Raw genomic sequence first — 112012 nt, 5'->3', positions numbered from 1 at the left:
GCGAGGAAGGCATTGAGCTTCCTGCCGAACTCGACCCGCTCCAGGTACTGCTTCATCCGCCGGGCGCGCTCGGAATCGTCGCGGTCCCCCGGCACGGTGAACGCCTGCAGGTCCTCGAGGCTGGTGCCGTCGTGCCGATGGAAGTCCGGCTCCTCGCCGGGCTTGTACTTGCGCAGGTCGTCCACGAACAGGACCTTGCCGCGCAGCTTGCCGCGGTGCTTGTCGAGGTCGGCCTCCTTCTCCAGCTTGAGCGCGATCGCCTCGCCCTCGACCACACCGTCGGTGCCTGCGGTCCAGCCCTTGGGCAGCGCGTACAGCGGCAGCTGCCGCGGCGCCAGCATCTCGATGCCGGCGCTGCCGAACTCCCAGCCGCGGCCGAAGTCGGCAAAGGCGTCGTCGTGCACGTTCTGCAGCCCCCAGCCCTCCATCTTCCGGCGGGCCCAGGCGTTGGCGCGGTCCATCGCCGGCGAGTTGGTCAGGCGCGGGCCGATGTCCTCGGTGAGCTCGGCCAGGGTCTGCATGACCTGCGAGCGGTGGAAGGCTTCCTGCCGGATGCGGCTGACCATGTCCAGGTCCACCGGTTCGGCCGGCTGCGCGAGCGTGGCGCCCGCGGCCAGCGACATGCATGCCGCCAACAGAATTCGCTTCAAGGTGTCCCCCGACATGGCTGGTGAAAGAGTCCGACCCCCGAGCATAGGGGCGGGGGCGACCCGGCGCCCATGTCCTCGGTCATGGTCCCGTAGACTCGCGTCATGAATTACCGCCATGCCTTCCACGCCGGCAACCACGGCGACGTCCTCAAGCACGTGGTCCTGCTCGGCCTGTGCGAGGCGCTCGGGCACAAGCCGGCGCCGGCGTTCGCGCTGGATACCCACGCCGGCCGCGGTACCTACGCGCTCGACGACGCGCCGGCCGCGCGCACCGGCGAGGCGCAGGCCGGCTACGCGAAGCTGGCCGCGGCGGGCCCGCCGGAGCCGTTGCTCACCCGCTACCTCGACGCGGTGGCGGCCTGCCGGGCCGACCTGGGCGCCGGGGCCTATCCGGGCTCGCCGTGGCTGCTGGCACATGCGCTGCGCCCGCAGGACCGCATCGCCTGCTGCGAACTGCAGCCCGAGGAGGCCGCGGCGCTGAAGGCCCGGTTCCGCGGCGACCCGCGGGTGGCGGTGCACTATCGCGACGGCTACGCGGCCATGCGCGCGCTGCTGCCACCGGTGGTGGACGGCGCCCGCTTCGGGCGCGGGCTGGTGCTGGTGGATCCGCCCTACGAGGCGCAGCTCGCGGAGTTCGAGGTGGCGCTGCGGGCGTTGCGGGAGGGGTTGCAGCGCTGGCCGCAGGGGTGCTTCGCGCTGTGGTATCCGGTCAAGCAGCGGCGGGTGCTGCTTCCGTTCCTGCGCTCGGCCGGGAACCTGCCGGCGAGGTCGGCGCTGGTGGCGGAGTTGCTGGTGCGGGCGGACGATTCGCCGTTGCGGATGAACGGGAGCGGGATGCTGTTGTTGAACGTGCCCTACCGGTTCGACGCGGTGCTGGCGCCGGCGATCGCCGCCTTGGCCATCGCCCTCGGCGAACCCGGGGCGCCGGCTCCGCGTCTGGAGTGGTTGAAGGAACCCGGGTAGGAGTCGCCTAGAGGCCGGGGGCGCCTTTTTCTTCGGCCGTCAGGACCTTGCGGGACTCGGGTTCGAAGAAGCTCCAGCGGACTTCGGGGAACTGCGCCTTCAGGGCGCGCTCGACTTCGGTGATGTCGGCGAGCATGGCACCGGCGTCGCCTTCCTCGCGCATGCGCGCCTGGACGGAGACCAGGGCCTCGGGGCCGAGCTGCAGGGTGATCAGGTTGAGCACGCGGCCGATCTCGGCGCGCCCCTCGAGGAACCTGCGGATCTCGGCCTGGCGGCGCGGGTCGATGCTCTGGCCGATCAGCATCGCCTTGACCTCGATCGCGACCAGCACCGCGACCACCACCAGCAGCACGCCGATGGCGATGGTGCCGACGGCGTCCCACACCGGGTTGCCGGTGACCACCGTGGCCAGCACCGCGATGAGCGCGAAGCACAGGCCGAGGAGCGCGGCGAGGTCCTCGCCGAAGATCACCACCAGTTCGCTCTGGCGGCTCTCGCGGAACCAGCGCCACAGGCTGCGGTCGCCGCGCGACTTGTTCACTTCCTGCAGGCAGGCGCGCATCGAGATGCCCTCGGCGACGATGCCGAAGACGAGCACGCCGACCGCCCACCACCATTGCCGCAGCGGCTCTGGTGCCTGCAGTTTGTGCATGCCTTCGTAGAGGGAAAACATGCCGCCGACGCTGAACAGGATCACCGCGACCAGGAACGACCAGAAGTAGGTCGCCTTGCCGTGGCCCAGCGGGTACTCGGGCGACGGCGGCTTCCGTGCCTGCTTCAGGCCGAGCAGGAGCAGCAGCTGGTTGCCGCAGTCGGCGAGCGAGTGGACGGTCTCGGCCAGCATCGCGCTGGAGCGGGTGAAGTACGCGGCGACGCCCTTGGCCACCGCGATCGCGAAGTTGGCGCCGAGCGCGAACAGGATCGCGCGTGAGGAATTGCCTGCCATCGTCATTCCATCGATTGGGCCGGGTGGTTCAGGTTACCGGTCCGGCGTGATGGCCGTCTGCAGGCGGGGGTGGGAGCCGCCATGGCGGCGAGCTGTTTCCGGATAGCGCGGCAATCGGGGAAGAGCTCGCCGCCATGGCGGCTCCTACCGGTTACAGGAACAGGGCGCCGATCCTGAGGGCGGTCTCGTAGGGTTCGGGATCGTTGCGGTTGCTGAGCAGGACCACCGTCAGGCGCTCTTCCGGCCAGCGCACCATGACGTTGCGGAAGCCGATGGTCTCGCCGGAATGCCAGACGGTGTCGCCGGTGATGCGCAGGCCGAAGCCGTAGGACGCCTCGTAGGGTTCGCCGGTGACGCGGACGTGCGGGGCGAAGGCGAGCGCGCGCGAGGCGTCGGAGAGCAGGCGGTCGTCGTACATGGCCGCGTCCCAGCGCGCGAGGTCGTCGATCGAGGAGTAGATGCCGCCGTCGCCGAGCACCGCGCTGGTGGTGCTCTGGTCGGTGCGCTTCCAGCCCTTGCCGTCGGCGCTGTAGCCCCAGGCCCGGTGCGGCACGTCGGGGCCGCCGGCGACGTAGGCGATGCTGTCGTGCATGCCCAGCGGCTCGAAGATGCGCTGGCGCAGGAACTCCGGGTAGGCCAGCCCCGACGCCTCCTCCACGATCAGGGCAAGCAGCGCGTAGGCACCGTTGCTGTAGCGGTAGTCGCTGCCGGGCGGGAAGTACAGCCGGTCCTCGCGCTCGAGCAGCTCGAGCACCCCGGCATCGCGGATCTGGCCCTGCCAGTCGTCGCCCATCAGGTCCTCGTAGTCCACCAGCCCGGAGGTGTGGGTGAGCAGGTGGCGCAGGGTGATGCCCCTGGTCGCCGGCGGCAGCGAGGGCAGCCAGCGCGACAGCGGGTCGTCCACGGACAGCGCACCGTCCTGCGCCAGCAGCAGGATCGACGCGGCGGTGAACTGCTTGCTCACCGAGGCGAGGCGGTAGTTGGTGGCCGGTCCGGCCTCGGTGCCCTGCTCCAGGTCGGAGAGGCCGAAGCCGCGGCGCACCAGCGGCTCGCCGTCGCGCAGCACCAGCAGCGAGGCGCCGGGCACCGCGCCGTCGTAGCGCTGCATGAGCGCGGCGATGGCGCCGGCGCGGTTGTGGTCGCCGGCATGGATGGGGACGTCGTGGATCACGGCGGGGTTCGGCTCCGGTTGCAGGGTGAAGTGCCACCATTCCATCGGGTAGTTGCGGAATCCTTCCGCCTGCATCGCCGCCAGCAGGCGCCGGCGGTTGGCGCGCTGCGCCGGGGTCGCTTGCGGCGAATCGGTATTCGCGCGCGGGTCGAAGAAGTCGAACGGCGTGCCCATGTCGAGCTCGTGGCAGGCGCCGTCGGCGTCGCATTGCAGCAGGGTCAGGTCGACGGTGGCGCCGCGGCTGTGCCCGGACACTGGCGCGATGTAGCCGTCGAGCAGCGTGGACTTGTCCAGCGCCGGGTAGTGGACCGCCTTGGTGCGCTGGTCGGCGAGGTCCCCGGCCCAGCGCACGAAATGCGCGACCGCGCGCGCCGGGCGGTAGCAATCGAACAGCTTCAGGCGCAGGCCGTCCCCGCGCAGGTTCGCCTCCACCCGGGCCAGGGCCGCGGCCGCGTCCACCTTGAGCAGGCAGCGCGGCGCCTCGTAGCCGTCCACCGGCGCGCCGACGAAGTTGTCGTTGCCGGCATACTTGATGTCCTGGGCGATGTCCGGGACCAGCGCGCGGATGTCCACCAGGCCGGCGTCGGCCATGGTCTGCGGGCAGTCGCCGGTGCGCACGAAGGCCAGGTCCTCGTAGTCGGAGCTGAAGTCGCCGTCCGGGTCGAGCTTGGCCATGTGCAGGCGGCGCGCGTCGCCCTCGCCGGAGAAGTCCAGCCACGCGTCCATGTCCACGCCCGGGTCGTCCCAGTGCAGGAAGTGGCGGCCCTGCAGCAGCGAGACGCGGCCGTGCATCTTGGGCGATTTCGCCGAGCGCCACTCGACCTCGTCGCCGAGCGGACAGATGCGCACCTCGCCGAACCACGGGTCGCGCCAGGTGCCGAGCCACTGGCGCATGTCGGCGGGCGCCACCGGCTTGCGCTCGCCGATGTCCGGCAGCTTCGGTCCCGCCTCCGCCGCCGACGGCGCCGAGCCGTCGCCGTAGATCGCGTTGGCGATGTCCTCGAAGCCCATCTCGTCCATCGGCATCGTGAACAGCCGCATGAGCGAAGTCCCCAGCACGGTGCGCGCGCGGCCGCCATTGCCGCTGATCATGAACACGAAGCCCGACTTGCGGTCCGGCATCAGCATCATCATCGAGTACATGCCGCCGAGCGTGCCGGTGTGCGAGACGGTGTGCTCGCCGTGGATGTCGGCGATGCGGAAGCCGTAGGCGTAGGCGTACTCGGTGGTGTCGTCCCACTTGCGCTTGAAGTCCGAGATCGGCATCGGCGTGCGCGGCTTCCACATCTCGGCGCGCTGCTCCGGGCCGAGCCACTCGAGCTGTTCCGGCGTCGGCGCCAGCCAGTTCTGCGCCCAAGCGAGCATGTCCTCGAGGCTGCAGCGGATGCCGCCGGCCGCGGCCGAGGTGATCGCCGGCACCACCTCCGGATCCTGGCGCATCGGCAGCACGCGCTCGCCGTCGTACCAGTGCGGCTGCGCCACGCTGCCGGCCTCTCTGCGGCTGAACTCGCCGACCCGGCAGCCGTCCAGCCCGAGCGGCTCGAACAGTTCCCGCCGCACCAGCTCCTCGTAGGAGGCGCCGCCGGCGGCGGCCGCGACCTCGCCGGCGACCACGTACAGCAGGTTGTCGTAGGCGTAGCCGGAACGGAACGGATAGGCCGGCTCGATGTGCCGCAGGCCGTGGATGATGTCGGCGCGCGTGAACAGGTTGGGCTCGGGCCACAGCATCAGGTCGCCGCCGCCCTCGGGCAGGCCGCTGTTGTGCACCAGCAGGTCGCCGACCGTCATCGTGCGGGTGACCTCGGGGTCGCGCATGGCGAAGCCAGGCAGGTGCTTCACCACCGGGTCGTCCCAGCGCAGCTTGCCGGCCTGCACCAGGCGTGCCAGCACCGCCGCGGTCATGGCCTTGGAGTTGGAGGCGATCTTGAACAGCGTGTCGGTGGTCACCGGGTCGCCGGAGCCGACCACGGTCTCGCCGAAGCCGCGCGCGTAGGTGACCTTGCCGTCCTCGATCACGCCCAGGGCGATGCCCGCCAGGTGGAAGCGCTCGAGCGCGGCCCGAGCGTCGGCGTCGAGGATGTAGTCCGGTGCGTACTGCGCCGGCTCCGGGAGCGCCGGCTCCAGGAGCGCCGGCTGCGCCGCGGCCGCCCACGGCAGCGCCACGCACAGCAGCAGGGCCAGCCAGCGCGCGCGCATCATCGTGCGGACCCCTTCGCCGGTCCGTTCGTCGGTGCGTTCGCCGCGGCGACGTCGATGACCGCCTGCCACACGCGCAGCAGGTTGCCGCCCCAGAGTTTCGCGATGTCCTGGTCGCCGTAGCCGCGCCGGCGCAGCTCGGCGGCGACGTTCGCCGTTTCCGAAGCGTCCATCCAGCCGGTGATTCCGCCACCGCCGTCGAAGTCAGAGGCGATGCCGACGTGGTCGATGCCGGCGACTTGCACCATGTGGTCGATGTGGTCCACGTACTCCTGCAGCGTGGCCAGCGGGTGCTCGCGCTCGATCCGCGCCATGCCTTCGACGTAGGCCGGCAGCTCCACGTGCACGTCCCAGTCGAAGCGTTCGGCCCCGGCCTGCCGGGCGACCTCGGCCTGCAGTGCATCCTCGGCGGCGACGCGCGCGGGATCGTCCTTGACGAACTGGTAGTAGGCCACTGCCTGCACCACCCCGCCCTTCGCCGCGATCGCGCGCAGCAGGTCGTCCGGCACGTTGCGCGGCACGTCCACCAGCGCGCGCGCCGAGGAATGCGAGCCGATCACCGGCGCCTTCGACAGCACCAGCACGTCGCGCACGCAGTTGTCGGAGGCGTGCGAGATGTCCACCATCATGCCCAGCGCATTGGCGCGCTCCACCACCGCGCGCCCGAAGTCGGTGATGCCGGTGTCGCCCGGACTGTTGTGGGCCGGCTCGCCGGCCTCCTCGTTCGGGTTGGCGCTGGTGCACAGGTCGTTGTTGCCGACGTGTGTCATGCCGACGTAGCGGGCGCCGCGGCCGAAGGCCTCGTCGAGCCGCGACAGCTCATGGCCGAGCGAATACGCGTTCTCGATGCCGATCATCGCCGACAGCAGGCCGTCGGCATGGTTGGTGCGCACCTGGGCCGGCGTCGTCGCCAGGCGGATCCGGTCCGGATAGCGCTCCAGCATCATGTGGATCGCCGAGTACTTGCGGTCGGCCTGGGCCACGACCCTGGCATAGCCCTCGTGGGTCAGCGGCCCCTGCCCCACGTAGACCACGAAGAACGCGGCATCGAGGCCGCCGCGCTCCATCTTGCCGAGGTCCACCTGCAGCGCGGTGTCGCCGCCGACGTCGTAGCGCGGGTCGCGCATGTAGTCGAGCGGGATGTCGACGTGGGTGTCGACGGTCAGCAGCGCGTCCGCGTCCGCGGTCGCAACCGCCGGCGCCGCGGGCCCGTGCGCGCAGGCGGCGAGGGTTGCGGCCAGCGCCGCGGCAAGCAGTCCGGTGCGGGTGTTCATGGTGTCCTCCAGTCCCCGGCCGGCTGCTCGCCGGCGATCATCTCGTCGTAGGTCTGCCGCCGGCGGACGACGGCGTAGCGGCCTCCGTCCACCAGCACCTCGGCGGCCAGCGGCCGCGAGTTGTAGGTGGAGGCCATGGACGCACCATAGGCCCCGGTGGCGCCGATCGCCACCAGGTCGCCGGCCTCGCAGCGCGGCAGCGGACGGCCGACGGCGAAGGTGTCGCCGGTCTCGCACACCGGGCCGACGACGTCGTAGGCGACGGCCTCGCGGCCGCCGTTGTCGCCCAGGCGCAGGATGTCGTGCCAGGCGTCGTAGAGGCTGGGCCGCAGCAGGTCGTTCATGGCCGCGTCCAGCACCAGGAAGTTGCGCTGCTCTCCCTGCTTGACCCGCAGCACGCGGGTCAGCAGCACGCCGGCCTCGGCCACAAGGTAACGGCCCGGCTCGAGCACGATGCGGCCCTGGAAGCCCTGCAGCGCCGCGCGGATCTGGGCGACGTAGTCCACCGGGTCGAGCGGTTGCTCGCCCTCGCGGTAGCGCACGCCGAGGCCGCCGCCGACGTCGATGCTGGCGAGCCGGTGGCCCGCCGCCTCGAGCTCGCGCCAGAACGCGGCCAGCCGCTGCAGCGCCTGCCGGATCGGGGCCATGTCCAGCAGCTGAGAGCCGATGTGCATGTGCAGCCCGTCCAGGCGCACGTCCGGCCAGGCCGCCTGCCCTTCGAACCAGGTCCGCGCCTCGGCGATCGAGACGCCGAACTTGTTCTCGGCCTTGCCGGTGGAAATCTTGGCGTGGGTCAGCGCGTCCACGTCCGGGTTGATGCGCACCGCGGCGCGCGCGGTGGTGCCGCGTTGCGCGGCGATCGCCTGCAGCAGTTCGAGTTCCGCGCGGGATTCGACGTTGAAGCGGGCCACGCCCGCGTCGAGCCCCTGCACGATCTCCTCCGCGCTCTTGCCGACGCCGGAGAACACGATCCGGTCGGCCGGTATGCCGGCGCGCAGGCTGCGCCACAGCTCGCCAGCGGAGACGATGTCGGCACCCGCGCCCTCCGCGGCCATCAGCGCCAGGACCGCCTGGTTGCTGTTGGCCTTGACCGCATAACAGATCAGCGCGTCGAGTCCTTCCAGGGCGCGCTGCAGGCCCCGCAACCGTTCGCGGATCGCGGGGGCGGAATACACGTGCAAGGGAGTGCCTTCGGCTGCGGCCAGGGCCACAAGGTCGATCCCGTCCAACAGGGGTTGTTGCAACAACGCTGGTGCCATGCCGGCTCCAAAAAAGGGGCGGCCCGAGAAGGCCGCCCAAGGGGTAGAACCATGTCGTTACGCGTGCATCGGGTTCGTCAGAAGCTCCAGGTGACGACCAGCTGCATGTAGCGCGGCGACTGCCACACGGTCGGCTCGCCGAAGTACGGCATCTTGTTGCCCGGCGTGCTCTCGTAGCGCGAATGCACGTTGATCGCGGTCTGCCTGTTGAGCAGGTTGTAGACCGAGAAGCGCGCGGTCAGGTCGTAGGTCTCCGAGGGCAGCGTCCAGGTGACGTTGGCGCCGAGGTTGGTGACCCAGGGCATGCGGCCGAAGGCGCCCTTCGGGGTGTAGACCAGCTCGCGCGTGGTCCAGTCGCCGCAACCCGAGACGCAGATCCAGCCCGAGCCGCCGCCGCTGAACTCGCCGGGGCCGCCGGCGCTGCGGTTGTCGTTGGGCCAGCGCACGCCGAACGCGGTGATCGGGCCGCCGGAACGCGCCGTGAACGTGCCGCCGAAGCTCCACATCTCGTTGAGCTTGTAGCTGCCGCGCAGCTTGATCTGGTGGCGCGAGTCGTTGAACGTCGGGCCGAAGCGCTCGTTCACCGCCGGGTGGTCGTAGTACTGGACCAGGTTGGTGTCGTTGTAGCCGGTGTCGGAGTTGACCGGGCCCTCGATGTTGCCGTCGGACTTCGACCACAGGTAGCTGGCGTTGAACGCCCACTTGTCGTCCCACGCGCGGTCGAGCTGGAACTCGACGGCCTTGTAGGTGCGCTTGGGCCGCTTGTAACCCATGATCAGGCCGCTGCCGAGCGCCTGGTAGCCGTCGACCGAGCTGTCGAAGGTGACCCAGTCCTCGGTGGTCGGGCACCACAGCGTGGTGGTCTCGCCCGGGTTCATGATCGGCCAGTCGCCGGAGTACCAGGGGCAGCCCTCGACGTGGTTGATGCGCACGTCCTCGACCGCGCGGTTCAGTTCGCGGTAGGTGCCGTTGACGCCCCACGACCAGGCGCTGTTGATCGCCTGCTGGAAGCCGATGATGTACTCGTCCTGGTAGACCTGCTTGAGGTCGCGGGCGACCGCGGTGCGGACGTCGTCCGGCGCCGGGACGTTGCCGTCGGTATTGACCGAGCCCAGCTGCGCCCCGAGATCCGGGAACAGGTAGGTCCCGCCGTTGACCGGATCGGTCTGCTCGTTCCAGCCCTCGAGCACGTAGTAGGTGTGCTCGTCGGTGGTGCCGCCGCCGAAGTAGTCGGTCAGCTTGTTGGTCAGCGGGATGTAGTAGCGGCCCGCGTTGCCGAACAGCTTGGTCGTGCCGTCGCCCTTCATGTCCCAGCTGAAGCCCAGGCGCGGCGAGATCATGTCGGAGAACTCGGCCTTGGCGAAGGTCGCGCCCGAGGCCAGCTTGTTGTGGAACTTGTCGGCGCGCACGCCGAGGCTCAACAGCAGGTTCGGGGTGACGCTCCAGACGTCCTCGATGTAGAACGCCTGCGCCTCGGTGCTCACCGGCGCACCGGTGATGTAGCGGCGGGCGTCGACGATCGCGGTCACGCCGTCGGGAACCACGGCGCCGTTGGGCAGCACGCCGCCCGGGGTCGCGGCGATCGCCGTGTAGCTGACGCCGTCGCCCGGATACACGCGCGAGCTGTTGGAGTCCATGATCTCCTGGTCCCAGCCGAAGCGCAGCAGGTGGTCGCCGAGCGTCCACTCGAAGTCGAGGCGCGAGGCCTTGCGCTTGTCGAAGCGGCTGCTGACGCTGCTGTTGCTCGGATGGCAGCCGACGTTCTCGAGTTCGCCGAACTCGGCGTCATAGGTGCCCGAGGTGCTGACGATGCTGCAGCCCTCGTCCCACGGGCTGCCGCCGGTGGCGCTGCGCTCGTTGACGCCGTACATGGCCTTGGCCATGAAGTTGCTGGTCAGGTGGCCGGTGTAGGTCAGCGACCAGTTGTCGCCGCCCGAGCCGGAGAAGCTCTCGCCGGTCGCCTCGCCGCGCGTGGCGCTGTCCCAGTCGTAGGCATAGTTGACCGTGGACGAGTCGGCCTTGTCGGAGAACGCCAGCAGCTCGACCAGGTGGTTGTCGTTGATCTGCCAGTCGAGCTTGCCGCCCCAGAAGTCGTTGTTGCTGTCGGTGTACCAGGCCTCGCTGGTGTCGATGTCGCGCGGATCGCTGTCGCGCTTCTCGTACATCGCGAAGAAGAACAGGCGGTCCTTCAGGATCGGGCCAGACGCCCACACGTTGGCCTTGTAGAACGAGGCGTCGTCGCGGCTGCGGCGGTCGCGCTCGTCGATGGTGCCGTCGGAATGGAACTGGTCCTTCTTGGCGGCGGTCCAGGAGTCCGGCTCGATGGTGAGCTGGGCGCCGGCGTGGAATTCGTTGCCGCCCGAGCGGGTCACGGCGTTGATCACGCCGCCGGTGCTGCGGCCGAACTCGGCCGAGTAGCCGCCGGTCTTGACCTGGAACTCCTCGTAGAACGCGAACGGCACCGTCGAATAGCCCTGGCGGCGGTACGGGTCGGTGACGTTGAGGCCGTTGATGTAGACCACGTTCTCGGCCACCGAGGAGCCGCCGAAGCTGAGGCCGCCGAAGGTGGCGCCCGAGTCGACCACGCCCGGCGCCAGCAGCGCGACCGAGCCCAGGCTCTGGTCGACGGGCAGGCGCGCCAGTTCCTGGCGGGTGATGTTGGTGGCGGACTCGGTCGAGTACACGTCCACGCGGTTGACGACGCGGGAGCCGACCACCTGCACCGTGGCCAGGTTGACGGCGCCCTGCGCGTCGAGGTTCACCTGGGTGGTGCCGCCCAGCGAGACGGTGACCGGGACCGGCTCGCCCGAACCGGCGGTCAGGGTGTAGTCGCCGGGCTGCAGCTGGCCGATGCGGTAGTTGCCGTCCTGGTCGACCGTCACCGTGCGCGACACACCGGTCGCATTGTTGGTGATCGTGACCCGGGCGCCGGCTTCGGCCTGGCCCGCCACGGCACCGGTGACGCTCTGGGCCATCACCGGCACTGCCAGGGACGAGAGGCACACGCCCATCGCCATGCAGAGTACGGACTTGCGCAGGTTGCGGGTGCGCGGATATCGGGTGGTGCTTCTCATGGTCTCTCCCCGGTTGGTGCTCATGGTTGTGGCAATGCTTCGAACTCGAAGTCGTAGTCCCACTGGTCGAAATACAGGTTGCCGCCGCTCCACTCGACCTCGCCTCGCTGCAGGTCGACGGTCTCGGATCTGAAGTGCGCCTTGGCCGGCACCAGGGGCCGGCCATAGTCGTCGTTGAACGCGATGCGGTAGCCGTCCAGGCCGCCGAGGTAGAAGCCTGCGACGGTCGGGTCGCCGGCGTCGAGCCTGCCGAAGGTCACGTCCATCGGCATCCAGCCGTACGGGGCGATGTACAGCTGCCCCCAGTCGTGCAGGTTCCAGTACGTGCCGGGCGAGAACATCATCCCCGACTGCCAGCGCGCGGGGATGCCGTTGAGCCGCAGCAGCGCAATGAGCAGCAGCGTCTGCTGGCCGCAGTCCGCGTGGCCGGCGTGCAGCGCGTAGTCGCTGATGTTGCTGATGGTCGAATACTCGCGCGCGCCGGCCCACGGGATCGCGTCCACCGCCGCGTACAGCTTCTGCGCGATGCGCCAGGGGTTGGTCTCGTCGCCGACCACCTTGCGCGAGAATGCGCGCAGGTCGTCGGTGAACACCAGGTGCGGGGCGCGCTCGGCGACGAACGGGGCCAGTTCCGGGGTGATCTCCGCCGGGACGACGCGTTCGGGATCGACTTCGAAGTGGCGGGCGCTGATGTCGAGCTCGTAGCTGACCTGGAAGGTCGCCTTCTCGCCGGCGACCGCCGGCTGCTCGAGGTAGATGGTGCGCTGGAGGGTGGAGGCCGGCGCGAGCTGGTGCGCGGCGGGAGTGCTTGAAACGAGGGTGATGGCTTGCTGCTGTCCGGGGATCTCGCGTGGATACGGGATCCAGGCCCGGATGGTCTCGCCGGCGGGAACCGCGTCGGCGTCGACGGTGAGTGTCTGGGTGATGCGCCATCGCTGCGGCAGGACACTGTTGCTGTCCTGCGAGTGCGCGGCGGCGATCACCGCCGCGTGGTGCGGATGCACCGACTCGAGCGGGCTGTCGCGGAACGGCTTCGGGTCGGCACGGCGCGCGCGCGCCTCGGCGCTGAGCCGGAACAGGTTGGACGGCGCGCGGCTGAAGTACAGGCGTTCGCCGTCGATGTCCATGCGCTCGAGCAGGCCTTCGGCATCCCAGCGCGCGAACTCCGCGTCGGTGAGGTCAGGGACCTGGCGGCGGATGCGCTCCTTCGCGGCCTCCGCGTCGAGGGTGAAATCCATGCGCATGCGGCGCATGCGTTCGCGCTGGTACGCGAGCACCTCGCGATCGCGCGCGCTCGCATCGGCCAGCGCCGCCGCGATCGCGGCCTCGGCGCCGGCGAAGTCGCCGGCATCCACGCGCGCGACGACATCGCGCACCACTGCACTGTCGGAGACCGCGGCGCCCATCGCCACTGCGTCGCTGCCGGACTGGCCGACCGCGAACAGCGTCGTCGGCAACGCCATCGCGATGCACGCGATGGCCAGCAACATCGAGTTGCCGCGGCGACGCTGGTTGTGGCGTGGTCCATCCACCCGACGGACTTCCCCAAGGCCGGTGATAACGGCTGTGTAACATGTGCCACGGGGATGGTCAATAATTTATTCTTAGCGTATAAGTTTTGCGAATCAGCTATTCCGCATCGCACAAATGAAGGTATCCGCCATGCGCGTCCCAGCTTCCACCCTCGCCGCGGCACTCGCGCTGGCGTTGGCGCTTGCGCCGTCCGCATGTGCCGCCGACGGCAGCCCGCCGCAGTCGGCTTCCGCCGCCCTTCCGGTTCCCGCCAGCGGGGTGATCGGGGTGAAGGAGGCCTACCTGGACCCCGAATTCTGGGTGGCCCGGCTGCAGGCCCCGGACGCGGTGCTGATGGACCGCGCGGCGATCGCGGCACAAAACGCCAGGCTGTTGGAAGTGGACGGGTCCATGCACGACCTGCGCGCGCTGCCGGCGAGCCTCGACGGCGCCACCGTGCGCGGCTGGATCGAAGACCTTTCGGGGCGCCCGGAGCGCCCGCGCTATGACCTCGACGGCGTGCGCGTGGCCGAGGCCAGCCTCGACGCGCTGGTCGCCAACCTGGCGCTGGACGCGGTGCCGGCGACGCAGCCCACCCGCTTCGGCATGGTCCTGCACCGCTCGGCGCTGCGCACCTTCCCGACCGACCTGCGCGTATTCAGCAATCCCGGCGACACCGACATCGACCGCTTCCAGGAAAGCGCCCTGTTCCCGGGCACGCCGGTGGTGGTCGCGCACGCCAGCGCCGACGGCAAGTGGCTGTTCGTGGTGAGCCCGCGCTACGCGGCCTGGATCGCGGCCGACGCCGTCGCCGAGGGCAGCCGCGAGCAGGTGCTCGGCTACCTGGACAAGGCGCCGTACCGCATCATCACCGGCGACAAGGTCGAGACCGTGTTCACCCCGGAGCAGCCGCAGCTGTCCGAGCTGCAGCTCGACATGGGCGTGCGCGTGCCGCTGGCCGACGTGCCGGCGAACCGGCCGGTCAACGGCCAGCACCCCTACGCCTCCTGGATCCTCGAGCTGCCGATGCGCGGCGACGACGGCCGCCTGGCATTCGCCCCGGCGCTGCTGCAGAAGAAGGAAGAGAGCGCTGCCGACTACCTGCCGCTGACCCGCGCCAACCTCATCCGCCAGGCCTTCAAGTTCCTGGGCGAGCGCTACGGCTGGGGCCACTCGTACAACGGCCGCGACTGCAGCGGCTTCGTGTCCGAGATCTACCGCAGCATGGGCGTGCAGATCCCGCGCAACACCAGCGCGCAGTCGGTCAGCCCGGCGTTCGAACGCGTGCACTTCGACGAAGGCTCCACCCGCGCCGAGCGCATGGCCGCGGTGGACGCGATGGACGTCGGCGACCTGATCTACATCCCCGGCCACGTGATGATGTACGTTGGCCGCATCGGGGACGTGCCCTACGTGATCCACGACACCAACGGCGGCAGCTACCTGGGCGCCGACGGCCAGCTCGTGTCGATGCAGCTCAACGGGGTGTCGCTGACCCCGCTGACGCCGCTGCGTTTCGGCAAGGACCACGACTACATCGACCGCATCACCAACATCGTCCGGGTGGCGACCCACTGATGGAATGCATGCCATGAAGATCACCCAAATCGAGTTCGGCATGCTGCGGGTGCCGCTGAAGACGCCTTTCAAGACCGCGTTGCGCACCGTCGAGCAGGTCGAGGACGTGGTGGTGATGGTGCGCACCGACAGCGGCCACGTCGGCTACGGCAGCGCCCCGGCGACGGCGGTCATCACCGGCGACACCCACGGCTCGATCGTGGACGCGATCCGCCACTACATCGCCCCGCGGCTGATCGGCCAGGACATCGCCAACCTCAACCGCATCACCCACCTGGTGCAGGCGGCGATGGAGAAGAACTCCAGCGCCAAGGCCGCGGTCGAGATCGCGGTGCACGACCTGTGGGGCCAGCTCTACGGCGCGCCGCTGTACAAGCTGCTGGGCGGCGGCGACCCGGTGATCACCACCGACATCACGATCAGCGTGGACACCATCGACAAGATGGTGGCCGACTCCCTCAAGGCGGTGGAGCGCGGCTTCGACTCGCTCAAGATCAAGGTCGGCAAGGACATCGGCGTGGACATCGAGCGGACCAAGGCGATCCACGCCGCGGTCGAGGGCCGCGCCCTGCTCCGCCTGGACGCCAACCAGGGCTGGACCGCCAAGCAGGCGGTCTACGCGCTGCAGACGCTGGAGGACGCCGGGGTCAAGCTCGAGCTGGTCGAGCAGCCGGTCAAGGCCTACGACCTGGAGGGCCTGCGCTACGTCACCGAGCGCGTGCATACTCCGGTGATGGCGGACGAGAGCGTGTTCGGCCCGATGGAAGTGATCGAGCTGATCCGCATGCGCGCCGCCGACATCGTCAACATCAAGCTGATGAAGACCGGGGGGATTTCCAATGCGGTGCGGATCGCCGACATCGCCGGGCTGCACGGGATCGACTGCATGATCGGCTGCATGCTCGAGTCGAGCATCGGCGTTGCCGCGGCGGTGCACCTGGCGGTGGCCAAGTCGGACGTGATCACCAAGGTGGACCTCGACGGCCCGTCGCTGTGCCAGTTCGACCCGGTGGAGGGCGGCGTGATCTTCAACGAGTCGGAGATCTCGATCACCGACGCGCCGGGCCTGGGCATCCGCGAGATCCGCGGACTGGACCCGCTGGCGAAAGAACGCGCGGCCTGAAGCAACGATGCCGTCGGCGCTGGTCAAGATCCGATCGCAGCGCGACCAGATGTCGGCGATCGAGCGCCGCATCGCCGACTTCGTCCTCGAGAACGCGCAGTTGCTGCGCGACTATTCCTCGCAGCAACTGGCCAACGCGCTCGGGATCAGCCAGTCGAGCGTGGTCAAGTTCTGCCAGAAGCTCGGCTTCAAGGGCTACCCGGACCTCAAGTTCGCGATCAGCGAGGCGGTGCTGCGCGCGGAGAACGGCAACGGCGAGCCCGCCGCCGAGGAAGTGCCGCAGGACCGCAAGAGCACGCTCGCCTCCACCCTGTGGCGGCGCAAGTCCGAGGCCGAGGAAGCGACCCGCCTGATCAACCCGCCCGAGGCCATCGAGCAGGCAGCCGGCGCGATCGCCACCGCCGGCAAGGTGTTCATCATCGGCCTGGGCGAGGACGACATCCACGCCCGCGCCTTCGGCCTGAAGCTGTCGCTGCTCGGGATCCCGACGGTGCACAACTTCGACCCCGCGCACATGACCGCGAGCCTGTCCTCGGCCGGCCCGGGCGACGTCCTGCTGGTGTTCTCCGAGCACGGCAAGCAGCCGGCGTTGTGCCAGGTGTGCCGCTACTTCCGCGACCAGCGCGGCCGCGTCATCACCGTCACCCGGCACACCTCGAACGCGCTGCGCGCGAATGCCGACCTGGCGCTGCTGGTGTCCGCGCACGACGAGCGCGCGCACATCGAGCCGCTGCTGTACCACTCGGCGCTGCAGCACCTGCTCGACGGGCTGTTCGTGGTGCTGTGCGAATCCGATCCCGACCGCCACGCCAACCTGCTGGCGAACCTGGAGCGGATCCAGCCGCTCCTCGAACCGTAGAGGCCGCGATGTTGCGACTGCTGTTGCCGTTCACCCTGCTCGCCCTGGGCGCCTGCGCGCTCGCTCCCGCAAAAACCCCCGCCCCGCTGCCCTGGGACAAGTCCCGGCAGATGGTGGTGGTCACCACGCCCGACTGGGACGCGACCCGCGGGACGCTGCGCCGCTTCGCGCGCGACGCCTCCGGGACCTGGCAGCCGGTCGGGGAAGCGCAGCCGATCGTGGTCGGCCGCAGCGGCAGCGGCTGGGGCTTCGGCCTCAACCCGGCGCCGGACCAGGCGGTCGCGGCCGGCGACCCGATCAAGCGCGAGGGCGACGGCCGCGCACCGGCCGGCGTGTTCGCGATCGGCACCGCGTTCGGCTACGCCGCCGATGCCGACACCCGCCTGCCCTACCAGGCGATGGACGCGAGCGACTGGTGCATCGACGTCAGCGGCTCGCCGCTCTACAACCGCATCGTGGACGCCGACGACGTCGGCCAGGCCGCGGTCGAAGGCTCGACCGAACCGATGCGCCGCGACCTGCACGCCGACGGCGACCAGCGCTATCGCCTCGGCTTCGTGATCGAACACAACCCGCGGGCGGTGCCGATGGCCGGCAGCTGCATCTTCGCGCACCTGTGGAAGACCCCGGACACCGCGACCGCCGGCTGCACGGCGATGGCGCCCGACACCATGGACGCCGTGCTCGGCTGGCTCGACCCCGCCCTGCATCCGGTGTTCGTCCTCCTGCCCGATGCCGAGTACCGCGAACTGCGCTCGGCCTGGCGCCTGCCGGAGCCGACGCGATGAGCGCCACCGCACGCATCCTGACCGGCCTCGCCGCCGGCGCCCTGCTCGGCCTGCTGCTGGCCTGGTTCGACCCGGCGCTCGGGGCCCGGGTCGCCGACGTGGTGCAGCCCTTCGGCAAGCTCTGGCTCAACGCGCTGCAGATGACCGTGGTGCCGCTGGTGCTGGCATTGGTGATCGTGGGCGTCAACACCGCCGCCGACGCCGCCGCCACCGGGCGCGTGGCGCGGCGCGCGATCATCGTGTTCCTGCTGATCCTGGCCGGGGCGGCGGCGATGGCCGCGGTCCTGGCCCCGGCGCTGCTGGCGCTGGTGCCGCGCGACCCCGACCTGGCCGCGGCCCTGCACAGCGCCGCCGGCACCGGTGCGGCCGCCGCCACCCAGCCGGCGAGCTGGGCCGACTCCCTCGTCGCCATGGTGCCCAGCAACGCGATCGCGGCCGCTGCCGAGAGCGCGATGCTGCCGCTGGTGGTGTTCGCGCTGTTCTTCGGCTTCGCGCTGACCCGCATCGGCGGCGACCACCGCGCCAAGCTGGTGGATTTCTTCCAGGCGATCGCCGACGCGATGATCGTGATCGTGCGCTGGGTGCTGTGGGCGGCGCCGTTCGGCGTGTTCGCGCTGATCCTGGCGGTGTGTGCGCGCGCCGGCATCGGCATGATCAGCGCGCTCGGCGTGTACATCGGCCTGGAGGTCCTGCTGTACCTGCTGGCCACGGTGCTGATGCTGCCGGTGGCGCTGGTCTGGGGCGGCGAGCCGCTGCGCCGCTTCGCGCTGGCGCTGCTGCCGCCGCAGGCGGTGGCCGCCAGCACCCAGTCCTCGCTGGCCTCGCTGCCGGCGATGCTGCAGAGCTCCGAGCGCAACCTCGGCTATCCGCGCGAGGTATCGTCGCTGGTGCTGCCGATGGCGGTCTCGCTGTTCCGCATCACCAGTCCGATCCAGTACATGGCCACGGCCTGCTTCATCGCCTGGGCCTTCGGCATCGAACTCACCCCGGCCCAGCTCGCCACCGGCGCCGGGCTGGCGGTGCTGATCAGCATGGGCTCGGTCGGCCTGCCCGGGCAGGTCAGCTTCATGGCCACCAACCTGCCGGTCACCGCGGCGATGGGGCTGCCGGTCGGGCCGCTGGGCCTGCTGCTGGCCGTGGATACCATCCCGGACGTGTTCGCGACCGTCGGCAACGTGAGCGGCGACATGGCCGCCAACAGCGTGGTCGTGCGAAAATCGGCGGTTCCAGGCCCCCGTAGCTCAGCTGGATAGAGCGTCCCCCTCCTAAGGGGAAGGTCGTGCGTTCGAATCGCGCCGGGGGCGCCACGAACAGGAGTTTGTAATGACGCATCCCGTGTTGACCGCGCTTGGACTCACCGAAAACGAGTCGGGCACCTACCTGGGCAATGGCGAGTGGTCGAAGGCGACCGGCGCCGGGGTGCTGGAGCCGGTGAACCCGACCGACGGCAAGGTGCTGGCGAAGGTCCAGGCCACCAGCCGCGAGGACTACGAGACCATCGTCCGGCGCGCGCAGGAGGGCTTCAAGGCCTGGCGCACCACCCCGGCCCCGCGCCGCGGCGAGGCCATCCGGCTGTGCGCCGACGCGCTGCGCAAGCACAAGGACGCGCTCGGCTCGCTGGTCGCGCTGGAGATGGGCAAGTCCAAGCCGGAAGGCGACGGCGAGGTCCAGGAGATGATCGACATCGCCGACTTCTCGGTCGGCCTGTCGCGCCAGCTCTACGGCCTGACCATGCATTCCGAGCGCCCCGGCCACCGCATGTACGAGCAGTGGCATCCGATCGGCCTGGTCGGGATCATCTCGGCGTTCAACTTCCCGGTCGCGGTCTGGTCCTGGAATGCGTTCGTGGCCGCGGTCTGCGGCGACATCTCGATCTGGAAGCCGTCGCCCAAGACCCCGCTGTCGGCGATCGCCTCCATGCGCATCTGCAACGAGGCGCTGCGCGAAGCCGGCTTCCCGGACCTGTTCTACCTGTTCAACGACGCCGGCAACGAGCTGGCGCAGGAGTTCGTGGACGACAGGCGCATCGCGCTGGTGTCGTTCACCGGTTCCACCAAGGTCGGCCGTCATGTCGGCGAGCGCGTGGCGCGGCGCATGGGCCGCTCGCTGCTCGAGCTCGGCGGCAACAACGCGATCATCCTCGACGAGACCGCGGACCTGAAGCTGGCGATCCCGGGCATCGTGTTCGGCGCGGTGGGCACCGCCGGCCAGCGCTGCACCACCACCCGCCGCCTGTTCGTGCACGAGTCCATCTACGACGACGTGCTCGCCAAGCTGGTGTCCGCGTACAAGCAGGTCGAAGGCAAGATCGGCGACCCGACCGACCCGAAGAACCTGATGGGTCCGCTCAACAGCCAGGACGCGGTCAAGGCCTACCTGGCCGCGATCGAGCAGGCCAAGGCGGCCGGCGGCACCATCGCCACCGGCGGCGCCGCGATCGACCGGCCCGGCAACTTCGTGCTGCCAACCATCGTCACCGGCCTGTCCAACGACGCCGAGGTGGTGCAGACCGAGACCTTCGCGCCGATCCTGTACGTGATGAAGTACCGCGACCTCGACGACGCGATCGCGATGCAGAACGACGTGCCGCAGGGCCTGTCCTCCTCCATCTTCACCAACAACCTGAAGGCGGCGGAGAAGTTCCTGTCGGCGGCCGGTTCGGATTGCGGCATCGCCAACGTCAACATCGGCACCTCCGGGGCCGAGATCGGCGGCGCCTTCGGCGGCGAGAAGGAGACCGGCGGTGGCCGGGAATCGGGCTCGGATGCGTGGAAGGCCTACATGCGGCGGCAGACGAACACGATCAATTACTCGGATTCGCTGCCGCTGGCGCAGGGGATCAAGTTCGACTTGTAGGACAAGGGCGAAAGCGGGAACAGGGAACGGGGAACAGGGAACTGTTGGCCGCGGCGGACTGACGGAGCGAGGAGCTGCCGGGTGTACAGGTTGGTGCGGCCACTGCTGTTCTCGATGGAGGCGGAGCGCGCGCACGGGGTGACCTTGCGCGCGCTCGACCGGGTGCACGGGACCGCGCTCGGGCGGTTGCTGGCGCCGCCGGTGGCGCCGCTGGTGACCAAGGTGCTGGGGCTGGCGTTCCCCAATCCGGTGGGCCTGGCCGCGGGGCTGGACAAGAACGGCGAGCACGTGGACGCGCTGCTCGGCCTGGGCTTCGGCTTCGTCGAGGTCGGCACGGTCACGCCGCGGCCGCAGGCCGGCAACCCTGCCCCGCGCCTGTTCCGGCTGCCGCGGCAACAGGCCCTGATCAACCGCATGGGCTTCAACAACGACGGCGTCGAGGCGCTGGTGCGCAATGTCTCGCGCGCGCGCCGCGCCGGCAACGGCCTGCTCGGCATCAACATCGGCAAGAACAAGGACACGCCCAACGACTTCGCCGAGGGCGACTACCTGTTCTGCCTGGAGCGGATCTACCCGCTCGCCGACTACATCACGGTCAACATCTCCTCGCCCAACACCGCCGGCCTGCGCGAGCTGCAGGAGGAGCAGGCACTGCGGCGGCTGGTCGGCACCCTGCGCGAGGCGCAGGAACGGCTGGGCGCGCTGCACGGCAAGCGCGTGCCGATGCTGGTCAAGGTCGCGCCCGACCTCAGCGACGACGACGTCGAGGCCTGCGCGCGGGTGCTGGGCGACCTGCAGGTGGACGGCGTGGTCGCGACGAACACCACCACCTCGCGGATCGCGGTGCAGGACCACCCGCTGGCCAGGGAGACCGGCGGCCTGTCGGGCGCGCCGCTGATGGAGAAGTCCACCGCGGTGCTGCGGATGCTGCGCACGCGCCTGCCGGAGACGATCCCGCTGGTCGGCGTCGGCGGGATCATGGGCGGGCCCGACGCCGCCAAGAAAATGGCGGCCGGCGCCAACCTGGTGCAGCTGTACACGGGGCTGGTGTATCGCGGCCCGGCGCTGGTCGGCGAGTGCGTGGACGCCATGCGCCGACGCAAGGAAGCACCCAGCCGGGGTAACCTGCCCCCGGATGAATGACGCCCCCGCCGCAGGCACCCCGCCCGCCCCCGGTTACCGGATCTTCGAGGACGCGCGCCTGGACGCGCGCAACACCTTCGGCGTGCCTGCGCGCGCGCCGATGCTGGTCGAGGTGCCGGACGCGGCGGCGCTGCCGGAGCTGTTCGGCAACGCCATGCTGCGCGACGGCCCGGTACTGGTGCTGGGCGGCGGCAGCAACCTGCTGTTCGCCGGCGATCCCGAAGGCGTCGTGGTCGCGCTCACCGGACGCGGGCGGCGCATCGTCGGCGACGACGGCACCCACGCGATCGTGCGCGCCGAGGCCGGCGGCGAGTGGCACGACCTGGTGCTGTGGACCCTCGGCCAGGGCCTGTCGGGGCTGGAGAACCTGGCGCTGATCCCGGGCACGGTCGGCGCCGCGCCGATCCAGAACATCGGCGCCTACGGGGTCGAGGTGCGCGAGCGCATCCACGCGGTGGAGGCGTTCGAACGCGCGACCCGGACGCTGCACCGCTTCTCCGCGGACGAGTGCGCGTTCTCCTACCGCGACAGCCGCTTCAAGCACGAGCCGGACCGGTTCGTGGTCACCGCGGTCGAGCTGGCGCTGCCGCGCAGGCCGGAGTTGCGGCTGGAGTACGCGGGCATCGGCGAGGAACTGGCGGCGATGGGCGTGGACGCCGGCGCCGCGCGTCCTTCGCAGGTGGCCGAGGCGGTGTGCCGCATCCGTCGCCGCAAGCTGCCGGACCCGGCCGTGATCGGCAATGCCGGCAGTTTCTTCAAGAACCCGATGGTGCCGGTGGCGCAGGCCGAGGCACTGCAGGCCGAGCACCCCGCCCTGCCCGTGTTCCGCGGCAACGACGCCGGCGTGCGCAAGCTCTCGGCGGCCTGGCTGATCGATGCCTGCGGCTGGAAGGGCCACCGCGAGGGCGATGCCGGCGTGGCCGCGAGCCACGCGCTGGTGCTGGTCAACCACGGCGGCGCCAGCGGCGCGCAGCTGCTGGACCTTGCGCGGCGGATCGCGGCCTCGGTCCGGGAGCGCTTCGGGGTGGCGATCGAGCCGGAGCCGCGGATCGTGGGAGCGCGCTGGTGAGCACGGACGCCGCGGCCGGTCCGCAGAAATCGACGCCGCCGTTCCTGAAGGCCGCCGGGCTGATGCTGCTCAGCACGACGTTCTTCGGGCTGATGGCGGTGGTGATCCGGATTGCCTCCGACGCCGACGTGCCGACGGTCGAGATCGCCTTCTTCCGCAACTTCTTCGGATTGCTGGCGCTGCTGCCGTTCCTGCACCGCAGCGGGCGCGGGGTGTTCCGCACGCAACAGCTGCCGCGCTACTTCGTGCGCTGCGCGATCGGCGTGGCCTCGATGCTGTGCGGTTTCTGGGCGATCGGTAACCTGCCGATGGCGCAGGCGATCTCGCTGTCGTACTCGGCACCGCTGTTCGTGACCATCCTCGCGGTGATCTGGCTCGGCGAGGTCGTGCGCAGGCGCCGCTGGACGGCGGTGGTGCTGGGCTTCATCGGCGTGCTGGTGATCGTGCGCCCGGGCACCGAGGGCTTCAGCGCGGGCTCGCTGGTGGCGGTGGCCGCGGCGCTGCTGAGCAGCGTGGTGGCGATCCAGATCAAGCAGCTGTCGCGGGTGGACGCTCCGGACACGATCGTGTTCTACACCTACGTGTTCTGGGTGCCGCTGTCGCTGGTGCCGGCGCTGTTCGACTGGACTTGGCCGTCGGGCATCACCTGGCTGTGGCTGGTGGCGATCGGCGTGCTCGGTACAGGCGGACAACTGTTCTGGACGCGGGCGTTGAAGCTGGGCGAGGTGTCCGCGCTGACGCCGATCAGCTTCATGCAGCTGCCGCTGGTGACGGGGCTGGCGTGGATCCTGTTCGGGGAAGTGATCAGCGTCTGGACGGTGGTTGGCGCGGTGATCATCTTCGGGGCCAACGGCTACATCGCGCATCGCGAAGCGACGCTCTCGCGCAAGGCCGCGACCACGGCCCCCGTCGAAGCCGCCAAACCCGGCGAATAGCCGCGCAGACTTCGGAGGGACGGCGGCTGCACCCAAGCCGCGGTCGTCCCTTCTCCCCGCCCGCGGGGAGAAGGTGCCGCGAAGCGGCGGATGAGGGGCAAGCTTTCCCCACACGCCCTTCCACAACTCCCCCACAGACGCACCCAGATCTCCGACGCATCCTCCCCCGATGCGCGGCCACCGTCCCCATACCCGCGAGCGCGAACTCCGCCAATCATCCACGGAAGCAGAGCAACGCCTCTGGTACTTGCTCCGGGATCGGCGACTCAAAGGCTTCAAGTTCCGCCGCCAACACAAGATCGGGCCGTACTACGTCGACTTCGATTGCCTCAGGGCACGCTTGGTGGTCGAGGCCGATGGAGGCCAGCACGCCGCGCGCGCGTCGTACGACGCTGCACGGACGCATTACCTGGAATGGAAAGGATTCCGTGTGCTGCGGTTCTGGAACGACGAGGTGCTGGGGGAGACGGAGGGGGTGCTGGATGCGGTGTTGGAAGGGTTGCTGGGGCGGGGGTGAAGAGCTTGCCCCTCATCCGGCCCTTCGGGCCACCTTCTCCCCGCTGGGCGGGGAGAAGGGACGGCCGCGGGGGTAGATCAACCCGTAGGTGGCCAGGGTCCAGGCGGTGGCGGCGGTCCAGCCGGCGAGGATGTCGCTGGGATAGTGGACGCCGAGGTAGATGCGGGAGAGACCGACGGAGAGGACGAAGGTGGTGGCTAGGGCGACGACCAGGGGGCGCAGGATGCGCGCGTGCGGGGTGTCGAGGTGTCGGAGGAGGAGGATGGCGACCCAGGCCAGGGTGATGGAGCCCATGGCGTGGCCGCTGGGGAAGCTGTAGGTGGTCTCGGGGGCGATCGAGTCCCAGAGCGCAGGGCGGATGCGTTCGAAGAAGTGCTTGGTGGCGACGTTGAGCAGCATCGAGCCGAGGAAGGCGGTGGCGGCGAACAGGCTGGCGCGCAGGCGGTGGCGGAACAGCAGCGCGAGCACCAGCAGGGTGTCGGCGACGATCACGCCCTCGTAGCCCAGCCGCGAGGCAAGCAGGAAGAAGCGGTCGAAGCCTGCCCGGGCCATGTCATGCGCGAACAGCAGCAGCGGGTCGTCGAACGGGAACGGTTCGCCCTCGCCCACTTCATCCGCGAGTTCGGCGAAGCCCCAGAGCGACAGACCGATGAGGCCGAACAGCACCAGCAGGCGCAGGCCGTGGCGGCGCAGGAACGCGGCGCCGAAGCGCGCTTCGTCGCGCAGCGCGCGGGCGGCCTCAGACGTTGGCGTGGGCGGTGGCGTCGGCGCCGAAGCGTCGTTCGACATAGGCGTCGATGATCGCGATGAAGTCCTCCGCGATGCTATCGCCGCGCAGGGTGACGGTCTTTTCACCGTCCACGAACACCGGTGCCGACGGTGCCTCGCCGGTGCCCGGCAGCGAGATGCCGATGTTGGCGTGGCGCGACTCGCCCGGGCCGTTGACCACGCAACCCATCACCGCGAGGGTCAGGTTCTCGGCGCCGGGATGGCTGATGCGCCACTCCGGCATCCTGGCGCGCACGTGCTCCTGCACCACCTGGGCCAGGTGCTGGAAGAACTCGGAGGTGGTGCGGCCGCAGCCCGGGCAGGCGGTGACCATCGGCGTGAACGCGCGCAGGCCCATGGTCTGCAGCAGTTCCTGCGCGACCACGACCTCCTGGGTGCGCGGAGCGCCCGGTTCGGGCGTGAGCGAGATGCGGATGGTGTCGCCGATGCCCTCCTGCAGCAGCACCGCGAGCGCGGCGCTGGAGGCGACGATGCCCTTGCTGCCGATGCCGGCCTCGGTCAGGCCCAGGTGCAGCGCGAAGTCGCTGCGCGCGGCGAGGTCGCGGTAGACCGCGATCAGCTCCTGCACGCCGCTGACCTTGCAGCTCAGGATGATGCGCTCGGGCGGCAGGCCCAGTTCGACCGCGCGCGCGGCCGAGTCCAGCGCCGAACGGATCAGCGCCTCGCGCAGCACGCGGGCGGCGTCCCAGGGCTCGGCGCGGGTCGCGTTCTCGTCCATCAGGGTGGTCGCCAGCGCCTGGTCGAGCGAGCCCCAGTTGGCGCCGATGCGCACCGGCTTGCCGTTGGCGATGGCGAACTCGACCAATTGCGCGAACTGCAGGTCCTTCTTCCTGCCGAAGCCGACGTTGCCGGGGTTGATGCGGTACTTGGCCAGCGCGCGCGCGCAGGCGGGTTCCTTCGCCAGCAACTGGTGGCCGTTGTAGTGGAAGTCGCCGACGATCGGCACCTCGACGCCCATCATCGCCAGCTTGTCCACGATGCGCGGAACCGCGGCGGCGGCGTCGGGGGTGTTGACGGTGACGCGCACGATCTCGGAGCCGGCGCGCCAGAGCTCGGCCACCTGCTTCGTCGTCGCGGCGACGTCGGCGGTGTCGGTGTTGGTCATGGACTGCACCACCACCGGGGCGCCGCCGCCGACCGGCACGTTGCCGACCCGCACCTGGCGGGTGGCACGGCGGCGGGCGGGTCCGGAATCCTGCTTCAATGCATCCTCGAGCATGGGCCCTATTGTAGTGGCGCTATCCTGTCCCGATGGCGACCGAACCCACCGGCGAGATCCTCAGCCCCAGCCAGCTCAACACCCTGGCCCGGGGATTGCTGGAGGACGCCTTCCCGCTGGTCTGGGTCGAGGGCGAGCTGAGCAGCGTCGCCCGCCCCTCCTCCGGGCACCTGTATTTCTGCCTAAAGGACGCCCGCGCGCAGGTGCGCTGCGCGATGTTCCGTCCAAAGAGCACCTGGCTGAAGTTCGCCCCGCGCGAGGGCCTGCGGGTGCTGGCGCGCGGCCGGCTGACCCTGTACGAGGCGCGCGGCGAGTACCAGCTGGTGCTCGACCACATGGAGGAAGCCGGCGAAGGCGCGCTGCGGCGCGCGTTCGAGGAGCTGAAGGCGCGGCTGCAGGCCGAGGGCCTGTTCGACGAGGCGCGCAAGCGCCCCCTGCCCGCCTACGTGCGCCGGCTGGCGGTGCTGACCTCGCCCACCGGCGCCGCGGTGCGCGACGTGCTCAGCGTGCTGGCCCGGCGCTTCGCGCTGCTGGACGTCGACGTGCTGCCGGTCCAGGTGCAGGGCGCGACCGCGGCGGCGCAGATCACCGCGATGCTGCAGCGCGCGGCCGTCAGCGGCCGCTACGACGTGATCCTGCTGGCGCGCGGCGGCGGTTCGCTCGAGGACCTGTGGGCGTTCAACGACGAGTGGCTGGCGCGGGCGATCGCGGCCTCGCCGGTGCCGGTGGTGTCGGCGATCGGGCACGAGACCGACTTCAGCCTGTCCGACTTCGCCGCCGACCTGCGCGCGCCGACGCCGTCGGCCGCGGCGGAACTGCTGGTGCCGCACGCCGACGACCTGCGCCGGCGGCTGCAGTCGCTGTCGCAGCGGGTGTCGGCGACGCAGAAAGTGCGGCTGCGGCAGGCGGCGCAGCGCGCGGACCGGGCGGCGCTGCGGTTGCAGGCGCTGCATCCGCAGGCGCGCCTGCAGTTGCTGGGCCGGCGCCAGGCTGAGGCGGTGCGCCGCCTGCATGCGGCGTGGCAGCGCCGGCACGACCGCGATGCGTCCCGGCTGCGGGAACTGGCGCGGTCGCTGTCTGCGATCAGTCCGTTGGCCACGGTGGCGCGCGGATACGCGATCCTGCAGCACCACGACGGGCGCGTCGTGCGTGCGGTCGGCGACGTGGGCCGGGGCGACGAACTGAACGCCCGTGTCAGCGACGGGCAGATCCGGCTGAAGGTGCTCTGAGGCGCGGGTCGCGGCGCGAGCGCCGCTCCTACAGGTGGAGGAGCCAGGTGGCGGCGTAGAGCGCGAGGGTGAGGATGACGTAGGCGGCTTCGACGAGGCGGCGGCGCTTTGGGTTGTCGCGCGAGCGGGTGAGGTCGAGGACGAGCTGGCGCAGCAGGAAGGTGTAGAGCACGAAGTACAGCATCGGGATCGCGTGCACGTACCACGGGAAGTCGGCGAGGTTGCGGCCGAAGAACATGCCGAGGATCCAGCCGAGCTGGGTATGGATGCCGGCAACGCCGAGGCCGGCGTTGATGAACATCCACAGCACTTCGTCGAAGCCGAAGATGGCCAGGTAGAACACGGTGTAGACGACGATCGCCAGGCCGCCGTGCATGTACAGGAAGCCGACGTCGCCGTCGGCGCCGTAGGCGAGCACGAAGCCGGCGACGCCGAACATCAGCATGTGCACGAGGAAGAAGGGGTAGATGAAGTACTTGGGCGCCCCGGCGAAGCTCCCCGCTCCCTGCGCTTCCGTGGCCATCGCGCTCCCCCGATGGTGTCTCCCCGATGAATCGTAGCCGAAGCCGGGTGGCCCGGCGCGCGTGGGGCCCCCGTATAGTCCGGGTGAAATCCACGCCCCGGAGCCACCGCATGACGCGCCAAGCGAACCTCCTGCTGCTCTGTGCCTGTGCCCTCGCCCTGTCCGCTTGCCACCGGGCCACCGTGGCCGAAGCACCCCCCGCCGAACCGCAGCAGGACCTGGCTTCGGTCACCGTCACCGGGACCCGCCTGCAGGCCGAGGCGGAAATGGCACAGCGCCGGGCGCTGGCGCCGCCCCTGCCGATGTTCGCGCCGCCACCGCCGCCCCCGGTCTACAGCCAGCCCGCCAACACCGAGCACTACGCGGAGATCGACGACAACCCGGTGCACCGCACCAGCGAGCAGCCGGTGTCCACCTTCTCGATCGACGTGGACACCGGCAGCTACGCCAACGTGCGCCGGATGCTGCGCGAGGGCACGCGGCCACCGGCCGACGCGGTGCGCGCCGAGGAGATGATCAACTACTTCCGCCACGACCACCCCGCCCCGGACTCGCTCGAGGTGCCGTTCCGGGTGACCACGGAGCTTGCGCCGGCGCCCTGGGACGCGCGCCGCCAGCTGCTGATGATCGGCATCAAGGGCTACGACGTGCCGAAGTCGACGCTGCCGCCGGCCAACCTGGTGCTGCTGCTCGACACCTCCGGCTCGATGAACTCGCCGGACAAGCTGCCGCTGCTCAAGCGCTCCATGCAGCAACTCGTGAACCAGCTGCGGCCGCAGGACCGCGTGTCGATCGTGGTCTACGCCGGCTCGGCCGGGCTGGTGCTGCCGCCGACGCCGGGCGACCGCCGCGGCGAGATCCTGGCCGCGCTGGAGCGCCTCGAGGCCGGCGGCTCGACCAACGGCGGCGACGGCATCCGGCTCGCCTACGCGATGGCCCGCCAGGGCTTCGTCGAGGGCGGCGTCAACCGCGTGATCCTGGCCACCGACGGCGACTTCAACGTCGGCACCGTGGACCAGGGCGCGCTGGAGACGCTGGTCGCCGACCAGCGCAAGTCCGGGATCGCGCTGACCACGCTCGGCTTCGGCCGCGGCAACTACAACGACGCCCTGTCCGAGCGCCTCGCCGACCTGGGCAACGGCAACCATGCCTACATCGACAGCCTGTCGGAGGCGCGCAAGGTGCTGGTCGAGCAGATGGGCGGCACGCTGCTGACGATCGCCGGCGACGTCAAGATCCAGGTCGAGTTCAATCCCGCGCTGGTGGCCGAATACCGGCTCATCGGCTACGAGAACCGGGTGCTGCGCAACGAGGACTTCGCCAACGACAAGGTCGACGCCGGCGACATCGGCGCCGGGCACGAGGTCACCGCGCTGTACGAGCTGACGCCGGTCGGCTCCGGCGCCGAGCGGCTGCCGCCGCTGCGCTACGGCAACGACGCGTCGCCCGCGGATGCGCGCCGCGACGAGGTCGCGCACCTGCGCCTGCGCTACAAGCGCCCCGGCGAGGACACGAGCCGGCTGATCGAGACGCCGATCGCGGCCGGGTCGCTGCGCAAGGCGCCGAGCGACACCTTGCGGTTCGCGGCGACCGTGGCGGCGTATGCGGATGCGCTGCGCGGGGGCACGCACATCGGGGAGTGGGATTGGGAGGAGATCCTGGAGAGTGCGCGGGCGAGCGCTGGGGGGGATCCGTTGCGGGCGGAGTTCGTGGGGTTGGTGGAGCTGGCTGAGGGGGCGGTGGGGGGGTCTTAGGGGCGCGGACGGCCGTAGAGGTAGCCCTGGCCGAACTCGCAGCCGAGTTCGCGGAGGATGTCGCGCTGGGCCTCGGTCTCGATGCCCTCGCCGATGGCGTCGATGCCGAGGGTGCCGGCGAGCGCCAGGATCGCGCGCACCAGGGCCAGGCTCTCGGCCCGGGTCTCGCCGTCCAGGCCGGTGACGAAGCTGCGGTCGATCTTCAGCGACTGGATCGGGAACCGGTGCAGGTAGGACAGCGCCGAGAAGCCGGTGCCGAAGTCGTCCAGCAGCGCCTGCACGCCGCGCCCGCGCAGGGTGCTGAGCATGCGCAGCGCGCGCGGCGCGTCGTCGAGCAGCGCGACCTCGGTGATCTCGATGCGCAGCCGGTGCGGATCGGCGCCGGCGGCATCGAGCATGCGCAGCAGGCGCTCGGCGAAATCGTCCGAACGGAAGTGCCGCGGTGAGACGTTGATCGAGACGTAGCCTTCGGGCTGCCGGCACAGCCACTCCACCACGCGCTCGTAGATCAGCCAGTCCACCTGCTCGATCAGGCCGCTGTCCTCGCCCACGCCGATGAACTCGGCCGGCGGCAGCGCACCATGCAGTTCGTGGTTCCAGCGCAGCAACGCCTCGTGGCCGACGACCTGGCCGTCGGCCAGGCGCACGATCGGCTGGAAGTGCGGCACGAAGGCGTCGTTGAGGATCGCGCGGCGCAGGTCGGCCTCGAGGTCGAGCAGCCGGATGGCGTGCGCGCGCATCGCCTCGTCGAACAGCGCACTGCGGTCGCGGCCTTCGGCCTTGGCGCGGTACATGGCGGCGTCGGCGTCGCGCAGCAACTCCTCGCCGAGGCGGTAGCGCGGCTGCCACTGGGCGATACCGATGCTCGCCGATGGGAACAGCTCGCGCCCGCCCAGCCATAGTGGCTTGCCGACCGCCTCGAGGATCCGCGCCGACAGCGCCAGGCTGGCCTCGGCGTCGTCCACGCCCTCTGCCAGGATCGCGAACTCGTCGCCGCCGAAGCGCGCGACCACGCCATCGTCGCCGAGCGCGTCGGCGATGCGGCGGCCGATCTCGACCAGCATCTCGTCGCCGGCGGCATGCCCGATCGAGTCGTTGATCAGCTTGAAGCGGTCCAGGTCCAGGAACAGCACCGAGAAGCTGCCGCGCCCGGCGTCGCGCGCGCGGCTGATGGCGGAATCCAGGCGCTCGAGCAGGTGCGGCCGGTTGGGCAGGCCGGTGAGCGCGTCGTGGCGGGCTTGGTGGGTCAGGCGCTGCTCGGCGCGCACGCGCTCGCCGATCTGCGCGCGCAGCTCGCGGTTGGCGCCGGCCAGCTCGCGGGTGCGCGCCTCGACCCGGAACTCCAGCTCCGAGTGCGCCGCTTTCAGGTGCTCCTGCGCGCGCTTGCGCGCGAGGCCGCCGCCGATGTGGTGGGCGACGAAGGTCAGCAGTTCCTGGTCGCGCTCGCTGAACATGATCTCGGGGGTGTAGGTCTGCACCGCGATCGCGCCGACCACGGTGGAGTCGCGCAGCAACGGCACGCCCAGCCAGCTGTGCGCAAGCGCGCCGTGGCTGCGGACCTCGCCGCTGGCCTCGAGCTCGGCGATGCGCGCGCGGTCGGCGAGCAGCGCCTCGCCGTGGGTGATCACGTACTCCGTGAGTCCGCGCGTCAGCTTGCGGGTGACGCGGGCGGCATCGCGCTCGTCCACCGAGTACGGGAACTCGATCTGGTCGCCCTCGGGCGTGAGCAGCGCGATGTAGAAGTTGCGCGCGTACAGCAGCTCGCCGACCACGCCGTGGACGTCGGCGTAGAAGCGCTCGAGGCTGCCGGCGGTGACCGACATCTCGGTGATCCGGTACAGCGCGCGCTGCAGGCGCTCGGCGCGCTGGCGCTCGACGATCTCGGCCTGCAGCACCAGGTTGGCCTGCTGCAGTTCGAGGGTGCGCTCGTCCACGCGCCGCTCGAGTTCCACGCGTGCGTGCTTGCGGTCGAGCGCGGTCATGATGTGCTGGGCGACGTACTCGAGCAGCGCGCGCTCCTCGTCGCTGTAGCTGGCGGGGTGGTCGTAGCTCTGGACCACAATCGCGCCGGCGACGCGGTCGTCGCGGCGCATCGGCACGCCGAGCCAGTCGGCGCTGTCCGGGCCGTGGCGCAGGTCGAGGGTCACGCCCAACTCCTTGCGCAGGCGCGCCGAGGGCCCGAGCAGCGGGCGCCCGTGGCGCAGCAGGGCCACGGTCAGGCTGTTGGGCATCTCGTCGATGGACAGCGCGACCTCGGGGTCGGCCTCGTACGGGTCCAGGCGGTCGGCGAAGTAGAGGAAGCGGATCGAACGCGCGACCTCGTCGTAGAGCACGATGTAGAAGTTCTCGGCGTACATCAGCCCGCCGACCACGGCGTGGATGCGGCGCAGCATCTCCTCCATCTCGAGCGCCGAGCCGGCCAGGTCGGCGATCTCGTACAGGGCCTGCTGCAGCCGCTGCGCCTTCTGCAGCGCTTCGATGCGCGCCTGCGCGCGGGCCGAGGCCAGGGTCGCGGCGACGGTCCGGCGCGCCAGCGACGCCCACGCCGCGCGCATGGTCGCGGGCAAGGGCTCGGGCATCTGCACCGCGAGCGCGATGCGCAGGCCGTCGGCCTCCCAGGCCTCGTCGATGCAGCCGCGGCACGGGCCGGGCGCGCGTCCGTCGAGGCTGGCCAAGGCATTGTCGTGCAGGGTTTCGGCGGCGCCGTCCGAAGCCGACAGCCCGTGGCCTTCCGGACCGCGCCAGCGCACCACGACCCCGGACCCCGCCGGCAGGGTCTCGGTCAGCGCTTCGGCCAGGCCGTCGAGCGGCGTCCCCGCCTGCGGCGCAGCCGTGGCGGGTACGGCCTGCGCAGTGATCGTGCCCCCTCCCATGGCCGCAGGATAGCGCCGCGGATGCGAAGATGGCACCGCAATGGGCCAGACGCTGGCGGCGCGAGCCGCATTCACCCTCGATGTGCGGCACAGCCGCTTCCTCGCGCAGGCCGCGCCGGTGGAATCGCCGGCGCAGGCGCTGGCGTTCCTGGACGGTGTCGCCGACCCCGGCGCGACCCACAACTGCTGGGCCTACCGCATCGGCGCGGAGTACCGCTCCAGCGACGACGGCGAGCCCGCGGGCACCGCCGGGCGCCCGATCCTGGCGGCGATCGACGGGCAAGGCCTGGACCAGGTCATGGTGGTGGTCACGCGCTGGTTCGGCGGCATCAAGCTCGGCGCCGGCGGACTGGTGCGGGCCTACGGCGGCGCCGCGGCGGAGTGCCTGCGCACCGCGCCGCGGCGACCGCTGGTCACCCTGCGCGAACTGCGGGTGCGCGCGGGCTTCGAGGACCTGGGCACGGTGCACGCGGTGCTGGCCGCGGCGGGTGCGGAAAAGCTGGACGAGGCCTTCGATGCGGAGGGGGTGGTGATGCGGGTGGCGGTGGCGGAGGAGGCGGTTGGGGATCTGCGGGAACGGTTGCGGGACTCTACGCGGGATCGGGCTCGGATCCTGTAGGAGCGTTCGGACTTCGGGTGGGCGCTGTCGCGGGAAAGGCGGTGCCCCTGGCCTCCTCCAGAGCGTTTTGAGTCGTCGGCCAGGGGCACCGCCTTTCCCGCTGCGCTGCGCCGCATGCGGAGTTCGGCGCTTCTACAATGGGCGGCATGGCAGATTCTCCTGAGTCGAAGAGCAAGGCGCCGGTGGGGAGCCTGCGGGCGTTGTGGCCGTTCGTGCGGGCGCACCGGGGGTTGTTCGCGGCCTGGCTGGTGGCGCTGGCGTGCTCGTCCACGGCGACGCTGAGCCTGCCGGTGGCGTTCCGGCAGATGATCGACCAGGGGTTCTCGAGCAGCGCCAACATCGACCGCGCGTTCCTGCTGCTGTTCGGGGTCGCGCTGGCGCTGGCGCTGGCAACCGCGGCGCGCTTCTACTTCGTGTCGCTGCTCGGCGAGAAGGTGGTGGCCGACCTGCGGCAGAAGCTGTACACGCACCTGCTGGCGCTGGACGCCGCGTTCTTCGACCGCAGCCGTAGCGGCGAGCTGGTGTCGCGGCTGACTGCGGACGCCGAGCTGCTGCGCAGCGTGGTCGGTTCGAGCATGTCGGTGGCGCTGCGCAGCCTGGTGACGGTGGTGGGCGCGATCGCGATGCTGTTCGTGACCAGCCCGCACCTGGCCAGCTACACCCTGGTCGGGATCCCGGTGGCGGTGCTGCCGATCGTGCTCGGCGCGCGCCGGCTGCAGAAGATGTCGCGCGACAGCCAGGACCGGGTGGCCGACGCCAACATGCTGGCCACCGAGGTGCTCGGCTCGGTGCGCACGGTGCAGGCGCACGCGCGCGAGCCGTACGAGCGCGGACGCTTCGCCGCCGCGGTGGCGCGCGCGGTGGAGACCGCGCGCAAGCGGATCGGCGCGCAGGCGATGGTCACCGCGGTCGCGATCGTCGCGATCTTCGGCGCGATCACGCTGGTGCTGTGGTCGGGCGCGCAGGAAGTGGTGGACGGCACGATGAGCCCGGGCACGCTCGGCCAGTTCGTGCTGTACGCGCTGATCGGCGGCGGCTCGGTCGGCTCGCTGGCCGAGGTCTGGAACGAACTGCAGCGCGCGGCCGGCGGCATGGGCCGGATCAGCGAGCTGCTGCAACAGCAGCCGGAAGTGGTCGCGCCGGCGTCGCCGAAGCCGCTGCCGACGCCGTTGCGCGGCGAGATCCGCTTCGAGGGCGTGACCTTCCATTACCCGATGCGGCCGGACCTGCCGGCGCTGGAGCATTTCGACCTGACGGTGCGCCCGGGCGAGACCGTGGCCCTGGTCGGCCCGTCCGGGGCCGGCAAGAGCACCGTGTTCACCATGCTGCTGCGCTTCCACGACCCGAGCAGCGGGCGGGTGCTGCTGGACGGCGTGGACGTGCGCGAGCTCGACCCCGCGCAGCTGCGCGAACGGATCGCGCTGGTGCCGCAGGCGCCGACGATCTTCGCCGCCAGCGCCGCCGACAACATCCGCTACGGGCGGCTGGACGCGACCGACGCCGAGGTCCGCGCGGCGGCGGAGAACGCCGAGGCGGACGGCTTCCTGGACGCCCTGCCCGAGGGCTTCGCCAGCGAGCTCGGCGAGCGCGGTGCGCGCCTGTCGGGCGGCCAGCAGCAGCGGGTGGCGATCGCGCGCGCGGTGCTCAAGGATGCCCCGGTGCTGCTGCTCGACGAGGCGACCAGCGCGCTGGATGCGCAGAGCGAGCGCGCGGTGCAGCATGCGCTGGAGAAGCTGATGGCGGGGCGGACGACGCTGGTGATCGCGCATCGGCTGGCGACGATCCTGAAGGCGGATCGGATCGTGGTGATGGATCGGGGGCGGATCGTGGCCGAGGGCAGCCACGAGGACTTGATGGCTCAAGGTGGGTTGTACGCGGAACTTGCGCGGTTGCAGTTCATCGATTGAGTTGCTTGCGTCGGGAGGGAGGCGTTGGCCCTTTGGGCGAATGTCCCCCGGCAGCCGCTTTGCGGCTGCCTCCTCCTTGATTTCGCCCAAAGGACCAACGCCTCCCTCCTTCAGGCTGCGCGGGCGATGAACTGGTCGAGCGGGAGGTCGGTGGGGAGCGTGCCGAATCCCAGGAGGTGTGGGGTTGCCAGGCGGGTGCGGACGAAGGGTTGGGCGATGGGATTCGCTGCCCTGAGGAGGACGCTCGCCTGCAGCGCTAGCGCGAGGGATTCTACGAAGCGGCGGGCGGCACCCTCCTGGATCGGGGTCTTGCCCTGGAGGGGGGCGCGGAGGGACTCGATGGCGGCGGTGTAGGCGGGGCCGGCGTCGAAGTGGAGTTCGTTCCAGAGGGCCTGGCCGGTGTCGGGCTCGCGCGCGAGGGCGCGGAGGACGTCGAGGCACTGGATGTTGCCGCTGCCTTCCCAGATCGAGTTGAGCGGGGCCTGGCGGTAGAGGCGCGGGAGCAGCGACTCCTCGACGTAGCCGTTGCCGCCGAGGCATTCCTGGGCCTCGTTGACGAAGGCCGGGGCGCGCTTGCAGATCCAGTACTTGCCGATGGCGGTGGCGATGCGCGCGAACGCGGCTTCCGACGGGTCGCGGGGCGCGTCGTCGACGGCGCGGGCGACGCGCATGGACAGCGCCAGCGCGGCCTCGGCCTCGATCGCGAGGTCGGCGAGGACGTTGCGCATCAGCGGCTGGTCGAGCAAGGGCTTTCCGAAGGCGACGCGGTGGCGGCAGTGGTGGATCGCCTGGGCCAGGGCCATGCGCATCAGCCCGGCGGAACCAAGCATGCAGTCCAGGCGGGTGAGCATCACCATCTCGAGGATGGTGGCGATGCCCCGCCCTTCTTCGCCCACGCGCCAGGCGCGGGCGCCGCGGAACTCGACCTCGGAGGAGGCGTTCGACCAGTCGCCGAGCTTGTCCTTCAACCGCAGCAGCGCGAACGCGTTCTTCGCGCCATCGGGCAAGCGCCGCGGCAACAGGAAGCAGGTGAGTCCGCCGGGTGCCTGCGCCAGCACCAGGAAGCCGTCGGACATCGGCGCCGAGAAGAACCACTTGTGGCCGACCAGCGCGTAGGGCTCGCCCGGATCGCCGCCGGTGGCGGCCACCGGCGTGGCGACGGTGGTGTTGCTGCGCACGTCGCTGCCGCCCTGCTTCTCGGTCATGCCCATGCCGAGGGTGATGCCGGCCTTGTCGGCGACCGGAACCTCGCGCTGGTCGTAGGCCGGGGCCGCCGCCTTCCGCGCCCATTCGCGGAGGCCGTGTTCGCGCTGCAGCACCGGCACCGCGGCGTGGGTCATGGTCAGCGGGCAGCTGCTGCCGGGCTCGGCCTGGTAGTGCAGGTAGCTGAGGGCCGCGCGCGCCACGTGCGCGCCGGGCACCGGCTCGGCCCACGAGAGGCCGGCGACGCCGTGCTGGATCGCCGCGTCCATCACCGCGTGGTAGTTGGGGTGGAACTCGACCCGGTCGATGCGGTGGCCGTGCGCATCGTGCGTCCGCAGGCGCGGGCGGTCGCGGTGGGCGTCGAAGGACAGCGCGTACAGCGCGCTTCCGGCGAGCGCGCCGTAGGCCGCGATGCGCTCCGCGAACCCGGAGGCGCCCTCGCGCGCCACCGCCTCGCGCAGCGCGACGTCGCCCGCCCACAGGTCGCGCGGCGCGAACGGCGGCGGCTGGTTGTCGACGACGTGGGTCTCGAACGGCGGCAGGTCCATGCCCCGAATCTACTCCAGCCCGGGCGAACGGCCGATCCTGCTAACGATCCAGCGGGCTGCGGACGCCGTGGCCGCCGCGGTTGAGGACGTGGGTGTAGACCTGGGTGGTGGCGACGTCCTTGTGGCCGAGCAGCTCCTGGATGGTGCGCAGGTCGTAGCCGTCCTCGAGCAGGTGGGTCGCGAAGGAATGGCGCAGGGTGTGGCAGGTGGCCGGCTTGGCGATGCCCGCGCGGCGCACCGCCGACTTCACCGCCCGCTGCAGCAGGCTCTCTTCGTGGTGGTGCCGGCGCACCACCCCGCTGCGCGGATCCACGCTCCGCCGCCGGGCCGGGAACACGTACTGCCAGCCCCACTCGCGCGCGGCGCCGACGTACTTGCGTTCCAGCGCGTCGGGCAACCAGACCTCGCCGAAGCCCGCCGCCAGGTCGCGCTGGTGGATGCGCTGCGTTTCGCGCAATTGCGCGCGCAGCGGATCGCGCAGGCGCGCCGGCAGCATTGTGCGGCGGTCCTTTGCGCCCTTGCTCTGGCGCACGGTGATCTCGCCGCGGCCGAAGTCCACGTCCTTGACCCGCAGACGGACGCACTCCATCAGCCGCATCCCAGTGCCGTACAGCAAACTGGCCATCAACCAGTGGATGCCGTCGAGCTCGTCGAGCAGCGCCTGCACCTCCTCGCGGGCCAGCACCACCGGCAGCCGCTTGGGACGCTTGGCGCGGCGGATCTCCTCCATCCACGGCAGCTCGACCCCGAGGACCTCACGATACAGGAACAGCAGCGCGGAAAGCGCCTGGTTCTGGGTGGACGCTGCCACCCTGCCCTGCATGGCCAGGTGCGTCAGGAAGGCCTCCACCTCCAATGCGCCCATGCCGCACGGATGGCGCTTGCCGTTGGCGAGAATGAAGCGCCGGATCCAGCCGACGTAAGCCTGCTCGGTGCGCAGCGCCATGCCGAGGCGGCGCATGCGGGCGCGGGCTTCGGCGAGCAGCTTGCCGGGGCGGTCCGCCTCGAGCGGGCTGGCCACGGTGTCCGTGGCGGCTGGTGGCTCGCTTGCGGGCGGGGTTTCGCGGTGAGACGATCCCATCGGGGCGTGTTTCCAGGCATCCGGAATACACGGCAAGACTAGGCCGCAGATTTAGGCCGCACCGTCGGGGATAAGGCGTTGGATACGTGGGGTTTTTCCGATCGCGAGCGGACAGGCTGGATGGGGCTATCCCGCCCGTCTACACCCCGTTTTTCAATCGACTAGGTGTTAGGCCTGTGGCTAAAGCTCCTGTCCATTGCCCACGTTGCGCTGAGCCCCTCAGTTGGTCGCTTTCCGACTATTGGGGCGTAATCGACTACCGTTTTGGTGGGGGCAAGCCGCCTAGTGGCAGGGGCGGCCAGTTGCAATGCCCCCACTGCCACACTTGGCTCGTGCTTCCGTTAGGAGCACGGCTGCGTTGCTTGGCCGCATTCCTTTCAGCCGTACTCGTTGGAGTCTCAATGATGAGGCTTGCGTCGCTTCAAATCAGCTCCCCGTATATTTACTGGGCGCTCCTTTTGACTATTGTCGTGCTGGCCTACTATTGCTTGTTATGGATGATTCGCTCACAAAAGACATGGGTAGAGCGGCCACCCGGTCACGGGAGATAGCAATTCGATCAAGCCTAATCAGTCTCGGGTTCGACTCCGTGAGGTCGCACTTAGCCCTAACAATGCGTTCAAGCCGACACCGTTCCGCGGGCTGGCCCAGGCGGCAGGTAGAGCTTGCCACCTGGCCCACCCCGCTGCACGATGCGGCTTAACTTGAGTGTTAGGCCTCATGGAGATCAGTCATGCCAATCCGTATTAAAGACTTGGTGTCTCGCAATAACGGTGGCGATGGAGTGCGGATCGAGGGCGACGTAGAGCTCGACGCTGAGGGCTTGATCGTCGAGGGTAACGCGGGCAGTGGAGTCACCATCCTGCGCCACGCTTCTCTGTTAGAGCAGATTGGTCTACCTCGCGACACGGATCCCAGATCCTTGGCGCGCCTGCTTCAAGAGCTCCAAAGCATTCGTCCCGCCAGGCGACAGGAGTACGTAACAAAGAGCAGTCTCCTCCGGCGTGTCACCGGCGCCGTAGAGGGCATGACGGCGTTCGCAGCAAACGTAGCAACCATTTCCAGTAGCAGCCAAGTGCTCCAACTCATTCAACGTCTTCTAAACTGACGCGCAGCGGCCTAACAATGCGTTCAAGCCGAAATTGCATCTCTACGCCGGGCACATGGCACAAAGAGCTTGCCATGTGCCCGGCTACGCGCTGCAATTCGGCTTAACTTGAGCGTTAGGCCGCTAATGAACGAACTTCAGCGACTTCAAGATTGGTACCAGTCCCACTGTGACGGCGACTGGGAGCACTCGTATGGCGTTGAAATCGATACCTTGGACAATCCGGGTTGGGTCGTTCGAATCGACTTGGCGGACACTGAGCTTGAAGGGCGTGACTTTGTGGTGCTCGAGCGCGGTGACTCTGAGGCTGATCCGGATTGGATTCATTGCAGAGTAGAGTCTCGCGCCTTTGTTGGAACCGGCGGCGTTCGCAACCTCGCTGAAATCCTGGGTACTTTCCTCGAGTGGGCGGGGCGATGATGCGCAGCCTAACAATGCGTTCAAGCCGAAATTGCATCGCTACGCCAGCCACATGGCACAAAAAGCTTGCCATGTGCCCGGCTACGCGCTGCAATTCGGCTTAACTTGAGCGTTAGACATCACGGGAGAGTGACTTGGGACTTTACGTGAGCTCAGTTTCTGACCTGCCGCTGTCTGAATCACGCTCGTACTATTTGTACGTCCTCGACTATTGCAATTGGAACGAACCGGTTTCTGACATTCTCAAGGCAAACCTCGAGCGGATCGCTGCTATGTGTGCCGCAAACGATGCGGTAATGGTCAAGGGGCTTCCCGATAGTCATTTCTGCTCGGAGGTCCTTTCCTGGGTAGAGATAAATGGACAAGGGCCAAGTACGGTTCTCCCCGCCATTCTTATTACGACCATTCATCCAAGCTACTTCATTGACTCCAATGGCAAACAACCGCCTAACGAGATCAGTGACTCATTGATATTTCTTAAGATTCGAGAGCTATGCAAAAACCCGGGAGATGTTGTTGTTCTTCTTGAGAAGATATTCGGTGATATCACGGAGCGCAGGAAGATCAAAGACTTTACGATCGTTCGCGAGATGCGGAAAGGTGAGCACGGCGCCCTAGTTGACGCTCTAATCTTGGAGCCAAACGTGGGCGGACTCGGAGTCGACGTCAAAAAGCTGGTCAACTGGTTCAAAGGCCGGAGAAAGGGCTGATGTCTAACAATGCGTTCAAGCCGAAATTGCATCGCTACGCCGTCAACATGGCAGAAAGAGCTTGCCATGTTGCCAGCTACGCGCTGCAATTCGGCTTAACTTAGGCGTTAGGCGCCATGAGCAGAAGCAACGATCATTGGCTGTCGCTCGAAACCTCCGCTTCCGGCGACGAGGCCTTTCTGCATGCTAATCCGGCTGGTCTCAGGCTCTTGGCAAAAGTGCTCGAGAGACTCGCGGAACGAGTTGAAGCAGGCGACTTCCCTCACGATCATTTCTTTACAGAGGCATGGGGCTCGGGCGACCTGGCTCAAACTCTGCATAACTCTGAGAATCGCCTGATTCACCACCTTAAGGTTTTCGGATGGCCGGCCAAAATGGGTGACGCTGTCGATGGCACCTAACATTGCGTTCAAGCCGACATCGTTCCGCAGGCTGGCCCAGGCGGCAGGTGAAGCTTGCCACCTGGCCCACCCCGCTGCACGATGCGGCTAACTTGAGCGTTAGGCTCCCTATGAAGCGCCGCATACATATCCCGACAACCGCGCTTGCGTGCTTGGCGCTTACGGCTGCTTTGAGTATCCCAGGGGTGTTCTTGTGGCCCTTCATTGAACTTCGCTACTCCAACTTTCAGTACACGCCCGGTTTGCTGCAGACCACAATGGACGTGCTGCGCGTCCTTTTCATTCTGCTACCGATGCTTGCACTCGTGGGTGCACTCCGCATTAAACGCTGGAGCCTCTACCTACTCCTTCCCTTCCCCCTGATCGCGTGGACGTTTGGAGCTGGAGCTGTTCCTTTCCTTTCGCTCGCCTTCCCGTCCGTCATGTCCCGCGCCATTGCAGTAGCAGTAGTAAACCTCGCATTCCTGTTCGCTTGCGCGTGGCTTCTGTGGGGCAAATCCAGCTCCTCCACCTCAAGCCCACAAGGTGACCACCGGGGTAAGCTCGGAGCGCACCGAGAGGCCTAACAATGCATTCAAGCCGACATCGTTCCGCAGGCTGGCCCAGGCGGCAGGTAGAGCTTGCCACCTGGCCCACCCCACTGCACGATGCGGCTTAACTTGAGTGTTAGGCCTTATGACACATCAAAGTGAGTCAACCGTAACCCTCCGCATCTTCGGAGAAACTTTAGTACCTTCCGAGATCGAAGGGTTATTGGGCGTTACCGCGACTGATTCCTACGCAAAGGGCGACGTACTTCCAGGTCGAGGAAAGGATGGCGGGCCGAGACTTGCAAGACAAGGGATGTGGCGGATTGAGGTGGAGAGAAGCGAGCCTGCCGACCTAGACTCACAGATCCGCGCAATTCTTAACCTTCTCCCTTCTGATCTGGCAATTTGGAGCAGCTTGGATCCTAAGTTTCAGCTAGACCTGTTCTGTGGATTCTTTATGTCCGAGGGCAATGAGGTGATTGCGTTGCCTTCCGAGACGCTTACAGCGTTGGCGGATCGATCGATTGAACTTGTGCTGGACATCTATCAACTCAGTTCTGACTAGCAGACAGAGGCCTAACATTGCGTTCAAGCCGAAATTGCATCGCTACGCCGTCCACATGGCAGAAAAAGCTTGCCATGTGGCCAGCTACGCGCTGCAATTCGGCTTAACTTAGGCGTTAGGCCGCATGGAGCTAGAACCCCAACCTTATCGGTTCAAAGCATCTCTCCGCATGGTGCATCCAACGGCGGATCTCTCTAATTGCTCGCGTGAGTTTGGCTTAGTGCCGTCTCGACAATGGGAAGCTGGGGATGCTCGCGCTACACCTCGTGGCAGGCCACTCAAAGGGACTCGTGGCGAGTCGTACTGGACGGCCCCGCTGGACACATCCCTTCACGAGAACATTGAGAGCGGCCTGTCCCATATCGCTAACTGGCTAACGGAACACAGTACATTTTTGACTGATCACACGCGATCGGGTGGATCAGTGAAGCTCTTCATTGGCTTTTTCCTAGAGAGCTTTAACACCGGATTCGAGCTTAGTCCCAGCCTGCTGAGCAAGTTCGGTGCGCTTGGCGTAGGGCTGGATTTTGATGTATACGGTCAAGACGATGAGCCGGGGGCGGCCTAACAATGCGTTCAAGCCGACATCGTTCCGCAGGCCGGCCCAGGCGGCAGGTAGAGCTTGCCACCTGGTCCACCCCGCTGCACGATGCGGCTTAACTTGAGCGTTAGGCCGCATGAAACGCATCGTCGCAATCGGAGTGCTGCTTTCCTTGCTCGGGTGCGAGCCATACACGGTTACGAGTCGGTACGGGACGCTTGAAGAAGCTAGAGCCGACGGACTTTTCGATCGCGGGTGGCTACCTGAAGTGTTGCCCGCCTCGACTACCAAGATCCGCACTGAGAACGATCTAGACGTAAACATTTCTGAGGGAGAGTTCTCCTTCAACCCCGCGGACGCGGATTGGCTTTTCAAGCGACTGTCCAAAGGAGCCCCAACTACTAGCCGTTTCGCCGACTGGGAGGCAACAGTTGGGGCATACACCCGCCGTGGGTACTCCGCATGGTCTTTCCGCGACGAGGACTCAACTTGGGCCTTCTTCTGCAAGGCCCAGGAAGGACATTGCGACTACCTCATGTGGCTGCGGTAGCATGCGGCCTAACAATTCATTCAAGCCGACACCGTTCCGCGGGCTGGCCCAGGCGGCAGGTAGAGCTTGCCACCTGGCCCACCCCGCTGCACGATGCGGCTTAACTTGAGTGTTAGGCCGCAGGAGGATCTATGACCCCTGAGAAATGGCAAGCTGCTGCACTGACATTAGGCGCCGCCGCTTTCGTCGCAATGGCATTTTCGGCGCCGATCGAATACGCACTCAAGCGTCTTGACAGCCCAGGCCTCATTCGCTCGATCATCTCTGTCGTGTTCTTCGTCGCGTTCTTCAGCTTGGCGGTCTACTACGGTATCTCGTACGTAGAGAACCCGCTGCTTGTCGGGCTCCAATGCGGCTTGCTCGGCGTCGCCAGTGGGCAATTCGGTACGCTGGTGACCAAACGGAAGCGTACGCGTGCGGCCTGACAGTGCGTTAGGCCTCAGGGAGGATCTTATGCGCTACGGACTTGCGCTCTTCTTCAGCTTGCTACCGTTCGGCGTGGGTGCTTCGGACGTGCCAATGCACTTGATGTCCACCGCCAACATAACCTGCAGCACATACCTTTCCCTTCCTCCGGGTGACGAAACCGAAAAGCTCGAGTACTGGGTAGCGGGTCGCATCGTCGCCATCGTTCCTGCCACCTTCCAATCCAGCTTGGCCAGAATTCCGTTTCGTCAGATGCAACAGGATCTTCGAACGTGCTGCCAAGGCGCAGAGCTTGCCACCTTATTCGAAGCTTCGGCTGTTCTCGCCTTCAACTATCAAGGTGGCGGCGGTGAGCCCTAACATTGCGTTCAAGCCAACATCGTTCCGCAGGCCGGCCCTGGCGGCAGGGCCATGAAAGTCCTGCGCGTCGTCGCCAACATTGAAGCTCCTGATCCTGCAGCGGCCCAGGCCTTCTATCAGGATCTACTGGGCCTGGACCTACTGATGGATCACGGATGGATCCAGACGTTCGGTTCAAGCCAGGAGATGACTGTTCAAATCAGCGTTGCATCGCAGGGTGGCTCTGGCACGCCGGTTCCCGACCTGTCCGTTGAGGTCGATGATCTATCCAGTGCTTTGAGCAGGGCCCGGCAAGCTGGTATCGACATCGAGTACGGACCTGTGGAAGAGCCGTGGGGCGTTCGTCGCTTCTATGTGCGCGACCCCTTTGGTAGGCTCCTCAATGTCCTTGAGCATTTGTGAACGGCCCGCCCAACGCAAGGGCGTTGCCGTTGGGCTAGCAGCGGGGTGGCACCTATGACCGGCGTCATCAGCCGCCACAACGCCGAGCATTACATCTGGGGTGGCGACTGCGATGGCTGGCACCTGCTCAAGTCGCCGGGATTGAGCGTGATCCAGGAGCGCGTGCCTCCTGGCCGGCGTGAGGTTCGGCACTACCACCGGCACGCCTACCAGTTCTTCCATGTCCTCTCCGGCGTCGCAACGCTCGAGGTTGACGGCCGGATCGTGCAGCTCGGCCCCGGCGAGGGATACCCGGTTCCGCCGGGGCTGCCGCACCAACTCGCCAACGACGGCACGGAGGACCTGGAGTTCCTCGTCGTGTCCGCGCCGCCGAGCCATGGCGACCGCGTGTGATGCGGCTGTTCGAAGTCATTCGCTGGGGCAACGACTCCGACGACCCGCTGACCGGCGACCCCGAGAGGATAGTCATGCGTGCTTTGTCGCTGATGTTCCTGACAACACTTCTATCGGCTTGTGCGCACCAAAGCGGGCGGAAATCGTCATGAGTAAGCTAGCCGCTGTCTGCTCGGGGAGCCGCGTTGTATCGGACGAAATGTTTCGCGCCGGCATCGTTCCGCAGGCTGGCCCAGGCGGCAGGTAAAGCTTGCCACCCGGCCCACCCCGCTGCACGATGCGGCTCAACTTGAGTGTTGGGCAGCTATGGAGTGTTGGCTCCAATCATCGGATCTCTCCTGGCGGGCTTTGCGAGCAGACGTCGGCTCCGTGCTCGACTCCCTCCAGGCGCACGATTGGCTGACTGAGGATGCTTCCATGCGGGAGCGAGAGGAAAGCGGCCTGGATGCTTGCCCAGCGGGGATTGGCATGGTCCGTGGGGACGGCCAGATTCTTCATGTGTGCCCTGGACCAACGACGGCCTTGGTCCACCACCACTTTCCAAGCAGGGTTCTGGGGTTCCTGTGGCGGCGCACCGTGACCAGGACAGTCATGGACATGCCACTGCACCACGTCCCCAGGCTGATTCGAACCTTCTTCAGCGGCGGTGCGGTCGCACTCGAACGCAGTGTTGGGCGGCTCCGCGAAGCTGCCAAGACCTCATGAGCCCGAAACCCACCATAGCCCTGGTGATCGCCGGGCTTTCGTTCGCCACCGGCGCGATCGCCCAGTATTACTGGCCTGGCGCCTCCCAGTCCCCGATCGACTGGTTCCATGTGATTAGCGGAGCCGTCCTTCTCTTTGCCTGGTATCGGATCGATTCAAAGCAGCGTGGCTACAAGACCTCCCCTTGGCTGGACGCCGGCGTTTTTGCAATTGCCATTGTCGGGCTGACCTACTACTTCTTCAGGTCTCGAGGCGCCAAGTCGGGGGCGATTGCGACGCTGCTGTTCCTTGCCGCCATGCTGGCGGCCGGCATGCTTACCTTGGCTGGCCAGTACGCTACGTACTATGCCGTGCAGGTCTAGCATGCAAACCTTGATCGTTCGCATCCCATTCCTGTTAGGCGTCAGCTGCGTGCTGCTGCTGGTCATTTCCCTGCTGTACCGCTCATTGGTGCAGCCGAATTGGCTGCCCGCTCCAGGCGAGCCCTATGGCGTTGCCGACGTTCTCGAGGGCCTGCTGTGGTTTGCGGTCCTGGGACTGTCCGTTGCCTGCCTCGCCCTATCCGTAGTCCTTGCCCTGCCCTCCCGCTTCCGTGATATGCGCGGCGCGATTCGCATGCTCGCAATTGGCATTGGCGTCCCATTGGCCGCCTACCTGATCTATCCTCACCTGCCGCTTGTTCGGCTCGGCGGGGCCTGACGATGCGGCTTGCATTGGAGTGTCACGTTTCAAGGGGAGCTCATGGGGGACCTGATCTTCTTCGGTGTGGTGCTGTTGCTCCTGGTGTTCTTCTGCTTTATCGCCTTTTCGAGGCGCGGCAAGAACATGTTCCTGATAGGAGTTCTAAGCCTGGCGCCGGTTGGGGCAGCACTCGCCTGTGCCGACCCTCCGAAGACCGCCTTCAGGGACATCGTGTCGGCCGCTCCCAACGTCTTCGTTTTCCAGGTGACGAGCGCGTCCTACATCCGCGAGCCATTGGGCGGCGCCGCCTACACGGAATACATCGTCGCCCACATCCGGGTTGTGGATTCACTGAGGGGTGATGGCGCTTCGTTCAAACGCATCAGGTACAGCTTCCGCAACTGCGGATCCATACGCATGAGCGTAGGCCAGGTCTACCTGGCGGCCACATCGCAAAGCGGACCGGAGCTGCATCCGTGGGGCACGGATGTGGCACTGCTCGACCTCACCCGTGACCACTACCATGAGGACCTCAAACGGTCGCCCGCGGTGGACGTGGTGAAGTCAATCATCCGCGGCGAGCCGGTACCGGACGACTTTCCGAGGGATGATCTGGTTTCGCCCCTGGAGGTCTATCCAACGCCCCCTCCTCCATCTCAGAGGTAATAGCGGTGGCCAACAATGCATTGAAGCCGAAATTGCATCGCCTTGGCAGCGTGGTCCTTGCAGCAGTGCTAGCCGGGTGCGCTTCGTCTCCCGCCATGGGTCTTACGGTCATGGTCTCCGATGTCTTTCCCGAGGACCGGGGCGCCCCCTGACAGAAAAGGCTATAAGGGTGAGTAAAGAATGCTCAGCTTCCTGTACGTCCTGTCCCTCCTGTCGTTCGTGGCTATCGGTCCCCTGTATGTGATGGCATTCACGGCGCTGCACGACTTCGGCAAAGGCTTCCAGCGACTGCATCCGCATCTCTATACCCGATTGATAGGTGCCGATCCGCCCTCCTTTCTTTCGCCGGGGCGCACTACCAAGTTGTTTCGAGCCATCCAATCGGGGAAGTACCTTGGTGAGCCGATCTCCCCGGATCTCCTGGCCATCTACCGCAACACACGCAAATACGTGCTGGCTGCGCTGACCTGCTTCATCGTGCTGCTGTTCTCATTGCTCATCGTGGATGCGATCACCGATGGGTCGCGATAGGAGCCGTCGCAGGCCTGGCAATGCGTCCGGAGAACCGCACTTGAGTGGCCCTGCCAGCATGCAGCAGGCAATCGCGACCTTGCTCCATCATTACGCGACGGTCACGAATGGCGAGAGCGCGCTTTTCCCGGAGACGCTGGCGCAGATCTCCGAAATCCATGGCGTAGCCATCCCGGAGTTCTGCGACGCATTCGCACTTGCCGTAGCGGAGCGCCTAATCGGCGGAGAACTCGATGCCGATGGTGCGGAGTTCGCCATGGACGACCTCCTCGATGCTGCTGACTACTCGCTCCCGCCATTCGCTCGCGCGGTGTTCGACCTCACGGACTGCCAGGAGGCTCCCCGGAAGAGGTCGCCAGGCTCCTGCACGATCACATGGCCAGGGGGGTTGCCTGACGGGGCGTACAGGCCGCAGGATGGGGCCGACAGCGTGTTCTGACCTGGGAGGGACTCCGCAGTGCCGAGCAAGAACCGCATCATCGACCTGGACCGGGCGTCACGGAGCCTGTCGGGCTTCGTCTTCGCAGGCTGCCTCGGCGGCCTGCTGTTCGGGGTGGCCTTCGGCGGCATCGCTTCCGGCGTCGCCGGCGGGCTGCTGCTGGCGCCCCTGCTCTGGCTCGGCTACGTGGGAGTGGTCGCCCGGCCATGACCGGACCCGCCCCCTCCGTCACGCTGTGCGGGCAATCGGTGCCTTGCCAGCACGTCTGCGCCTTCGTCTCGTCCACCGACGAGCAGTACCGGATCCTCAATCCGTACTTCCGCGAGGGGCTGGAGGCCGGCGAATCGCTGGTCACCATCGTCGAGGCGGACTTCCACGACGAGCACCTGGAGCGGATGCGCGCGGGCGGCGATGCGGACTGGGTGCTGCGCAACCTGCAGACCACGGACGAGCTGATGGCGTACGAGGCCAAGGTGAACCTGCTCGCCCCGCAGTACGACTGCTCGCTGCTCTGCGTCTACAACGTCAACGCCTGCAGCGGCCAGGTCGTGGCCGATGCGTTGGCCACGCACTCGCACGTGGTCCTGGGCGAGCAGGTCCGCGCCAATCCCTTCTACGTCGAGCCGCTCGACTTCCTCAAGTCGGTGGCGCTGCGGCGGACCCATCCGGCGCCGATCCGGGCCGCGTAGCGGGGGCGACGGATGACGCAGGAGCGGATCCGCCGGCTGAAGTTCGCGAAGATCCACCCGCTGTACGTGCAGAAGGCGGAGCGGAAGGGACGCACGCGGGACGAGGTGGACGAGGTCCTGCGCTGGCTGACCGGCTACAGCCAGGCCGGCCTGCAGCGACAGATCGACCAGGAGACCGATCTCGAGACCTTCTTCGACCAGGCACCGGCGTTCCATCCCAACGCAGCGCTCATCAAGGGCGTGGTCTGCGGCGTGCGGGTGGAGGAGATCGAGGATCCGCTGATGCGCAAGGTCCGCTACATGGACAAGCTCGTGGACGAGCTCGCCAAGGGCAGGCCCATGGCGAAGATCCTGCGAAAGGAGGCATGACGGGCGCACGTGACGCGGCAATGACCCGGCCCGGCGCATCCTTTCCGGGAGTCAGACAGAGGATCGACCCTATGGCGAACAAGCCCGCCCCCAAGGGCACCAGCGGCAAGAAGCCGCCGGAAGCCGCGGACAGCCACGAGGTGATCGCCGACTGGATCGACGAGGCGATGCCGGGCCTGCAGCCGGTGGTGAAGAAGGTCGACAAGCTGATCCGCGACACCATCGACGGCCTGGAATACGCGGTGAAGTGGAAGAATGCGTTCTACGGGCTGCCGGATCGCGGCTGGATCATCGAGCTGGTGGCCTACGACGTCTCGGTCAACGTCGTGTTCCATGGCGGGAAGAAGCTCGATCCTCCGCCGCCGCTTGGCGAGGGCGATTCCCGCTACATCAAGATCAGGTCGGCCGAGGAAGCCGGATCCGACGAGCTGAAGGCCTGGATCCGGCAGGCCGCCGACGTGCCCGGCTGGAAGTAGCCGCGCGTGCCCGCCTGGCTCGACCTGCTGCAGTGGCCGGCGATGGCGGTCACGCTGTACGCGGCATGGCTGGTGGCCTCGCAGGACAAGCGCCGGCGCGAGCACGGGTTCTGGTGGTTCGTGGCCAGCAACGTGCTGTGGATCGCATGGGGCTGGCAGGCGGCCGCGTGGGCGCTGATCGTGCTGCAGCTGGGGCTGTTCGCGCTCAACCTGCGCGGGGCGTGGAAGAACGATACCGATTGAGCATCGTGTCGCGGCGCTGGCGCCCCCCTACAGGTCGGCGCCGAACGGGATGGCGCGGCGGCGTGCCTCGAGCTTGCCGCGCTGGTCGAGGATCTCGTAGGTGCTGGTGCCATCGGCCTGGCGCGCGAAGCGCAGGTCCAGGCCCGCTTCGCCGACCCGCAGGTTGCGCAAGGTGATCTCCGGGAGCCACTCGGGCAGGCGCGGGTCGAGGTAGAGCACGCCCGAGGGCGCGTGCGCGTACACCCCGAGCATGGCCTGGAGCATGGTCACCACGGTGGACGCGGACCAGGCCTGCGGCACGTTGGCCGCCGGGTAGATCGCCGGGAACGGGTGGTCGTCGTCGCGCGGGTGGCCGGCGAAGCATTCCGGCAGGCGCCGGTACTGGAACAGCGCCGCCGCCTGGAACATCGCGCTGCACACGCGCTCGGCCTCGGCATGGCAGCCGTAGCGGTAGCCGCCGACCACGAACGGGCCGTGCTCCACCGGCCAGATGGTGCCGCGGTGGTAGGCGTAGGGGTTGTAGGCGGGGTGCTCGCTGGACAGCGTGCGGATGCCCCAGCCGCTGAACAGGTCGGGCTGGAACAGGCGTTCCATCACGGTCGGCGCGAGCTCGGCCTCGGCGATGCCCAGCGCCATGCAGTGCAGCGCATTGGAGCCGATCGAGCGCACCTGGCGTCCCTTCGGGTCCAGGCCCATGGCGAAGAAGCCGGCGTCGGGCATCCAGTAGGCCTCGTTGAAGCGCCGCTGCAGTTCCTGCGCCTGGCGGCGCATCGCCCTGGCCTCGTCCTTGCGGCCGAAGTCGCGCAGCACGTCGGCAAGCGCCAGCTTGGCGGCGTAGACGATCGCCTGCTCCTCGCAGGTGGCGACCGGCTGCTCGCACTTGTTGCCGTGCTCGTCCACCAGGGCGTCGCCGGAGTCCTTCCAGGTCTGGTTGTCCATGCCCTGCTCCGAACGCGTGCCGATGGCGTAAAAGCCGCGCTCGTCGCGGGCATGGGTGTCGAGCCAGTGCAGCGCGCGCAGGGCCGGGTCGATCAACGGGGCGACGGCGTCGCGGTCGCCGGTCCACTGCCACAGCTGCGCGACCACGAACGGGTACAGCCCCGAGGCGGTCAGCGAGAAGTAGTCGCGCGCCTTGGGCTTGAAGCGCAGCTTGCCGAGCGGGCCGGTGTGGGCCTCGTGCAGCACGCGGCCCGGCTGCTCGTCGCGCCAGGGGTCGTCGCGGCTGCCCTGGCAGTCGGCCAGCGCCGGCAGCGTGCCGCGCATGATCTCCGGGCCGAGCAGCGCCGACTGCCAGCCGGCGGTCAGCGAATCGCGGCCGAACAGGGCCAGGAACATCGGCAGCCCGGCGGTCACCGTCCACGCGCGCTCGCCGCGATCGAGCCGGTGCAGGCGCAGGGCCGCGAGGTCGCCGCGCGCGCGTTCGAGCGCCTCGATCACCACCGGCGTCAGCGTGCGGCTCTCCGGGGTCTCGAAGTGCGTGGCCTCGTCCTGCCAGGCCTGGTCCCCGCTGCCCGGCCCGTCGCCGTCGCCGTCGCGGGTACGCGTGCAGCACGGCGGCTCGAGCGTGTCGCCGTCCACGATCGCCTTCCAGCTGAAGCAGGCGTGCCAGCGCCCCCGTGGCGGCAGCTCGATGTCGAACCAGATCCGGCGTCCGCGCCTCAGCGGCGGCGAATCGGCTTGCGTGATCGACAACACCAGGCTGCGCTCGGTGCGGGCGGTGCCGCGGTGGCCCTGTTCGTCGTAGGCGTGCTCGGCGCGGTAGTCGAAGCGCAACTCGCCGCCGTCGCCGCTGCGCTTCCAGCGGCGCTTCAGGGTGCCCTTCTGCTTGCGCTCGCCCTGGGTCTCGTCGAGGTCGGCGAAGTCGGCGTCGAGCTCGAAGGACAGGCGGAAGCTGGTGGGCTGCTGCGTGTAGTTGGTGAGGTCCAGGTCCTCGTGCATGCCCTCGCCGACCACGCGGGTGACGCGCAGCTCCAGCGCCTCCTGCGAGGCCGCGCGCACGCCGCCCTCCTCGCCGCCTTCGCCGCCCTGCCCCGGCGCGCGCACGATGTAGTAGCCCATCCAGTGGTCCTGGCGGATGTTGGACACCGCCGCCGGATACGGGCGCTGGCGCCCGATGCGGCAGCGGTACAGGCTGAGCATGCGGGTCTCGTGCACGAACAGGCCCTGCTCCTCGCCCGGCTCGATGAAGCCGTCGCGCTGGGTCGAGAGCACGGTGTCGCCGCGGCTGACCAGCAGCGCGTCGGCGCGCACCTGCAGGCGCGCGATGCTGCGGGCGACGTCGCCGAGCGGCGGGCTCACGCGCCGCCCTCGCCACGCAGCTGCGGCAGCACGCTCGCGCCGAAGGCGTCGATGAACGCCTCCTGCCCGCGGTTGACGTTGTGCAGCAGCAACTGGTCCGCGCCGGACTCGAGGTCTTCCCGCAACCACGCAGCGTGGCGCTGGAGGTCGGAGGAGATGCGTACCGACCCGGCCACGTCCTCGGCGCGCACGAACTTCGCCGCCGCCTCGAACTGCGCCGGCGTGCGCAGGTCCGCGGCGACGCTGCCGTCGAAGATGTTGGTGCGCCATTGCTCGAGCGCGCCGTCGCGCGCGGCGGCCTCGTCGGGCGCCCACGACAGCTTGACCTGCAGGCGCACCGGCTTGCCCTCGCCGCCACCCTCGCGGAAGGCCTGGATGAGCTCGCGCAGTTTGTCGCGCCGCTGCGTCACGGTGATCAGGCCGTCGGCCCAGCCGCCGGCCCAGCGCGCGGTCTCCGGGCTGAGGGCTGCGGCGAACAGCGGCGGCGGTGTGTCGGGCAGGCTGTAGAGCCGGGCGCGGTCCACGACCACCTCGCCGAAGTGGCTGACCTCCTCGCCGCGCCACAGCGCGCGCATCACCTCGGCCGCCTCGCGCAGGCGGGCGTTGCGGCGGTCCTTGGGCGGCCACGGTTCGCCGGTGATGCACTCGTTGAGCGCTTCGCCGCTTCCCACGGCGAGCCAGAAGCGGTCGCCGTGCAGTACCGCGAGGGTCGCCGCGGCCTGCGCGATCACTGCCGGGTGGTAGCGGCCGCCGGGGGCGTTGACCACGCCGAACGGCAGCGCCGTGGTCGCCATCGCCGCGCCCAGCCAGGTCCAGGCGTGGCCGCTGTTTCCCTGCGCGCTGCTCCAGGGGTGGAAGTGGTCCGAGCACATGGCGGCGCCGAACCCGGCCTGCTCGGCGCGCTGGACCAGGCGCAGCAAGGCGTCGGGCGCGAACTGTTCGTGCGAGGCGTGGTAGCCGACCCTGGCCATGGCGCTCAGTCCGCCGCGAAGGCGATGGTGGTCATCAACGCGTTCTCGGCCTGGCGCGAATCCAGGCGCGTGTGCTGGACCACGATCGGCACGTCCGACTCGATCACGCTGGCGAACGGAGTGTCCTTCGGGATCGGTTCCGGATCCTCGAGCGCGTTGAAGCGCAGGTGGTCCGTACGCCGCGGCGCCACGGTGACGGTGTACGGGCCGGCCGGCTCGCGGTCGGCGAAGAACACGGTGATGCGCACCGTGGCCTCGCTGTCGCCGGCATTGAGGATGCAGCAGGTCTCGTGGCTTTCCAGTTGCGGCGCGGGGCCGTTGCTCCAGGCCGGGATGTAGCCTTCGGCGATCGCCCAGCGCTTGCGTCCGATCGGGTCCATGCGCGGAGCATTGCAGGGCCCGTGCGCAGGCGGCGTCATGACGCAGGCAAAAAAAAGCCCCGCCGGGGCGGGGCTTCGGCCGGGCGTGCCCGGCGCTACATTTGGGGTTACGCGGTGACGGGTTCCACGCCTGCCGCCTGCGCGCCCTTCGGGCCCTGCTGGACCTCATAGCTCACGCGCTGGCCTTCCTGCAGACTGCGGAATCCCTTCGAGTTGATCGCCGAATAGTGCACGAACACGTCGGCGCTGCCGTCCTCGGGAGCGATGAAGCCGAACCCCTTGGCGTCGTTGAACCACTTCACGGTGCCGTACTGCATATCGCTGCTGACCTCGTCCTGGATGGTATGCGTGCGTGGCGCGTGGGGCAGCCGGCGCACGGGCCGAGTATGCAAAGCCGTGGGGCGGCTTGCAATCACCCCGCCAGCAGGGCTTGGACGATCCGTGACACGCGGCCGGTGGCGGACGCGACATTGGCCAGCACCTCGTCCAGGGTGATGGCCTCGTCCGGATCGGGCCCGGCGCCGGCCGCCCAGTTGGCGACGATGGCGAGGCAGGCGTACTCCAGGCCGAGCTCGCGGGCGAGCCCGGCCTCGGGCATCCCGGTCATGCCGACGAGGTCGCAGCCGTCGCGGCGCATGCGCGCGATCTCGGCCTTCGTCTCCAGGCGCGGGCCCTGGGTGGCGCCGTAGCAGCCGCCGTCGGCCACCGGGACGCCGGCGCGGCGCGCGGCCTCGAGCAGCTCGCGGCGCAGCGCCGCGGTGTAGGGCTCGCCGAAGTCCACGTGCAGGACCTCGGTGCCCGGCTCCTCGCACAGGGTGGAGATCCGGCCCCAGGTGTAGTCGATGAGCTGGTCCGGGCAGCCGAGGGCGCCGGGCGGGTAGCCGGCGCCGATGCCGCCGACGGTATTGAGCGCGAGCACCCTGCGGGCGCCCGCTTGTTGCAGTGCAGCGAGATTGGCCCGGTAGTTGATGCGGTGCGGTGGCACGCCGTGGCCCTCGCCGTGGCGGGCGAGGAAGGCCACCCGGCGGCCGGCCAGCGTGCCCACGCGCACCGGGCCCGAGGGCTGGCCGTAGCGGGTCTCCTGCTCGATGGTCTCGACGTCGGCGAGCTCGGCCAGGGCGTAGACCCCGGTACCGCCGATGATGGCGAGGTCGATGGGCTGGCCGTCGGCGGAGGTGGTCATAGCGCGTAGATCGCCGGCAGGTTGCGGCCCTGCTCGTGGTAGTCCATGCCGTAGCCGAACACGTAGCGGTCCGGGACCTCGAGGCCGGCGTAGTCGGCGCACAGGCCGGCGACGCAGCGGTCGTGGGTCTTGGTGACCATGGCCGCGATCCGGACCTCGCGCGCGCCCTGCCCGTCGCACCAGGCGCGGACCGCGGCGAGGGTGTGGCCCTCGTCCACGATGTCGTCCAGCAGCAGCACGCGGCGGCCGCGCAGCGGGGTCGCCGGGCGGTGCTTCCAGGCCAGCTCGCCGCCGGTGGTGGCGCCGCGGTAGCGGGTGGCGTGCAGGTAGTCGAGCTCGGCGTCGAAGCCGCGCGCGCCCACCGCCAGCGCCAGCCGCGCCGCGAACGGCAGGCCGCCGTGCATAACGGTCAGGAACAGCGGGCGGCGTTCCGGGCCGGTGGCGTCGAGCGCCGTGTAGTCGGCGACGATGCGTTCGGCCATGGCCTCGATGGCGGCCTCGATGGTGGCGCGGTCGTGGATCAGCTCGGCGCGCTGCATCGCCTCGGCGAGCGGCGGCATGGTCCCGGTCGTCGGCTTGCTCATGCGAGTCCGCCTTCCAACCGGTCGCGGGCATCGTCGTAGCGGGTATCGGCGAGCAGTCCGTCCCAGGCCATCGGGCCGCGGCCGATCAGCCCGATCAGCGCGGCGGTGTTGAGCCGGCGGCCCTCGACCGCGGCCAGCGAATCCTCGACCAGCTCCGGATGGCAGACCAGCACCACGTCGCAGCCGGCGTCCAGGTGGGCGTGGATGCGCGCCCCCACGCCGCCGGCGGAGAACGCCGCGGCCATGCCGATGTCGTCGGAGAACACGACGCCGCGGAAGCCCAGCCCCCCGGAAGCATGGTCGCTGCGCAGGATGTCCTCGATCCAGCGCTTCGAATAGCCGGCCGGTTCCGGCGCGACCCGCGGGTAGACCACGTGCGCCATCATCACCGCGTCGGCCCCGGCCTGGATTCCGGCGACGAACGGGACCAGGTCGAGCGCGCGGATCTCCTCCAGCGGGCGGTCGTCCACCGCGTCGTCGACGTGGGTGTCCTCGAGCACCGAGCCGTGGCCGGGGAAGTGCTTGAGGGTCGCGGCCATGCCGGCCTCGTGCATGCCTTCGACGTAGGCGCGGGTGAAGGCCGCGACCACTTCGGGATCTGGCGAGAACGCGCGGTCGCCGATGGCGCGGTTGCCGCGGCCGAGGTCGACCACCGGCGCGAAGCTCAGGTCCACGCCGCTGGCGCGCACTTCGCTGGCCATCAGCCAGGCGTGCTCGCGCGCGAGCTGCAGCGCGTGCTCGCGGTCGGCGGCATAGAGCTTGCCGAAACCCTCGAGCGGCGGCAGCGCGGCGTAGCCCTCGCGGAAGCGCTGCACGCGGCCGCCCTCCTGGTCCACGCAAATGAGCTGCGGGCGCGGCGCGCCCTCGCGGATCGCCTGCGACAGCTCGGCGACCTGCGCCTTCGAGGCGAAGTTGCGGGCGAACAGGATCACGCCGGCGCAGGCGTCGTGCTGCAGCCAGTCGCGTTCCTGCGGGGTGAGTTCGGTGCCGGCTATGCCGATTACGAGCATTGGTTGTCGCGGCGCTAGCGCCGCTCCTACAGGGTTGGAGGGGTAAAGACTGCGATGGATTCTACGTGGGCGGTGTGGGGGAACATGTCCATCACGCCCGCGGCCTGCAGGGTCCAGCCGCGCTCGTTGACCAGGTAGCCGGCGTCGCGGGCCAGCGAGCCGGGGTGGCAGCTCACGTAGACGATGCGCTTCAGCCCCTTGAGCGGGAACTGGCGCAGCACCTCGATCGCGCCCGAGCGCGGGGGGTCGAGCAGCAGGCGGTCGAAGCCGCCGCGCATCCAGGGTTGGCCGGACAGGTCCTTCGCGAGGTCGGCGGCGTGGAAGCTGGCGCCGGGGAGATCGTTGTGGGCGGCGTTGTCGCGCGCGCGCCGGACCAGGCCGGCGTCGCCCTCCACCCCGACCACCTCGGCGGCGGTGCGCGCCAGCGGCAGGGTGAAGTTGCCGAGCCCGCAGAACAGGTCGAGCACGCGTTCGCCCGGCTGCACGTCGAGCAACTCGATCGCGCGCCGGATCATGCGCGCGTTGAGCCCGGCGTTGACCTGGATGAAGTCCAGCGGCTGGAACAGCAGTTCGACGTCCCAGTCCGGCAGGCGGAACGCGAGCCGCGGATCGTCCGGCCACAACGCGTGCACGGAGTCCACGCCGCCCGGCTGCAGGAAGATGGCGACGCCGTGTTCGCGGCCGAACGCAACGAGGCGCTCGCGGTCGCCGTCGGACAGCGGCTGCAGGTGGCGGAACACCAGCGCCACCCCGCGGAAACCAGGCGACGGATCGCCGGCGATGAACTCGACCTGCGGGATGTCGCGGCGCGCGTCCATCGCGTCCACCAGCGCGGCGAGCGCGGCGACCTTCGTGCCTACCAGCGGGATTACGGTGTGGCACTCGGCGAGGTCGGCGACGAAGCGCGGATCCTGCTCGCGGAAGCCGACCAGGGTCTTGCCCTTCTTCTCCACCCGGCGCACCGAGAACCGGCCCTTGCGGCGGTAGCCCCAGGCGGTGTCCACCAGCGGCTCGAGCACCGCCTTCGGCGCGACGTGGCCGATGCGCTCGAGGTTCTCCAGAAGCACGCGCTGCTTGGCGTGGATCTGCTTCGTTTCGTCCAGGTGCTGCAGCGCGCAGCCGCCGCAGGTGCCGAAGTGGACGCAGCGCGGCGCCACCCGGTCGGGCGAGGCCTGCAGCACCTCGAGCGTGCGCGCCTCGTCGAAGCTGCGCTGGCGCCCGGTCTGTTGCACCAGCACCCGTTCGCCGGGCAGCGCGCCGGCAACGAACACGGTCTTGCCGGCATGCGCATGCCCTTCCGGCCTGCGGGCGACGCCGCGGCCGTCATGGCTCAGGTCGGTGATCTCGAGTTCGAAGGGCGTCTGGTCGATGCGTGCCAAGTCGGGACTACTTCTGCTTCCAGTTGCCGCTCGCGTCCTGGTACCACCAGCCCGGACGCGCGCTCTCGATCCACTGCTGCGCGAACACGCGGCGGATCTGCGACTCCCATTCCGGGTGGCCGTTGGCGACCGCGATCTCGCGGTACACGGCCTTGCGGTCGCGGTTGTCGTCGGCGACGGCGTTGTTGACCGCGACCCGGTCCTTGAGCGCGAGCTTGCCGGCATCGCGGACCACGATCATGCCGTCGTTGCCGAAGCCGAGCGCGCCGGCGTCGAAGGCCGCGCGCAGTGTGGAGGAGAAGCGGGCCTCCATGCGCGACTGGATCGCCTGGATCGCGGGCGTGCGGATGGTGATGTCCGGCTGCGACTGGGCGCGGGCCTGGCCGATGCCGAGCAGCATCCACGGGTCGAACGACCCAGCGCCCTCGAACGACGGGCCGCCGTGCGCACGCGGCTGCAGCAGCGCCATGCCGCCGTCGTTTCCGTTGTCGGCAGGCGGGTTCTCGTCGATCACCTTCTCGACGAACTCGCGCGCGGCTTCCTTGGCCTCGGCGGCCGGGAAGTAGACGTTGATGGTGACGCAGGCGGTGAGCACCAGCGCGGCGGCGAAGGGCAGTCCGATCCAGGGTTTCATCCGGGGTCTCCTCGACCTAGGGGAAATGCTGCGGTTGCTTGTCATTGTACGACCGGGGCGACCTCGCCCTGGGCGACGTCGGCCAGCCGCTCGAGCAGGACCGGCCAGTCCACGAGGCGGTTGTAGCCGACGACGTTCAGGTTCGGCAGGCCGGCGCCACGCACGATGATGAAGCCCGGGCCTGAACCAGGGCTGGCGGGCGGTGCCGGCTCCAGCCCGCCCATCAGGCAGACGGTGTTGCGCAGCTCGCAGGAAATGCCGATGCGGCGGTAGCCGAAGTCGTCGAAAAAGGCGAGCAGGCGCCCCTGCAGGCTGCCGGCGAACGAGGCGTCACCGACGCTGGAGATGTTCTGCACCGCGCGCTGGCTGATGCGCTGGCGCACGCCGGCGGCGCGCGCGGCGTCGCGGTCGGTGTGCAGCTCGGCGTCGAAGGCGGTCGCGGTCCAGTCCACCAGGCGCAGGCCGGCGATGCGGCCGTCGAGCTTGCCGCTGATGCTGCCGAAGTCGAACACCCCGGTGAGCGACTGCAGGTCGATGTCGTCCAGCATCAGGTCGGCGCTGAGCGAGGGCGCGACCCCGAACGGGCGTTCGAGCGCGAGCGCGGACACCTGCACGGTGCCGCCGAACAGCTGCATCGCCAGGCCGCCGTCGAACTGCAGGCGGCCGTCCTCGTACCAGGCACGCGGGATGTTGCCGCTGAGCGCGCCGGTGAACTCGGGCAGGTCCAGCGCGGCCGCGATCGCAGCGATGTCCAGGCGATCGAGCGCGAGCCCGAACTCCGCGCGCATCGGGGCGCCGGCCGCGGGGGGCCGCAACACCAGGCCGTCCACGGTGACGTGGCCGCCGAACGCGGGCAGCGTCACCGCCTCGCGCAGGCGGATCTCGCCGTGGCCGCTGGACAGCGGCAGGGTCGCGGCGGAGAACGGCAGCCCGTACAGCTCGCCGCCGCGCCAGCGCAGTTCGCTCGCCACCGGCGCGCCGGCGGAGAAGCGCGGCGTGCCGGACAGGCCGTCGAAGCGGAAGCGGCCGCGCGCGTCGGCGAGGCCGATGTCGCGCAGGTCGGCGACGGCTTCCTGCAGGGCGCCGCCGGCGATGCGCAGGCTGGCGTCGAGGGCGCCGGTCATCTCCATGTCGCCGAGGCCGGCGAGGCCGAGCCAGCCGGACAGATAGCGGTCGCGCAGCGGCGCGATGTCGTTGCTGTGCAGGTCCACCTGCAGCGCCTGCAGGGTGGCGTCGGCGCCGAGCGAGGCGCTGCCTTCGGCAATCAGCACTTCGCCGTCGCGCCAGGCGAAGCGCGGCACCTCCCAGCCGCCGCTGCCTTCGCGTTGCGCGTCCACCGCGATCGCCACCGGCGTCTCCGGAAGCGCGATGTAGGTATTGCCCATCAGCAGCTCGCCGCCGTGCAGGGCGCCGTCCACGGTGAACGCGGACCAGCCGGCGCGGCTGCGGTAGTCCAGCGCCATGCGCCCGCCGATGCCCTGGGCCGCGATGCTCGCGTCCGGGGTTTCCAGCGCGAGCCCGGCGACCTCGAGCGTGCCCGTGACCTGCAGCGGGCGATCCTCGGATGCGCGGATCAGCAAGCTGCCGTCGAGGGTGCCGTCCTGCAGCCGCCCCGCCTCCCAGGCCTGCGCCAGCAGCGCCTGCGCCCAGGTGGCCGGCACCGCGAGCAGGTCGATGCGGGTGTCGTCGGGGGTGGCGGCATCGCGGTGCAGGCTGAGGCGACGGTTGCCGCTGGCCAGCAGCGCGTCGGTGTCGTCGCCAGTGAACGCGACCGCGAGGCGCAGCGGCGCACCGTTGCCGCTGCGCACGGTGCCGTCGCAGCGCCAGCCGTCGCCGAGGCGCTGCAACGGACAGCGCCAGGCGAGGTCGCGGTAGCGGTAGCCGAGGTCGGGGGCGTCCACGCGCGCGGCGTGCAAGCTCAGTTCGCCGCTGTCGGCGCCGGGCACCCAGGCCAGGCGCACGCGCACGCCTTCCAGTGTTGCCACGGCGGTCACCACGCGCGCGATGCTGGCATCGGCCACGCGTGCCTGCGCGCGGCCCGGCATCGGCCACGCCGCTACCGTCGCGGCCAGCGCGGACAGCAGTGCTAGGGTTGGCAGTCGCCACGCGGACATGGGCGCAGCATACCGGGGGGCATGGAGCCAACGATGACGCCACGCATACTGCTGGTCGAGGACGATCCGGCCAGCCGCGCCTTCCTGGCGGCGGCCGCGGCCACCCTGCCCGCGCGGGTCACCGAGGCGGGGGGATGCGCGCAGGCGCAGGCGCTCGCCGCCGGCGAAGCATTCGACCTGTGGCTGCTGGACGCGCAGCTCGGCGACGGCGACGGCGCGACGCTGCTGGCGGAGCTGCGCGCCCGGCATCCGGGCACGCCGGCGCTGGCGCACACCGCGGCGAAAGACGCGCGGGTGTTCGAAGACCTGCGCGCCGCCGGCTTCGATGCGGTGGTGGCCAAGCCGCTGTCCTCCGCCGCGCTGCGCGAGGCGCTGCGCCGCCTGCTCGGCGAGCGCTGCGGGGACTGGGACGACGCTGCCGCGCTGGAAGCGCTCAACGGCAACGCCGGCCATGTGCAGGGCCTGCGGCGCCTGTTCCTGTCGGAACTGCCGGCGCAGGCCGAGGCGGTGGCACGCTCGCTGGGGGCGGGCGACGTCGCCGGCGCGGCCGCGGTCCTGCACCGCCTGCGCGCGAGCTGCGGCTTCGTCGGCGCGGCACGGCTGGGCGACGCGGTGCTGCTGCTCGAGGCCGCGCCGACCGATGCCGCCGCCCTCGCCCGCTTCCAGGCCGCGGTACGCGCCTTGCTCTGAGCGCCCGCTCCTACAATGGGGCATGCGCATCGTCGGCGAGCCCGCCTTCATCCTGCACGCCCGCCCGTGGCGCGAGAGCAGTCTGCTGGTCGAGGCGCTGACCGCGACCCACGGCCGCCTGGGGCTGCTCGGGCGCGGCGTGCGCGGGCCGAAGCAGCACGCCCTGCGCGCCGCGCTGCAACCGCTGCAGTGCGTGCGCCTGGATGCGGTGCAGCGCGGCGAGCTGGCCCAGCTGCGCAACGCCGAAGCGCTGGACGCGGCACCGCAACTCGCCGGCGAGGCGGCGCTGGCGGCCTTCTACGTCAACGAGCTGGTGCTGCGGCTGGCGCCGCGCGGCGACCCGCAGCCGGAACTGTTCGACGCCTATGCGCGGATGCGCGCGCGCCTGCGCGGCCACGGCCCGCTGGCGTGGACGCTGCGCCGCTTCGAGCACGAGCTGCTGGGGGCGCTCGGCGTCGGCTTCGACTTCCTCGAGGACGGCGACGGCCAGCCGATCGATCCGGCCGCGCGCTACCGCATCGATCCCGAGCACGGGCCGCGACGGCTGCTGTCGGACCGCGGCCACGGCGACCGCAGCGATGCCGCCACCGGGCGCGCGCTGCTGCTGCTGGCGGAATCCGGGGACACGCCTCCCGAAGCCGAGGACCTGGCCGGGCTGCGGCGCGCGCTGCGCCCTGTGCTGGCGCACCAGCTCGGCGGGCGGCCGCTGAAGTCCTGGGAGCTGATGGGCGACCTGGGAAGGCTGGTGAGGCCGGTGTAGGAGCGGCGCTGGCGCCGCGACCGGGGAAGAGCTCGCCGCCATGGCGGCTCCCACTGTCGCGGCGCGAGCGCCGCTCCTACAGGTCAGTCGTGGTAGCCGAGGGTGCGCAGGGCGGCTTCGTCGTCGGACCAGCCGGCGCGCACGCGCACCCAGGTCTCGAGGAACACCTTGGCGCCGAACAGCCGTTCCATCTGTTCGCGCGCGCGGCTGCCGATCTCGCGCAGGCGGGCGCCGCCCTTGCCGATCACGATCGCCTTCTGGCCGTCGCGCTCGACCCAGATCACGGCGCCGATCCGGTACAGCGGGCCGTGCCTGCCGGGTTCCTCGGCGAAGCTCTCCACTTCCACCGTGGTCGCGTACGGCAGCTCCGCGCCGAGCTGGCGCATGAGCTGCTCGCGCAGCAGTTCGCCGGCGAGGAAGCGCTGGCTCTTGTCGGTGATCTCGTCCTCGCCGTACAGCGGCGGCTGCTCCGGCAGCAGCTCCAGCAACGACGCGACCAGCGACTCCAGGCCCTGGCGCTTGAGCGCGGAGACCGGGTGCACGGAGGCGAAGCTGCGCTCGCGCGTGGCCTCGCCCAGGTAGGGCAGCAGCGCGGCCTTGTCCTTGATCCGGTCCACCTGGTTGACGGCGAGCACCACCGGCACGCCGGCTTCGCGCAGCGCCTCGTAGGCGAGCGTGTCCTCCTCGTCCCAGCGCCCGGCCTCGACCACCAGCAGCGCGGCGTCCACGCCTTCGAGGGCGCCGCGCGCTGCGCGGTTCATCCAGCGGTGCATGGCCGAGGCGGTGGAGCTGCCGAGACCGCGGTGCAGCCCGGGCGTGTCCACCAGCACGAGCTGGCCGTGCGGGAAGGTGGCGATCCCGAGCAGGCGGTGGCGCGTGGTCTGCGGGCGGTTGGAGACGATGCTGACCTTGGCGCCAACGAGCGCGTTGACCAGGGTCGACTTGCCGACGTTGGGGCGGCCGATGACGGCGACGTGGCCGGCGCGGTGGGCGGGATCGGTCATGCGGGCATTGTAGGAGCGGCGCTCGCGCCGCGACAGCGGTTCCTGCACGGGTCGCGGCGCCAGCGCCGCTCCTACAGGAGCTGGGCGAGGATCGCCTCGGCGGCCTGTTGTTCGGCGGCGCGGCGCGAGTGGGCGGCACCCTCGGCGGCGAGCGGGGGCTCGGCCAGGGTGCAGGCGACGTGGAAGGTCTTGTGGTGCTCCTCGCCGCTCTCGGACAGGAGGGTGTAGGCCGGCAGCGGCAACTGCCGGCCCTGCAGCCACTCCTGCAGGCGGGTCTTGGCGTCCTTGCCGACCTGGTGCAGCGGCGGCAGCGCGTCGAGCAGCGGCTCGTACCAGGCGAGCACGCGCGCGCGGCAGGCGTCGAAGCCGGCGTCGAGGTAGATCGCGGCGACCAGCGCCTCAAGCGCGTCGGCCAGGATCGAGTCGCGCCGGTGCCCCCCCGACTTCATCTCGCCCGGCCCGAGGATCAGGCGCGCGCCCACGTCCATGCCGCGGGCGATGCCGGCCAGCGCGGACTCGCGCACCAGTTCGGCGCGCGCGCGGGTCATCGCGCCCTCGTCGGCGCGCGGCCAGCGCGCGTGCAGCTGCTCGGCCACGAACAGGTTGAGCAACGCGTCGCCGAGGAACTCCAGGCGTTCGTTGTGCGGGCTACCGGCGCTGCGATGGGTCAGCGCCTGGCGCAGCAACGCCGGGTCCGCGAAGCGGTGCCCCCCGAAGCCGTCCGGCGGCGCCGCGCCCGTCATCGCCCGGCTCAGTCCGGGCCGCGGTTGGTCAGGTCCTCGGTCGCGGAGAACTTTCCGACGACGTCGAGGTTGTAGATCAGCGGCTTGCGCACTTCGTAGTTGACCGACATCTTCCAGCCGTTGCCGACGCGCTCGATCTTCACGTGCGCGGGCTTCACGTTCTCGGCATAGCTGATGTAGAGCCGGCGGAAGAACAGGTCCTGGATCTTGCCCGGATCGCGGTTGGCGATGCCCGGCTCCTGCTGCAGGCCCTTGAGCGCCTGCTTCACCGCGTAGTACTCGGAATACATCGGCACCAGGCGCATGGCGATGTAGGCGAAGAAGCCCACCAGCGCCAGCACGATGATGAAGCCGATCAGGGTCATGCCGCCTTGCTTGCGCCTCATTGCCTCTCCCCCAGTGCGTGAAGGCTATGGAATGTCGCTGCCGATCCGGTCGAAGTCGACCCCGCCGGCGCTGCCGTCCCAGTGCATCCACACCAGGAAGGCCTTGCCGCGCAGGTTCTCCTCCGGCAGGAAGTGCATGCCGTCGGGCCAGAAGCGGCTGTCCTCGCTATTATCACGATTGTCGCCCATGACGAAATAGTAGCCGGGCGGCACCTGCCATTCGCCCTCGCCCTGCATGAAAAAGGGCACGTCGTCACGTTCCAGGACCGGGTGCGGGCGCCCGGGAAGCTGTTCGAACAGCAGGTGGGCGCCGGTGGCCTCGGCGCCGCGGCCCTTGCCGACGTAGCGGCCGCCGTCCACGTACCGCAGCGCCTCGCCGTTGATGTACACGGTGTTGTCGCGGTACGCGATGGTGTCGCCGGGCAGCCCGATCACGCGCTTGATCCAGTCCTGCTTCGGATACTGCGGCGGGTGGAACACCACCACGTCGCCGCGCTCCGGCTCGCCGATCTCGACGATCTTGTGATTGTTGATCGGCAGGCGCAGGCCGTAGGCGAACTTGTTGACCAGGATGAAGTCGCCGATCAGCAGGGTCGGCATCATCGAGCTGGACGGAATGCGGAACGGCTCGGCGACGAAGCTGCGCAGGCACAGCACCGCGGCCAGCACCGGGAAGAACGCGCGCGAGTAGTCCACCAGCACCGGCTCCTTCGCCTCCAGCAGGCCGGCGCGCGACTCGCGCTGCTTGCGCCACCACAGCTTGTCCAGCAGCCACACCAGGCCGGTGAACAGGGTGAGTACCACCAGGGCGATTTCGAACCAGCGCATGCGGCTTCCTCGGGCGTGACGACTCGGGCGTGACTACTTGTTGTTGTCCATCTGCAGCACGGCGAGGAACGCCTCCTGCGGGATCTCGACGCTGCCGACCTGCTTCATCCGTTTCTTGCCGGCCTTCTGCTTCTCGAGCAGCTTCTTCTTGCGGCTGGCGTCGCCACCGTAGCACTTGGCGAGCACGTTCTTGCGCAGCGCCTTGACCGTGGTGCGGGCGATGATCTGCGAGCCGATCGCGGCCTGGATGGCGACGTCGAACATCTGCCGCGGGATCAGCTCGCGCATGCGCTCGGTCAGCTCGCGGCCGCGGCGGTCGGCGTGGGCGCGGTGGGTGATCAGCGACAGCGCGTCCACGCGGTCGCCGTTGATCAGCGTGTCCACGCGCACGAACGGGCCAGCCTGGAAGCGCACGAAGTGGTAGTCGAGCGAGGCGTAGCCGCGGCTGACCGACTTGAGCCGGTCGAAGAAGTCCAGCACCACCTCGGCCATCGGCAGCTCGTAGCTGACCTGCACCTGGCTGCCCAGGTAGGTGATGCCGATCTGGCTGCCGCGCTTCTCCTCGCACAAGGTGATGACGTTGCCGACGTAGTCCGGCGGGGTGAGGATGTTGGCGCGGATGATCGGCTCGCGGATCTCCTCGACCAGGTTGGCGTTGGGCAGCTTGGCCGGGTTGTCGAGCTCGAGGATGCTGCCGTCGGTCTTCAGCACCTCGTAGACCACGGTCGGCGCGGTGGTGATCAGGTTGAGGTCGTACTCGCGTTCGAGCCGCTCCTGCACGATCTCCATGTGCAGCATGCCGAGGAAGCCGCAGCGGAAACCGAAGCCCATGGCCTCCGAGCTCTCGGGCTCGAAGCGCAGCGCGGCGTCGTTGAGGCGCAGCTTGTCGAGCGCCTCGCGCAGGTCCGGGAAGTCCTCGGCGTCCACCGGGAACAGGCCGGCGAACACCCGCGGCTGCATTTCCTGGAATCCGGGCAACGGCTTCGGCGCCGGGTCCGAGGCCAGGGTCAGCGTGTCGCCGACCGGCGCGCCGTGCACGTCCTTGATGCTGGCGGTGATCCAGCCCACCTCGCCCGCGCCGAGCTTGTCGAGCACCTTGCGCTTGGGGGTGAACACGCCGACGTTGTCCACCTCGTGGCTGCGCCCGGTGGACATCACCAGCAGCTTGTCGTCCTTGCGGATCTCGCCCTGCATCACCCGCACCAGGCTGACCACGCCCAGGTAGTTGTCGAACCAGGAGTCGATGATCAGCGCCTGCAGCTTGTCGGTGTCGCGCGGCTGCGGCGGCGGGATGCGGGTGACGATCGCCTCCAGCACCTCCTCGACGTTGAGTCCGGTCTTGGCGCTGACCGCGACCGCCTCGGAGGCGTCGATGCCGATCACCGCCTCGATCTCGGCCTTGACCCGGTCCACGTCGGCGGTCGGCAGGTCGATCTTGTTGAGCACCGGGACCACTTCCAGGCCCTGCTCCACCGCGGTGTAGCAGTTGGCCACGGACTGGGCCTCGACGCCCTGGGCGGCGTCCACCACCAGCAGCGCGCCCTCGCACGCCGCCAGCGAGCGGCTGACCTCGTAGCTGAAGTCCACGTGGCCGGGGGTGTCGATGAAGTTGAGGTAGTAGGTCTGGCCGTCGCGCGCGGTGTACGGCAGCGACACCGACTGCGCCTTGATGGTGATGCCGCGCTCGCGCTCGATCGGGTTGTTGTCGAGCACCTGCTGTTCCATCTCGCGCGCGGTCAGGCCGCCGCAGAGCTGGATGATGCGGTCGGCCAGGGTCGACTTGCCGTGGTCGACGTGGGCGATGATCGAGAAGTTGCGAATGTTCCGCATCTGGTCCGGGGCCGGGGGAGTGCCCGGACACCCGGGCCAAACGCGGGATTATCGCATGGGGCCAGGGAATCGCGGCGCGAGCGCCGCTCCTACAGGACCGGAACGGCGATGAACTGGGCGTTGCCGCGGCGATTCACCAGCAGCATCACCGTGTCGCCCTTTTTCAAGCCGGCGAGGGCCTTGTCCAGGGCCGCGGGGCTGCCGACCGGGGTGCGGCCGACCTGCAGCACCACGTCGCCCGGGCGCAGGCCGGCGCGGCGCGCGTCGGTGCCCTCCACGCGGGTGATGGCGACGCCCTCGGACGGGCCGAGGTCGAGCGCCTGGCGGGTGCGCGCGTCGAGCGGCTCGGCGACCAGGCCGAGCGGGTTGTCGGAGGCCTTCGCCGGGGCCGCGGGCGCCGCGCCCGGACGCGACGCGGGGCCCTCGCCTGCCAGCAGTTCCTCGTCCAGCGGGGCCAGCACGACCTTCACCGTGCGCGGCTTGCCGTCGCGCAGGATGCCGAGCTCGACCCGGGTCCCCGGGGCCATCGCGCCGATGATCGGCGGCAGCTCGCTGGAGCGGTTGATGGCGCGGCCGTCCACGCTGCGGACCACGTCACCGGGCGCCAGGCCGGCCTTCTCGCCGGGGCTGCCCGGGGTGACGCTGCGGATCAGCGCGCCGCGGCTGTCGGGCAGGCCCATCGCGTCGACGATCTCCGAAGTGATCGGCTGCAGGCCGACGCCGATCATCCCGTACTGGACCTTGCCGCTGGTCTTGAGCTGCTGCACCGCGTTCATCGCCAGGTCCACCGGGATGGCGAAGCTCACGCCCATGTAGCCGCCGGAGTTGCTGAAGATCTGCGAATTGATGCCGACCACCTCGCCGCGGGTGTTGAGCAGCGGGCCGCCGGAGTTGCCGCGGTTGATGGCGACGTCGGTCTGGATGAAGGGCACGTACTGCTGGCTGGCGCCGGCCGAGCGGCCGACCGCGCTGACGATGCCGGCAGTGACCGAATGGTCGAGCCCGAACGGCGAGCCGATCGCGACCACCCACTGGCCCGGGCGCAGCGCGTTGGAGTCGCCCAGGCGCAGCGCCGGCAGCCCGGTGGCGTCGATCTTGAGCAGGGCGATGTCGGACTTCTCGTCGCTGCCGACGACCTCGGCCTTGTACTCGCGCGAGTCGGACAGCTTGACGGTGACGGTGTCGGCGCCGTCGATGACGTGGTGGTTGGTCAGCACGTAGCCGTCGGCAGAGATGATGAAGCCGCTGCCCAGCGAGGTGCCGAAGCGCTCGCCCGGCGCGCGCGGCATCGGGAACGGCATCCCGGGGCCGAAGAAGCGGCGGAAGATCTCGGGGACCTCCATCTCGTCCGGGAGTCCGGACGCGGCGGCATCGGAGCGGCCGTCACTGGTGGCCTCGATGTTGACCACGCCCGGGCCGACGCGCGCGACCAGCTGGGTGAAGTCGGGCAGGCCCTGCACCAGTTGCGGCGCCGGCTGGGTGGATTGCGCGGTGGCCCGTGGCAGGACCACGGCGGCCGTGCCGGCGGCGGAAACGACGGCGACCAGCGCCAGCGCGCCGATGCGGGTGCGGAGCTTGGGTTGCATCAATCGGTGTCCTCCGGATCGGGGGTGGGGGAAACCTGCGGCAGGGCGACCGGGCGCGGCTGGAAGGGGTGCGGCGTCGCGATGCCCTGCTCCAACCGGCCGTAGCCGACGGTGAAGGCGCCGTTGTCCGGCAGCAGCGCGCGCGGCCACGGCCGGGTGGTGATGGCCTCGGCCGCCGCCTCCGGCAGGAACGGGTTGGCGGGGGTGTCGGCGGCGGGCGCGGCCGGAGCGGCAGCGGCAGCGGCCACCAGCCGCGGCTCGGCGGCGGTGCGCTGGGCGCGGGTGGCGGCGGCGCGCTGCTGCTGGGCACGCGAGCGGCGCTCGGCGCTGCGGCGCGGGACCTCGGCGACCGCGATCGCGGTGCCGGCGGCCTCGAGCATGCCCGCGGGTACGGTGTCGGGGGCGGCAGGCGCCGTCGGGGTGGGGGTCGGGGCCTGGACCGGCACGGTGTCGGCGGCGCTGGCCACTTCCACGGACGGCGCCGGCGGCGGCGCGACCTCGGGGGCCTGGCGGGTCATGAACATCGCGAGCGCGGCGACCGAGGCGGCCAGCGCGGCCCCGGGGAGCAGCCGGCTGCGGCGGTTGCCGCTCGCGACACGTGCGGGCGCGCCTTCGGCGGCGACCGCGGCCGCGACCCGCCCGGCGAACCCCGGCGGCGCCGCGGCGACCGCCTGCCCGCGCAGGGCGTCGCCGGCCAGCTGCCAGCGCGACCAGGCGGCGGCCAGCGCGGCGTCGTGCTCGAGCCGGCGCTGCAGGAAGCGCGCCTCGTCCAGCCCCAGCTCGCCGTCGAACAGCGACGAGAGCTGCTGGCGGGTGTGGTCGAGGACCTTGTCGTCGGGTTGCCTTGAAGTCATGCCCTTACTGCTCCGCATCGTCCATCAGTTGCCGCAATTGCTGGTCGATCGCATCGCGCGCGCGGAAGATCCGCGAACGCACCGTGCCGATCGGGCAATCCATCCTCTGCGCGATCTCCTCGTAACTCATGCCTTCGACCTCGCGCAGGGTGATCGCCTCGCGCAGCTCGTCCGGCAGGCCTTGGACAGCGCGCATGACCGTTTGTTCCATCTCCTGGCGCATCAGTTCGCGCTCGGGGGTGTCGTTGTCGCGCAGGCGGATGCCGGAATCGAACTGCTCGGCGTCCGCGACGTCGATGTCCGCGCCCGGCGGCCGGCGCCCGGCCGCGACCAGGTGGTTCTTGGCCGTGTTGACCGCGATCCGGTGCAGCCAGGTGTAGAACTGGGCGTCGCCGCGGAAGGTGCCGAGCGCGCGGTAGGCGCGCAGGAAGGCTTCCTGGGCCACGTCCTGGCATTCGCTCCAGTCTGCGACGTAGCGGCCGATAAGCGCGACGATCCGGTGCTGGTACTTGCGCACCAGCAGGTCGAACGCGGCGCTGTCGCCGCGCTGCACGCGCTCCACCAGCGCCTGGTCCGCGTCGCGTGGATCCTGTTCTGCCATGCCTTGCCGGCACTCCTGCATGTCGGCCCGGCGGCAACCGGGCGGTGGGACAACGCCAACGCGGGGAAAGTTCCCCAGGCAGGATTGATTGGGGCGGCATTGACGGCAATCAAATGCGACCGGGATGATACTCGGCTCCCATACCGTAACGGATGGCGCCATGGCGACGATTGCAGGCTTCGACGGGCTCCGCTTCCGGCACTGGCAGCTGGAAAGCCGCGCCGACGGCGTGGTGGTGGTCACCATCGACCGCGAGGGCCAGGCGGTCAACGCGCTCTCGCAGGACATGCTGATCGAGCTCGGCGAGCTGCTCGAGCGGCTGGCGATCGATCCGCCCGCGGGCGTGGTGTTCCGCTCCGGCAAGGCCTCGGGCTTCGTCGCCGGCGCCGACATCAAGGAATTCCAGCAGTTCGACGCCGAGGGCAGCGTCGGCGACGCGCTGTTCCGCGGCCAGCAGGTGTTCTCCAGGCTGGCGGCCCTGCCCTGCCCCACGGTCGCGGCGATCCACGGCTTCTGCATGGGCGGCGGCACAGAACTGGCGCTGGCCTGTCGCTACCGCGTCGCCTCCGACGATGCCTCCACCCGGATCGGCCTGCCCGAGGTGAAGCTCGGCATCTACCCCGGCTGGGGCGGCAGCGTGCGGCTGCCGCGGCTGGTCGGCGCGCCGGCCGCGTTCGACATGATGCTGACCGGGCGCGCGCTGTCGGCCAGGGCCGCGCGCGCGATCGGGCTGGTGGACAAGGTCGTGGACAAGGCGATGCTGGTGGACGCCGCCGCCGACCTCGCGCGCAAGGGGCGCACGCGGCCGCTGCGCCAGCGCCTGCTGGCGCGCGCGAGCAACTGGTGGCCGGTGCGCCAGGTGCTGGCGCCGATCCTGGTGAAGCAGGTCGCGGGCAAGGCCCCGAAGGCGCACTACCCCGCCCCGTACGCGCTGATCGAGACCTGGCGCCGCAGCGGCGGCGGCAGCGAGCGGCTGCTGGCGGCCGAGCGGCGCTCGGTGGCGAAGCTGGCGGGCACCCCGACCGCGCGCAACCTGATCCGCGTGTTCTTCCTGCAGGAGCGGCTGAAGTCCGCCGGCAGCGGCGAGAGCGGCATCCAGCGCGTGCACGTGGTCGGCGCCGGGGTGATGGGCGGGGACATCGCGGCGTGGTCGGCCTACAAGGGCTTCGAGGTGACGCTGTCGGACCGCGAGCAGCGCTTCATCGACGGTGCGCTGGAGCGCGCGCAGGCGCTGTTCGCGAAGAAGGTCAAGGACGAGGCCAAGCGTCCGGCGGTGGCGGCGCGGCTGCGCGGCGACCTCGCCGGCGGCGGCGTCGCCAACGCCGACCTGGTGATCGAGGCGATCATCGAGGATGCCGCCGCCAAGCGCGCGCTGTACGAGGAGATCGAGCCCCGGCTCCGGCCCGGCGCGCTGCTCACCAGCAACACCTCGTCGATCCCGCTCACCGACCTGCGCGGGCACCTGCAGCGCCCGGCCCAGTTCGCCGGCCTGCACTACTTCAACCCGGTGGCGCTGATGCCGCTGGTGGAGATCGTGCTGCACGACGCGATGGCCGCGGAGACGCAGCAGCGGCTGGCCGCGTTCTGCAAGGCGCTGGGCAAGCTGCCGGTGCCGGTCGCGGGCACCCCCGGGTTCCTGGTCAACCGGGTGCTGTTTCCCTACATGCTGGAAGCGGCGACCGCGTTCGCCGAGGGCATCCCCGGCGCGGCGATCGATCGCGCCGCCAAGCGTTTCGGCATGCCCATGGGCCCGATCGAGCTGATCGACACGGTCGGCCTGGACGTGGCCGCCGGCGTCGCGAAGGAGCTCTCGCCGTTCCTCGGGCTGCCGGTGCCGGCCGCGCTGGCCACGCCGCCGGAGCCCGGCCGGCGCGGCAAGAAGGACGGCCAGGGCCTGTACAAGTGGGAGGACGGCAAGCCGGTCAAGCCGGAGCTGCCGAAGGACTACAAGGCCCCCGACGACCTCGAGGACCGGCTGGTGCTGCCGCTGCTCAACGAGGCGGTGGCCTGCCTGCACGACGGCGTGGTCGCCGACGCCGACCTGCTGGATGCCGGCGTGATCTTCGGCACCGGCTTCGCGCCGTTCCGCGGCGGCCCCATCCAGTACGTGCGCGAGACCGGCGTGGACGTGCTGCTGGCGCGCCTGAAGCAACTCGAGACGCGGCATGGCGAACGCTTCGCGCCGCGGCCCGGCTGGCACGACGACGCGCTTCGCGGCGACGCCCCGGCAACGTGAACGGGGCGTGGAGCCGGCGTTCACTTCGCCCGTGCGAGCATCCCTCGCATGGCCGCCCGAAACCGTCTCCCGCCCTGGCATGAAATGGTTCGCACCGCCGACGGACGCGAACTGCTGATCCGCCCCATCCGCCCGGACGATGCCGTGCCGCTGCGCGCCGGCTTCCCGCTGCTCGAACCCGATGCCCTGCACGGCCAGTTGCTGCGCTCGGAGGGCGGGATCACCCCGGAGGCCGCCGAGCGGCTCACCCACCCGGATCCGCGCCGCGAGTTCGCGATCGTCGCCTCCGAGCCGCTGCCCGCGGGCGAGGCGCTGATCGGCGCGGTCGCGCGCATCGGCATCGTGGACGACAGCAAGCGCGCCGAGTTCGCGATCCTGGTCGGCCGCTTCATCGCCGGCATGGGCATGGGCCGCCACCTGATGCGGCGGCTGGTGCGCTGGGCCAAGGGCAAGAAGCTCGAGCAGGTCTACGGCGACGTGGCCGAGGACAACCAGCCGATGCTCGCGCTGGCGGAGTCGCTCGGGTTCCGCCGCGAATCGGTGCCGCAGCCCGGCTTCGTGCGCGTGGTGCTGGACCTGTAGGAGCGGCGCTGGCGCCGCGACCGGATCGCGGTCAAGGACCGCTGCCACGGGTCGCGGCGCGAGCGCCGCTCCTACAATAGTCGGCTGATGAAGGATTCCAGTTTCCCGATCCCGCCGCTGCCGCGCGCGGGCCAGCAACGTGCGTACTGGCGCGCCCCGGGGTCGGCGACGGCGCTGGCGTGGGCGATCGCGCGCGCCGCGGACGCGCACGACGGGCCGGTGCTGGCGGTCGCGCGCGACAACCACGCGGCGCACCAGCTCGAATCCGACCTGCGCACCCTGCTCGGCGGCGCCGACGACGGCGACGCGCTGCCGGTGGTGGCGTTCCCGGACTGGGAAACCCTGCCCTACGACCAGTTCAGCCCGCACCCGGAGATCGTCAGCCAGCGGCTGTCGGCGCTGCTGAGGCTGCCGGCGCTGTCGCGCGGCGTGGTGATCGTGCCGGTGCAGACGCTGCTGCAGCGGCTGCCGCCGTTGCGCTACGTGGTCGGCGGCAGCTTCGACGTCGCGGTCGGGCAGCGGCTCGACCTGGATGCCGAGAAGCGCCGGCTGGAATCGGCCGGTTACCGGCACGTGCCGCAGGTGCTGGACCCCGGCGACTTCGCGGTGCGCGGCGGGCTGCTCGACGTGTTCCCGATGGGCGCGGCCGAACCGTTCCGGGTAGAGCTGTTCGACGACGAGATCGATTCGATCCGCGCCTTCGACCCCGAGAGCCAGCGCTCACTGGACAAGGTCGACGCGGTGCACATGCTGCCGGGCCGCGAAGTGCCGCTGGACGAGGCCGCCACCCAGCGCGCGATGGCCGCGCTGCGCGAGCGCTTCGACATCGACACCCGCCGCAGCGCGCTGTTCCAGGACCTGAAGGCCGGGGTCGCGCCGGCCGGCATCGAGTACTACCTGCCGCTGTTCTTCGACGCCACCGCGACCCTGTTCGACTACCTCGACGAGGGCACGCTGGCGGTGGTCGGCGACGGCGCCGGCGACGCCGCCGACCAGTTCCACGCGCACGTGGCCGAGCGCTACGAGCAGCGCCGGCACGACGTCGAACGGCCGCTGCTGCCGCCGGGCGAGCTGTACCTGGCGCCGGACGCGCTGCGCGAGCGGCTCAATGGCCTGCAGCGGGTCGAAGTATGGGGGCCGAAGCACGCGCGCCACGGCGAGGCGCAGGCGCTGGCGGTGCACGCGGCGCCGGAGCTGCCGCTGGCGGCGAAAGACCATGCGCCGGCGGAGGCCTTGAAGCGCTTCCTCGGGAGTTATCCGGGGGCGGTGCTGGTGGCGGCGGATTCGCCGGGGCGAAGGGAGGCGCTGCTGGAGGTGTTGGGGGCGGCTGGGGTGGTGCCGGAGGTTGTTGGGGGGTTCGGGGAGTTTGTTGGAAGAGCTTGCCCCTCATCCGGCCCTTCGGGCCACCTTCTCCCCGCTGGGCGGGGAGAAGGGACGACCGCTGGGCTCGGCTTCGCCATCGCGGTGGCGCCGTTGGAGGACGGGTTTGCGGTCGAGGAGCCGGCGTTCGTCGTCCTGACCGAGCGGCAGCTGTTCCCGGAGCGCGCGGGGCTGCCGCGGCGGCGGCGGCGCGCGGGGCGCGAGCCGGAGGCGATCATCCGCGACCTCGGCGAACTGTCCGAGGGCGCGCCGATCGTGCACGAGGACCATGGCGTCGGCCGCTACCGCGGGCTGGTGACGCTGGAGGCCGGCGGGCAGCCGGCCGAGTACCTCGAGATCGAGTACGCCAAGGGCGACCGGCTGTACGTGCCGGTGGCGCAGCTGCACCTGATCAACCGCTATTCGGGCGCGTCCCCGGAGACCGCGCCGCTGCATTCGCTCGGCGGCGAACAGTGGACGAAGGCGAAGAAGAAGGCTGCCGAGAAGGTCCGCGACGTCGCCGCCGAACTGCTGGAGATCCAGGCCAAGCGCCAGGCGCGCGCCGGGCTGGCGCTGCCGGTGGACCGCGCGATGTACGAGCCGTTCGCGGCGGCGTTCCCGTTCGAGGAGACCCCCGACCAGCACGCGGCGATCGAGGCGGTGATCCGCGACCTCGGCTCGTCGCAGCCGATGGACCGCGTGGTCTGCGGCGACGTCGGCTTCGGCAAGACCGAGGTCGCGGTGCGCGCCGCATTCGTGGCCGCCACCGCCGGCAAACAGGTGGCGGTGCTGGTGCCGACCACGCTGCTGGCCGAGCAGCACTTCCGCAACTTCAGCGACCGCTTCGCCGACTGGCCGATCCGGGTCGAGGTGCTGTCGCGCTTCAAGACCACGAAGGAGATCAAGGCCGAGCTCGAGAAGCTGGCGCGCGGCGAGCTGGACGTGATCGTCGGCACCCACCGGCTGCTGCAGAAGGACGTGAAATTCAAGGACCTCGGGCTGGTGATCGTGGACGAGGAGCAGCGCTTCGGCGTGCGCCAGAAGGAGGCGCTGAAGGCGCTGCGCGCCAACGTGCACCTGCTGACCCTGACCGCGACGCCGATCCCGCGCACGCTCAACATGGCGATGGCCGGCTTGCGCGACCTGTCCATCATCGCCACCCCGCCCGCGCACCGGATGGCGGTGCAGACCTTCGTCGTGCCCTGGGACGGCGCGCAGATCCGCGAGGCCTTCCAGCGCGAGCTCTCGCGCGGCGGCCAGGTCTACTTCCTGCACAACGACGTCGAGTCCATCGGGCGCATGCAGCGCGAACTGCAGGAACTGGTGCCGGAGGCGCGCATCGGCGTCGCCCACGGGCAGATGCCCGAGCGCGAACTCGAGCGGGTGATGCTCGACTTCCACAAGCAGCGCACCAACGTGCTGCTGTGCACGACCATCATCGAGTCGGGCATCGACATCCCCAACGCCAACACCATCATCATGAACCGCGCCGACAAGCTCGGCCTGGCGCAGATGCACCAGCTGCGCGGGCGCGTCGGCCGCTCGCACCACCGCGCCTATGCCTACCTGGTGGTCCCGGACAAGCGCTCGATCACCAGCGACGCGCGCAAGCGGCTGGAGGCGATCGCCTCGATGGACGAGCTCGGCGCCGGCTTCACCCTCGCCACCCACGACCTCGAGATCCGCGGCGCCGGCGAGCTGCTGGGCGAGGACCAGAGCGGGCAGATGGCCGAGGTCGGCTTCAGCCTGTACACCGAGCTGCTGGAGCGCGCGGTGCGCTCGATCCGCCGCGGCGAACTGCCGGACATGGACGCGCCGACCGCGCACGGCGCCGAGGTCGAACTCAACATCCCGGCGCTGATCCCCGAGGACTACCTGCCCGACGTGCACACCCGGCTGACGCTGTACAAGCGCATCAGCTCGGCGCGCGATGCCGGCGAACTGCGCGAACTGCAGGTGGAGATGATCGACCGCTTCGGGCTGCTGCCGGATCCGGCGAAGCACCTGTTCGCGGTGGCCGAGCTCAAGCTCGAGGCCACGCGGCTCGGGATCCGCAAGCTCGACCTGGGGCCGAACGGCGGCCGGGTGCAGTTCGAGGCCAGGCCGAAGGTGGATCCGATGACCGTGATCCAGCTCATCCAGAAGCAGCCCAGGCACTACGCGATGGACGGCCCGGACAAGCTGCGCGTGCGCCTGGAGCTGGAGGATGCCGCGAGCCGCCTGCAGGCGGCCCGCGGGTTGCTGGCGGCGCTGGCGCCGTCCTGAGCGACGCCTCTAGAAGCGGCCTTCCTGGAAGTCCACGAACGCCTGCATGACCTGTTCGCGGGTGTTCATGACGAACGGGCCGTAGCGGGCGACCGGCTCGCGCAGCGGGCGCCCGGCCACCAGGATCAGGCGCGCGCCGTCCTTGCCGCCCTCGAGCACGACGTCGTCGCCGCCGCCGAGGACCCCCAGCTCGTGCCGGTCCAGCGCGCGCGCGTCCTCGCCCGCGCCGATGCTGGCGTCGCCCTCGAATACGTAGGCGAAGGCGTTGTGGCCGGACGGCAGCGCGTACTGCCAGCGCGCGCCCGGCTCGAGCGCGACGTCCAGGTAGATCGGCGAGGTCGCCGGCTGGTCGATCGGCCCGTGCACGGTGGCGCCGTCCAGGTCGGTGACTTCGCCGGCGATGACCTTCGCGCTCGCGCCCGGGCCGACCTGCGCCACCGGGATCCGCTCGGGGCCGAACTCCTGGTAGCGGGGCTCGGTCATCTTGGCGCTGGCGGGCAGGTTCACCCAGAGCTGGAAGCCGCGCATCCGGCCTTCCTCCTGCTCGGGCATCTCCGAGTGCACGACGCCGCGCCCGGCGGTCATCCACTGCACCGCGCCGGGGACCAGCAGGCCCTCGTTGCCGTGGTTGTCCTTGTGGCGCATGCGTCCGTCGAGTATGTAGGTGACGGTCTCGAAGCCGCGGTGCGGATGGCTCGGGAAGCCGGCGATGTAGTCCTCGGCCTTGTCGGTGCCGAACTCGTCCAGCATCAGGAACGGATCGAGCATGTCGAGTTCGGGCGAGCCGATGACGCGGGTCAGCTTGACTCCGGCGCCGTCGCTGGTGGGCATGCCGCGCAGCTTGCGGATCACGCGGGCGGAGGTGTTGGTCGTGGCCATGGGAGGCTCCTGGGGTACCTGTGCCAAGGATGGCGGCAGAGGACAACGACTGGCAGTGGGCTGGCTGGGACGCAGTGTTGCGGGGATGGAATCGCGCCGGGGTCGCGGCGCGAGCGCCGCTCCTACAGGGCGGTGAGGCGCCAGGCGCGGTGGATGCGCGGGTTGCGGGCGAAGTCCGGGGGAATGGTCTCCGGGCCGATGTCCTCGCAGCGTGCAAATCCGGCGACCGCCGCCTCGTCGAGGCGGAAGCGCCGGAAGTTGTTGGAGAAGTACAGCACCCCGCCCGGTGCCAGCCGCGCCACCGCGGCGCGCAGCAGCCCGACGTGCGCGGCCTGGACGTCGAAGTCGCCCGCGCGCTTGGAGTTGGAGAAGGTCGGCGGGTCGCAGAACACCAGGTCGTACTGGCCGGTGTCGGCCTCGAGCCATTGCAGCGCATCGGCCTGGACCAGACGGTGCGCGCGGCCGCCGAGCCCGTTCTCGCGCAGGTTGTCGGCGCACCACTGCAGGTAGGTTCCCGAGAGGTCCACCGTGGTGGTGGTGCGCGCGCCGCCGAGCGCGGCGTGCACGCTGGCGGCACCGGTGTAGCCGAACAGGTTGAGGAAGCGGGTGTCGCGGGCCTCGTCGGCGATGCGCAGCCGCAGCGGCCGGTGGTCGAGGAACAGTCCGGTGTCGAGGTAGTCGAACAGGTTGACGCGCAGGCGCGCGTCGCCCTCGCGCACGACGATGGTCTCGCCACGGCGCTCGAAGCCGGTCGCGTACTTGCTCCCGCCCTTGCCGATGGCGCGGGTCTTGAGCGCGATGCGTTCGCGCGGCAGCCCGAACACCTCGCGGGCCGCGGCGAGCAGTTCGTTGAGGCGGCGGCGGGCGACGTCGGCCGGGATGTCGGCGGGCGCGGCGTACTCCTGCACGTGCAGCCAGGTGGACGCCGGGTCGTCGGCTTCCGCGTACACGTCGATGGCGGCAGCGTACTCGGGGATGTCGGCGTCGTAGGCGCGGAAGCAGGTCACGCCTTCGCGTTCGCGCCAGGCCTTGAGGGTGCGCAGGTTGCGGCGCAGGCGGTTGGCGACCATGGTCGCGCCTTCCGAGAGCACCGGCGCGACCGTGCGCTCGCGCTGCGGCGGCGCCACCGGGTCGGCGACCAGCAGGGTGCATTCGATCGCGCCGTTGAAGACCTGGTAGCGCTTGTTCGCGCGCAGGCCGGTGGCGCGCGCGAGTTCGGCATCGCCGCACAGCAGGCTCGCGCGCCAGCCGGGGGTGGCCCGGCGCAGGGCGTCGCCCAGCGCGCGGTACAGCGCCGGATCGGCGGCCAGGCGCACGTCGTACGGCGGGTTGCACACGACCACCCCGCGCCCGGCCTGTTGCGGCTCCAGCGCGCCGACGTCGGCTACCTGCAAGTCGATGGATCCGGCGACGCCGGCGCGCTCGGCATTGCGGCGCGCCGCCGCGATCGCGTGCGGATCGAGGTCGCGCCCCGAGAACGCCGCGCGCAACGCGGCGCGGCCCGCGGCTTCGCGCCCGCGCGCTTCCGCGACCAGCGCCCGCCAGCCGTCGGCATCGAAGCCGGTCCAGCGCGTGGGCGGCGCGTCGCCGTGGCGCAGCAGGCCGGGCGCGACGTCCGCCGCCATCAGCGCGCCTTCGACCAGCAGCGTGCCGCTGCCGCACATCGGATCGAGCAGCGCGCCGCCCTCGCGGTACGCCTCGGGCCAGCGCCCGCGCAGCAGCACCGCGGCGGCGACTGTTTCCTTCAGCGGCGCCTCGCCCTGGGCGATGCGCCAGCCGCGGCGGTGCAAGGGCCCGCCGCCCAGGTCCACGGACACGATCGCCCTGCCCTTGCGCAGCACCAGGTTGAGGCGCAGGCCGGGGGCGTCCACGTCCACGTCGGGGCGCGCGCCGGTGCGCTCGCGCATCACGTCCACGACCGCGTCCTTCACCCGCTGCGCGGCGTAGCGCGCGTGCGTGACCGCGCTGCCGGAGACGTGCGCGTCCACGGCGATGGTCGTGCCTGCGTCCAGGTGCGCCGGCCAGTCGATCGCCGCGGCGCCGGCGTAGAGCGCGTCCTGGTCGGGGCAGTCGAATGCGGCCAGCGGCCACAGCACCCGGCTGGCCAGGCGCGACCACAGCACCGCGCGCTGCGCGTCCAGCAGGCTGCCTTCGGCGTTGGCGCCGGCGACCGCCGCGGTCGCGCGCGCGCAGCCGAGCGCCTGCAGCTCGTCGGCAAGCAGGTACTCCAGGCCCTTGCCGCAACTGGCAAAGAAACGCTGGTCCGGCGAGGTCATGCGGGTCAGCCGTCGAGCGACTGCAGCAGCGCCTCGAAGGCGGCCGCGCAGTCGCGCACGTGCCCGCCGAGGCGGTGGTCGTCGTCCACCAGCAGCAGGCGCGCATTGCGCGGCCCGGCCCATTCGACCACGCGTTCGGCGGGGATCAGTTCGTCGCGCCAGCCGTGCACGATCGAGACCGGCACCGGCGCCGCGTCCATCGGCGGCGCCTGCTTTCCGCTGGAATCCTGCATGCGCGTCGGCGGCGCCAGCAGGAACAGGCCGGCCACCGGCACCTCCAGCGAGACCCGTCCCGAGATCCACGCGCCCAGGCTCGATCCGGCGAGCAGCAGCGGCCCGCGCGCGGCGGCCGCGCGCGCGAGCCCGAGCAGGCGTTCCAGGCGCGCGGGCACGTCGCCGAGCTCGCCCGCGTCGCGCCGTGCGTCGAGGTCGGTGTAGTCGGGGCGTTCGTGGCTCCAGCCCAGGCGCCCGGCGACCTCGGCCAGCGCGGTCACCTTGGTGGCGTCGGGACCGCTCTCGAACCCGTGGGAGAGGATGCAATGGCCGCGCATGCGGCGATGCTAGCATCCGCGCGATGAGCACCCTTCCCGCCGTGCACGAGTTGCCGCTGCCCTACGTCCACAAGCTGGCCCTGCGCGGGCGCGGCGACATCGACCTGGCGGTCGTGCACTGCACCGAGCTGCCCGACCTGGCGATGGCGCGCGAGTACGGCGAGCGGGTGGTGCACCCGGAGAGCGGCACCGGCAACAGCGGCCACTTCTACATCGACCGCGACGGCAGCGTGCACGCCTGGGTGCCGGTGGAGCGCGTGGCGCACCACGTGCGCGGGTACAACCCGCGTTCGATCGGCTTCGAGCTGGTCAACCGCGGGCGCTATCCCGACTGGTTCGATTCGCGCCACCAGGCGATGGACGAGGCCTACCCCGACCCGCAGGTGGACGCGCTGGTGGCGCTGCTGCGCGGGCTGGCCGGCGAGCTGCCCTCGCTGCGCTTCATCGCCGGGCACGAGGACCTCGACGTCGAGCGCGTGGCCGCCAGCGACGACCCCGCGCTGCGGGTGCCGCGCAAGCGCGATCCCGGGCCGCTGTTCCCGTGGCCGCGGGTGCTGGCGTCGGTGCCGCTGACGCGGCTGCCGGTATACTCGCCGCAATGACATCCCCCGTTTCGGAACTCGTCGACCTGCTGTCGCTGGAACGGCTCGAGGACAACCTCTTCCGCGGCCAGAGCCGCGACATCGGCACCAAGTACGTGTTCGGCGGCCAGGTGCTCGGCCAGGCGCTGTCGGCGGCGCAGTCCACGCTCGACAACCACCGCGACGCGCATTCGCTGCACGCCTACTTCCTGCGCGCCGGCGACATCGAGGCGCCGATCGTCTATTTCGTGGACCGCACCCGCGACGGCGGCAGCTTCTCGGTCCGCCGGGTCACCGCGATCCAGCATGGCCAGGTGATCTTCTTCTGCGCGGCCTCGTTCCAGGACCGCGAGAACGGCCCCGAGCACCAGTTGCCGATGCCGGCGGTGCCGCAGCCCGAGGACATCGAGCCGAGCCGGCCGCTCCCGCCCGAGGTGCTGGAGACGCTGCCGACCAAGGTGCAGCGCTGGCTCGACCGGATGGGGCCGTTCGAGTTCCGCCACGTCTATCCGCGCGACGAGCTCAAGCCGCCCAAGCGTCCGCCGTTCCAGCAGGTCTGGTTCCGGCTCTCGGAAAAGGTCGGCGATTCGCCGGAGCTGCACCGCTCGCTGCTGGCCTATGCCTCGGACTTCCACCTGCTCGGCACCGCGACCTTCCCGCACGGCATCAGCTACTACCAGCCGAACGTGCAGATGGCCTCGCTCGACCACGCGCTTTGGTTCCACCGCCCGTTCCGCGCCGACGAATGGCTGCTGTACTCGATCGACAGCCCCGGCGCGCAAGGCAACCGCGGGCTCGCGCGCGGCATGGTCTACGACCGCGACGGCAGGCTGGTCGCGAGCACCGCGCAGGAAGGCCTGATCCGGCTGGTGGCCGACGCCGCCGCCGCGGCCCACGTGCCGAGGGCCTGACGTGCGCCGCGTGTTTTCCAGCCCCCGGCTCGAGAACGTGGAACGGGTCGCGCAGCTGCTCGAGGACGCCGGCATCCAGACCCGCATCACCCACGGCCGCTCCTATCGCGGCGGCCTGCGCGGCAACTTCAGCTACCGCGAGGGCGCGGACGACAAGCCGGTGCCGGCGGTGTGGGTGGTGCGCTCGGAGGACCAGCCGAAGGCGCGCGCGATGCTGCGCGAGCAGGGCCTGCTCGACAGCACCCGCGGCGACACCGGCTATGCCCTGCCGACCTTCCACAGCGAGGCGCCGCCCTCGCGCGAGGAACTCGGACGCAAGCGCGTGTTCCGGCTGAAGCTCGGATTGCTGCTGGCGATCGCGGTGGTGCTGGCGTTGGCCTTGTTCGTCCAGTTCGGCGGCGCCCCGGAGGCGCCGGCGCCGACGCGCCAGGCGCCGGTGCTGGCCGCGGGCGAGCGCGCCACGCCGGATGCGCTCGCGGTCGCGGTGCTGGCCGGCGAGCTGCCCGCCGCGGCCGGCGACGCGGTGTGCCTGTCCGTGGACGGTGTCGATCCCGCCGATTCCCTGCTGGAACAGCTGCGCACGCCCGGCGACGTGATCCCGATGTCGCAGTGCCCCACCGGCGCGCTGCCGCGGCTGTGGATCCACGCCTATCGCGCCACCGCGCCCTCCGGCAGCGGTTCGATCACGCTCGAGCGGGCCGTCGGCGCCGACGCCGCGCGCCGCGCCGACACCTACGAGGTCCACCACGGCCAGCGCGGCTGGCGCGTGATCGAATTGCTCTGATTCCTTCGCACGGCCGGGGCTATGCTCTGGGCATGGGCAACGCCGGCCACGACGAAGACACCTCGCGCGCGGACCTGCGCCTGTTCCACACGGGCGAGCATCCCTGCGGCTACTGGCCGCAGCGCGCGGCGCGCGACCTGGTGCTGGACCCGCGCAACGCGCGCATGCCGCAGCTCTACCCGATGGCGCTGGACTGGGGCTTCCGCCGTTCCGGCGACATCGTCTACCGGCCGCACTGCCGCGGCTGCCGCGCCTGCGTGGCGGTGCGCATCCCGGTGGCGCGCTTCGTCCCCGACCGCGCGCAGCGGCGCTGCCTGGCGCGCAATGCCGACGTGGACGCGCGCGTGGTGCCGGCGCGCCGCAGCGAGGAGCAGCTGGCGCTGTACCGCCGCTACCTGAAGGCGCGGCATCCCGGCGGCGGCATGGACGACCACGGCGCCGCCGAGTTCGACCAGTTCCTGGTCGGGGCGTGGTCCGAGGGCCGGTTCCTCGAGCTGCGCGAGCACGGCAGCCATCGCCTGCTGGCGGTGGCGGTCACCGACTTGGTCGGCAGCCACGCGCTGTCGGCGGTGTACACCTTCTACGAGCCCGACGAGTTGCGGCGCGGACTCGGCACGCTGGCGATCCTGCGGCAGCTGGAATGGGCCGCGCGCGACGGGCGCGAGCACCTGTACCTCGGCTACTGGATCGAGGGCCACCGCAAGATGGACTACAAGCGCCGGTTCCGGCCGCTGGAAGCCTTCGACGGGCGCGGCTGGAAGGACCTGTAGGAGCGGCGCTTGCGCCGCGACGGGGGGTCGCGGCGCGAGCGCCGCTCCTACAAGTCGTCGTCGGGGGTCGTCGCGGGCGCGGTCTTCGGGCCGCCGTCGGGCACGGTCTCCGAGGGCGACTGCGGCGGCTCCGCGGTGGGACCGGCGGCCGGCAGCGTCGCCACGGTCGGGCCGGGTTCCGGCAACCGCGGGCCGAAGCCGAAGTTCCCGTCGGCCTGGCTCGACACGATCATGCGCACCATCGAGCCGGGCACCATCAGGTCGAGCTGCACGGTGCGGCCGTCGCCGGTGACGCCCTCGAGCGACATCTCGATCAGCGCGCCGCCGGTGTCGATCTCCTTGCACATCACGTGCGGGCCCGCGGGGCTGTCCTGCAGGTAGGGCTTGATCGCCTCGCCCAGCGCTTCCAGCGCCTGGGGGAAGAAGAACACTGCGTAGCCTTTGTTTCCGTTCATTCGCGCCCGGTCCGTTGCCGAAAGGGATCAGTGTGCCGCGTTCAGGCCAGCTCGAGCGTGATCGCGGCGGCGGCCTCGCGCGCGATGGCGCGTGCCTCGTCGGTGTCGCGGCCGCGCGCGAGGGTCACCGCGACCCGGCGATGGCCGGCCACGCGCGGCTTGCCGAACAGGCGCAGCGCGGTGTCCGGCGCCGCGAGCGCGGCCGACAGGTTGCCGAACACCGGCACGCCGTGGCCCTCGGCCAGCACCGCGCACGACGCGGAGGGGCCGAGCTGGCGGATCACGGGAATCGGCAGCCCCAGGATCGCGCGCGCGTGCAGCGCGAACTCCGACAGGTCCTGCGACACCTGCGTGACCAGGCCGGTGTCGTGCGGCCGCGGCGAGACCTCGGAGAACCACACCTGGTCGCCGCGCACGAAGAACTCCATGCCGAACACGCCATGCCCGCCGAGCGCGTCGGAGACCTTGCGCGCCATCTCCTGCGCCGCGGCCAGCGCCGCCGGCGACATCGGCTGCGGCTGCCAGCTCTCGCGGTAGTCGCCGTCGCGCTGCAGGTGGCCGATCGGCTCGCAGAAGCTGGTGCCGCCGGCGTGGCGCACGGTGAGCAGGGTGATCTCGTAGTCGAAGGCGACGAAGCCCTCGACGATCACCCGCCCGGCGCCGGCGCGGCCGCCGGTCTGCGCGTAGTCCCACGCCGCCTGCACCTCGCCGGGATCGCGCACGATGCTCTGGCCGTGGCCGGACGAGGACATCACCGGCTTGACCACCACCGGCAGGCCGAGCGCGTCGATCGCGGCGCGGTAGTCTTCGACCGTATCCACGAAGCGGTACGGCGAGACCGGGATGCCGAGTTCCTCGGCGGCGAGCCGGCGGATGCCTTCGCGGTCCATGGTCAGGCGCGCGGCGCGCGCGGTCGGGATCACGCGCAGGCCTTCGGCCTCCATCGCCACCAGCGTCGGCGTGTGGATCGCCTCGATCTCCGGCACCACGATGTGCGGCCGTTCGCGCTCGATCACCGCGCGCACGGCGGCGCCGTCGAGCATGTCGATGACGTGGCTGCGATGCGCCACCTGCATCGCCGGCGCGTCGGCGTACCGGTCCACCGCGACCACCTCGACGCCGAAGCGCTGCAGCTCGATCGCCACCTCCTTGCCGAGCTCGCCGGAGCCGAGCAGCAGCACGCGTGTGGCCTGCGGGGTCAGGGGGGTTCCGATCGTGGGCATGGGCACTGCCGCGCGGTTGGGGTGCACAGTCTATGCGATGCTTCGGGCATGGCCCGGCGCCCTGCCCCGACCACCGCGCTGCTCGCCGTGTTGCTCGCCGTCGTCGCCGGCTGCAGCGCGCCGCCGCCGTTCGCGCAGCTCTCCGGGCTGATGCTGGACGCGCGCCTGGGCGAGGTCAGCGGGCTCGCGGTGTCCGCGCGCCACCCGGACACGCTGTGGGTGGTCAACGACGGCGGCAACGACGCCCACATCCACGCGGTCAGCCCGCGCGGCAGCCACCTGGCGACGCTCGAGGCGGAGGGCGTGGACAACACCGACTGGGAAGACATCGCCGCGTTCCGCCTGGACGGGCGCGACTACCTGCTGGTCGCCGACACCGGCGACAACGGCGGTTTGCGCCGGACCCTGCAGCTGCACGTGTTCGAGGAGCCGGCCACGGTCGCCGACGCGCGCCTGCGGCCGGCGTGGTCGATCGTGTTCCGCTGGCCCGACGGCGCGCGCGACTGCGAGGCGGCGGCGGTGGATCCGGCTACCGGCGAGGTGCTGCTGGTGTCGAAGAAGCGCGAGCCGCCGGAGCTGTTCTCGGTGCCGCTGCGCCCGGGCGGGGCGGAGCCCCAGGTGGCGCGCCTGCTGGGGACGCTCGCGGGGGTGCCGCGGGGCGACGCCGAGGAGATCCAGGCCAACCCGGAACTGGCCCGCATCCGCAGCCAGGTGACCGCGGCCGACGTCGCCCGCGACCGCCACGCGCTGGCGGTGCTCACCTACCGCGACGTGCTGGTGTACCGGCGCCGGGGCGGCGAAGGCTGGGCCGAGGCGGTCTCGCGTCCGCCTAGGGTCCATCCCCTGCCCCTGGTCCCGCAGGCCGAGGCGCTGGGCTGGAGCGCGGACGGCCGGGCGCTGTTCGCCACCGGGGAGTTGAGCCCGGCGCCGCTGTTCTACCTGCATCCCTAGCCGGGGGCTCTTGCGGGACTGATATCAAAGTGATATCACTATCTCACGGCCACTGGGGCCGGAGAGGAACCCGCAATGAAAGAGAATCCCGTCCGCTCGCTGCCCGGCATCCCCCTGCTCCTGGGCGTGCTCGCCACCTTCCTGCTGTCGATCTGGCTGTTCGTCCAGGGCGTCCAGGCCGAGTCGGTGGCCAGCATCGTCGCCGGCGTCGTCATCGATGTCGTCGGCCTGTTCCTGCTGATCGGCCTGTACATGGTGGAGCCCAACCAGGCCGCGGTGCTGAGCCTGTTCGGCAAGTACATCGGCACGGTCAAGCAGGACGGCCTGCGCTGGAACAACCCGTTCTTCGCCAAGCGCAAGGTCTCGCTGCGCGTGCGCAACTTCGAGAGCGGCAAGCTCAAGGTCAACGAGCTCGAGGGCAGCCCGATCGAGATCGCCGCGGTGATCGTGTGGCAGGTGATGGATTCGGCCGAGGCGGTCTACAACGTCGACGACTACGAGAGCTTCGTGCACATCCAGTCGGAGGCCGCGCTGCGCACGATGGCGACCAGCTACCCGTACGACCAGCACGAGGACGGCCAGGTGTCGCTGCGCAGCCACGCCGCCGAGATCAGCCAGCACCTGCGCGACGAGCTCGCCGAGCGCCTGGCCGACGCCGGCGTGCAGGTGCTCGAGGCACGTATCAGCCACCTCGCCTACGCCCCGGAGATCGCCCAGGCGATGCTGCAGCGGCAGCAGGCCAACGCAATCATCGCCGCGCGCACGCGCATCGTCGCCGGCGCCGTGGGCATGGTCGAGATGGCCCTGGCCGAGCTGCAGCGCAACGGCGTCGTCGACCTCGACGAGGAGCGCAAGGCGAACATGGTCAGCAACCTGCTGGTGGTGCTGTGCGGCGATCGCGCCACCCAGCCGATCGTGAACGCCGGATCGCTGTACTGAGATGGCCGCGAAGAAGGCCTATCCGCTGCGCATCAACGCCGACGTGCTGGCGGCGGCACAGCGCTGGGCCGACGACGAGCTGCGCAGCCTCAATGCACAGATCGAATACGTGCTGCGCGATGCACTACGCAAGGCCGGGCGGTTGAAGCCGCCCGGCGAGGAAGGAGACGACGATGGCAAGTAACCGTTGGGCCTACCAGGTGGTGGAGCTGAAGCCGAAGCTGTTCGGCGGTTCGCTCGCCAAGCTGGCGCAGGAAAGACTCACCCAGCTCGGCCTGCAGGGCTGGGAACTGGTGTCGGCGGTGCAGCCGCACCAGCTCGCTCCGATGTACCTGTACCTGAAGAAGGAATCGTGATGGACAAGCTCAAGAACTGGCTGGTCGCGGTTGCGCTGGCGGCGACGCTGCTGCTGCCCTTCGCGGGCCGGACGCAGGACGCCGACTCCGCGAAGGCGGCGGCGGCCGCGCTGCTGGAAGCGCTCGACGACGGCGACCACGCCGCGGTCGAGGCGATGCTCACCGCCGAGATGGCAGCGGCGGTCCCCGCGGACCGGCTGCAGGCGGTGTGGGACTCCCTGCCGGCCCAGGCCGGCGAGGCGCAGGGCCGCGGCGAGATGCGGACCACGCAGGCGAATGGCGCGATGCTCGTGGACGTCCCGCTCCATTACGCTGGCGCGGAGCTGGTGGCGAAGGTGGCGGTGGCCGCGGACGGCAAGGTCGCGGGCTTCCTGGTGCAGCCCGCGCCGCCGCCGGCCGCCGAGGCGCCGCCGGCAGACGCCGGCTTCGGCGAGCGCGAGCTTTCCGTCGGCGAGGGCGAGCGCGCCCTGCCGGCGAAGCTGGCGCTGCCCGACGGCGCGGGGCCCTTCCCCGCCGTGGTGCTCGTGCATGGCTCCGGCCCGCACGACCGCGACGAGACCATCGGACCCAACCGCCCGTTCCTGGACATCGCGCGTGGCCTCGCCGCGCAGGGCATCGCGGTGCTGCGCTACGAGAAGCGCACCCGGGCGCGACCCCAGGACTACGCAACGCCCGACAGCCTGACCATCGACAGCGAGACCACCGACGACGCCGTGCTGGCGCTGCAGGCCCTGCACGCGCTGCCGGAGGTGGACGACGCGCGCGTGTTCGTGTTCGGGCACAGCCAGGGCGGGATGCTCGCCGGGCGCATCGCCACGCGCGCCGACGACGCCGGCGCGCCGGTCGCCGGACTGGTGCTGCTGGCGGCGCCGTCGCGCAAGCTGATGGACATCGTGATCGAGCAGAACCGCCGCCTGGCGGTGCTGGACGACGCACGCACCAGCGACGACGAACGCGCCGCGATCGACGCGCTGCGCGCGCAGGTCCGCGCGATCCGCGCCGGCGGCGAAGTGGAGTCCACCCCGATGAACCTCCCGGCCGGCTACTGGCGCAGCACCGACGCGGTCGAGCCCGTCGCCGAGGCCGAAGCCGCCGGCCTGCCGATGCTGGTGCTGCAGGGCGCGCGCGACATCCAGGTCGTGGACGCCGACTGGCAGCTGTGGAAGGCCGCGTTCCACGACGACCCCAAGGTCACCTTCAAGCTGTACCCGGCGCTCAACCACCTCGGCATCGCCGGGGAAGGCGACGGCGGCCTCGAGGAGTACGCGGTGCCCGGGCACGTGGACGCCGGGCTGGTCGCCGACGCCGCGGCATGGATCGGGGCGCACTGATGGCGGCGAAGGACACGCAGGATCCGCGGCTGCAACTCGAGCCGCCGAACATGCGCGCGTACTGGCTGATGCTGGTGCTGGTGGTCGCGCTGCCATTCGGCCTGGTGCTGGTGCTGCCGGTGGCCGGCGGCGATGTCGAGACGGCAGACCCGCTGCGCGCAAAGCTCTTCGCGGCCCTGGGCGTGGGCGCGGTGCTGCTTGCGGTGTCCGCGCTGCTGGGGGCGATGATGCGCCGCCACCGGCTGTCGCACGATGCCGCCGGCATCGAACTGGCGACCACCTTCTATGGCCGCAGGCTGGCGTGGCCGGACCTGCGGCTGGACGAGGCACGGGTGCTGTCGCTCGGCGAACGCACCGAGTCCAAGCCGGTGTTCAAGTCCAACGGCATGTCCCTGCCCGGCTTCCGCAGCGGCTGGTTCCGCTCGCGCGCGCTGGAACGGATGCTGGTGGCCACCGCCGGCGGCGACCGCGTGCTGTGGATCCCCACCACCCGGGGCTACGCGCTGCTGCTGCAGCCGCGCAACCCGCGCGCGGCGCTGGAATGCCTGCGCGAACTGGCGACGATGGCGCCCGCGGTACGCGCCCGCTAACCTGCGGGCATGCGCGCCGAGACGATCCTGCTCAATACCGAACTGGTCGAGGCCTGGCCCGGCGGCCTGCTGCGCGCCCGCGGCAACCACGACGCGCGCCTGCTCGCGACCGCCGGCCACGTGCTGCGGCGCAAGCGCGACGGCGCCTACCTCGCGGTGGAGCGGGACGGGGGACTGCTTCCGCTGCGCCCGGCGTTCGCGCGCGAGCCGGGCCTGGACGCGGCCATGGACGCGATCGCCGGCGCCGGCGTGCACCGGCGCCCGGGGATCGAGGCCGTGCCGACGCTGCCGGTGGCGCGGCTGCGCGAACGCCTGGACCGGCTCGGCCTCGACGATGGCTACGCCACGCGCACCGGCCTGGCGCTGGTGCCGGAACCGGCCTGGCTGGCGCTGGCGGGGCACGACCGCTACCGGCGCCCGCTGTGGTTGCACGCGGACGCGGCCCGCGCCTGGCTGCGGATGCAGGCGGGTGCGTTGCGCGACGGGGTCGTGCTGGAGGCGATCTCCGGCTACCGCAGCCACGACTACCAGCTCGGGATCTTCGAGCGCAAGCTGGCACGCGGGCAGGCGGTGGACGAGATCCTGCAGGTCAACGCAGCGCCGGGGTACAGCGAGCACCACGGCGGCCGCGCGCTGGACATCGGCACGCCCGGCGAGCCGCCGGCCGAGGAGAGCTTCGAGGCCACGCCGGCGTTCGCCTGGCTGCGCGACAACGCCGGGGCCTACGGCTTCACGATGAGCTACCCGCGCGGCAACCCGCACGGCATCGCCTACGAGCCCTGGCACTGGGCGCACGGCGCCTGACGCGGCGCTGTCGCGGCGCTGTCGCGGCGCCAGCGCCGCTCCTACAATGGACGGATGAACGACACCGTCCGCGCCACCTTCCACGGCTTCGAACAGATCCCCCTCCGCGAGTACGCCGAGCGCGCCTACCTCGACTACTCGATGTACGTGGTGCTGGACCGTGCCCTGCCCTTCATAGGCGACGGCCTCAAGCCCGTGCAGCGGCGCATCGTCTACGCGATGAGCGAGCTCGGGCTGGCGGCCACGGCCAAGCCGAAGAAGTCCGCGCGTACCGTCGGCGACGTGATCGGCAAGTACCACCCGCACGGCGACAGCGCGTGCTACGAAGCGCTGGTGCTGATGGCGCAGCCGTTCTCGTATCGCTACCCGCTGATCGACGGCCAGGGCAACTTCGGTTCCAGCGACGACCCCAAGTCGTTCGCGGCGATGCGCTACACCGAGTCGAAGCTGACCCCGATCGCCGAGGTGCTGCTCGGCGAGCTCGGCCAGGGCACGGTGGACTGGACGCCCAACTTCGACGGCACCCTGCAGGAACCGTCGTTCCTGCCCGCGCGCCTGCCGCACCTGCTGCTCAACGGCACCACCGGCATCGCGGTCGGCATGGCCACCGACGTGCCGCCGCACAACCTCGGCGAGATCGTGAGCGCCTGCGTGCGCCTGCTCGAGGACCCGGACGCCAGCGTGCGCGACCTGTGCGAGCACGTGCGCGGCCCGGACTATCCGACCAGGGCCGAGATCATCACCGCCGCCGACGACCTGCTGGCGCTGTACGAGACCGGCAACGGCAGCATCCGCGCGCGCGCCACCTGGACGCGCGAGCACGGCAACATCGTGATCGACGCGCTGCCCTACCAGGTGTCCCCGTCCAAGGTGATCGAGCAGATCGCGGCGCAGATGCGCGCCAAGAAGCTGCCGTGGCTGGAGGACATCCGCGACGAGTCCGACCACGCCAACCCGGTGCGCGTGGTGCTGGTGCCGCGCAGCAACCGCGTGGATGCCGAACAGCTCATGGGCCACCTGTTCGCCACCACCGACCTCGAGAAGAGCTACCGCGCCAACCTCAACGTGATCGGCCTGGACGGCCGCCCGCAGGTCAAGAACCTCAAGCAGCTGCTGGCCGAGTGGCTGACCTTCCGCGGCGACACCGTCACCCGGCGCCTGCAGCACCGCCTGGACAAGGTCGAGCGCCGCCTGCACCTGCTGGAAGGCCTGCTGGTTGCCTTCCTCAACCTCGACGAGGTGATCCGCATCATCCGCAGCGAGGACGAGCCGAAGCCGGTGCTGATGCAGCGCTTCGGACTCAGCGAGGAACAGGCCGACTACATCCTCGACACCAAGCTGCGCCAGCTCGCGCGGCTGGAGGAAATGAAGATCCGCGGCGAGCAGGACGCGCTCGACAGCGAGCGCGACCGGCTGATCGCGACCCTCGGCAGCAAGGCCAAACTGCGCAAGCTGATCAAGGACGAACTGCTGGCCGACGCGAAGAAGTTCGGCGACGCGCGCATGTCGCCGCTGGTCGCACGCGAGGCGGCGCAGGCGCTGGACGAGACCGAACTGGTGCCGAGCGAGCCGGTGACCGTGGTGCTCAGCGAGAAGGGCTGGGTGCGCGCGGCCAAGGGCCACGACGTGGATGCCGCCGGACTCTCCTACCGCGAGGGCGACCGGCTGCTCGCGGCGGTGAAGGGCCGCAGCACCCAGCAGGTGGCGTTCCTCGATTCCAAGGGGCGCAGCTACTCGACGCTGGCGCACTCGCTCCCGGGCGCGCGCGGCAACGGCGAACCGCTGACCGGACGCTTCTCGCCGGCGCCGGGCGCGAGCTTCCAGGCGCTGGCCACCGGCGACGGCGACAGCCGCTTCGTGCTGGCCTCGTCGCACGGCTACGGCTTCGTGACCCGCTTCGAGAACCTGGTCGGGCGGCAGAAGGCCGGCAAGGCGATCAAGACCCTGACCCCGGGCGCGAAGCTGCTGCAACCCGCGCCCGTGACCAGCGTCGCCGACGACCGCATCGTCGCGGTCACCAGCGCCGGCCACCTGCTGGCGTTCCCGCTGTCGGAGCTGCCGGAGCTCGACAAGGGCAAGGGCAACAAGATCATCGACATCCCCAAGGCCAAGCTCGGCACCGAGCGCGTGGTCGCCATTGCCGTCGTGCCGCCGGGCGGATCGCTGGCGGTGCATTCCGGCGCGCGCACGATGACGCTGTCGTTCAAGGACCTGGAGCAGTACCTGGGCAAGCGCGCCACCCGCGGCGGCCTGTTGCCGCGCGGCTGGCAGAAGGTCGACGGCCTCGCCGTCGCGTAGGAGCGGCGCTGGCGCCGCGACCCGAGCATCCCTGGAGTATCGATGGATCCCGATTTCTGGCAGCAGCGTTGGCAACAGGGGCAGACCGGCTTCCACCAGGACCGGCCGACGCCGTTGCTGGAGCAGTACTGGTCCGAGGTGTTCGCGCCGAAGGGCTGCCGGGTGCTGGTGCCGCTGTGCGGCAAGTCGCTGGACCTGCTGTGGCTGGCCGAGCGCGGGCACCGGGTGCTCGGTGTCGAGCTGTCGCCGATCGCGGTGCAGCAGTTCTTCACCGAGCACCGGATGACGCCCGGCATCCACGTGTCGCCGAGCGGCACGCACTACAGCTGCGGCCCGATCGAAGTGGTGGTCGGCGACGCCTTCGCGCTCGAGGACGGCCTGCTGGCGAGTTGCCAGGCGGTCTTCGACCGCGCGGCGCTGATCGCGCTGCCGCCGGACATGCGCCGGCAGTACGCCTACCGCGTGTACGCGCGCATGCCGCCGGGCACGCGCGCGCTGGTGGTGGACCTGGAGTACCCGCAGGAAGAGAAGCAGGGCCCGCCCTTCAGCGTGGACGCCGCGGAGATGCGCGCGCTGTTCGGCGAGCGCTGGGCCGTGGACCTGCTGGAACGGCGCGACATCCTGGCCGAGCAGCCGGGGTTCCAGGCCGAGGGGATCAGCTCGCTGCACACCTCGGCGTGGCGGCTGTTGAAGCGGACCTGATCGCGGCTTCCGCCGCTCCCACACGTCAGGCGAGCAGGCGTTCGACCAGGGACTGGTAGAGGCCCGGCAGTGCTTCGAGGTCGGCGACCGCGACGTGCTCGTCGACCTTGTGGATGCTGGCGTTGACCGGGCCGAGCTCGATGCAGTGCGCGCCCAGCGGGGCGATGAAGCGCGCGTCGGAGGTGCCGCCGCCGGTGCTCTCTTCGGGCGCGGCGCCGGCATGCGCCGCCAGCACCTCGCGCGCGGCGGCGCGCAAAGGGCCCTCCGGGGTGAAGAACGGCGCCCCGCTGTCGTGCCAGCGGAGTTCGAAGTCGAGCTTGCCCGCGCGCAGCATCGCCTCGCATTCGGCTTTGAGCGCATCCGCGGTCCAGCGCGGGTTGTAGCGCAGGTTGAACGCGACCTGCAGTTCGCCCGGGATCACGTTGTTGGCGCCGGTGCCGGCGTGGATGTTGCTGACCTGCAGGCTGGTGGGCGGGAAGCTCTCGAAGCCGTCGTCCCACTGGCGCGCGACGAGCCCGGCGAGCGCCGGCAGGGCCTCGTGCACCGGGTTGCGCGCGAGCTGCGGATAGGCGACGTGGCCCTGCACGCCGCGCACGCTCAGCAGGGCCGAGAGGCTGCCGCGGCGGCCGACGCGCAGCAGGTCGCCGAGCCGTTGCTTCGACGAGGGTTCGCCGGTGATGCACCAGTCGATGCGCTGGCCGCGTTCGCGGAACACGTCGGCGACCTTGCGCACGCCGTCGATGGCGTCGCCCTCCTCGTCCGAGGTCAACAGCAGTGCGACCGTGCCCGGATGGCCCGGGTGCGCGGCGACGAAGCGCTCCAGCGCGACCACGAAGGCCGCGACGCTGCCCTTCATGTCGGCCGCCCCGCGCCCGTAGAGCATGCCGTCGCGGATCTCCGGCACGAACGGGTCGCTGGACCAGGCCGCGCGCGGGCCCGGCGGCACCACGTCGGTGTGGCCGAGCAGCACCAGCACCGGACCGGTGTCGTCGCGCCCGTGGGTCGCCCACAGGTTGTCGACCTCGCCGAAGCGCAGGGATTCGCAGGCGAACCCCGCGCGGCGCAGGCGTTCGGCCACGAGCGCCTGGCAACCGGCGTCGTCCGGCGTCACCGACGGCCGCAGCATCAGCTCCTTCGCCAGCGCCAGCACCTCGCTGGTCACTTGCCGAACCGCTTCTTGAAACCGTTGTCGCTGAAGCCCTGGCTGACCACGCCGTCCGCGGTCACCACCACCGGGCGCCGCACCAGCGTCGGGTACTCGCGCAGCAGCAGCTTCCACTCCGCGTCCGACTGCGGCGGCTTGCGCGCCGGCGGCAGGTTGCGCCAGGTCGGCGAGGACTTGTTGACCATCGCGTCCCAGCCGCCGAGCGCATCGCGCCAGGCAAGCAGGGTCTCGGGGGACTGGCGCTCCTCGCGGTAGTCGACGAACTCGTGGGCGATGCCGAAGCGCTTCAGCCAGTTGCGGGCTTTCCGGCAGGTATCGCAGTTCGCCAGGCCGTAGAGTGTTGTCGTCATGGTGCGTCCAGTCTACCGGGAACAGCGCGCCCCTCATCCGCCCCTGCGGGGCACCTTCTCCCCACGGGCGGGGAGAAGGGACTAGTCGGCGAGGCCCCGCAGGAGGTCGTTGATGGAGGTCTTGGCGCGGGTGCGCGCGTCGACGCGCTTGACGATCACCGCGCAGTACAGCGAGTGCGAGCCGTCGGCGGCCGGCAGCTGGCCGGAGACCACCACGCTGTACGGCGGGATGCGGCCGTAGCTGACCTCGCCGGTGGCGCGATCGTAGATGCGCGTGGACTGGCCCAGGAACACGCCCATGCCGATCACGCTGTGGTGGCCGACCACCACCCCCTCGACCACTTCCGAGCGCGCGCCGATGAAACAGTGGTCCTCGATGATCGTCGGCGAGGCCTGCAGCGGTTCGAGCACGCCGCCGATGCCGGCGCCGCCGGACAGGTGGCAGTGCTTGCCGACCTGCGCACAGGAGCCGACCGTGGCCCAGGTGTCCACCATGGTGCCGGCGCCGACGTAGGCGCCGATGTTGACGAAGCTCGGCATCAGCACCACGTCCTTGCCGATGTGCGCGCCGCGGCGGACGATCGCGCCGGGCACCACGCGCGCGCCGAGCTTGCGGAACGCGCTCTCGTCGAAGTCGCCGAAGCGCGGCGGGATCTTGTCCCAAAACGGCGCCGGGTAGGACTCGACCAGCTCCATCTCCTGGGTGCGGAAGTACAGCAGCACCGCCTTCTTCAGCCACGCGTTGACCTGCCAGCCGCCGTTGCCGTCGGGCTCGGCGACGCGGAACTCGCCCTTCTCGATGCCGTCGATCACCCGCTCCACCGTCGGCCGGGTCGAGCCTTCGACCTCGTCCACGGTGAGCATGGTGCGCCGCTCCCAGGCGCTGTCGATCTCGAAGCGCAGCTGCTCGATGATCTGGGCGCGGGTCGGCCGCGTGCGCTGCGCGGTCTTCTTCGCCGCCTTCTTCGTGGTTTTCTTCGCCGTCTTGCGGCGCGGTCCCGTGGAACTCATCGGTCGTCTTCTCCGTCGATGCAGGCGAGCAGCGCGTCGCGCAGCGCCTGCCGGGGTTCGGGGTCGAGCAGCGGGCGGTCGCGCTCGTCGGTGATCTGGAACACGTCCTCGGCGCGCTCGCCGAAGGTGGCGATGCGCGCGTCGTGCACGCGCAGGCGCTGCTGGCGCAGCACGCGGGTGACGTCGGCGAGCAGGCCGGGGCGGTCGGTGGACACCAGGCTCAGCAGCGTGCGGGTGCCGTTCTCGGCGGTGTCGAAGCCGACCTGCGGCACCAGCCGGAAGTGGCGCAGGTGGCGCGGCTGCGCACGGCGCGGCGGGCGCACCGCGTCGAGGTCGGCGCGCGACAGCGCTTCCTGCAGCGCACGCTCCACGGCGGCGGGTTCCACCGGCCGCTGCGGATCCGAGGGCAGCACCTCGAAGGTGTCGAACACCGTGCCCTCGCCGCCCAGCAGCAACCGCGCCTGCTGGATGGCCAGGCCGAGCCGGTCGAGCGAGGCCACGATCGCGGCGAACAGGCCGTCGCGGTCGGGCGCGTGCACGAACACCTCGAGCGCGCCGGCGTGCTGCATGAGGCGGCGCGCGCGCACCGCCAGCCCATGGCCGGGACGCATGCGATGCAGCACCTGCGCCTGCCAGGCGACGCTGTCGGCGCGGCCGCGCAGGAAGCTGGTCTCGGGCATGCGCGCGAACAGCGACTCGATCTCGTCCTCGTCCAGGCCGGCGTCGAGCAGGCGCGCGCGGGCGTGGTCGCGGGTCTCGCCGATCCGCTCCTCGGCGTCGAGCGGATGCTCCAGGCCGCGGCGCAGGGCCATGCGGGTGGCGGTGTAGAGATCGGCCAGCAGGCGGTCCTTCCAGGCGTTCCACAGCTTGGGCGAGGTGCCGGCGATGTCGGCGCAGGTCAGCAGGTAGAGCAGGTCCAGGCGCTCGCGGTCGGCGACCTTGCTCGCGAAGCGATGGATGACCTCGGGATCGCTGATGTCCTGCTTCTGCGCGGTCACCGACATCAGCAGGTGGTGGCGCACCAGCCAGGCGACCAGCGCAGTCTCGCCCTCGCTCAGGCCGTGCGCGGCGCAGAACTCGCGTGCGTCCACCTCGCCGAGCTCGGAGTGGTCGCCGCCGCGGCCCTTGGCGATGTCGTGGAACAGCGCGGCGAGCAGCAGCAGTTCCGGCTTGCGCAGCCGCGGCCACACGTTGTGCACGATCGAGAAGCGCGGGTCCGGGGTACGCGCGGCGAAGCCGGCGATGTTCCGCAGCACCGCCATGGTGTGCTGGTCCACGGTGTACACGTGGAACAGGTCGAACTGCATGCGCCCGGACACCTGCGCGAAGGCCGGGATCCAGCGCGCGAGCACGCCCAGCCGCGCCATGCGCGTGAGCGTGGCCACCGGCTCGGGACCGCGCAGCAAGGCCATGAAGCGCGCGCGCTGCTCCGCGGTCGCGCCGGCGTAGTCGCCCAGTGTCGAGAGCGACTCGGCCAGCGCGCGCGCGGTCTGCGAGTGCAGCCCGCGCAGCCCCGGGTGCGCCGCCCACGCCTCGAACAGGTCGAACACGTCGTCCATGCCGCGCGGCCACGCCGGGTCGGTCGCGCGCAGGTAGTCGCGCTGCGCGGCGAAGCCGTCCTGCAGCGGCACGTCCTCGGCATCGCCCTCGAGCTGTTCCTCGAAGCGTTGCAGCAGGCGCTCGTTGATCCGCAGCACCAGCGCGGCGCTGCGGTAGAAGCCCTGCATCATCTGCTCGACCGCGAGGTTGCCGGCGTCGCCGGTGTGGCCGAGGCGCGCGGCCAGCGCCTTCTGGTAGTCGAAGCGCAGGCGCTCCTCGCGCCGCCCGGCGACGAGGTGCAGGCCCCAGCGCAGGCGCGACAGCTCGCGCCGCTGGCGTTCCAGGGTCGCGTACTCGTCGGCGCCGAACTGGCCCAGCGCGACCAGCGGTTCCAGGCCGCGCGCGCCGAGCACGCGCAGCGCCATCCAGTGCAGCGTCTGCACGTCGCGCAGGCCGCCGGGGCCGTCCTTCAGGTTGGGCTCGAGGTTGTCGGCGGTGTCGTCGAAGCGCGCGTGCCGCTCGCGCTGCTCGGCGCGCTTGGCCAGGAAGTAGTCGCGCGGCGGCCACACCCGCTGCGGCGAGACCGCGTCCTGCAGGCGCGCGATCTCGGCGGCGTTGGTCTGCAGCGCGCGCGCCTCCAGCATCGCGGTCAGCACGGTGATGTCGGCGGCCGCGGCCTCGGTGCACTCGGCGGCCGAGCGCACCGCGTGCCCGACCGGCAGGCCGGCGTCCCAGAGCAGCGCGAACAGGCGCGCCAGCGCGTCGTGCTGGGCCTGCTGCGCGGCCGGCTCGGCCAGCACCAGCAGGTCGATGTCCGAATGCGGGAACAGCTCGCCGCGGCCGTAGCCGCCGATCGCGAACAGGCCCAGGTCGGTCGGCTCGGGGCCGATGCAACGCTCCCAGGCCTGGCGCACCCACTGGTCCACGGCGCGGGCGCGCGCGGCCAGCAGGCGGTCGATGTCCTCGCCGGCGTCGAAGCGCGCGGCGAAGGCGGCGTCATCCCGGGCCAGCGCCGCGCGGGCGGTGGCTGCCCAGCCCGCGTCGTCGCTCGCCGGCCGGGGCTGGGGGGTGCTCACAGGTCGTTGTCGTCGCCTGGCAGCCGGGTCAGGATCTCGACCCCGTCGGCGGTCACCGCGACCGTGTGCTCCCACTGCGCCGAGAGCTTGCGGTCCTTGGTGACCACGGTCCAGGCGTCGGGCAGCAGCCGGGTGTGGCGGCTGCCCTCGTTGATCATCGGCTCGATGGTGAAAGTCATGCCTTCCTTCAGCACCACGCCGGTGCCGGGGCGGCCGTAATGCAGCACCTGCGGCTCGTCGTGGTAGACCTTGCCGATGCCGTGGCCGCAGTACTCGCGGACCACGCTGAAGCGCTCGGACTCGGCGTACTGCTGGATGGCGTGGCCGACGTCGCCGAGGGTGGCGCCCGGCTTCACCGCGCGGATGCCGCGGAACATCGCCTCGCGGGTGGCCTCCACCAGCCGGCGCGCCATCACCGAAGGCTCGCCGACGTAGTACATGCGGCTGGTGTCGCCGTGCCAGCCGTCCTTGATCACGGTGACGTCGATGTTCAGGATGTCGCCGTCCTTCAGCACCTTGCCCTCGCTGGGGATGCCGTGGCAGATGACGTTGTTGACCGAGGTGCAGACGGTGGCCGGGAACGGGATGCGGCCGGGGCCGCCGCCGTAGCCGATGTTGGCCGGGATCGCCTTCTGCACGTTCACGATGTGGTCGTGGCAGATGCGGTCCAGCTCGGCGGTGGTCACGCCGGGCTTCACGTGCGGGGCGACGACCTGCAGGACTTCGGCGGCCAGCCGCCCGGCCACCCGCATCTTCTCCAGCTCGGCCGGGGTCTTGATGTCGATGCTCATCGGCCCATTATCCCCCAGCCGGTGGCTGCTTGCCCGGGCCCGGCACACTCCCTATAATTCGCCGGTTACACCGCCCACGGTGGGCGTCACCACCGAATACACACCCGACCGCCACCCACCATGCCGGGGTGCTTCCGCCAGGAAGTTCGGCCATGGAAGCGGACGGGGAGGCCCAACCCCGGAATCCACGGCCCGCCCACGCGGCGGCCCACCGCCCTCACCTGTCCGGGCGGCGGATTCCATATCGGAGTCGCAGCAATGCCCCAGATCACCATGCGCCAGATGCTGGAAGCCGGCGTCCATTTCGGCCACCAGACCCGCTACTGGAACCCGAAGATGGGCCCGTACATCTTCGGCGCCCGCGGCAAGATCCACATCATCAACCTCGAGAAGACGGTTCCGCTGTTCAACGACGCGATGAACTTCATCTCGGGCATCGCCCAGAAGCGCGGCCTGATCCTGTTCGTCGGCACCAAGCGCTCCGCGCGCGACGCCGTGAAGGAAGAGGCCGAGCGTTGCGGCATGCCGTACATGACCCAGCGCTGGCTGGGCGGCACCCTGACCAACTTCGCCACCGTGAAGAAGTCGGTCGGCCGGCTCAAGGAGCTCGAGGCCGCCGAGACCGACGGCACCTTCGAGAAGCTGGTCAAGCACGAGGTGCTGGGCCTGCGCCGCGAGCGCGAGAAGCTGGAAGCCTCGCTGGGCGGCATCAAGGACATGAACCGCCTGCCCGACGCGCTGTTCGTGATCGACATCGGCCACGAGGACATCGCGGTCAAGGAAGCCCGCAAGCTGGGCATCCCGGTGATCGCGGTGGTCGACACCAACTACGACCCGGCGCTGGTGGACTACGCCATCCCGGGCAACGACGACGCGATCCGCGCGGTGCAGCTGTACGCGCGCGCCGCCGCCGACGCGGTGCTCGAGGGCAAGGCCGCCGCGCCGCAGGCCGCGAGCGTGCGCGAGGACGAGTTCGCCGAGGCCGAGGGCGAGAAGCCGGCGCGCCGCAGCGCGCGCAAGGCGCCGGCGAAGAAGGCCGCCGCCAAGGCCGAAGAGGCCCCGGCTGCCGAGGCTCCGGCCGCCGAGGCCGAAGCCCCCGCGGCGACCGAAGCACCGGCCGCCGACGCCGCCGAATAACAGGAGACCTACCCCCATGGCAGAAATCACCGCATCCCTGGTCAAGGAGCTGCGCGAGCGCACCGGCGCCGGCATGATGGAGTGCAAGAAGGCGCTCACCGAGAACAACGGCGACATCCAGGCCGCCGCCGACGCGCTGCGCAAGAGCGGCCTGGCCAAGGCCGACAAGAAGGCCAGCCGCGTCGCCGCCGAGGGCCGCATCGCGATGGCCCAGGCCCCGGGCAAGGCCGTGCTGGTCGAGGTCAACTCGGAAACCGACTTCGTCGCCAAGGACAGCAACTTCCTGGCCTTCACCGAGGAAGTCGCCAAGGTCGCGCTGTCCAGCGGCGCCGACGATGCCGAGGCGCTGAAGGCGGCGAAGCTCGGTTCGGGCGAGACCGTCGAGGAGGCCCGTACCGCGCTCATCGCCAAGGTCGGCGAGAACGTGCAGGTGCGCCGCCTGGCGCGCATGGAGAGCGGCAACCTGATCGGCGCCTACGTGCATGGCGGCCGCATCGGCGTGCTGGTCGAGCTCAAGGGCGGCAGCGACGAGCTGGCGCGCGGCCTGGCGATGCACGTGGCGGCGATGAACCCGCCCTACGTCTCGCCCGCGCACGTGCCGGCCGACTTCGTCGCCCGCGAGAAGGAAATCGCGCTGGCCCAGGTCAAGGATTCCGGCAAGCCGGCCGAGATCCTGGAGAAGATGGTCGCCGGCAAGATCGCCAAGACCCTGGCCGAGATCAGCCTCACCGGGCAGCCCTACGTGCTCGACACCAACCAGACCGTCGAGGCCGCGCTCAAGGCCGCCGGCGCCGAGGTCATCGGCTTCGTGCGCCTGGCCGTCGGCGAGGGCATCGAGAAGCAGGCCGACGACTTCGCCTCGGAAGTGATGAAGCAGGCCGGCCTGGCGTAAGCCGCCACCCGCTTCGGCAACAACGAAAAGCCCGCGAGCGATCGCGGGCTTTTTTCATTGCCGGGGTTGCGGGCGTTGCGGCAGGCGCGACGGCCAGCCGCCCGCCATCGCCCGGTACAGCGCGACCGCGCTGGTCGCGCTGCGGGTGCGCGCGGCGGCGAAGGCATCCTGCGCCTGCAACTGCGTGCGCTCGGCGTCGAGCACTTCGAACAGGTCGGCGGCGCCGGCCTCGAACCGGATCCGCGCGAGCTCCGCGGCGTGCGCGCTGTCGGCGGCGGCCCGTTGCAGGTGCGCGTCCTCCTCGCGCGCGCGACTGCTGCGCACCAGCGCGTTCTCGGTGTCCTCCAGCGCGCGCAGCACGGCCTGCTCGTAGCGGGCGAGCTCGCCGGCGGCGTCGGCATCGGCTGCGGCGATCCGCGCGCGCACGCGCCCCACGTCCAGGAACGACCAGTCGATGCCCAGCGCGACCAGCCGGGTCTCGCTGTCGCGCTCGAACAGGCTGCTGCCCTCCAGCGCGTGGCTGCCGAGCAGGCCGCCCAGGGTGAAGCGCGGGAACAGGTCGGCGGTCGCGACCCCGATGCGCGCGGTGGCCGCGTGCAGGCGCTGCTCGGCGGCGATGACGTCCGGGCGCCGGCGCAGGAGCTCGCCCGGGGTGCCGGACGCGGGTCGGGCGGGCACCGTCGGCAGGCCGGTCGGCGCTTCCAGCAGCGCGACCAGGGCGTCGGGCGTGCGCCCGGTCAGCACCGCGAGCCGGTGCATGGTGGTCGCGATCTCCGCCTCCAGCGCCGGCAACCGCGCCAGCGTGGTTTCGAGCTGGGCGCGTGCGCGCGAGGTGTCGAACGCGGTGCCGCGGCCGGCGTCGAAGCGCGCGTCCACCAGGCGCAGGGTCTCGCGCTGGTTGTCGGCGTTGGCCCTGGCCACGCGCAGGCGCTCCTGCAGTCCGCGCAGCCCGAGGTAGCCGTTCGCCACTTCGCCCACGATCGCGACCTGCGCGGCCGCCAAGTCGGCGGCGCTGGCCGCGGTATCGGCGCGGCTGGCCTCGACGCCGCGGCGCACGCGCCCGAACAGGTCGAGCTCCCAGGACGCGACGATGCCCGCCTCGCTGCTGCGGACGTCGCGCTCGGCGCGGGTCGCCCCGGGCATCTGCCCGGCACTGGCGCGCGCGTCGCTGGCGGTCGCCTGCGCCGTCACCGTGGGGAAGCGGTCGAAGCCGGCCCCGCGCAGCAGCGCGTTGGCCCGGTCGTAGCGTGCAAGCGCGATCCGCAGGTCGTGGTTGGCGAGCAGCGCTTCCTCGACCAGCCGGTCGAGCACCGGGTCGTCGAAGCGATGCCAGAACCCGGCGTCCGCGGCCGGCATCGGCACTGGCGCCGCGGCCGTGGCGCGCACGAAGCGCTGCTGCACCGGGAGCTCGGGCCTCACGTAGTCCGGGCCCACCGCGCAGGCGCTGGCGAGCAGCGCGGTGGCGAGGGCGGCCAGGACGCTGCGGCCGGGCCGGAGGAGGCGCGGACGGGTGCGCGGATGGGGGCGATGGTCATGCATGGACGGACTCCGTGGCAGCGCCCGCGGGCGCCGCGTTGCGCGTCACCAGCTTGCGCAGCGCGACGTAGAAGACGGGGGTGAGGAACAGGCCGAACACGGTCACGCCGAGCATGCCCGCGAACACGGTGATGCCGGTGGCCGAGCGCACTTCCGCGCCGGCGCCGTGCGACAGCACCAGCGGCACCGTGCCGGCGATGAACGCGATCGAGGTCATCACGATCGGGCGCAGGCGCAGGCGGCAGGCTTCCAGCGCCGACTCGACGATGCCCCTGCCCTGCAGCTCGAGCTCGCGCGCGAACTCCACGATCAGGATCGCGTTCTTGCACGCCAGCCCCATAAGCACCACCAGGCCGACCTGCACGAACACGTTGTTGTCGCCGCCGGCCAGCCACACCCCGAGCAGGGCCGAGAGCATGCACATCGGCACGATCAGGATCACCGCCAGCGGCAGCGTCCAGCTCTCGTAAAGGGCTGCCAGCACCAGGAACACGAGCAGGATGGCGAGGGGGAACACCACCAGTGCCGCGTTGCCCTGGGTGGACTGCTGGTAGCTGAGATCGGTCCACTCGATGGTCATGCCGTTGGGAAGCACCCTGGCGGCCAGGTCCGCCAGCGTGTCCATCGCCTGCGCCGACGACAGCACGCGCGGGTCGGCCTCGCCGGCCAGGTCGGCGGCGGGATAGCCGTTGTAGCGCAGCACCGGGTCCGGGCCGTAGGTCTGGCGGATCGTCACCATCGACCCGATCGGCACCATCTCACCACGGTCGTTGCGGGTGCGCAGGTTGCCGATGTCCTGGACGTCGTCGCGGAAGCGCGCGTCGGCCTGGGCGATGACCTGCCATGTGCGGCCGAACTCGTTGAAGTCGTTGACGTAGGCCGAGCCCAGGTAGGTCTGCAACGTGTCGAACAGTTCGGTCAACGGCACGCCCTGGGCCTTGGCCTTGACCCGGTCCACCTCGGCGTCCAGTTGCGGCACGTTGGCCTGGTAGCTGGTGATCGGGAAGCCCATGCCGGGCGTCTGCATGATTGCGCCCTGCATCGCCGCCACCGCGTCCTGCAGCGCGCCGTAGCCCAGGTTGCCGCGGTCCTCGATGAACATCTGGTAGCCGTTGCCGTTGCCCAGGCCGAGGATCGGCGGCGGCATCAGCGAGAACGCGAAACCTTCCTGCAGCCCGGCGATCTTCCGGTTGATCTCGGCGTTGATCTCCGCCGCGCTGCGGTCGCGCTCGCTGGCCGGATCCAGCGGCAGGAACACCACGCCCGTGTTCGGCGTGTTGGTGAACTGCAGCGCGTTCAGGCCGGGGAAGGCGATCGAATGCGCGACGCCCTCGGTCTTCATCGCGATGTCGGCCACCTGCGACAGCATGGCGTCGGTGCGCGCGATCGAGGCGCCCTCCGGCATCTTCACGCCGGCGATCAGGTACAGCTTGTCCTGGGTCGGGATGAAGCCGCCCGGCACCACCTTGAACATCAGCCCGGTGGACGCCAGCAGCACCGCGTAGACCACGAACACTGCGCCCCTGCGGCCCAGCGTCCGCGAGACCGCTCCCTGGTAGCGGGCGGAGTTGCGCTTGAAGAAGCGGTTGAACGGAACGAACAGCCAGCCGAACAGGCGATCGATCAGCCGCGTGGGCGAATCCTTTGCGGCGTCGTGCGGCTTGAGCAGGCGCGCGGCCAGCGCCGGCGACAGGGTCAGCGAGTTGATCGCCGAGATCACCGTCGAGATCGCGATGGTGACCGCGAACTGCTTGTAGAACTGCCCGGTCACGCCCGACAGGAAGGCCATCGGCACGAACACCGCGCACAGCACCAGCGCGATCGCGATGATCGGGCCCGAGACTTCGCGCATCGCCTGGTGGGCGGCCGCCAGCGGGGCCAGGCCTTCCTCGATGTTGCGTTCGACGTTCTCCACCACCACGATCGCGTCGTCCACCACGATGCCGATCGCCAGCACCAGCCCGAACAGGCTCAGGGTGTTGATCGAGAAGCCCAGCAGGTACAGGGCGGCGAAGGTGCCCACGATCGACACCGGCACCGCGATCAACGGGATGATCGAGGCGCGCCAGGTCTGCAGGAACAGGATCACCACCAGCACCACCAGCAGCACCGCCTCGAGCAGGGTCGTGACCACGGCCTTGATCGAGTCGCGCACGAAGATGGTGGTGTCGTAGACGGCCTCGTACTCGAGGCCCTCCGGGAACCGCTCCGACAATCCGTCCATGGTCGCGATGACGGAGTCGCGGATGTCGAGCGCGTTGGCGCCCGGCGCCTGGAAGATGCCGATGCCCACGGCGTTCTTGCCGTCGAGCCTGGAACGCAGGGTGTAGTCGCCGGCGCCCAGCTCCAGACGCGCCACGTCGGACAGGCGCACGACTTCACCGTCGGCGCCGGCCTTGAGCACGATGTTGCCGAACTCCTGTTCGGTGTGCAGGCGGCCCCGGGCGTTGATCAGGGTCAGGAAGTCGCTGTCGGGCATGGGCTCGGCGCCGAGCTGGCCGGCCGAGACCTGCACGTTCTGCTCGCGCATCGCGCGCACCACGTCGCCCGCCGTCAGCCCGCGGGACGCCACCTTGTCCGGGTCCAGCCAGGCGCGCATCGCGTAGTCGCCGCCGCCGAACACCTGGGCGTCGCCGACGCCGGTGATGCGCGACAGCGCGTCCTTGACGTGCAGGCGCGCGTAGTTGCGCAGGTACAGGGTGTCGTACCTGCCGTCGGGCGAGGTCAGGTGCACCACCATCAGGAAGGTGGGCGACTGCTTCTGCGTGGTCACGCCCTGGCGGCGGACGTCCTCCGGCAGCCGCGCCAGCGCCTGGCTGACGCGGTTCTGCACCCGCACCGTGGCGTCGTCGGCGTCGGTGCCGGGACGGAAGGTCACCGTCATCCGCAGCACGCCGTCGGAACCGGCGACGGACTTGGTGTACATCATGTCCTCGACGCCGTTGATCGCCTCCTCCAACGGCGTGGCCACGGTTTCGGCGATCACCTTGGGGTTGGCGCCCGGGTACACGGCGGTGACCACCACCGACGGCGGCACCACCTCGGGGTACTCGCCGATCGGCAGCAGCGGGATCGAGACCAGCCCTGCGGCGAAGATCACGATCGACAGCACCGCGGCGAAGATCGGCCGGTCGATGAAGAACCTGGAGAAGTCCATGATGTCGCTCCTTGCTGCTGGCTACTGCATCGCGACCGCTTGCGCGGGCGACGGCGCGGGCGCGCCCATGGCGATGACCTGCGGCGTGACCGGCATGCCCGGCATGAACACCTTCTGCACGCCGTGCACGATCACCTTGTCGTCGGCGGCCAGGCCGGACTCGACCACGCGCAGTCCGTCGATCATCCGGCCGAGCACGACGTCCTTGCGCACCGCCTTGTCGTCGGCGCCGAGCACGTAGACGTACTTGCGGTCCTGGTCGGTGAGCACGGCCTTGTCGTCGATCAGCATCGCCTCGAAGCGGCCGCTGCCCTGCACCTGCACGCGCGCGAACAGGCCGGGGGTGAACACGCGGTCCGGGTTCGGCAGCACCGCGCGCGCGCGGATGGTGCCGGTGGTCGGATCGACCTGGTTGTCGACGAAGTCCACCGTGCCCTCGTGCGGGAAGCCGTCCTCGTTGGCCAGGCCGACCCGCACCGGGTTGCTGGAGCGCGAGCGCTCGCCCTTGCGCGCCAGTTCGGCATAGCGCAGGTAGGTCTGCTCGTCGCTCTCGAAGTACACGTACATCGGGTCCTGCGACACCAGGGTGGTCAACAGGGTCTGGTCGGCCTGGGCGAGGTTGCCCTCGGTGACCATGGCGCGGCCGATGCGGCCGTCGATCGGCGCGCGGACCTCGGTGAACTGCAGGTCGAGCCGTGCCGCGGCGACCGCGGCCTCGGCGGCGCGCACGCCCGCCTCGCCCTGGGCGCTGGCCGCCTTGCGCGCCTCGAATTCCTCGCGCGAGATGGCCTGCGCCTCGATCAGGGTCCGGGCGCGCGCGTCCTGGGCCCGCGCGAGCCCGGCTTCGGCACGCGCGCGCTGCAGCTGCGCCAGCGCGCGGTCGAGCGCGGCGCGGTACGGACGCTGGTCGATCACGAACAGCAGGTCGCCCTCCTTCACTTCCTGGCCTTCGTCGAAGGCGACGCGCTGGACGTAGCCGCTCACGCGCGGGCGTAGTTCGACGCTTTCGACGGCGCTCACGCGGCCGTTGAAGGTGTCCCACTGGTGCACGGGCTTGCTGAGCACGGTGGCGACGCTGACCGCGGGCGGCGGCGGCATGGCCGACGCGTCCTGGGCGCGGCTGTCGCAGCCGGCGACGGCGAGCGCCAGCGGCAACGCGGCAGAGGCCAGCAGCCAGCGCGCGCCGCTGCCGGAACGGGAGGCCGCCCTGCCGGCGGCGGGGAGCTTGCGGTGGGTCATGGGGGCACCTCGATGGGGGGAGGGATTGTCCCGATGGCGGGACTTTTTCTCCCGAATACGGAACAGTGCGAATCGCGCGAGGGCCAGCAGCGGCAGCGCCAGCGGCACGCCGACCACGAACGCCAGCGTCCAGGCCATCAGCGCGCCCTCGACGGAACCCACTGCCGATGCGGCTCCCAGGGCGATGAATGCCAGCCAGGCCAGGACGAAACCGCCGAGCAGCAGGGCCGGAATGGAACTCAGGATGGCGAGGCGACGGATGGACATGGGACCTTCCCGTGATGCGACGGGAGAGAGCCTAGGCCCCACGGCGGCACTTGATTAGCCGGCAAAACGGGGAATAATTGTCCCGGCAACGGGTCAATCGGCCCGCCACCCCTCTGGAGGCCCACATGGCCCGCGATCTCAACGACACCCTCGTGTTCGTCAAGGTGGTGGAACTGGGCAGTTTCGTCGGCGCCGCCCGCGCGCTCCGGCTGCCCAAGACCACGGTCAGCCGCAAGGTGCAGGAACTGGAGGCCCGGCTCGGGGCGCAGCTCCTCCACCGCACCACCCGCAAGCTCGGGCTCACCGAGGCCGGCAACATCTACTACGAGCACTGCCAGCGCATCGCCCGCGACCTGGACGAGGCCGAGAGCGCGGTCAGCCAGCTGCAGGGCGGACCGCGCGGCTGGTTGCGCTTCACCGCGCCCTACAGCGCCGGCGTGATCTGGATCGCGCCGCTGCTGGCCGAATTCCGCCAGCGCAACCCGGACGTGCGGGTCGAGATGATCCTCACCAACGAGACGCTCGACCTGATCGACAAGGAGATCGATATCGCGCTGCGGATCGGGCCGCTGGAGGACTCCAACCTGGTCGCGCGCCGCCTCGGCCAGTTCCGCAGCCAGGTCTTCGCCAGCACCGAGTACATCGCGCGCCACGGCGAGCCACGGCACCCGGACGAACTGCTCCAGCACCGCACCCTCGCCTTCCCCAAGTTCCGCCGCAACGGCAACTACTACTGGCCGCTGCACGATGGCGAGCGCGAACAGGAATTCCGCGTGGATCCGGTGGTGGTGGCCAACGATCCGACCGCGCTCACCGAGCCGCTGCTGCACGGCGAGGGGCTGATGCTGTTCAGCGAGATCAGCGCCAAGCCCTGGGTCGAGCGCAACCTGGTGCGCCGCGTGCTTCCGGCCTGGACCGGCCCGGTGCTGGACTTCAACGCGCTGTTCCCGCGCGGCCTGGCGCAATCGCCCAAGATCCGCGCCTTCGTGGACTTCCTGGTCGAGCGGTTGCGCTTCGAGGCCGACTACGTGCGCGCGGCGTGCCCGGACAGCGTCGCCTGCCACAAGTCGCTCACCATCGTCGAGAAGGCACGCGGCCACGACATGGCACGCGAGGTCACCCGCCGTGCCCTCGCCGCGGCGGAAGCCGGGGCCGGCGAGGAAGAGGCGGCCGAAGTCGAGGCGGCCTGACGGGGGCATCGGCTAGAATCCGGCGACGCCCTCGCCCGCCGCCGGAGCCACCCCATGTCGCAACTCGCCTATCGCCGCGTCCTGCTCAAGCTGTCCGGCGAGGCGCTGATGGGCGACGAGGACTACGGCATCGACCCCAAGGTGATCGGCCGGCTGGCGCGCGAGGTGATGGAAGCGCGCGAGGCCGGGGCCGAGATCGCGCTGGTGATCGGCGGCGGCAACATCTTCCGCGGCGCCGGGCTCGCCGCCGGCGGCATGGACCGGGTCACCGGCGACCAGATGGGCATGCTGGCCACGGTGATCAACGCGCTGGCGATGCAGGACGCGCTGGAGAAGCTCGGCGGCAAGGCCCGGGTGATGAGCGCGATCAAGATCAACGACGTGTGCGAGGACTACATCCGCCGCCGCGCGATCCGCCACCTCGAGAAGGGCCGGCTGGTGATCTTCGCCGCCGGCACCGGCAATCCGTTCTTCACCACCGACTCCGGCGCCGCCCTGCGCGCGATCGAGATCGGTGCCGACCTGCTGCTGAAGGCGACCAAGGTGGACGGGGTGTACGACAAGGACCCGGCCAAGCACCCCGACGCGAAGCGCTACGACCGGCTCGGCTACGACGAGGTCATCGCGCGCGACCTGCAGGTGATGGACACCGCCGCGTTCGCGCTCGCGCGCGACAGCGAGCTGCCGCTGCGGGTGTTCGACATGTCGCAGCCCGGGACGCTGCTGAAGATCCTGCGCGGCGAGGACATCGGCACGCTGGTGCAGGGACGCGGGTCCGCCTGATCGCGGCGCGAGCGCCGCTCCTACAGGAGGTTGCGGGTGCACGGGCACGACCATTTCCACGGCTCGGGGACGCGCGCGTTCGCGATCGTGACCCTGGCCAACCTGGCCTACACCGTGGTGGAAGCCGGCTACGGCTTCGCCACCGATTCGCTGGCGCTGCTCTCGGACGCGCTGCACAACCTCGGCGACGTGCTCGGGCTCGGGCTGGCCTGGGGCGCGGCGGTGCTGGCGCGGCGCGCGCCGACCGAACGCCACACCTACGGCTGGCGCCGGGCCACCCTGCTCTCTCCGCTCGCCAACGCGGTGCTGCTGGTCGCCTTCGCCGGCGCGCTGTCGTGGGAGGCGGTGCGCCGGCTCGGCGCGCCACCGCAGATCCCGGCGATGCCGGTCGTGGTGGTGGCCGCGATCGGCATCCTCGTCAACCTCGGCGGCGCCTGGCTGATGCGCGGCGGCCACGGCCGCGACCTCAACCGGCGCGGCGCCTACCTGCACCTGATCGCGGATGCCGGGGTCTCGCTGGCCGCGGTGCTGGCCGGCCTGGGCATGCTCTGGCTGGGCTGGGAGTGGCTGGACCCGGCCACCGGGCTGCTGGTCGGTGCGGTGGTCGCGCTTAGCGCGTTCGGGCTGCTGCGCGACGCCTTCAACGCGGCCATGGACGCGGTGCCGGCGGCGCTCGACCAGGCAGGCGTGCGCGCGTGGCTGCAGGCGCAGCCCGGCGTCAGCGCGGTGCACCACGTGCACATCTGGTCGCTGGGCGCGGGCGAGATCGCGATGACCGCACACCTGGTGCGCACCGGCAGCGACGGCCACGACGCGTTCCTGGACCACGTCCACCGCGAGCTGGACGCGCGTTTCGGCATCAACCACCCCACGCTGCAGGTGGAGTTCGGCGGCGCCTGCCTGCACGACCGCGACGACCGCGCCCCGCACGGGCACTGACGGCTATACTCCCGGGGCTGACCTCCGGAACCGGAATGCCCATGATCGACACCATCCACAAGGACGCGCAGGCGCGCATGGCCAAGAGCATCGACGCCCTCCGCCACGACCTGGTCAAGGTCCGCACCGGGCGCGCCTCGACCGCGCTGGTCGAACACATCAAGGTGAATTACTACGGCTCCGACGTGCCGCTGTCGCAGGTCGCCAGCGTGGCCGTGTCCGACGCGCGCTCGCTGACCATCACCCCGTACGAGAAGCAGATCGTAAGCGCGGTGGAGAAGGCGATCCTCGGCTCCGACCTCGGCCTAACCCCGAACACCGCCGGCACCGTGATCCGCCTCAACCTGCCCGCGCTGACCGAGGAACGCCGCCGCGAGCTGACCAAGGTCGTGCACGCCCAGGGCGAGGACGCCAAGGTCGCCATCCGCAACATCCGCCGCGACGCCAACCAGCAGGTCAAGGAACTGCTGAAGGAGAAGCAGGTGTCCGAGGACGAGGCCTCGCGCAGCGAGACCGAGGTCCAGAAGATGACCGACAAGGCGATCAAGGACGTGGACGAGGTGGTGAAGGCGAAGGAACAGGAGTTGATGGCGGTCTGACCCGGCCGCCTGCATGACCGCTCCGCCCACGCCGCCGCCGGCCGCGCCCCGCGTTCCCCGCCACCTGGCGGTGATCATGGACGGCAACGGCCGCTGGGCCCAGCAGCGCCACCGCCCGCGCGCCATCGGCCACCGCGCCGGCGCGCGCGCGGTCAACCTGTGCATCGACTTCTGCCTCGACAAGGGCATCGGCGCGCTGACCCTGTTCGCGTTCTCGAGCGAGAACTGGGGCCGCCCCGAGGACGAGGTCGGGGCGTTGATGAAGCTGTTCCTCAACGCGCTCGAGCGCGAAGTATCGGAACTGCACCGGCGCGGGGTGCGGGTGCGCTTCATCGGCGACCGCGAACGCTTCCCGGACGGGATCCGCGCGCGCATGCGCGAGGCCGAGGCGCTGACCGCCGGCAACGACCGGCTGGCGCTGAACATCGCGGCCAGCTATGGCGGCCGCCAGGACATCGCCGCCGCGGCGCGCTCGCTGGCCGAGGACGTCGCCGCCGGCCGGCTGCGCCCGGAGCAGGTGGACGAGGCCCTGTTCGGCACCCGGGTGGCGCTGGCCGACCTGCCGCCGCCCGACCTCTTCATCCGCACCGGCGGCGACCACCGGGTGAGCAATTTCCTGCTCTGGCAGCTGGCCTACACCGAGCTGTGGTTCACCGAAACGTTGTGGCCGGCGCTGGATGCGGCGACACTGCAGCGCGCGCTGGACGACTACGCCAGCCGCGAACGCCGCTTCGGCCTGACCGGAGCACAGGTAGCTGGCCGACAGGACGAACCGACCGCATGACCCGTACCCGCGTGATCGCCGCGTTGATCCTCGCCCCGGTCGCGATCGCCGCGATCCTGCTGCTGCCGACGCCGTGGCTGATGGCGCTGTCGGCGATCGTGTTCCTGGCCGGGCTGTGGGAGTGGTTCCGGCTGGCCGACGTCGAGGACACCCTTGCGCGCAGCGTGCTGCTGGTGCTGAACCTGGCGCTGATGGTGGCGCTGGTCTGGGCCTCGCGCACCAGCAGCGGCTTCAACTACGTGCTGATCCAGCTCGCGACCGTGCTGGGCGTGGTGTGGTGGCTGCTGGCCTGCCTGTGGCTGCGCCATTTCGAATTCGGGGCCGACCACGAGCGGCCTTACGCGCGCGTGCTCAAGCTGCTGGCCGGCACCGCCGCGATCGTGCCCGCGTGGTGCGCGATGGGCATGCTCCACCACGCCGAGCCCAATGGCCACCGCTGGCTGTTCATCGCGCTGGCGATCGTGTGGGCGGCCGACTCCGGCGCGTACTTCGCCGGGCGCCGCTTCGGCAAGCGCAAGCTGAGCCCGCGGATCAGCCCCAACAAGACCATCGAGGGCCTCGCCGGCGGCATGGCCTGCGGCCTGCTGGTGGCGCTGGTGTTCGCGCCGATGGCCGGCGCGGGTTGGGCGCAGTTGCCGCTGGTGGCGCTGGCGACGGTGGTCGCGGTGGCCTTCTCGGTGGTCGGCGACCTGTTCGAAAGCCTGCTCAAGCGCCACGTCGGCGCGAAGGACTCGGGCGACCTGATCCCCGGGCACGGCGGCATCCTGGACCGCATCGACGGCGTGATCGCCGCCCTGCCGGTGTTCGCGGTCGGGAAAGCCTGGCTCGGGTTCTAGCGATGGCCATGCAGGTCGCGGTCCTCGGCGCCACCGGTTCGATCGGCACGTCCACGCTGGACGTGGTCGCGCGCCATCCCGGGCGGCTGCGCGCCAGCGTGCTGGCCGCGGGCAGCAACGTCGACGCGCTGCTCGACTTGTGCCGCCGCTTCGAACCGCTGCACGCCGCGATCGCGGACGAAGCCGGCTACCCGGCCCTGCGCGACGGCCTGCGCGCGGCCGGGCTCGCGACTCGGGCCCACGCCGGTGCCGCCGCGATCGAGCAGCTGGCCGCGGGCGAGGACTGCGACACCGTGGTCGCCGCCATCGTCGGCGCCGCCGGGCTGGCCTCCACGCTGGCCGCGGCGCGCGCGGGCAAGCGCCTGCTGCTGGCCAACAAGGAATCGCTGGTGCTCGCGGGCGAGCTGCTGATGCACGCCGCGCGCGAGGGCGGCGCGCTGGTGGTGCCGGTGGACAGCGAGCACAACGCGATCTTCCAGTGCCTGGGCTGCAACCCCGACGGCACCCCGGCCACGGCCGGCCTGGCGCGCATCCAGCTGACCGCCTCGGGCGGACCGTTCCGCGGCCGCAGCCGCGAGGAACTCGCCGACGTCACTCCGGCGCAGGCGGTCGCGCACCCCAAGTGGTCCATGGGCCCGAAGATCTCCGTGGACTCGGCGACGCTGATGAACAAGGGCCTGGAGGTGATCGAGGCCCACCACCTGTTCGGCATGCCCGGCGAGCGCATCGGCGTGCTGGTGCACCCGCAGAGCCTGGTGCATTCGCTGGTGGAGTTCACCGACGGCTCGACCCTGGCGCAGCTCGGCCTGCCCGACATGCGCACCGCGCTCGCGGTGGGCCTGGGCTGGCCGGAACGGATCCGGTCGGGCGTCGGCGGGCTCGACCTGCTGCAGCACGGCCGCCTCGACTTCGAGCGCCCGGACCTCGATGCGTTCCCGTGCCTGCGCCTCGCCTTCGAGGCGCTGGAGGCCGGCGGCACCGCGCCGGCCGTGCTCAACGCCGCCAACGAAGTCGCGGTTTCATGCTTCCTTCAGGGCCGGACCGGTTTTCTGGACATTCCCGCGCTGGTCGAGGACTGCCTGCAGGCCTTGCCGGCCGCACCCGCGGATTCGCTGGAGACGCTGCTCGACGCCGATGCGCGCGCGCGCGCCCATGCCAGCGACCGCATCGCCCGGGCACG

General features: G+C 70.5%; 104 protein-coding genes, 1 tRNA gene and 2 pseudogenes (2 of these 107 cut by a window edge). 61 read left to right on the top strand and 46 right to left on the bottom strand.

Features of this window, described 5'->3' with window-relative positions:
- On the bottom strand, positions 1-623 hold the 5' end (the start) of the coding sequence (locus E4F25_RS01110) for a M20/M25/M40 family metallo-hydrolase (protein ID WP_246069680.1). The gene continues 949 nt to the left of window position 1, outside the view; the window shows 623 of its 1572 coding nt (coding positions 1-623); its start codon is at positions 621-623; the stop codon falls past the left edge of the window.
- A gap of 129 nt (positions 624-752) precedes the next feature.
- Here E4F25_RS01110 and E4F25_RS01105 point away from each other — a divergent pair, with 129 nt between their 5' ends.
- Positions 753-1613, top strand: a complete 861-nt coding sequence (locus E4F25_RS01105; protein WP_140908450.1) for a 23S rRNA (adenine(2030)-N(6))-methyltransferase RlmJ — start codon at positions 753-755, stop codon at positions 1611-1613.
- A gap of 7 nt (positions 1614-1620) precedes the next feature.
- On the opposite strand, the gene E4F25_RS01100 is transcribed toward E4F25_RS01105, so the two are convergent.
- The 8 genes and pseudogenes from E4F25_RS01100 to E4F25_RS01075 all read right to left on the bottom strand — a co-directional run bounded on the left by E4F25_RS01100 (position 1621) and on the right by E4F25_RS01075 (position 12996).
- Complete coding sequence (locus E4F25_RS01100) at positions 1621-2565, bottom strand: cation diffusion facilitator family transporter (RefSeq protein ID WP_140908449.1); 945 nt, start codon at positions 2563-2565, stop codon at positions 1621-1623.
- A 145-nt stretch (positions 2566-2710) separates the two neighbouring features.
- Positions 2711-3730, bottom strand: coding sequence for a serine hydrolase domain-containing protein (locus E4F25_RS11415; RefSeq protein ID WP_246069873.1), 1020 nt, complete (start codon positions 3728-3730; stop codon positions 2711-2713).
- Positions 3710-4357: pseudogene (locus tag E4F25_RS11555) on the bottom strand (M15 family metallopeptidase); the annotation flags it as partial. The pseudogene E4F25_RS11555 and the gene E4F25_RS11415, both read right to left, overlap by 21 nt.
- Positions 4358-4810: 453 nt before the next feature.
- Positions 4811-5926 (bottom strand): annotated as a pseudogene (locus E4F25_RS01095) (serine hydrolase); the annotation flags it as partial.
- Entirely contained in the window at positions 5926-7200 is a 1275-nt protein-coding gene (locus tag E4F25_RS01090; protein ID WP_140908448.1) for a dipeptidase, read from the bottom strand. The gene E4F25_RS01090 and the pseudogene E4F25_RS01095, both read right to left, overlap by 1 nt.
- Entirely contained in the window at positions 7197-8459 is a 1263-nt protein-coding gene (gene lysA / locus E4F25_RS01085; RefSeq protein WP_140908447.1) for a diaminopimelate decarboxylase, read from the bottom strand. Before lysA ends, E4F25_RS01090 begins: the two co-directional genes overlap by 4 nt.
- Before the next feature lie 77 nt (positions 8460-8536).
- Positions 8537-11533 carry a TonB-dependent receptor gene (locus E4F25_RS01080; protein WP_140908446.1) on the bottom strand — a complete coding sequence of 999 codons (2997 nt, stop codon included), beginning with the start codon at positions 11531-11533 and terminating at the stop codon, positions 8537-8539.
- Between the two features lie 20 nt (positions 11534-11553).
- Positions 11554-12996 carry a transglutaminase-like domain-containing protein gene (locus E4F25_RS01075; protein ID WP_181168273.1) on the bottom strand — a complete coding sequence of 481 codons (1443 nt, stop codon included), beginning with the start codon at positions 12994-12996 and terminating at the stop codon, positions 11554-11556.
- 199 nt (positions 12997-13195) lie between these two features.
- Between E4F25_RS01075 and E4F25_RS01070 the strand changes: the two genes are divergently transcribed.
- From E4F25_RS01070 to E4F25_RS01020, 11 genes are all read left to right on the top strand, one after another.
- Entirely contained in the window at positions 13196-14623 is a 1428-nt protein-coding gene (locus tag E4F25_RS01070; RefSeq protein ID WP_140908445.1) for a C40 family peptidase, read from the top strand.
- Positions 14624-14636: 13 nt separating this feature from the next.
- Complete coding sequence (locus tag E4F25_RS01065) at positions 14637-15746, top strand: dipeptide epimerase (RefSeq protein WP_140908444.1); 1110 nt, start codon at positions 14637-14639, stop codon at positions 15744-15746.
- Between the two features lie 7 nt (positions 15747-15753).
- Positions 15754-16605 (top strand): MurR/RpiR family transcriptional regulator, encoded by an 852-nt coding sequence (locus E4F25_RS01060; RefSeq protein ID WP_140908443.1) that lies wholly within the window; start codon positions 15754-15756, stop codon positions 16603-16605.
- 8 nt (positions 16606-16613) lie between these two features.
- A complete protein-coding gene (locus E4F25_RS01055) occupies positions 16614-17393 on the top strand; it encodes a L,D-transpeptidase family protein (RefSeq protein ID WP_140908442.1) in 780 nt (259 codons plus the stop codon).
- Entirely contained in the window at positions 17390-18646 is a 1257-nt protein-coding gene (locus E4F25_RS01050) for a dicarboxylate/amino acid:cation symporter (protein WP_140908441.1), read from the top strand. Before E4F25_RS01055 ends, E4F25_RS01050 begins: the two co-directional genes overlap by 4 nt.
- Positions 18624-18700 (top strand) — tRNA-Arg (locus tag E4F25_RS01045). Before E4F25_RS01050 ends, E4F25_RS01045 begins: the two co-directional genes overlap by 23 nt.
- A 16-nt stretch (positions 18701-18716) precedes the next feature.
- A complete protein-coding gene (amaB, locus tag E4F25_RS01040) occupies positions 18717-20249 on the top strand; it encodes an L-piperidine-6-carboxylate dehydrogenase (protein ID WP_140908440.1) in 1533 nt (510 codons plus the stop codon).
- 81 nt (positions 20250-20330) lie between these two features.
- Complete coding sequence (locus tag E4F25_RS01035; RefSeq protein WP_140908439.1) at positions 20331-21392, top strand: quinone-dependent dihydroorotate dehydrogenase; 1062 nt, start codon at positions 20331-20333, stop codon at positions 21390-21392.
- Positions 21385-22461, top strand: a complete 1077-nt coding sequence (gene murB, locus E4F25_RS01030) for a UDP-N-acetylmuramate dehydrogenase (protein ID WP_140908438.1) — start codon at positions 21385-21387, stop codon at positions 22459-22461. The genes E4F25_RS01035 and murB overlap by 8 nt, the downstream gene beginning before the upstream one ends.
- 62 nt (positions 22462-22523) lie before the next feature.
- On the top strand, positions 22524-23396 hold the full coding sequence (locus E4F25_RS01025) for a DMT family transporter (RefSeq protein WP_140910245.1): 873 nt from the start codon (positions 22524-22526) through the stop codon (positions 23394-23396).
- 169 nt (positions 23397-23565) lie between these two features.
- The gene (locus tag E4F25_RS01020) at positions 23566-23913 is read left to right on the top strand and encodes an endonuclease domain-containing protein (protein ID WP_140908437.1); all 348 of its coding nucleotides are present in this window, start codon (positions 23566-23568) and stop codon (positions 23911-23913) included.
- Between the two features lie 12 nt (positions 23914-23925).
- Here the strand turns inward: E4F25_RS01020 and E4F25_RS01015 are convergent, their stop codons facing one another.
- Together E4F25_RS01015 and ispG are read right to left on the bottom strand one after the other, a co-directional pair.
- Positions 23926-24702 (bottom strand): phosphatase PAP2 family protein, encoded by a 777-nt coding sequence (locus tag E4F25_RS01015; RefSeq protein WP_140908436.1) that lies wholly within the window; start codon positions 24700-24702, stop codon positions 23926-23928.
- Positions 24653-25921 carry a flavodoxin-dependent (E)-4-hydroxy-3-methylbut-2-enyl-diphosphate synthase gene (gene ispG / locus E4F25_RS01010; RefSeq protein WP_140908435.1) on the bottom strand — a complete coding sequence of 423 codons (1269 nt, stop codon included), beginning with the start codon at positions 25919-25921 and terminating at the stop codon, positions 24653-24655. Before ispG ends, E4F25_RS01015 begins: the two co-directional genes overlap by 50 nt.
- Before the next feature lie 32 nt (positions 25922-25953).
- On the opposite strand from ispG, the gene xseA reads away from it, so the two are divergent.
- A complete protein-coding gene (gene xseA, locus E4F25_RS01005; protein WP_140908434.1) occupies positions 25954-27150 on the top strand; it encodes an exodeoxyribonuclease VII large subunit in 1197 nt (398 codons plus the stop codon).
- A gap of 28 nt (positions 27151-27178) precedes the next feature.
- Here xseA and E4F25_RS01000 read toward each other — a convergent pair whose 3' ends face one another.
- Positions 27179-27673 (bottom strand): hypothetical protein, encoded by a 495-nt coding sequence (locus tag E4F25_RS01000; protein ID WP_140908433.1) that lies wholly within the window; start codon positions 27671-27673, stop codon positions 27179-27181.
- 110 nt (positions 27674-27783) lie between these two features.
- On the opposite strand from E4F25_RS01000, the gene E4F25_RS00995 reads away from it, so the two are divergent.
- On the top strand, positions 27784-29427 hold the full coding sequence (locus E4F25_RS00995; RefSeq protein ID WP_140908432.1) for a YfbK domain-containing protein: 1644 nt from the start codon (positions 27784-27786) through the stop codon (positions 29425-29427).
- On the opposite strand, the gene E4F25_RS00990 is transcribed toward E4F25_RS00995, so the two are convergent.
- Positions 29424-32300 (bottom strand): EAL domain-containing protein, encoded by a 2877-nt coding sequence (locus E4F25_RS00990; protein ID WP_140908431.1) that lies wholly within the window; start codon positions 32298-32300, stop codon positions 29424-29426. The two genes, E4F25_RS00995 and E4F25_RS00990, sit on opposite strands and share 4 nt — an antisense overlap.
- A 40-nt stretch (positions 32301-32340) precedes the next feature.
- Between E4F25_RS00990 and E4F25_RS00985 the strand changes: the two genes are divergently transcribed.
- Together E4F25_RS00985 and E4F25_RS00980 are read left to right on the top strand one after the other, a co-directional pair.
- Complete coding sequence (locus E4F25_RS00985) at positions 32341-32919, top strand: IMPACT family protein (RefSeq protein WP_140908430.1); 579 nt, start codon at positions 32341-32343, stop codon at positions 32917-32919.
- 146 nt (positions 32920-33065) lie between these two features.
- Positions 33066-34826: an ABC transporter transmembrane domain-containing protein gene (locus E4F25_RS00980; RefSeq protein WP_140908429.1), complete on the top strand. Its 1761-nt coding sequence runs from the start codon at positions 33066-33068 to the stop codon at positions 34824-34826.
- A gap of 110 nt (positions 34827-34936) precedes the next feature.
- Here E4F25_RS00980 and E4F25_RS00975 read toward each other — a convergent pair whose 3' ends face one another.
- Positions 34937-36577 carry an acyl-CoA dehydrogenase family protein gene (locus E4F25_RS00975; protein WP_140908428.1) on the bottom strand — a complete coding sequence of 547 codons (1641 nt, stop codon included), beginning with the start codon at positions 36575-36577 and terminating at the stop codon, positions 34937-34939.
- Positions 36578-36617: 40 nt separating this feature from the next.
- Positions 36618-37598 carry an integron integrase gene (locus E4F25_RS00970; RefSeq protein ID WP_455423385.1) on the bottom strand — a complete coding sequence of 327 codons (981 nt, stop codon included), beginning with the start codon at positions 37596-37598 and terminating at the stop codon, positions 36618-36620.
- A gap of 1294 nt (positions 37599-38892) precedes the next feature.
- Between E4F25_RS00970 and E4F25_RS11675 the strand changes: the two genes are divergently transcribed.
- The 18 genes from E4F25_RS11675 (at position 38893) to E4F25_RS00875 (ending at position 48863) form a co-directional block, all read left to right on the top strand.
- A complete protein-coding gene (locus tag E4F25_RS11675) occupies positions 38893-39186 on the top strand; it encodes an immunity 53 family protein (protein ID WP_140908426.1) in 294 nt (97 codons plus the stop codon).
- Between the two features lie 134 nt (positions 39187-39320).
- Positions 39321-39896, top strand: a complete 576-nt coding sequence (locus tag E4F25_RS00960; protein ID WP_140908425.1) for a hypothetical protein — start codon at positions 39321-39323, stop codon at positions 39894-39896.
- A gap of 116 nt (positions 39897-40012) precedes the next feature.
- Complete coding sequence (locus E4F25_RS00955) at positions 40013-40297, top strand: Imm32 family immunity protein (protein ID WP_140908424.1); 285 nt, start codon at positions 40013-40015, stop codon at positions 40295-40297.
- A gap of 675 nt (positions 40298-40972) precedes the next feature.
- A complete protein-coding gene (locus E4F25_RS00950; RefSeq protein WP_140908423.1) occupies positions 40973-41392 on the top strand; it encodes a DUF4279 domain-containing protein in 420 nt (139 codons plus the stop codon).
- Positions 41393-42614: 1222 nt separating this feature from the next.
- Positions 42615-42908 (top strand): hypothetical protein, encoded by a 294-nt coding sequence (locus E4F25_RS00940; protein WP_140908421.1) that lies wholly within the window; start codon positions 42615-42617, stop codon positions 42906-42908.
- 28 nt (positions 42909-42936) lie between these two features.
- Positions 42937-43269: a hypothetical protein gene (locus tag E4F25_RS00935; protein ID WP_140908420.1), complete on the top strand. Its 333-nt coding sequence runs from the start codon at positions 42937-42939 to the stop codon at positions 43267-43269.
- A gap of 51 nt (positions 43270-43320) precedes the next feature.
- A complete protein-coding gene (locus tag E4F25_RS00930; RefSeq protein ID WP_140908419.1) occupies positions 43321-43671 on the top strand; it encodes a VOC family protein in 351 nt (116 codons plus the stop codon).
- Between the two features lie 54 nt (positions 43672-43725).
- Positions 43726-44064 (top strand): cupin domain-containing protein, encoded by a 339-nt coding sequence (locus E4F25_RS00925; RefSeq protein WP_140908418.1) that lies wholly within the window; start codon positions 43726-43728, stop codon positions 44062-44064.
- A 701-nt stretch (positions 44065-44765) separates the two neighbouring features.
- A complete protein-coding gene (locus E4F25_RS00920) occupies positions 44766-45131 on the top strand; it encodes a DMT family transporter (protein WP_140908417.1) in 366 nt (121 codons plus the stop codon).
- Position 45132: 1 nt separating this feature from the next.
- On the top strand, positions 45133-45468 hold the full coding sequence (locus tag E4F25_RS00915) for a hypothetical protein (protein ID WP_220433165.1): 336 nt from the start codon (positions 45133-45135) through the stop codon (positions 45466-45468).
- A 42-nt stretch (positions 45469-45510) separates the two neighbouring features.
- The gene (locus E4F25_RS00910) at positions 45511-46116 is read left to right on the top strand and encodes a hypothetical protein (RefSeq protein WP_140908415.1); all 606 of its coding nucleotides are present in this window, start codon (positions 45511-45513) and stop codon (positions 46114-46116) included.
- Between the two features lie 180 nt (positions 46117-46296).
- Positions 46297-46647 (top strand): hypothetical protein, encoded by a 351-nt coding sequence (locus E4F25_RS00905; protein WP_140908414.1) that lies wholly within the window; start codon positions 46297-46299, stop codon positions 46645-46647.
- A 58-nt stretch (positions 46648-46705) separates the two neighbouring features.
- Positions 46706-47086 (top strand): hypothetical protein, encoded by a 381-nt coding sequence (locus E4F25_RS00900; protein ID WP_140908413.1) that lies wholly within the window; start codon positions 46706-46708, stop codon positions 47084-47086.
- Positions 47087-47104: 18 nt separating this feature from the next.
- A complete protein-coding gene (locus E4F25_RS00895; protein ID WP_140908412.1) occupies positions 47105-47296 on the top strand; it encodes a hypothetical protein in 192 nt (63 codons plus the stop codon).
- Complete coding sequence (locus tag E4F25_RS00890) at positions 47293-47775, top strand: MEDS domain-containing protein (RefSeq protein WP_140908411.1); 483 nt, start codon at positions 47293-47295, stop codon at positions 47773-47775. The genes E4F25_RS00895 and E4F25_RS00890 overlap by 4 nt, the downstream gene beginning before the upstream one ends.
- A 12-nt stretch (positions 47776-47787) precedes the next feature.
- Entirely contained in the window at positions 47788-48144 is a 357-nt protein-coding gene (locus E4F25_RS00885; RefSeq protein WP_140908410.1) for a DUF2200 domain-containing protein, read from the top strand.
- Positions 48145-48215: 71 nt separating this feature from the next.
- The gene (locus E4F25_RS00880) at positions 48216-48620 is read left to right on the top strand and encodes a DUF1801 domain-containing protein (protein ID WP_140908409.1); all 405 of its coding nucleotides are present in this window, start codon (positions 48216-48218) and stop codon (positions 48618-48620) included.
- Positions 48621-48626: 6 nt separating this feature from the next.
- Entirely contained in the window at positions 48627-48863 is a 237-nt protein-coding gene (locus tag E4F25_RS00875) for a hypothetical protein (RefSeq protein WP_246069679.1), read from the top strand.
- Between the two features lie 27 nt (positions 48864-48890).
- Here E4F25_RS00875 and E4F25_RS00870 read toward each other — a convergent pair whose 3' ends face one another.
- The 10 genes from E4F25_RS00870 to E4F25_RS00830 all read right to left on the bottom strand — a co-directional run bounded on the left by E4F25_RS00870 (position 48891) and on the right by E4F25_RS00830 (position 59416).
- On the bottom strand, positions 48891-51161 hold the full coding sequence (locus E4F25_RS00870) for an amylo-alpha-1,6-glucosidase (protein WP_140908408.1): 2271 nt from the start codon (positions 51159-51161) through the stop codon (positions 48891-48893).
- On the bottom strand, positions 51158-52132 hold the full coding sequence (locus tag E4F25_RS11550) for a TIGR03885 family FMN-dependent LLM class oxidoreductase (RefSeq protein ID WP_140908407.1): 975 nt from the start codon (positions 52130-52132) through the stop codon (positions 51158-51160). The genes E4F25_RS00870 and E4F25_RS11550 overlap by 4 nt, the downstream gene beginning before the upstream one ends.
- Before the next feature lie 5 nt (positions 52133-52137).
- Positions 52138-52512: a sensory rhodopsin transducer gene (locus E4F25_RS11545; RefSeq protein WP_140908406.1), complete on the bottom strand. Its 375-nt coding sequence runs from the start codon at positions 52510-52512 to the stop codon at positions 52138-52140.
- 107 nt (positions 52513-52619) lie between these two features.
- On the bottom strand, positions 52620-52829 hold the full coding sequence (locus tag E4F25_RS00855; RefSeq protein WP_140910243.1) for a cold-shock protein: 210 nt from the start codon (positions 52827-52829) through the stop codon (positions 52620-52622).
- A 95-nt stretch (positions 52830-52924) separates the two neighbouring features.
- The gene (locus E4F25_RS00850) at positions 52925-53695 is read right to left on the bottom strand and encodes an S-methyl-5'-thioinosine phosphorylase (RefSeq protein WP_140908405.1); all 771 of its coding nucleotides are present in this window, start codon (positions 53693-53695) and stop codon (positions 52925-52927) included.
- Entirely contained in the window at positions 53692-54255 is a 564-nt protein-coding gene (locus E4F25_RS00845) for a hypoxanthine-guanine phosphoribosyltransferase (protein ID WP_181168272.1), read from the bottom strand. Before E4F25_RS00845 ends, E4F25_RS00850 begins: the two co-directional genes overlap by 4 nt.
- 20 nt (positions 54256-54275) lie before the next feature.
- Positions 54276-55289, bottom strand: coding sequence for a beta-N-acetylhexosaminidase (gene nagZ / locus E4F25_RS00840; RefSeq protein WP_140908403.1), 1014 nt, complete (start codon positions 55287-55289; stop codon positions 54276-54278).
- A 26-nt stretch (positions 55290-55315) separates the two neighbouring features.
- Positions 55316-56668, bottom strand: a complete 1353-nt coding sequence (rlmD, locus tag E4F25_RS00835; protein ID WP_220433163.1) for a 23S rRNA (uracil(1939)-C(5))-methyltransferase RlmD — start codon at positions 56666-56668, stop codon at positions 55316-55318.
- 7 nt (positions 56669-56675) lie between these two features.
- Positions 56676-57302 (bottom strand): YdbL family probable chaperone protein, encoded by a 627-nt coding sequence (locus tag E4F25_RS11500; protein WP_220433162.1) that lies wholly within the window; start codon positions 57300-57302, stop codon positions 56676-56678.
- A 41-nt stretch (positions 57303-57343) separates the two neighbouring features.
- Positions 57344-59416: a translocation/assembly module TamB domain-containing protein gene (locus E4F25_RS00830; protein WP_140908401.1), complete on the bottom strand. Its 2073-nt coding sequence runs from the start codon at positions 59414-59416 to the stop codon at positions 57344-57346.
- A gap of 33 nt (positions 59417-59449) precedes the next feature.
- Between E4F25_RS00830 and E4F25_RS00825 the strand changes: the two genes are divergently transcribed.
- Complete coding sequence (locus E4F25_RS00825; protein ID WP_246069678.1) at positions 59450-60106, top strand: response regulator; 657 nt, start codon at positions 59450-59452, stop codon at positions 60104-60106.
- Between the two features lie 22 nt (positions 60107-60128).
- Positions 60129-60866 carry a DNA repair protein RecO gene (gene recO / locus E4F25_RS00820; protein ID WP_140908399.1) on the top strand — a complete coding sequence of 246 codons (738 nt, stop codon included), beginning with the start codon at positions 60129-60131 and terminating at the stop codon, positions 60864-60866.
- A gap of 83 nt (positions 60867-60949) precedes the next feature.
- On the opposite strand, the gene era is transcribed toward recO, so the two are convergent.
- From era to rpoE, 8 genes are all read right to left on the bottom strand, one after another.
- Positions 60950-61870, bottom strand: coding sequence for a GTPase Era (gene era / locus E4F25_RS00815; RefSeq protein ID WP_140908398.1), 921 nt, complete (start codon positions 61868-61870; stop codon positions 60950-60952).
- A 71-nt stretch (positions 61871-61941) separates the two neighbouring features.
- Positions 61942-62613: a ribonuclease III gene (gene rnc / locus E4F25_RS00810; RefSeq protein WP_140908397.1), complete on the bottom strand. Its 672-nt coding sequence runs from the start codon at positions 62611-62613 to the stop codon at positions 61942-61944.
- A gap of 8 nt (positions 62614-62621) precedes the next feature.
- Entirely contained in the window at positions 62622-62999 is a 378-nt protein-coding gene (locus E4F25_RS00805; RefSeq protein WP_140908396.1) for a DUF4845 domain-containing protein, read from the bottom strand.
- A gap of 24 nt (positions 63000-63023) precedes the next feature.
- Positions 63024-63827 carry a signal peptidase I gene (lepB, locus tag E4F25_RS00800; RefSeq protein ID WP_140908395.1) on the bottom strand — a complete coding sequence of 268 codons (804 nt, stop codon included), beginning with the start codon at positions 63825-63827 and terminating at the stop codon, positions 63024-63026.
- 33 nt (positions 63828-63860) lie between these two features.
- Entirely contained in the window at positions 63861-65657 is a 1797-nt protein-coding gene (lepA, locus tag E4F25_RS00795; RefSeq protein ID WP_140908394.1) for a translation elongation factor 4, read from the bottom strand.
- Between the two features lie 89 nt (positions 65658-65746).
- Positions 65747-67243: a DegQ family serine endoprotease gene (locus tag E4F25_RS00790; RefSeq protein ID WP_140908393.1), complete on the bottom strand. Its 1497-nt coding sequence runs from the start codon at positions 67241-67243 to the stop codon at positions 65747-65749.
- Entirely contained in the window at positions 67243-68097 is an 855-nt protein-coding gene (locus E4F25_RS00785; RefSeq protein ID WP_140908392.1) for a sigma-E factor negative regulatory protein, read from the bottom strand. Before E4F25_RS00785 ends, E4F25_RS00790 begins: the two co-directional genes overlap by 1 nt.
- A 4-nt stretch (positions 68098-68101) precedes the next feature.
- Positions 68102-68698, bottom strand: a complete 597-nt coding sequence (rpoE, locus tag E4F25_RS00780) for an RNA polymerase sigma factor RpoE (protein ID WP_140908391.1) — start codon at positions 68696-68698, stop codon at positions 68102-68104.
- Positions 68699-68858: 160 nt separating this feature from the next.
- On the opposite strand from rpoE, the gene E4F25_RS00775 reads away from it, so the two are divergent.
- The 3 genes from E4F25_RS00775 to mfd all read left to right on the top strand — a co-directional run bounded on the left by E4F25_RS00775 (position 68859) and on the right by mfd (position 75140).
- Complete coding sequence (locus E4F25_RS00775; RefSeq protein ID WP_140908390.1) at positions 68859-70934, top strand: 3-hydroxyacyl-CoA dehydrogenase NAD-binding domain-containing protein; 2076 nt, start codon at positions 68859-68861, stop codon at positions 70932-70934.
- Positions 70935-70982: 48 nt separating this feature from the next.
- Positions 70983-71516 (top strand): GNAT family N-acetyltransferase, encoded by a 534-nt coding sequence (locus tag E4F25_RS00770; RefSeq protein WP_140908389.1) that lies wholly within the window; start codon positions 70983-70985, stop codon positions 71514-71516.
- An 87-nt stretch (positions 71517-71603) separates the two neighbouring features.
- Positions 71604-75140, top strand: a complete 3537-nt coding sequence (gene mfd, locus E4F25_RS00765) for a transcription-repair coupling factor (protein WP_140908388.1) — start codon at positions 71604-71606, stop codon at positions 75138-75140.
- A gap of 9 nt (positions 75141-75149) precedes the next feature.
- Here mfd and E4F25_RS00760 read toward each other — a convergent pair whose 3' ends face one another.
- From E4F25_RS00760 to E4F25_RS00750, 3 genes are all read right to left on the bottom strand, one after another.
- The gene (locus tag E4F25_RS00760) at positions 75150-76019 is read right to left on the bottom strand and encodes a pirin family protein (RefSeq protein ID WP_140908387.1); all 870 of its coding nucleotides are present in this window, start codon (positions 76017-76019) and stop codon (positions 75150-75152) included.
- Between the two features lie 122 nt (positions 76020-76141).
- Positions 76142-78295 (bottom strand): bifunctional 23S rRNA (guanine(2069)-N(7))-methyltransferase RlmK/23S rRNA (guanine(2445)-N(2))-methyltransferase RlmL, encoded by a 2154-nt coding sequence (rlmKL, locus tag E4F25_RS00755; protein WP_140908386.1) that lies wholly within the window; start codon positions 78293-78295, stop codon positions 76142-76144.
- Between the two features lie 5 nt (positions 78296-78300).
- Complete coding sequence (locus E4F25_RS00750; RefSeq protein ID WP_140908385.1) at positions 78301-78846, bottom strand: alpha/beta family hydrolase; 546 nt, start codon at positions 78844-78846, stop codon at positions 78301-78303.
- A 23-nt stretch (positions 78847-78869) separates the two neighbouring features.
- Between E4F25_RS00750 and E4F25_RS00745 the strand changes: the two genes are divergently transcribed.
- Genes E4F25_RS00745 through E4F25_RS00730 form a run of 4 tightly spaced genes read left to right on the top strand, consistent with a single transcriptional unit; the run spans position 78870 to position 81892 of the window.
- On the top strand, positions 78870-79448 hold the full coding sequence (locus E4F25_RS00745; RefSeq protein ID WP_140908384.1) for an N-acetylmuramoyl-L-alanine amidase: 579 nt from the start codon (positions 78870-78872) through the stop codon (positions 79446-79448).
- A complete protein-coding gene (tesB, locus tag E4F25_RS00740; protein WP_140908383.1) occupies positions 79445-80338 on the top strand; it encodes an acyl-CoA thioesterase II in 894 nt (297 codons plus the stop codon). The genes E4F25_RS00745 and tesB overlap by 4 nt, the downstream gene beginning before the upstream one ends.
- 1 nt (position 80339) lies before the next feature.
- The gene (locus E4F25_RS00735) at positions 80340-81122 is read left to right on the top strand and encodes a hypothetical protein (protein WP_220433161.1); all 783 of its coding nucleotides are present in this window, start codon (positions 80340-80342) and stop codon (positions 81120-81122) included.
- Positions 81123-81154: 32 nt separating this feature from the next.
- Complete coding sequence (locus E4F25_RS00730; RefSeq protein WP_140908381.1) at positions 81155-81892, top strand: arginyltransferase; 738 nt, start codon at positions 81155-81157, stop codon at positions 81890-81892.
- 47 nt (positions 81893-81939) lie between these two features.
- Here E4F25_RS00730 and E4F25_RS00725 read toward each other — a convergent pair whose 3' ends face one another.
- Both E4F25_RS00725 and purT read right to left on the bottom strand, forming a co-directional pair.
- Entirely contained in the window at positions 81940-82347 is a 408-nt protein-coding gene (locus E4F25_RS00725; RefSeq protein ID WP_140908380.1) for a hypothetical protein, read from the bottom strand.
- A gap of 41 nt (positions 82348-82388) precedes the next feature.
- Complete coding sequence (purT, locus tag E4F25_RS00720; protein WP_140908379.1) at positions 82389-83570, bottom strand: formate-dependent phosphoribosylglycinamide formyltransferase; 1182 nt, start codon at positions 83568-83570, stop codon at positions 82389-82391.
- Between the two features lie 48 nt (positions 83571-83618).
- Between purT and E4F25_RS00715 the strand changes: the two genes are divergently transcribed.
- From E4F25_RS00715 to E4F25_RS00675, 9 genes are all read left to right on the top strand, one after another.
- Positions 83619-84521: a hypothetical protein gene (locus tag E4F25_RS00715; protein ID WP_140908378.1), complete on the top strand. Its 903-nt coding sequence runs from the start codon at positions 83619-83621 to the stop codon at positions 84519-84521.
- A gap of 75 nt (positions 84522-84596) precedes the next feature.
- Positions 84597-85460: an SPFH domain-containing protein gene (locus E4F25_RS00710; protein WP_140908377.1), complete on the top strand. Its 864-nt coding sequence runs from the start codon at positions 84597-84599 to the stop codon at positions 85458-85460.
- Between the two features lies 1 nt (position 85461).
- A complete protein-coding gene (locus E4F25_RS00705) occupies positions 85462-85644 on the top strand; it encodes a type II toxin-antitoxin system antitoxin (RefSeq protein ID WP_140908376.1) in 183 nt (60 codons plus the stop codon).
- A complete protein-coding gene (locus tag E4F25_RS00700) occupies positions 85634-85816 on the top strand; it encodes a DUF4177 domain-containing protein (RefSeq protein WP_140908375.1) in 183 nt (60 codons plus the stop codon). The genes E4F25_RS00705 and E4F25_RS00700 overlap by 11 nt, the downstream gene beginning before the upstream one ends.
- Positions 85816-87147 (top strand): alpha/beta hydrolase, encoded by a 1332-nt coding sequence (locus E4F25_RS00695; RefSeq protein WP_140908374.1) that lies wholly within the window; start codon positions 85816-85818, stop codon positions 87145-87147. Before E4F25_RS00700 ends, E4F25_RS00695 begins: the two co-directional genes overlap by 1 nt.
- A complete protein-coding gene (locus E4F25_RS00690; protein WP_140908373.1) occupies positions 87147-87737 on the top strand; it encodes a hypothetical protein in 591 nt (196 codons plus the stop codon). Before E4F25_RS00695 ends, E4F25_RS00690 begins: the two co-directional genes overlap by 1 nt.
- Before the next feature lie 9 nt (positions 87738-87746).
- Positions 87747-88541, top strand: a complete 795-nt coding sequence (locus E4F25_RS00685; RefSeq protein WP_140908372.1) for a M15 family metallopeptidase — start codon at positions 87747-87749, stop codon at positions 88539-88541.
- A gap of 54 nt (positions 88542-88595) precedes the next feature.
- On the top strand, positions 88596-90839 hold the full coding sequence (parC, locus tag E4F25_RS00680) for a DNA topoisomerase IV subunit A (protein WP_140908371.1): 2244 nt from the start codon (positions 88596-88598) through the stop codon (positions 90837-90839).
- 42 nt (positions 90840-90881) lie between these two features.
- Positions 90882-91541 (top strand): thiopurine S-methyltransferase, encoded by a 660-nt coding sequence (locus tag E4F25_RS00675; RefSeq protein ID WP_140908370.1) that lies wholly within the window; start codon positions 90882-90884, stop codon positions 91539-91541.
- Between the two features lie 25 nt (positions 91542-91566).
- On the opposite strand, the gene dapE is transcribed toward E4F25_RS00675, so the two are convergent.
- The 5 genes from dapE to map all read right to left on the bottom strand — a co-directional run bounded on the left by dapE (position 91567) and on the right by map (position 97473).
- A complete protein-coding gene (gene dapE / locus E4F25_RS00670) occupies positions 91567-92703 on the bottom strand; it encodes a succinyl-diaminopimelate desuccinylase (RefSeq protein ID WP_281283937.1) in 1137 nt (378 codons plus the stop codon).
- Positions 92700-93056, bottom strand: coding sequence for a Spx/MgsR family RNA polymerase-binding regulatory protein (locus tag E4F25_RS00665; protein WP_140908369.1), 357 nt, complete (start codon positions 93054-93056; stop codon positions 92700-92702). The genes dapE and E4F25_RS00665 overlap by 4 nt, the downstream gene beginning before the upstream one ends.
- 81 nt (positions 93057-93137) lie before the next feature.
- Entirely contained in the window at positions 93138-94067 is a 930-nt protein-coding gene (gene dapD, locus E4F25_RS00660) for a 2,3,4,5-tetrahydropyridine-2,6-dicarboxylate N-succinyltransferase (protein ID WP_140908368.1), read from the bottom strand.
- The gene (glnD, locus tag E4F25_RS00655) at positions 94064-96682 is read right to left on the bottom strand and encodes a [protein-PII] uridylyltransferase (RefSeq protein ID WP_140908367.1); all 2619 of its coding nucleotides are present in this window, start codon (positions 96680-96682) and stop codon (positions 94064-94066) included. Before glnD ends, dapD begins: the two co-directional genes overlap by 4 nt.
- Positions 96679-97473: a type I methionyl aminopeptidase gene (gene map / locus E4F25_RS00650; protein ID WP_140908366.1), complete on the bottom strand. Its 795-nt coding sequence runs from the start codon at positions 97471-97473 to the stop codon at positions 96679-96681. Before map ends, glnD begins: the two co-directional genes overlap by 4 nt.
- A gap of 258 nt (positions 97474-97731) precedes the next feature.
- Here map and rpsB point away from each other — a divergent pair, with 258 nt between their 5' ends.
- On the top strand, positions 97732-98610 hold the full coding sequence (gene rpsB / locus E4F25_RS00645) for a 30S ribosomal protein S2 (RefSeq protein WP_140908365.1): 879 nt from the start codon (positions 97732-97734) through the stop codon (positions 98608-98610).
- Between the two features lie 16 nt (positions 98611-98626).
- The gene (gene tsf, locus E4F25_RS00640) at positions 98627-99502 is read left to right on the top strand and encodes a translation elongation factor Ts (protein WP_140908364.1); all 876 of its coding nucleotides are present in this window, start codon (positions 98627-98629) and stop codon (positions 99500-99502) included.
- A 54-nt stretch (positions 99503-99556) separates the two neighbouring features.
- On the opposite strand, the gene E4F25_RS00635 is transcribed toward tsf, so the two are convergent.
- Genes E4F25_RS00635 through E4F25_RS00625 form a run of 3 tightly spaced genes read right to left on the bottom strand, consistent with a single transcriptional unit; the run spans position 99557 to position 105434 of the window.
- On the bottom strand, positions 99557-101041 hold the full coding sequence (locus tag E4F25_RS00635; protein WP_140908363.1) for an efflux transporter outer membrane subunit: 1485 nt from the start codon (positions 101039-101041) through the stop codon (positions 99557-99559).
- The gene (locus E4F25_RS00630; RefSeq protein WP_140908362.1) at positions 101034-104195 is read right to left on the bottom strand and encodes an efflux RND transporter permease subunit; all 3162 of its coding nucleotides are present in this window, start codon (positions 104193-104195) and stop codon (positions 101034-101036) included. The genes E4F25_RS00635 and E4F25_RS00630 overlap by 8 nt, the downstream gene beginning before the upstream one ends.
- A 21-nt stretch (positions 104196-104216) precedes the next feature.
- Positions 104217-105434 (bottom strand): efflux RND transporter periplasmic adaptor subunit, encoded by a 1218-nt coding sequence (locus tag E4F25_RS00625; RefSeq protein ID WP_140910241.1) that lies wholly within the window; start codon positions 105432-105434, stop codon positions 104217-104219.
- 392 nt (positions 105435-105826) lie between these two features.
- Between E4F25_RS00625 and E4F25_RS00620 the strand changes: the two genes are divergently transcribed.
- The 7 genes in view from E4F25_RS00620 to E4F25_RS00590 are tightly spaced (at most 54 nt apart) and all read left to right on the top strand, a layout consistent with a single transcriptional unit that may run on beyond the window.
- Entirely contained in the window at positions 105827-106891 is a 1065-nt protein-coding gene (locus tag E4F25_RS00620) for a LysR substrate-binding domain-containing protein (protein WP_140908361.1), read from the top strand.
- Between the two features lie 54 nt (positions 106892-106945).
- The gene (gene pyrH, locus E4F25_RS00615) at positions 106946-107674 is read left to right on the top strand and encodes a UMP kinase (protein WP_140908360.1); all 729 of its coding nucleotides are present in this window, start codon (positions 106946-106948) and stop codon (positions 107672-107674) included.
- A gap of 36 nt (positions 107675-107710) precedes the next feature.
- Entirely contained in the window at positions 107711-108613 is a 903-nt protein-coding gene (locus tag E4F25_RS00610; RefSeq protein WP_181168166.1) for a cation diffusion facilitator family transporter, read from the top strand.
- Between the two features lie 41 nt (positions 108614-108654).
- Positions 108655-109212, top strand: a complete 558-nt coding sequence (gene frr / locus E4F25_RS00605; protein WP_140908358.1) for a ribosome recycling factor — start codon at positions 108655-108657, stop codon at positions 109210-109212.
- A gap of 13 nt (positions 109213-109225) precedes the next feature.
- Complete coding sequence (uppS, locus tag E4F25_RS00600) at positions 109226-109996, top strand: polyprenyl diphosphate synthase (RefSeq protein WP_140908357.1); 771 nt, start codon at positions 109226-109228, stop codon at positions 109994-109996.
- Entirely contained in the window at positions 109993-110832 is an 840-nt protein-coding gene (locus E4F25_RS00595) for a phosphatidate cytidylyltransferase (protein WP_140908356.1), read from the top strand. The genes uppS and E4F25_RS00595 overlap by 4 nt, the downstream gene beginning before the upstream one ends.
- 2 nt (positions 110833-110834) lie before the next feature.
- Positions 110835-112012, top strand: partial view of a 1-deoxy-D-xylulose-5-phosphate reductoisomerase gene (locus E4F25_RS00590; RefSeq protein ID WP_140908355.1) — the 5' portion only. It continues 7 nt past the right edge of the window; 1178 of the gene's 1185 nt are visible here — the first part of the coding sequence; its start codon is at positions 110835-110837; its stop codon lies off the right edge, out of view.

It is taken from the genome of Cognatiluteimonas lumbrici (assembly GCF_006476065.1).
Taxonomy (GTDB): domain Bacteria; phylum Pseudomonadota; class Gammaproteobacteria; order Xanthomonadales; family Xanthomonadaceae; genus Cognatiluteimonas; species Cognatiluteimonas lumbrici.
The sequence above is the reverse complement of the archived record's forward strand: the minus strand, read 5'-3'. Positions and strand labels throughout refer to the sequence as shown.

Excerpts from the sequence above, each read along its gene's own strand:
- E4F25_RS00675 (WP_140908370.1), top strand. The coding sequence starts at position 90,882 with ATGGATCCCGATTTCTGGCAGCAGCGTTGGCAACAGGGGCAGACCGGC.
- E4F25_RS00710 (WP_140908377.1), top strand. The coding sequence starts at position 84,597 with ATGAAAGAGAATCCCGTCCGCTCGCTGCCCGGCATCCCCCTGCTCCTG.
- E4F25_RS01055 (WP_140908442.1), top strand. The coding sequence starts at position 16,614 with ATGTTGCGACTGCTGTTGCCGTTCACCCTGCTCGCCCTGGGCGCCTGC.
- rlmKL (WP_140908386.1), bottom strand. The coding sequence starts at position 78,295 with ATGACCTCGCCGGACCAGCGTTTCTTTGCCAGTTGCGGCAAGGGCCTG.
- E4F25_RS00905 (WP_140908414.1), top strand. The coding sequence starts at position 46,297 with ATGCTCAGCTTCCTGTACGTCCTGTCCCTCCTGTCGTTCGTGGCTATC.
- E4F25_RS01080 (WP_140908446.1), bottom strand. The coding sequence starts at position 11,533 with ATGAGAAGCACCACCCGATATCCGCGCACCCGCAACCTGCGCAAGTCC.
- E4F25_RS01020 (WP_140908437.1), top strand. The coding sequence starts at position 23,566 with ATGCGCGGCCACCGTCCCCATACCCGCGAGCGCGAACTCCGCCAATCA.
- amaB (WP_140908440.1), top strand. The coding sequence starts at position 18,717 with ATGACGCATCCCGTGTTGACCGCGCTTGGACTCACCGAAAACGAGTCG.
- E4F25_RS00850 (WP_140908405.1), bottom strand. The coding sequence starts at position 53,695 with ATGACCACCTCCGCCGACGGCCAGCCCATCGACCTCGCCATCATCGGC.
- E4F25_RS00595 (WP_140908356.1), top strand. The coding sequence starts at position 109,993 with ATGACCCGTACCCGCGTGATCGCCGCGTTGATCCTCGCCCCGGTCGCG.
- E4F25_RS00790 (WP_140908393.1), bottom strand. The coding sequence starts at position 67,243 with ATGCAACCCAAGCTCCGCACCCGCATCGGCGCGCTGGCGCTGGTCGCC.
- tsf (WP_140908364.1), top strand. The coding sequence starts at position 98,627 with ATGGCAGAAATCACCGCATCCCTGGTCAAGGAGCTGCGCGAGCGCACC.
- E4F25_RS01100 (WP_140908449.1), bottom strand. The coding sequence starts at position 2,565 with ATGACGATGGCAGGCAATTCCTCACGCGCGATCCTGTTCGCGCTCGGC.
- E4F25_RS00955 (WP_140908424.1), top strand. The coding sequence starts at position 40,013 with ATGAGCAGAAGCAACGATCATTGGCTGTCGCTCGAAACCTCCGCTTCC.
- ispG (WP_140908435.1), bottom strand. The coding sequence starts at position 25,921 with ATGCTCGAGGATGCATTGAAGCAGGATTCCGGACCCGCCCGCCGCCGT.
- E4F25_RS11550 (WP_140908407.1), bottom strand. The coding sequence starts at position 52,132 with ATGGCCAGGGTCGGCTACCACGCCTCGCACGAACAGTTCGCGCCCGAC.
- E4F25_RS00995 (WP_140908432.1), top strand. The coding sequence starts at position 27,784 with ATGACGCGCCAAGCGAACCTCCTGCTGCTCTGTGCCTGTGCCCTCGCC.
- E4F25_RS00900 (WP_140908413.1), top strand. The coding sequence starts at position 46,706 with ATGCAGCAGGCAATCGCGACCTTGCTCCATCATTACGCGACGGTCACG.
- E4F25_RS01025 (WP_140910245.1), top strand. The coding sequence starts at position 22,524 with ATGCTGCTCAGCACGACGTTCTTCGGGCTGATGGCGGTGGTGATCCGG.
- E4F25_RS00890 (WP_140908411.1), top strand. The coding sequence starts at position 47,293 with ATGACCGGACCCGCCCCCTCCGTCACGCTGTGCGGGCAATCGGTGCCT.
- nagZ (WP_140908403.1), bottom strand. The coding sequence starts at position 55,289 with ATGCTCGTAATCGGCATAGCCGGCACCGAACTCACCCCGCAGGAACGC.
- E4F25_RS00700 (WP_140908375.1), top strand. The coding sequence starts at position 85,634 with ATGGCAAGTAACCGTTGGGCCTACCAGGTGGTGGAGCTGAAGCCGAAG.
- E4F25_RS00925 (WP_140908418.1), top strand. The coding sequence starts at position 43,726 with ATGACCGGCGTCATCAGCCGCCACAACGCCGAGCATTACATCTGGGGT.
- frr (WP_140908358.1), top strand. The coding sequence starts at position 108,655 with ATGATCGACACCATCCACAAGGACGCGCAGGCGCGCATGGCCAAGAGC.
- E4F25_RS11500 (WP_220433162.1), bottom strand. The coding sequence starts at position 57,302 with ATGAAACCCTGGATCGGACTGCCCTTCGCCGCCGCGCTGGTGCTCACC.
- map (WP_140908366.1), bottom strand. The coding sequence starts at position 97,473 with ATGAGCATCGACATCAAGACCCCGGCCGAGCTGGAGAAGATGCGGGTG.
- E4F25_RS00940 (WP_140908421.1), top strand. The coding sequence starts at position 42,615 with ATGACCCCTGAGAAATGGCAAGCTGCTGCACTGACATTAGGCGCCGCC.
- pyrH (WP_140908360.1), top strand. The coding sequence starts at position 106,946 with ATGTCGCAACTCGCCTATCGCCGCGTCCTGCTCAAGCTGTCCGGCGAG.
- E4F25_RS00775 (WP_140908390.1), top strand. The coding sequence starts at position 68,859 with ATGGCGACGATTGCAGGCTTCGACGGGCTCCGCTTCCGGCACTGGCAG.
- E4F25_RS01000 (WP_140908433.1), bottom strand. The coding sequence starts at position 27,673 with ATGGCCACGGAAGCGCAGGGAGCGGGGAGCTTCGCCGGGGCGCCCAAG.
- E4F25_RS00695 (WP_140908374.1), top strand. The coding sequence starts at position 85,816 with ATGGACAAGCTCAAGAACTGGCTGGTCGCGGTTGCGCTGGCGGCGACG.
- E4F25_RS00705 (WP_140908376.1), top strand. The coding sequence starts at position 85,462 with ATGGCCGCGAAGAAGGCCTATCCGCTGCGCATCAACGCCGACGTGCTG.
- E4F25_RS00690 (WP_140908373.1), top strand. The coding sequence starts at position 87,147 with ATGGCGGCGAAGGACACGCAGGATCCGCGGCTGCAACTCGAGCCGCCG.
- E4F25_RS00625 (WP_140910241.1), bottom strand. The coding sequence starts at position 105,434 with ATGACCCACCGCAAGCTCCCCGCCGCCGGCAGGGCGGCCTCCCGTTCC.
- E4F25_RS01015 (WP_140908436.1), bottom strand. The coding sequence starts at position 24,702 with ATGTCGAACGACGCTTCGGCGCCGACGCCACCGCCCACGCCAACGTCT.
- E4F25_RS00750 (WP_140908385.1), bottom strand. The coding sequence starts at position 78,846 with ATGCGCGGCCATTGCATCCTCTCCCACGGGTTCGAGAGCGGTCCCGAC.
- E4F25_RS00665 (WP_140908369.1), bottom strand. The coding sequence starts at position 93,056 with ATGACGACAACACTCTACGGCCTGGCGAACTGCGATACCTGCCGGAAA.
- E4F25_RS00990 (WP_140908431.1), bottom strand. The coding sequence starts at position 32,300 with ATGGGAGGGGGCACGATCACTGCGCAGGCCGTACCCGCCACGGCTGCG.
- lysA (WP_140908447.1), bottom strand. The coding sequence starts at position 8,459 with ATGGCACCAGCGTTGTTGCAACAACCCCTGTTGGACGGGATCGACCTT.
- xseA (WP_140908434.1), top strand. The coding sequence starts at position 25,954 with ATGGCGACCGAACCCACCGGCGAGATCCTCAGCCCCAGCCAGCTCAAC.
- E4F25_RS01075 (WP_181168273.1), bottom strand. The coding sequence starts at position 12,996 with ATGGCGTTGCCGACGACGCTGTTCGCGGTCGGCCAGTCCGGCAGCGAC.
- E4F25_RS00630 (WP_140908362.1), bottom strand. The coding sequence starts at position 104,195 with ATGGACTTCTCCAGGTTCTTCATCGACCGGCCGATCTTCGCCGCGGTG.
- E4F25_RS00885 (WP_140908410.1), top strand. The coding sequence starts at position 47,788 with ATGACGCAGGAGCGGATCCGCCGGCTGAAGTTCGCGAAGATCCACCCG.
- parC (WP_140908371.1), top strand. The coding sequence starts at position 88,596 with ATGAACGACACCGTCCGCGCCACCTTCCACGGCTTCGAACAGATCCCC.
- E4F25_RS00830 (WP_140908401.1), bottom strand. The coding sequence starts at position 59,416 with ATGTCCGCGTGGCGACTGCCAACCCTAGCACTGCTGTCCGCGCTGGCC.
- E4F25_RS00975 (WP_140908428.1), bottom strand. The coding sequence starts at position 36,577 with ATGGACCTGCCGCCGTTCGAGACCCACGTCGTCGACAACCAGCCGCCG.
- E4F25_RS00620 (WP_140908361.1), top strand. The coding sequence starts at position 105,827 with ATGGCCCGCGATCTCAACGACACCCTCGTGTTCGTCAAGGTGGTGGAA.
- E4F25_RS00785 (WP_140908392.1), bottom strand. The coding sequence starts at position 68,097 with ATGACTTCAAGGCAACCCGACGACAAGGTCCTCGACCACACCCGCCAG.
- E4F25_RS01050 (WP_140908441.1), top strand. The coding sequence starts at position 17,390 with ATGAGCGCCACCGCACGCATCCTGACCGGCCTCGCCGCCGGCGCCCTG.
- E4F25_RS01060 (WP_140908443.1), top strand. The coding sequence starts at position 15,754 with ATGCCGTCGGCGCTGGTCAAGATCCGATCGCAGCGCGACCAGATGTCG.
- E4F25_RS00725 (WP_140908380.1), bottom strand. The coding sequence starts at position 82,347 with ATGAACGGAAACAAAGGCTACGCAGTGTTCTTCTTCCCCCAGGCGCTG.
- rpoE (WP_140908391.1), bottom strand. The coding sequence starts at position 68,698 with ATGGCAGAACAGGATCCACGCGACGCGGACCAGGCGCTGGTGGAGCGC.
- E4F25_RS01090 (WP_140908448.1), bottom strand. The coding sequence starts at position 7,200 with ATGAACACCCGCACCGGACTGCTTGCCGCGGCGCTGGCCGCAACCCTC.
- lepA (WP_140908394.1), bottom strand. The coding sequence starts at position 65,657 with ATGCGGAACATTCGCAACTTCTCGATCATCGCCCACGTCGACCACGGC.
- E4F25_RS00825 (WP_246069678.1), top strand. The coding sequence starts at position 59,450 with ATGACGCCACGCATACTGCTGGTCGAGGACGATCCGGCCAGCCGCGCC.
- uppS (WP_140908357.1), top strand. The coding sequence starts at position 109,226 with ATGACCGCTCCGCCCACGCCGCCGCCGGCCGCGCCCCGCGTTCCCCGC.
- E4F25_RS00855 (WP_140910243.1), bottom strand. The coding sequence starts at position 52,829 with ATGCAGTACGGCACCGTGAAGTGGTTCAACGACGCCAAGGGGTTCGGC.
- E4F25_RS00745 (WP_140908384.1), top strand. The coding sequence starts at position 78,870 with ATGAGCACCCTTCCCGCCGTGCACGAGTTGCCGCTGCCCTACGTCCAC.
- E4F25_RS00715 (WP_140908378.1), top strand. The coding sequence starts at position 83,619 with ATGGCCCGGCGCCCTGCCCCGACCACCGCGCTGCTCGCCGTGTTGCTC.
- recO (WP_140908399.1), top strand. The coding sequence starts at position 60,129 with ATGCGCATCGTCGGCGAGCCCGCCTTCATCCTGCACGCCCGCCCGTGG.
- mfd (WP_140908388.1), top strand. The coding sequence starts at position 71,604 with ATGAAGGATTCCAGTTTCCCGATCCCGCCGCTGCCGCGCGCGGGCCAG.
- E4F25_RS01065 (WP_140908444.1), top strand. The coding sequence starts at position 14,637 with ATGAAGATCACCCAAATCGAGTTCGGCATGCTGCGGGTGCCGCTGAAG.
- E4F25_RS00845 (WP_181168272.1), bottom strand. The coding sequence starts at position 54,255 with ATGCCGCCGCTCGCCGAGGCGATGCAGCGCGCCGAGCTGATCCACGAC.
- E4F25_RS00760 (WP_140908387.1), bottom strand. The coding sequence starts at position 76,019 with ATGGCCACGACCAACACCTCCGCCCGCGTGATCCGCAAGCTGCGCGGC.
- murB (WP_140908438.1), top strand. The coding sequence starts at position 21,385 with ATGAATGACGCCCCCGCCGCAGGCACCCCGCCCGCCCCCGGTTACCGG.
- E4F25_RS00920 (WP_140908417.1), top strand. The coding sequence starts at position 44,766 with ATGAGCCCGAAACCCACCATAGCCCTGGTGATCGCCGGGCTTTCGTTC.
- E4F25_RS00770 (WP_140908389.1), top strand. The coding sequence starts at position 70,983 with ATGGCCGCCCGAAACCGTCTCCCGCCCTGGCATGAAATGGTTCGCACC.
- E4F25_RS00880 (WP_140908409.1), top strand. The coding sequence starts at position 48,216 with ATGGCGAACAAGCCCGCCCCCAAGGGCACCAGCGGCAAGAAGCCGCCG.
- E4F25_RS00635 (WP_140908363.1), bottom strand. The coding sequence starts at position 101,041 with ATGCATGACCATCGCCCCCATCCGCGCACCCGTCCGCGCCTCCTCCGG.
- E4F25_RS01070 (WP_140908445.1), top strand. The coding sequence starts at position 13,196 with ATGCGCGTCCCAGCTTCCACCCTCGCCGCGGCACTCGCGCTGGCGTTG.
- E4F25_RS00980 (WP_140908429.1), top strand. The coding sequence starts at position 33,066 with ATGGCAGATTCTCCTGAGTCGAAGAGCAAGGCGCCGGTGGGGAGCCTG.
- E4F25_RS00950 (WP_140908423.1), top strand. The coding sequence starts at position 40,973 with ATGACACATCAAAGTGAGTCAACCGTAACCCTCCGCATCTTCGGAGAA.
- rnc (WP_140908397.1), bottom strand. The coding sequence starts at position 62,613 with ATGACGGGCGCGGCGCCGCCGGACGGCTTCGGGGGGCACCGCTTCGCG.
- lepB (WP_140908395.1), bottom strand. The coding sequence starts at position 63,827 with ATGCGCTGGTTCGAAATCGCCCTGGTGGTACTCACCCTGTTCACCGGC.
- dapD (WP_140908368.1), bottom strand. The coding sequence starts at position 94,067 with ATGAGTTCCACGGGACCGCGCCGCAAGACGGCGAAGAAAACCACGAAG.
- E4F25_RS00930 (WP_140908419.1), top strand. The coding sequence starts at position 43,321 with ATGAAAGTCCTGCGCGTCGTCGCCAACATTGAAGCTCCTGATCCTGCA.
- E4F25_RS00985 (WP_140908430.1), top strand. The coding sequence starts at position 32,341 with ATGGGCCAGACGCTGGCGGCGCGAGCCGCATTCACCCTCGATGTGCGG.
- rpsB (WP_140908365.1), top strand. The coding sequence starts at position 97,732 with ATGCCCCAGATCACCATGCGCCAGATGCTGGAAGCCGGCGTCCATTTC.
- tesB (WP_140908383.1), top strand. The coding sequence starts at position 79,445 with ATGACATCCCCCGTTTCGGAACTCGTCGACCTGCTGTCGCTGGAACGG.
- E4F25_RS00910 (WP_140908415.1), top strand. The coding sequence starts at position 45,511 with ATGGGGGACCTGATCTTCTTCGGTGTGGTGCTGTTGCTCCTGGTGTTC.
- E4F25_RS00805 (WP_140908396.1), bottom strand. The coding sequence starts at position 62,999 with ATGAGGCGCAAGCAAGGCGGCATGACCCTGATCGGCTTCATCATCGTG.
- E4F25_RS00685 (WP_140908372.1), top strand. The coding sequence starts at position 87,747 with ATGCGCGCCGAGACGATCCTGCTCAATACCGAACTGGTCGAGGCCTGG.
- era (WP_140908398.1), bottom strand. The coding sequence starts at position 61,870 with ATGACCGATCCCGCCCACCGCGCCGGCCACGTCGCCGTCATCGGCCGC.
- E4F25_RS11545 (WP_140908406.1), bottom strand. The coding sequence starts at position 52,512 with ATGGACCCGATCGGACGCAAGCGCTGGGCGATCGCCGAAGGCTACATC.
- E4F25_RS00915 (WP_220433165.1), top strand. The coding sequence starts at position 45,133 with ATGCAAACCTTGATCGTTCGCATCCCATTCCTGTTAGGCGTCAGCTGC.
- E4F25_RS00730 (WP_140908381.1), top strand. The coding sequence starts at position 81,155 with ATGGGCAACGCCGGCCACGACGAAGACACCTCGCGCGCGGACCTGCGC.
- purT (WP_140908379.1), bottom strand. The coding sequence starts at position 83,570 with ATGCCCACGATCGGAACCCCCCTGACCCCGCAGGCCACACGCGTGCTG.
- E4F25_RS00935 (WP_140908420.1), top strand. The coding sequence starts at position 42,937 with ATGCGCTACGGACTTGCGCTCTTCTTCAGCTTGCTACCGTTCGGCGTG.
- E4F25_RS11675 (WP_140908426.1), top strand. The coding sequence starts at position 38,893 with ATGAACGAACTTCAGCGACTTCAAGATTGGTACCAGTCCCACTGTGAC.
- E4F25_RS01105 (WP_140908450.1), top strand. The coding sequence starts at position 753 with ATGAATTACCGCCATGCCTTCCACGCCGGCAACCACGGCGACGTCCTC.